Here is a 115,343-nt window from a genome sequence, read left to right on the forward strand (position 1 = left end):
CGCAATCGCGGGTTGATCAGCTCGTCGAAACTGAAGTTGATCAGTGACAGTCCTGCTCCGACGAGGGCGATCGCCAGGCCCGGCGGGATGAACCACCACCAGGCCCCCAAAGCGAGTGCCTGGGCGTTCTGGGCGAAATAGAGCATCGTTCCCCAGGTCAGATAGTCGATCCCGCCCAGACCGAGGAACGACAGTCCGGCTTCCGTCAGGATGGCGAAGATGATCGCGAAGACGAACTGGGAGGCGATCACCGGCAACAGGTTCGGCAGGATCTCGACGAGGATCACCCGCCAGGTGCGTTCACCCATCGCCCGGGCGGCGTCCACGTAGTCGCGGGAGCGCACCGACATGGTCTGGGCCCGCAGGACCCGTGCCGAGGCGGCCCAGCTGGTGATCGAGATGATCAGGGCGATCGTCAGAATCGAGGCGCCGTCCAGATAGTTGGTGATCAGAATGACCAACGGGAGGCTGGGAATCACCAGTACGACGTTGCTGATCAAGGAGAGCGCCTCGTCGATCCGGCCGCCGAGATAACCGCCGACGACGCCCACCAGCACCGATAGCACCGTTGCCAGCACACCGACCACCAGGCCGACGATCAATGAGCCCCGCGTGGCATACACCAGCTGACCGAACACGTCCTGTCCGGTCTGGGTGGTGCCGAGCAGGTGATTCGACGACGGCGGGTGCAGCGCCTCATCGCTGATCGCACCGACATCGGCGATCAGCAACGGGCCCACCAGCCCGATCAGGGCGAAGAGCCCGACGATGATCAACCCGAGCCGAAGCTTCCAATCGGTCAGCATGCCTCGAGCACGGGAGGATCTCGGCAAGGCGAGTCCACCCGCCGCAGCGGAGGAAGGGTGTGGAGTCCGCGTCTCGGCCATCACACCGCCCTCCTGGTTCGCGGATCGATCACCGCGTGCAGCAGATCGACCAACAGGTTCGCCCCCAGCACGGCCAGGGTGATCACCAGGAACACCGCCTGCATCAACGGATAGTCGTTGTTCTGCACCGCTTGCAGCAGGGTGAACCCGATTCCCGGGTAGGAGAAGACGACCTCGGTGACGATCGAGCCGCTGACGACGAATCCGAGGGAGATCGCGAAGCCCGCGACGCTCGGAATCACCGCGTTCCTGGCTGCGTAGGTGACCATCACCCGCCGCGGTCGCAGTCCCTTCGCCTCCGCGGTCAGCACGTAGTCCTCACCCATCGTGGAGACCATCATGTTGCGCATGCCGAGCAGCCAACCGCCCACCGAGCTCAGCACGATGGTGATCGCGGGTAGTAAGGCGTGGTACAGCGCGGAGCCGATGAACTCCCAGTTGAAGCCGATCACGGTGCCGTATTCGTATCCACCGGTCAGGGGTAGCAGCCGCAGCGTCGAGCCCAGCACGAACACCAGGACCAACGCCAGCCAGAAGTACGGCACCGCAGCCAGGAAGGTCGCGATCGGGACGAGGTTGTCCAGTCGGCTTCCCCGCCGCCAACCGATCACCATGCCCAGCGTGATGCCCAGGAGGAAGGACAGGCACGTGCACAGTCCGACCAGGATCAGCGTCCAGGGCAGGGCGGCCCCGAGGATCGTGGACACCTCGGTGGGAAAGTAGGTCGAGGAGACTCCGAAATCGCCGCGAATCAGGTTCTGCAGGTAACCGAGGTACTGCTCCCACAGATTCCCCTGGCCGCCCGCACCGAGCAGGATCTCCAGGGAGGCCCTGGTCTCCGGAGTGACCGTGCCGCCCGCCTGTTGCAATCTGCCGAGCAGGGCATCCACCGGAGAGCCCGGCATCAGCCGGGGAATGATGAAGTTGACGGTGATCGCCACCCAGGCGGCGATGAGATAGAAGACCAGTTTTCGCCGGAGATAGGTCATATGGCGACCCCTTGATGCCGCCGACCGACGGCCACGTTCACTCCGCCGGGCGAAGGTTCGCGGCCACGACACCCAGGTCGGGTGACGAGTGGGTCATCGGCAGCGCATACGGGTCGTCCTGGGTGGGGAAGCCCGTGACCTTCGCGCCGTCGAACTGGGTCAATGCCATGGATTGCAGGATCGGGATGTAGGGCAGTTGCTCGGCGAGTTCGGTCTGGATCCGTCCGTAGGCCTCGCGATGCACCTCCTCGTCCTGGGTCGCCGCGATCTCCTCCAGGGCCTCGTCGACGATGTCGCTGCGGAATCGCGCGAAGTTCTTGGTGGCCGGGCTACCGATCGGCGGCGCACCCGCGCTGGCGAAGAAGTCCTCGTACAGCGTGAACGGGGTGGCACCGCCGTAGAGGTTGTCGATGACGAGCTCGAAGTTCCCGTTGTCGCGGTCGGCCACGAAGGAGGCGTGGGATACCTCGCGCGGGGCGAGATCGATGCCGATCTCCGCGAGCTGCTGACGCATCACGTCCAGCGTCGCGATCTGATCGGTGTACCCGGTGACGACCTTGACCTCGATACGCAGTGGTTCGCCGTCCGGGCTGACATAGATCCCGTCGGCGCCCTCGGTGTAACCGGCGTCCTCCAGGATGCTGCGGGCCTCGGCGGGCTCGTGGGAGGGCACCACGCCTCGCAGTTCCTCCGTCAGGAATTCCTCCTCACGGGGCAGCATCAGCATGCCGGGGGTGGTCGGGGTGCTCAAGCCGTCGTAGTTGAGTTCGTTGACCTGATCACGGTCGATGCCCCGGTAGATCGCCTGCCGCACGGCGACGTCGCTGGTCGGCCCCTCGTCGAGATTGGCACCCAACGTCGAGATGTAGACGGGGGTGACCTCGTAGTGATTGCCCTCGGCCCGCGACGCGTAGGTGTTCTCGATGTCGGGGATGAAGATGCTCGCCCAATCGATCTGCCCGGCGGTCAGCGCGGACAGCGCGGATTGATTGCCGCTGTGGGAGACGAATCGCAGGGAATCGAGATAGGGCTTGTCACCGTCCCAGTAATCCTCGTGGGCGGTGAGCTCATAACTCTGCGCGCTGAAGGTCTCCAGCGCGAATGCTCCGGTCCCGACCGGCTCGGCGTTGCCGAAGGTGGCGGGATCGTCGATCTCCGACCAGATGTGCTCGGGGACGATGAAGGTACTGCCTGCGACGGTCTCCAGGTCCGTGTACGCGGGCCGGTCGAAGGTGATCGTCACCTCGGACTCGCCGTTGGCCTCGACCGACTCGATCGGCAGCGCCGAGGTGTTCAACGCATCGTTGTGCTGCATGAGCTCGAAGGTGAACACCACGTCCTCGCTGGTGAAAGCCTCGCCATCGTGCCATTGCACGCCTTCGCGCACGTCGAAGGTGATGGCGGTTCCGTCGTCGTTCCAGCGATAGTCCTCCGCCAGCATCGGCCTGGGTTCATCGGCGCGAGCCCGATTGATGAACATCAGCGGCTCGTAGACGATGCCCCGCGCAGGCTGGTTGGACGTCAGGATGAAGGGGTTGAAGTTGGCGGTGAGCTGACCGGTCGAACCGGTGTACACCGTGATAGCCGTGGCCCCACCGCCGGCAGCGGGTGCGCCGGAGCAACCGGCGACCAACAGCGATAAGGCGGCGGTCAGCGCGATCTTGCGCCGTCGAAATAAGAGCGACATCGGAGATCCTCCTGTCGGAGCGGACCCGCTCCACCTGTTCGGGTGAGGCCTGTCGGCCAACAGAAGGTGCGGAATGTGGCCTGAGTTACACCATCGCAAACTTTCTTAGTCATTTTTACCAAGTAAGTCAAGGTGCGATACGTTCCTTCAACCAAAGGGAAAGAATCGGTGGGCGGAATGGGGCGATTGGACGATGCGAGGCGGGGCCAATCTGCCGCTGGTCGGCACGTACAACCGGGGGGTCGTCCTCGAGACGATTCGCTCGTCGGGCTCCATCAGCCGAGTCGAGTTGACCGCTCTGACCGGGCTGACGGCGCCGACGGTGTCCAACATCGTGCGCAGGCTGATCGATGACGAACTCGTGATCGAGGCCGGCCAGGGTCGCTCCACCGGCGGCAAGCGGCGAACGCTGCTGACGCTCAACCCCGACGCCTGCTACGCCGTGGGAGTGCGTATCGACCCCCGAGGCGCCGTCTGCGTGGTCGTCGATCTCGCAGGCCGGGTGGTCGCCGCCGCCCGCCTTCAGGACTCCGGCACCACACCGGAGGAGATCATCCGAGGCGTGGCCGAGGAGATCGGCGCCCTACTCGATTCGGCGGGGATCGACATCGAACGGGTCATCGGGGTGGGCGTCGCCGCACCCGGCCCGCTCGATCACGGGCGCGGTGTCGTCCTCGATCCGCCGAACATGACGCAGTGGCACGACGTGGCCCTCCGAGACGAGCTGGCGGCGGCACTGAACCTGCCGGTCATGATCGACAACGATGCCACCGCCGCCGCCGTCGGCGAACACTGGCTCGGCCGGGCGAACCAGTCGCGCAATTTCGCGAGCATCTACATGGGGACCGGTATCGGGGCGGGAATCTTCATCGACGGCCAGGTCTATCGGGGGGCCACCTCCAACGTCGGCGAGCTCGGCCATATCTCTCTCGACGTCGATGGCGCGTGGTGCTTCTGCGGCAATCGAGGCTGCGTGGAACTGTTCAGCGCACCGCCCGCCATCGTCGCGGCTGCACTGGCCGCAGGCCCCGAGGCCGCACAGCTGGCGCTCTCGGGATCACCCCGCGATGTCCGCACGGATTTCGCCGCGATCAGCACGGCCGCGGCGCTGGGCAGTCCCTACGCGGTGAGCCTGATCGAACGCTCGGCCCGGTATCTGGCGACCGGAGTGCTCACGCTGGTCAACCTGCTCGATCTCGACCTGGTGGTGCTCGGCGGTCCCGCCTTCGAGCGCATCGGCCATCTGTATGTCGCGGCCATCGAGGACATCCTCGCCACCCGGGCCTTCGCTCGCCGGGGCAGGCCTCCACGCACGGTCCTGTCCGCGCTCGGTGCCGATGTCAGCGCAGTCGGCTCTGCGGCGCTCGTCCTGCACAGCGAGTTCGCCCCGCAGCTGCTCGACGGACGGACGACCGATCTGCATTCGAAACACCAGGGCGGGGCTTCTGGGCCGGCATGACACCGCCTCTGGGAGACAGCCGGGTTGTGGGCCGTGGACCACTCTCCGTCGTCGGGTGGACCACAAGCACGCGACAGCGCCCGCGCCGCCTATCTACCACGAGCATAAGCGGCCATGAGGACCCCTCGGCGACGAGGTCTCTTCGGGTTGCCGCCGCACACCGCGAACCCATGGTTCGCATAGCTGCGGCGGCACCTCACGTCTCGTTGAACGGCCCGCTCTCCGGCAGCCGCAACTCTGGTTTGTCCAGCTCCTCGACGTTGACGTCCTTGAACGTGATAACCCGGACGTTCTTCACGAATCGGGCAGGCCGATACATGTCCCACACCCAGGCGTCGGACATCCGCACCTCGAAGTAGACCTCGCCTTCCGCGTTGCGAACCTGAACGTCGACGGCGTTGGCCAGATAGAACCGACGCTCCGTCTCCACCACATAGGAGAACTGCACGACGATGTCGCGGTACTCGCGGTAGAGCTGTAGCTCCATCTCGGTCTCGTACTTCTCGAGATCCTCCGAACTCATCGAGTTCGAGCCCTCCCTGTCGCCGGACTGTGCATGCCCCTCATACGGGGGCCTCATTGTCCATCACATCATCTCTCACCACGAGAGACGACCCCGAATCCTGTCGGACCCAGCCTGCCCGAGGCGACGACATGCCGTGCAGCCGGGCTGCGGCAGCGACGTTGGCGTACGACCAGCGATGCACCACGCTCGGGCCGTACCGGGTGAGCGCGGCGGCGTGTTCGGGGGTGCTGTAGCCCTTGTGCACCGCGAACCCGTACCGGCCGAACTCTTCCTCGGCGTCCAGACCAGCCATGATGCGGTCGCGTGTCACCTTCGCCAGCACCGAGGCCGCAGCCACGCAGGCCGCCACCCGGTCGCCCTTGACCACCGGCAGGCCCGGCGCCGTCAGACCCGGAACTCGGAACCCATCGGTCAGGATGTACCCCGGCTGCAGACTCAGCCGGGCAGCCGCCCGGCGCATACCCTCGATGTTCGCGACGTGTACACCGATCTCGTCGATCTCCTCGGCAGGCACCACGACCACCGCGTAGTCCAGTGCGCGCCGGGTCAGCAGCTCGAACATGCGTTCGCGCGCCGCAGCCGTCATCAGCTTGGAATCGGTCAGGCCCTCCAACCGATTGCCATCCCGGGGACGCAGTACACAGGCAGCGACCACCAGGGGGCCTGCACACGATCCTCGGCCCGCCTCGTCCACACCTGCGACGGGCCCCAGGCCGCGGCGATCCAAGGCCGACTGAAGTGCCCAATTCCCCGCGTCGCGGCGAACCACGACACGGGGTGGGCGAAGCAATTCGGACATGGTCCGCCGGGGTTTCCTCTGGTCAGTCTCGGTGACGGCGATGGCCGAGGATCTTACGCCCCAGCCAGAGGGTGGGGAATGCCCCGAGAACACCCAATCCGGCGGGCACCGCCGACTGCCAGGCGGGCGCACCGATGGCGACGGCCTGCGGGTCGTGATCGCTGATGCCCTGCCAACGCTGCGGCGGAAGCACGACGACCCTGGCCTTGCCGATCACGTTGTCCAGCGGAACCGCACCCTGCTCGCCACCGCCACCTTGTACGCGGGAGTCGAGGGAGTTGTTCCGGTTGTCGCCCATCATCCAGATGTGATCGTCCGGAACGGTCACCGGACCGAACGGCTCCTGGGTGTTGCCACGTCCCGGCTGCCAGAACACATAGGGCTCGTCCAAGGGATCGCCATCGACGAGCACCCGGTTCTGCTCGTCACAGCACTCGACGGTCTGGCCGCCGGTGGCGATCACCCGCTTGACGAAGTCCTTCTCGTCCGGCTGGGCGAATCCGAAGACCGCACCGATGTTCTGGAAGAACCTGGCGACGGGGTTGCCGCTCTCCGGGGTCGTGAAGTCGTTCTGCCCCCACGCCTCGGGGCCCCGGAAGACGACCACATCGCCCGGTTCGGGCTCGGTGAACCGATAGGTGATCTTGTCGACCAGCACTCGGTCGTTGGTACAGCCCGCACAACCGTGCAGGGTCTGCTCCATCGACTGGGAGGGGATGACATAGACCCTGGCCAGGAAGGTCTGGATCACGATGGTCAATACCACCGCGATGCCGACGAGGACGAAGAGTTCCCGCCAGAAAGAGCCCTTCTTGGCGGGTCGCTTCGGTGTCTCCTGGCCGTCGTCAGCGTCGTAGGCCGACGACGGCCCCGGATGACCGGCGCCTCCCGCATGGTCTCTGCGCTGCCATGCAGAAGGTCGATCCGAGTGATCCGGCTGGTCTGATTCGCCCTGCGGTGAGGTGGAGGGCACGAGGTCTGCCACGCTCCCAGGCTACGTTAGGTGATCTCGAACCAGTCAGGACGCGGTCGGCGTTTCGCGCTTTTCCTTGATCTTAGCGGCCTTGCCGCGCAGCTCGCGCAGGTAGTAGAGCTTGGCCCGGCGCACGTCACCTCGGGTCGCCACCTCGATCTGGGCGATGTTCGGCGAGTGCACGGGGAACGTGCGCTCGACACCGACGCCGAAGGAGACCTTACGCACGGTGAAGGTCTCACGGAGTCCGCCGCCGTGGCGACGGATCACAACGCCCTGGAACACCTGGATCCGCTGGCGGGAACCCTCGATGACGCGGACGTGGACCTTGAGCGTGTCTCCGGGCCGGAAAGCCGGGATATCGGAACGCAGCGACTGAGCGTCCAGAGCGTCCAGGGTGTTCATCGGTGGTCCGTCCTCGTCATCAATCGGGCATCTCGTGCCCGCGCGGGCACAACTGTCAACACAGTGCAACCCTGCATGGGAATGGGCATCTGGCGCGCGTCGGGTCTATCCGACGACAGCAGCGACCCCAGTGTGCCACGGGCGGGACCCGGTCATGAAATCGGGCTGCTCGTGGCAGCATCGGGGCCGTTCGCGGCATCGGAGTCGCGCAGCGATTCCAATAGCTTTCGGTCGTGCTTGTCCAGCGCGTCCGCATCCAGCGCGGCCAGCAGATCCGGCCTGCGCCGGAAGGTACGGATCAACGACTGATCCCGCCGCCAGCGTCGAATCGCGGCATGGTTCCCGGAGCGGAGCACCTCGGGTACCGCCCGGTCCTGCCACACCTCGGGCCGAGTGTAGGACGGTCCCTCGAGCAAGCCGTCCGAGAAGGAGTCCTCCTGGGCAGAGGCCGGATTGCCCAGCACTCCGGGCAGTAGCCTGCCGACCGCCTCGACCATGGTCAGCACGGCTACCTCGCCACCGACGAGCACATAGTCGCCGATCGAGACCTCGCGCACCGGCATCCGATCGGCGGCGTCCTCCACGACGCGCTCGTCGATTCCCTCGTATCGCCCACACGCGAAGACCAGCCAGGGCGATTCGGCCAGTTCCTCGGCCATCCGCTGGTCGAAACGGTGTCCGGCCGGGGTGGGGACGACCAGGGTCGGTGGCCCCGCGAGTCCGGGGCGGGGGGCACAGACCTCGTCCAGGGCCGGCCCCCAGACCTCCGGCTTCATCACCATGCCGGGGCCGCCGCCGTACGGGCTGTCGTCCACCGCCCGGTGCACGTCGTGCGTCCAGTTCCGCAGGTCGTGCACGCCGAACTCGAGCAGGCCCTTGTCCACCGCCTTGCCGAGCAGCGCGGCACGCAGCGGATCAAGGTACTCCGGGAAGATGGTGATGACGTCGATCCGCACTCAGGTCCCCTTCAACGCGCCCGCTCGTCGCATGATGCGGACGGCTCTCGGGTGCGGCTCATTCCTCGAACTGATCGTCCACCAGGCCGGGCGGCGGATCCACGATCAATCGGCCTGCCGGGATATCGACCGTCGGCACGATCTCCCGGACGAAGGGGATCAGCACGTCGTCGCCCTCCTCGAGGCGCACCGACAGCAGGTCACCACCCGCGCCGTGCAGGACCTCGCGGACCATACCGAGCTTCGAGCCGTCGGGCAGTATCGCCGCCAGGCCCTCCAGCTGGTGGTCGTAGTACTCGTCGTCGTCCCCGGTCGGGGGCAGCGACGACTTCGGCACCGTGAGCAGGGCACCACGCAGTCGGTCGGCACCGTCCCGATCCGCGATTCCAGCCACGCCCAGCAACAGCCGCCCGCCATGCGGTCGGGCGGCTGTCACGGTGAGCTGTTGGACCGAGCCATCGCGCAGTCGAGCATCGATGGTGTTGTCCACGGCGAAGCGTTCCCGAGGAGAGTCGGTCCGCACGTCCACGACGAGTTCGCCCCGGATCCCGTGCGACTTGCTCACTCGGCCCACCAACACCACGTCGGCGGGGTCGCCAGCTCGGTTCATCGACGGCGTCAACGGTCGGTGTCGACCACGTCGACCCGCACACCACGACCGCCGATACCGGCCATCACGGTGCGCAGCGCGGTGGCCGTACGACCACTGCGACCGATCACCTTGCCCAGGTCGTCGGGGTGAACGTGCACCTCGAGGGTGCGACCCCGCCGGGAGGTGATCAGCTGGACTCGGACGTCGTCCGGGTTGGTCACGATCCCTCGGACCAGGTGTTCCAGGGCATCCGCGAGGACGCTCACGCCTGGCCGTCCGCGGTGGTCTCGCCGCCCTCGGCCTCGGCCTTGGGCTCGTCGGCCTTCTTCGCGGCCTTCTTCTTCGGCGTGGTCGCGTCGGCCATCGGCTCCTCGCCCGCAGCCGCGAGTGCGGCGGCGAACAGGGCCTGCTTGTCGGCCTTGGGCTCCTTGACCTTCAGCACACCCTCGGGAACGGGCAGGCCCTTGAAGCGCTGCCAGTCACCGGTCAGCTCCAGCAGGCGCTGCACGGGCTCGGTCGGCTGTGCACCGACACCGAGCCAGTACTGGGCGCGCTCGCCGTCGACCTCGATGAAGCTGGGCTCCTCGGTCGGGTGGTATTTGCCGATGGTCTCGATCGCCTTGCCGTTACGGCGGGTGCGCGAGTCGGCGATGACGATCCGGTAGTACGGCGCACGGATCTTGCCAAGCCGCATCAGCTTGATCTTGACGGCCACGGGTTCAGGTGCTCCTCAAGCTCTCGTTGCTCATGGGTGAGCGCCCGTGAGCCCGAGTGGGGCGACGGGTCCGAGCGCTCGGACTTCAGTGGCCACGAGTCGGTGAGAGGGACCGACGCCATGGCGGACAACGAGCCATTCTGCCAGATCGGCGAAAGTGGGGGACCAACCCCACCCTCGCCCGGTACGGCAGCGTGTGCTGCCGATCTTCTGCGGCGGGTTCCTCGCCGCGTGGTCTGCCGTCCGCGCGAGCTCAGGTGGGAATCACGCCGAGCGCCAGCAGCAGCACACCCAGCGCAGGCAGCAGGTTGTTGATCTGGTGGGCCACGATCGCCGCCAGCAGTCGACCGGTGAGCAGCCTGGCGAGTCCGATCGGGATCCCGATCACGAGCAGCAGCGGTGTCCTGGCGGGTTCCAGGTGCGCGACGGCGAACAGCGCCGTGCTGACGACGAACGCCGACCAGCGGCTCCACCGCAATCGGTCCATCGCACCCCACAGTGCCCCTCGGAAGACCACTTCCTCACACAAAGGCGCCAGCACGCAGAGGTACAGGAAGATCACCACGGCGAGCACGGGCGGCAACCGCAGATCGTCCAAGGCCGATCCCACCGCCGACGTCGCCTGATCTTCGCCCACCCAGTTCGTCCACAGCTGAGAGGCGATCAGGGTCAGGACGATCCCCGCAACGCCGAGCCCCACACCCGTCCGGACATCCGCCCAGGACCACTTCAACCCGAGATCGATCCGCGGCCCGTTGCCCCGGACGATCGTCGCGACGATGACGACGATCGCCGAGAGGACCGTCGGGACGATCATGCCGATCAGCAACACCATCGGCCGCACCGCCGGATCGTCGGCGACATCACCGAAGGGCGTCACCACGAAGACCGCGGAAAGCAGGAAGACGAGTTGGGAAAGGAAGAAGACGCCGAATCCCCAGCGGTGCATCGGGAATGCGGCGGAACCGTGGGAAGTAGGCGTCTCGGAGGCATCCGCTGTATCGGGAAGCGGTGCCGAAGACTTCTCAACAGGGTGGTCAACTGATTCGTCAACCACCGATCGGGTTCGGTTCTCCTTGTTGTTTACTGCCGCTGGTTCCCTGGATGCCGAACCGGCCAAGTCCTTTCCGGCGATTTCGGTGTCTCGACTGTGCCGTTGTCCCGACTTCTTGGGCTCGCTCACCCGCACCCCGCTTCTTCAAGACCAGCCGGTCGCCACCGCAGACCTCGATGACGCCCGCAGCGCCGCACACGGGCACGCCCTGCCCGAATCGGTCTGATATCGAGGCTAGTCCGTCCCGGCGGTCTGCGGGCAGTCCACGGAGGTATGAGAACCGCGCCCGCCCGAACGGCGGGCGCGGTCGAGTTCAGGAGAACTGGGCGTAGAAGATCAGTGCAGGAAGGAAGTTGTACGTCGCATGCGCGATGATCGCCGCCGACACCCGACCGGTGATCATCCTGGCGATGCCCATCGCCAACCCGCCGACCAGGAGAATCGGGGTGCGCATCGGTTCTTCGTGAATGAGGGCGAAGACGAAGGTGGTCAACAGCAGAATCGCGTAACGCGGCACCTTGAAATGTTCCAGCGCACCCCAGAGCCCACCCCGGACCAGCAGCTCCTCGGTGAGCGGCGCACCGATGAACATGAACAGTGCGAGTACGAGAACCCAGACGCCCTGTCCGGCGAACATGTCGCCCATGTCCTGGATGGGGGTTTCCTCGGTTCCGACGGAATCGCCCATCACCATCAGCGCGGTCAGGAAGGCCCCGATCAAGCCGGCCCCACCACAGGACAACCCCACCCAGACATCACGCCATTTCGGCAGGATTCCGAAATCCTTGCGCAGTCCGTTGCCCTTCCACCAGGAGAGCACGGCGGGTCCCAGCCCGAGGAAGAGGTTGGGCAACAGCGAGAGCAACAACAGCGGGCCGACCGGGGGCGGGTCGAGTTGATCGAAGTTCTCGAACTGTCCCGTCATGATGGCCGACAACAACATGCCGGTCAGGTAGTACCCGCCCCAGCCGACGAAGAAGGCCAGGAATCCCCAGTGCAGGCTGCTTCTCGCACCCGCCTCCAGCTGTGCTTCCCAGTAACGCTCGTGTAGCCGCTGGTCGTAGCCGTCCTGGATCCCACCCATCCGTCTGCCGTACCCGGCCCAGGCGGGAGTGTCGTCCTGCGCCGCGGGCGCACCGGCCGCCGGGCCTGCGGCATCCCACGCTGCGGTTGGCTGGGCGTATCCCGGCGAGAACCGCTCTGGTGTGGCGGGTGGGCCCGCGAACGAGGGGTTGCCGGGCAACGGGTGTTGCGCGGGCGTGGCTCCGGGGACGACGGCCACGGGGCTGCCCGGCCGCCAGCCGTCCGCGTCGCCGGAGAAGCTGGGCATCGGCACCGGTCCCCTACCGGCTCTCGGGTCGGTGTCCTGTTCGGCTGCCGCCTCCGACGCGTCGGAGGCGGTGTCCGACGTTCGGTCGTCGGCCGAAGGCGCGGGAGCCGCCCCAGTCGAGGCAGCGACCGGCCCGGCCTCCGGGATTCGGCCCACCGCGTCGTCCGAGGTGTCCGATGTCCCGGTCCGTCCGGACTCGGCTGTCAGCTCCTGGGACCGAAGGTCCGCGCTCGGCTCGGCGCCTGCCGCCTCGTCCGCCGGTGGTTCCGGCGGCGCTACCTCGCTCGGCGTGGCCGCAGTCCGGTCCCGCTCCGTCGGGGTCTGATCGGGGCGGTCGCCGCCGGATCCGCCGTTTGGAACTTCCTCACCCACACCATGTCCTTCCGACCGTCCGTCTCGACGGTTCGCCCCACCGGTTTGCGACCGGTCCGCGATCCCACCGGCACGTGGCGCTGGATCGATGCTGTCAACGGCCACGGCCCGGGTGGACCCGACCGCGTAACACGATGTCTCTCGGCGATCGCAACACGGCGAGGTCAACGCGTGGATCCTCGGCGTAGATCACCAGATCGGCGGATGCGCCGTCGATCAGATTCGGGTGGCCGAGCCAGTCACGGGCCGCCCAGCTCGCCGCGCCGAGGGCCTGTCGGTTCGACAGGCCTGCCTCGGCCAGTGCGAGGACCTCGTCGGCGATCCGGCCATGCCCGATGCCGTCACCTGCCGAACTGCCCGCATCGGTTCCCGCGAAGATGGGCACGCCCGCTTCCAACGCCGCTGCGACCACGGGCAGCCTGCGGGCATGCAGCGCCCGCATGTGGGCGGCGTATCGAGGGAACCGGCCCGCCGAGTCGGCGATCCGCAGGAACTCGGCGGTGTTGATCAGGGTCGGCACCAGCGTGGTGCCCTGTCGTGCCATCTGTTCGATGGTGTCGTCGGTCAGACCGGTGCCGTGTTCGATGCAGTCCACGCCCGCCGCGAGCAATCCGGGCAACGCGTCCTCGCCGAAGACGTGGGCGTTGACCCTGGCGCCCGCCCGGTGGGCCACGGCGACCGCCTCGGCGAGTACGTCGTCCGGCCACAGCGGGGCAAGATCACCGATCTCCCGGTCTATCCAGTCGCCGACCAGCTTGATCCAGCCATCGCCCTCGGCGACCTGTGCCGCGACGGCGGCGGGCAACTCCGAGGGGTCCTCGAGTTCCCAGCCGAGATCGCGCAGATAGCGGCGGTGGCGGGCCAGATGTCGTCCGGAACGGATGATGCGCGGCAGCTCATCACGTCGCTGCAGCGGTCTGGTGTCCACGGGTACGCCGCAGTCCCGGATCAACAGAACGCCTGCATCGCGTTCGATCTCCGCTTGGCGAGCCGCGTCGGCGAGCGGAACCGGGCCGCTCGGGTCGATCCCGATGTGACAGTGCGCGTCGACGAGCCCGGGGACCAGGAAGCCTCCGGGCAGCGTGGTCGCGTCTGGCACCGGTTCGTGAGTGAGCAGGCCTCCCGAGACCCACAGATCCCGAGAGTCGCCGTCCGGCAGCGTGACGCCGGCGAGGTGCAGTGGCGGAGCCTGCGTCACTTCTTCTTCTTTTTGTTGTCGCCGAAGGTCAGCTTGCTCGGGTCGAATCCGGGCGGCAGCTGGTCCATTCCCGCCAGACCCGGCGGGATCTGCGGTGCGCCGCCCTGCTGGCCACCGGGGAACCCGCCCGGCATCCCGCCGGGGAAGCCACCGGGCATGCCACCTGGGAAACCGGGCATACCGCCGCGGACCTTCGGCGGCGTCGGGCCGCGGCCCTTGCCCTTCTTGCCCTTCTTGCCCTTGCCCTTTCGGGTGCCGCCGCCTCCGGAGCCGGGCATCCCGAACCGCCCGGCCATCTGCTGCATCATCTTGCGAGCGTCGAAGAAGCGGGTGACCAGGTCGTTGACCTCGCTGACGGTGACTCCCGAGCCTCGGGAGATCCGCAGTCGCCGCGACGCATTGATCATCTTCGGATCGGCGCGCTCGGCGGGCGTCATGCCTCGGATGATGGCCTGCATCCGATCGAGGCTCTTCTCGTCGAAGTCGGCGAGCTGATCCTTCATCTGACCTGCGCCGGGCAGCATGCCCAACAGGTTGGCGATCGGACCCATCTTGCGGATCGCGAGCATCTGTTCCAGGAAGTCCTCCAGCGTGAGCTCGCCGGAGCCGATCTTGTGTGCGGCCTTCTCGGCCTGCTCCTGGTCGAAATGCTGCTCGGCCTGTTCGATGAGGCTGAGGACGTCGCCCATGCCCAGGATGCGGCTGGCCATCCGGTCCGGGTGGAAGACGTCGAAGTCCTCGAGCTTCTCACCGTTGGAGGCGAACAGGATGGGTTGGCCGGTGACGTGTCGCACCGACAGTGCGGCACCACCCCTGGCGTCACCGTCGAGCTTGGTGAGCACCACGCCGGTGAAGCCGACGCCGTCGCGGAAGGCCTCCGCGGTGTTGACCGCGTCCTGACCGACCATGGCATCCAGGACGAACAGGATCTCGTCGGGATCGACGGCGTCCCGGATGTCCGCAGCCTGGCGCATCAGTTCCTCGTCGACACCGAGACGACCAGCGGTGTCGACGAGCACGATGTCGTGTTGGGAGCGCTCGGCCTCGACGATCGACTGTCTGGCGACGTCGACCGGGTTGCCCACACCGTTGCCGGGCTCCGGCGCGAACACCGGGACGCCCGCGCGTTCGCCGACGACCTGGAGCTGGGTGACGGCGTTGGGCCGCTGAAGGTCACAGGCCACCAGCAACGGCGTGTGCCCCTGGCCGCGCAGCCACTTGGCCAGCTTGCCCGCCAGCGTGGTCTTACCGGCGCCCTGCAGGCCCGCGAGCAGCACTACCGAGGGGGGATTCTTCGCGAGGTTCAGCCGCCGGGTCTGCCCACCGAGGATGTCGACGAGCTCCTCGTCGACGATCTTGACGACCTGCTGTGCCGGGTTCAGTGCCTGCGAGACCTCGGCGCCCTTCGCGCGCTCCTTGATCTGAGCGATGAACGCTCGAACGACCGGGAGGGCGACGTCGGCTTCCAGCAGAGCGATGCGGATCTCGCGGCAGGTGGCGTCGATGTCGGCGTCGGACAGCCGTCCCTTGCCCCGCAGGTTCTTCAGAACCGAGGTGAGACGATCGGAAAGAGTGTCGAACACGAGGTCTCAGGCTCCAGGACTCGGTGGGTGCGGATCCACAAGAGTAGGCCCGACCCGGTTGGCAATGGCTCCCTGCGAGGGTAGCCGCCGTCGCCCCTCGGCCGTGGCGCGCGGTAGGAGGGCGGCGCGCCACCGATGCCCGGAGGAACCGGCGGGGCCGGGCGAGCCCGTCGTTTCCGAGATCGGAGCGAGGGCACAGGGGCGTTCCGTCCTCGCGCGAACGCACCTCGTCCCGGCCGGGTCAGCGGTCGAACGGCCCCACGATGTCGGACGGTGTGATGGGGTGCGTCGGGAGCAATGATCTCGAAAGCTGGTGAAGGGGACCGAACCGTGTCGAGGAGTGGGCCCTCCGATGAGGAGCCGTTCGCAGTACCGGTGGGTTGGCACCGACACATCGAGGTTCGGCGACACGGTGGGCGCCTACGACCGACGGCCGTCATCGACCCCGATGCGGCGGAGATCGTTCGGCTGCTGGTCCCGAAGAAGGTGCTCTTCGAGCGGCTCGCGACGCTGGTGCCACCGGCATCCACGGCCGAGCGCGCACTGCGGACTGCGATCAAGGCGCGATTGGCGGGTGATGCGAATCCGGTGGGCGCCGCCGCCCTACTGACGATCGCCGTCGCCCGGCTCACCGACCCCAGGGCGCTGCCGTACTTCGCCGACGCGTTGGTCGACACCGACGGACTGGTGTTCGCGGCCCGTACCGTCGCCGAGCTGAACAGCTTCGCCACGGTCTCGTGGCAACGAGGTCGTGGGCAGCCCGCAGGCTTCCGCCTTTATCCGGGCCCCAGCGACAACGCGCTCGGCTCCTACGCAGCCATCAGCCTGCGGATACGGGAGCTGCTGGCCTCGGCGCCGGAAGACGTCTACGCGGCAGCCACCCGCGCGTTGGCCGAATACCACGCGCCGATCCAGAGTCGGGTGATCGCGTCATATCTCGTGCCCACCCGACAGGACTGGGCTCAGGAGCTCTGCACCTTTCCCACTCCGCGTACGACGTTGTTGAGTGCGATGCTGCGTTCCGCCGGTTCGATCGGTCAGGTCATCCCAATCCTCAGCACGAGCGGTCGCAAGCGGTTGGCCGAAGGGGCCTCGATATCGACGGACCTGATCGACCCGGATCAAGCGGCACACCTCTTGGACCGACCGAACGTGTTGCTGACACTCGTCGACGGCATCGGGCGGGATCTCATCCCGGTGTTGGTTCGACGGCTCGAATCCACGAGGTCCTCACCCCAGGAGGGCTTGGTCTTAGACATCCTCGTCGAGCTGGATGCCGAGGAGTCAATCCGAGTCCTGCTGCCTCGGCTCACCGAACCGAAGGCGCCGGATCGGATTCGCCGGGCGCTCGCTCGTGCGCCGGCCGAGGGTCTACGCGGATTGATCACAGCCGTCGCGTCGTCCGGCAACCTGTCCGGGTCGCTGGCGGAACGTCTGACTCGTGAGCACGTCGCCCGGTATCCGAACCTCGTCGCCGACCCGGATAGCGGTTTGAGCACCGAGGATCGGAGGTGGGTGAACCGTGTGATCGCGATCCCCGTGGCGTCGGAGCGGGTCAGCATGGCCGATGTCGAGATCGCAGGCCCGCGTCGAATCACCGAGGTGGCATCGGGGGCTCGGATCACCGGGCTGAAGCCGTTCGGCGTGGCACGGATGGTCTGGTTGCCCGGCGAGCAAGCGGAGTGGGCGCGCAGCGCACAGCGTCCCGGCGGAGCGCACTGGCGCAAATTCGTGGACTGGTCGGAGGTGATCACGGCCTTCGAATCGGGCAAGTTGTTGCCGATCGAGCAGTTCGCGATGTTCGCCGAAGCCCCCGTCGAGTCGACAACGGAACTGCTGGCGAACTGGCAGGTCCCCGCCATCGCGTCCCATCGTCGCTGGTTGCGTCCGATCCTGGCTCGGCATGGTCTGGCCGCGCTTGCGTTGATACTTCCCGAAGCGATGCGGAAACCGGCCCGGGTGGCCCCCGTGTTGTACCCGGTGGTGCATCCCGAGGTGGCCGCGTTGATGGCGTACTGGCTGCGCAAACCAGCGACGCGATGGATCTCGGTGGATTGGCTGGGCAGGCATCCGACGGCCGCAGCGGACCTGTTGATCCCGAGCGCGTTGGGCGGGCCACCCGGCGAGGCCAAAGCGGCGAGAACGGCATTACGGCAGGTGGCCGAGATCACGGGCCCGGCGACGGTCTTGACGGTGGCCGGGCGACACGGCGCCGACATCGAGCGAGCCGTCCGTGGCTTGTTGCACACCGAGCCGGTCCGAGGCAGGGCCCCGCGTTCGTTGCAGTGGACGTCCGTCGATCTGCTCCCCCAGATTCTGCTGCGCGACCGAAGCATGTTGCTCTCGGCGACGCAGACCAAGGACATCATCGAGCTCCTGGCGACCGCATCCTCGATGGCGGATCCCCAGCTGGTCGCGCTGCGAGCAGGCTGCGATCCGAAGTCGCTGATCGAGTTCGGCTGGGCGTTGTTCGCGCACTGGTATCGCGACGAGCGCATCGCCCGTGCCGGTTTCTGGGTGCTGCCTGCGCTCGCCCGGCTGGGCGGTGACGCGGTGACACCGGCGCTCGTCGAACTGGTGCGGCACTGGGACTCGCCGAGCAGGCGGTCGATGGCGTGTCAGGCGATCGACGTCCTGGTGGAGCTGGGCACCGGCGAGGCGGTGGGCAGCCTCTGGTACATCGGGAATCAGGCGAGGTTGGAGGTCATCCGACGACACGCCCTGGACAGGCTGGCAGCCCTCTGCGCCCGCCGGGGAGCAAGCGTTCAGCAGCTGGTGGAACGCAGCCATCCGGATCTCGGATTCGCCCGTGATGGCACGCGGACGCTGGATGTCGCCTGCCGAGGCACGGTGGTGACAGTGGACCACCGACTCGCCCTATCGGTCCGCGTCGACGGCGGCGGAACCGATATCGTCGAGCCTCCGAAGCAGCAGTCCCGGTGGCGGGGGTCGCTCGGACGATCACCTGATCCAGCAGCGGATTCCGAGCCACAGACCAGGCTGGCGTCGAGGCTGTCGCGGCAGGCCGACGAGGGCCTGTTGTTGCTGGAGCTGGCGTTACGGCAGGGCCGACGTTGGGGGGCTGCGGACTTCCGCCGGAGTTGGCTGGAGCATCCGTTGCTCTCCCGCCTCTCCGAGGGGCTGGTGTGGGCCGCCGAGCACCCCGATGGCTCTCGGGTGGGATTCCGGGTGGCCGAGGACAGCTCGCTTGCCGACGTCGACGACGAGACCTTCGTCCTGGATCCGAGCGCCGACGTCCTGCTGCCGCATCCGCTCGGACTGGCCGCCGAGTCGACGAGGTGGTCGACGCTGCTGGCCGACTACGAGATCGTGCAGCCGATCCGACAGCTGGGCCGGGACACCGGCGCGAGTCCCGGGTCCGCGTCGGTGGCGGAGCTACTGGCCGAGGTGGACATCACCTCCCCCGTCCAGGGAAGTGATCTGATCCGTCTGCATAGCCTGGGCTGGCGGTCGGGCGACTTCGAGGAATCCGGACGCGCCCTGTCCCTGTCGCATCCGGTCGCATCGGATCGCACGGTGGTGATCTCGCTGCGGAACAGTTTCGAGATCGGCGAGGTTCACCTGCGGTATCGGATTCGACGGATCGGTCTGGTCGGGCCGCCGGACCAGCCTTGGCTCGATGTGGAGTCGACGAGCACGGCAGAGCTGGATGCCGTGTCCTGGTCGATCGTCGTCGAGGATCTGCACTGGCTGCTCGGGTGAGCAGCCCGTTGGTCCGACCGCCGAGGGCACCCTGAGTCGGTGCGCTCAGCGCACGTCGAGCCCGAGCGCCGCGACGATCACCTGGGCCTGATCGGAGGTGATGACGGCACCGGCCAGCTCGACGATGTGCGGGTCGAAGGAGCTGAGATCGCTGCCCCGAAGATCGGTTCGGGCGAAGCTCGCGTCGGTCAGCATCGCGCCGGAGAGGTCCACATCGCCGAAGACGGCGTCGGAACAGTTCGCACCGGTCAGGTCGGCCTCGCGCAGTCGGACCCCTTGGAAGGCGGATCCACGGAGGTCGGCACCGCGAAGGTCGGTGAGCGACCAGTCGCCGCCGAGCATCTTCATCGGCCGCAGCGTCGACGCGGTGAAGGTGCTGCCCAGGATTCTGCAGTCGGTGAACTCGGCGTCGAAGAAGTTGCAGTTGCGGAAGACGCAGTTGGTGAAGGCCGATCCCGTGTACCTGGCCACGTTGAAACGGGTGTCGTCGAAGATGCACTCGGTGAAGACCGTGCCCGCTCCGAACGATTCTGTGAGATCCACTCCGCGGAAGGCACAATCGATATAGACGTCCCCGCCGAGGTCCTCGGCATAGCGGTCCTCGTCGTGGAACGTCCTACCCTGGACTGCCTCGGTCATCCCGCGAGGCTAGGGCTCACCACCCACGGCTGCGCCGACCCCGCTGTCGCTGCCGACTTCCAGGAGTAGCCGTGGCGTCGACAGGCAATCCGCAGCTCGACGACTAGATCACTCAATCGCAGCATCAGATGATCTTTCGATTACACTCCGTCGTCGAGATCACATTGGTTTCGAGGGGGCCACAGTGGCGCAGAGTCCGGTGGAGGGCCGTGGGGCCACAGTCCAGGAACTCCTGAGCAACAAGAAGTACAAACTGGACTATTACCAGCGCGAATACAGCTGGTCTCGCAAGGACGTCGTCGCGCTGCTGCACGATCTGGAACGCCGCTTCATCCGCGAGTGGCGCCCCACGCACTCCCGCCGGGAGACCATCGGATACGCGCCCTACTTCCTTGGGCCGATCGTGTGTTACCAGACCCCGGATGCCGCATTCCTCGTCGACGGGCAGCAGCGTCTGACCACGCTGCATCTGATCATCATCTATCTACGCAGACTTCTCGAAGAGCAGGATCTCGACCAGGACGCCAGGGGTCTGGATCCGATGATCTACAGCACCCGGCACGGCGAGACCACGTTCAACATCGACATCCCCGAGCGCAACGAGGTGCTCAACGCCTTCATGTGGGGCCTGAACCAGGCGCTGCCCGCCGATTCCAGCCTCTCGGTGCGCAATCTCTACGAGCGTGCCCGCGACATCGAGGAGGACTTCCCCGCGAGCCTGCGCGACGAGGCACTGCCGTTCTTCCACGACTGGCTGCTGGACAGAGTCTGTCTGGTCTCGATCGACGCGCTCGATCGCGAGCACGGCTGGGAGATCTTCGAGACCATGAACAACCGGGGCGCCCGGCTGAGCCCGGTGGACCTGCTCAAGAGCTACCTGTTGGCCAGGGCCGAGACCGGGCGACGCGAACTCAACGATCTGTGGCGGGGCATGCTCGCGGATCTCTCCCAGCATGGGGTCGACACGCCGAGCGAGTTCGTCAAGGCGATCCTGGTGGCCAAGTTCGCCGCGTTCGACGCGGACAGCACCGATCTCGTGGAGATCGATCGGGCGTTCCACGAGTGGGTACGCAAGAACGAGACACGACTGGAACTGCGTGGGCCGGAGGACTTCCGTGCCTTCGTCGAGTACTTCCTGGTGCCGCTGAGCAGGCGGTACAGCGCGTTGAAGGACGCCGCGGCGGAGCTGATCCCGCCGGTGGAGGCCGTCTTCCACACGGCACGGCTCGAGGTCGTCGACCCGTTGCCGCCGATCCTGGCCGCGCTGCGGCCCGACGATTCCGACGAGGACTTCGAGGACAAGAGCAGGCAGATCGCAGGCTATCTGGATCTCGCCACCACGTTGAAGATCGTGAACAACCGCAGCCTGCTCCCGCATCAGGTGCGCCCGGAGGTCGACGAGCTGACGGTTCGGCTGCGCAGCGCCGAGGGGATCACGGGGCTCACCAGTCTGCTCGAGTCCGAGGCGGCGACACTGCCCGACGACTTCTCCGGGGTGGACCGGCTCAGCCTGCAACCCGGCAACTCGGCGCAGGTCCGCTATGTGCTCGCCCGGCTGACGGCGTTCGTCGAGGTCCAGTCCGGCAGGCCCGATCCGATCGAGACCTACCTCGAGGATCCGGAGCCGTGGGAGGTCGAACACGTCTGGCCACGCGCCTTCCCACGCGATCAGAGCGACATCATGACCCCCGAGTCCTTCGAGGATTTCCGTTCCCGGCTGGGTGCGCTGTTGTTGTTGCCGGAGAGCGGTCGGCTGCCGGACGAGCACCCCGCGAAGGTCGACCACTATCGCGAGCAGAACCTGCTCGCGGCCTCGCTGCATCCCGCGACGCTGGCGACGGAACCGGAGTTCGCTGCGTTCGTCTCCCGTCACGACCTCGGCGATGTGTTCCGCCCGTGGCCCGACCATTTCGGTTTGGACGCGATCCAGATGCGGCAGCGGCTCTACCGGCGGCTGTGCGAGCTGATCTGGCAGCCCGAGCTGCTCGGTCTGCAACCGGCCAACATCCCGCCGAACCGGTCGACGGTTCGGCGGAGCCGTCGCAAGGCCCGGTACGGCGTGGAGATCGCCGATCTGATCGAGTCCGGGCTGATCGCGGACGGCACGGCGCTCTACGGCCACCGTAAGAAGCACACCTATACGGCGCTGGTGATCGAGGGCGGGCGGATCCGACTGCCCAGCGGACAGACCTTCGATTCGGTGTCGCGAGCCGCAGCCGTCGCGCTGAACGTCAAAGCGTGCAATGGCTGGGATTTCTGGCGGGCCGGAGCGGACGCCACCGGGACGCTGTTGTCCGATCTACGCCGTGATGCGATCAACCAGGGGTTGATGGAATAGCGGCTCCGACCCGGCCACCGAGACGTCGCCGCCGCTGCGGACCGCGCGGGACGATAGCGGCGTCGTCACTGGTCGACCCGCTACTCGCCGCCTCCATCGCCCCGGCGCCCGGCAGATCTCGCATGGACCTCGTGCCGCTGTCGGGCAGCCAGGCGTGTCGTGTGCTGCTCTGGTGCGGTACCCGGGTGATCCAGCAGACTGCCACTTGGCATGACTGCACACGCACCGCTAAAAGGCCGCTGGTCGCGACGGCCTGGAGTGAGGAGCACGGATGTCCGCAACGGAGTGGCCCACGACCATCGTGGTGGTCATGGGTGTGTCCGGTTCAGGCAAGACGACGATCGCCCGTTCTCTCGCCGAGCATCTCGGGGTCGTCTATGCCGAGGCCGACGAGTTCCACCCCCGGTCCAACATCGAGAAGATGGAGTCCGGGACTCCGCTGACCGATGAGGATCGGCTGCCGTGGCTTCGGGCGATCGCGGAGTGGATCGGCACCAGGGAACAAGCCGGAAAGGGTGCCGTGGTCACCTGTTCCGCGCTGAAGCGCTCCTATCGGGACCTGCTGCGCACCGGCGGACACGGCGGCGTGTGGTTCCTACATCTGGCAGGCACCCGCGAGGTGATCGGAAGCAGGCTGGCAGGCCGTAGCGGTCATTTCATGCCCGCCTCCCTGTTGGACTCGCAGTTCGCCGATCTCCAACCGCTGGAGGCGGACGAGGTCGGCTATGCGGTCGATGTCGCCGCACCCGCCGACCTGATCATCGAACGGGCCTTGGCCGCGTTGGCCGCGCAGGGCCGGATCTCCGAGGACGTCCGGTGAGCCCGACAGTCGTCCTGCTCGCGCAGGACCCCGGTCCCTGGACCGGGCAGGACACCCGATTAGTCGTCGCCGCGTTGGCGGGTATTGCGGTGATCGTCGGCCTGATCACCTGGCTGAAGGTCCACCCGTTCCTGGCACTCACGCTGGGAGCGGGCGCGCTCGGCGTGATCGCGAACATGCCGGTCGCGCAGGTGGTGGAGACCTTCAGCACCGGTTTGGGCAGCACGATCGGCGGTGTCGGGGCGTTGATCGCCCTCGGGGCGATGCTAGGGCGGATCCTCGCGGACTCCGGGGGTGCGGACCGGATCGTCGACACGATTCTGGGCAGATCCAACGAGCGGGCGCTTCCCTGGGCGATCGCGCTGGTCGCGGTGATCATCGGACTGCCGATGTTCTTCGACGTCGGGCTCGTTCTGTTGATCCCGGTGATCCTGCTGGTCGCCAAGCGCAGCGGACAGCCACTGATGCTGATCGGCGTGTCGGCGCTGGCCGGTCTGTCGGTGCTGCACGGGCTGGTTCCGCCGCATCCCGGTCCGCTTATCGCCATCGACGCGCTGGAGGTCGATCTCGGGCTGACGCTCGGTTTCGGCCTGTTGATCGCGGTGCCCACGGTCGCCGTCGCGGGACCGCTGTTCGCCCGCTATGCGGCCAGGTGGGTGCAGGTCGATCCCCCGGCACACCTCGTGCCGCGTTCGGCGAGCGATCGAGGAGCGTCCGGCGACGGCGGCGCGGAGTCCGCGCAGACCATGCGCCGTCCCGGCTTCGCCGCGACGCTGATCACGGTGCTGCTTCCGGTCGTGTTGATGCTGGGCAAGGCCATCGGCGAGATCTGGCTGGACGACGCAAGCACTCTTCGTTCCGGGCTCGATCTGCTCGGCACGCCGTTGGTGGCGCTCCTGGTGGCCACGGTGGTAGCCATGTTCACCCTGGGTGCGGGCGCCGGTCTCGGTCGGGACCGGATCTCCGAGGTGTTCGGCGCCTCGCTGCCGCCCATCGCCGGGATCCTGCTCATCACCGGAGCGGGCGGCGGCTTCAAGGAGACGCTCGTCGAATCCGGCGTGGCCGACATCATCACCCGGTACGGCGAGAATGCGTCGCTGTCGCCGCTGATCCTCGGGTGGTTGGTGGCGGTGGGCATCCGACTCGCCACCGGTTCGGCGACGGTGGCCACGATCTCCGCGGCCGGAATCGTCGCCCCGCTCGCCGCCGGTCTCGATCCCGCGCAGGGTGCGTTGCTCGCGCTGGCCATCGGGGCGGGCTCGCTGTTCTTCTCCCACGTCAACGACACGGGATTCTGGTTGGTCAAGGAATACTTCGGGATGACCGTCGGTCAGACGATCAAGACCTGGTCGGTGATGGAGACGATCATCTCGGTCTTCGCCTTGATCTGCATCCTGTTGCTCGACCTGGTCGTCTAGCCGGGCTCGACAGACCCACCCCATCGATGCTCGGTGGTGGCGGCGCCCGCAGTCACGGGGCCGCCATCACCGAGTCAGTCGTCGTAGGACACGCGGTGCGACAACACCGAGTCCGCGCAGCTCAGGTGCACCTCGATCTCGTCCTCGTCGGATTCGAACTGCACCGTCACACCCGGCGGCTCGTCGTCGTCCCCGTCCTCGTTATCGACGTCGACCCCGAAGGCCTGCGCCGGGCTCGCAGACAGGACCTCCACCCGGCCCTGCGCGCAGCGGGCGGTCACCATTCCGCCTGGCGTCTCGATCAGTTCCGGGGAGACCGCGCCGCCCTGATCAGGCTGGTTCTGTCCCTCTTCAGCCTGGCCCCCTGATTGGTCCGGTTCCTCCGACGGCGCCGGTCCGCCGGTGGCGGGCGGCCCATCGCCCTGGGGGTCCGGCGGCGGGCTCGGGGTCGAATCGGGCTCATTGGGATCGGGCCGGTTCTCCTCGGCACTCGCCGTCGCGTCCGCAGCTGCGATCCGGCCCTCTACCTCGTCCTGGCTCAACGGCCGGACCACCGAGTCGGTGATGCCCGCACCGATGGCACTGAGCGCCGCAACGCCCACCGTGGTCGCCACCACGGCGGCCACCGCCCACCCCACGACGCCCAACGCCGTCTTGCCCCGTACGGGCTTCTCACCGCTCATGCCACCCACCCTGACTCCAACACGGTTAAGGCGACACTAAAGCGTCGCTAGCGGTTCTCCCCCCTCGACGCGGATCGGCCTGCTTTCGTCATCGACGGCGACACCGAGGCGGCAAGGACGAATTCTCTGGTTAATACACGGCTAAGGGTGCCTTAGGACTAGTCCGGCATGCGAGAGAGTGCCGCGTCCTCGGTTAGCGTTCTCGGGTGGCCCATCTACTGCTGATCGAGGACGACGCGACGATTCGGACCGCGCTGACCCGCGCGTTGACCGAGCGCGGCCATGCCGTCGCCTCGGCGAGAACGGCGATGGACGGTCTGTCTCAGGCTGTCGCCGACCGACCCGACCTCGTGGTGCTCGACCTCGGGCTCCCCGACATGGACGGCCGGGAGATGCTGCGGATGCTTCGGGCGGTCAGCAGAGTTCCGGTGATCGTGGCCACGGCCAGAGACGACGAGACCGAGATCATCGCGGCGCTCGACGCGGGTGCCGACGACTACCTGACCAAACCCTTCGGAGCAGGCCAGCTCGATGCACGCGTTCGAGCCGTGCTGCGCCGGGGCGCCGAGGAGGACGAGGACCCGACCGTCGTGGTCGGTGGCCTGCGGGTCAACGCCCGGGCCCGCGAGGCGGAGCTCGAAGGCAGGCGGTTGGAGCTGACGCCCCGGGAGTTCGACCTGCTGCATTACCTGGCCTCCCGTCCCGGCGAGGTGGTCAGCAAACGGGAGTTGTTGACAGAGGTCTGGCAGGTCCCCTACGGCGGGGCGGACAAGACGGTGGACGTCCATCTGTCCTGGCTGCGTCGGAAACTCGGGGAGACCGCCCAGCAGGCCCGCTATCTGCACACGGTGCGCGGGGTCGGCGTCAAACTCGCCGCACCGCAGGGATGAGGGGACGACGATGAGACGTCGACTGGCGATACTGGTCGCGACCACCACCTCCTTGGTGCTGGTGGCCTTCCTGGTCCCGTTGGCCCTGCTGATCCGCAGCTTCGCCGAGGACCGCGCGGTTCATGCGGCGACCGTCGAGGCGCAGTCGCTGATCTGGATGGTGGCCAATACCGATACCGCGGAGCTGCAACGCGGGCTACGCACCCAGGGGCTCGCCGAGCAACCGGTGAGCATCTATCTACCCGACGGCACCGTGGTCGGCGAGCAGACGCCGCCCACGCGCGCCGTCGAGCTGGCCATGCGGGGCCAGAGCCTGGCGGCCGAGACGCCGGAAGGCCGGGAGATCCTCTTCGCCACGGTCGACGCCGACGGCCAGACCGCCGTGATCCGGACGTTGGTGACCACGGAGGCGATGAGCGGGGGTGTGGTCCGCTCCTGGCTGATCCTGGCCCTACTGGGCGTCGTCCTGATGGCCGTCAGTGTCCTGGTGTCGGACCGGTTGGCGCACTCCCTGGTCCGGCCGACCCGCAGACTCGCCGATGTCTCGCATCGGTTGGCAGGCGGCGAACTGGATGCCCGTGCCACGCCGGAGGGCCCGGAGGAACTACGGGATGTCGCGGGCGGGCTCAACCATCTTGCCGGGCGGATCAAGGAGCTTCTCCGGGAGGAACGTGAAACCGTAGCCGACCTGTCGCACCGGTTGCGCACCCCGTTGACCTCGATGAAGTTGGAGGCGGAGAGTCTCAGCGACCCGGCTGATGCGCGCCGGATCGGCGCATCGGTGGCGGAGTTGGAACGTGCGGTGAGCGAGATCATCGGTGATGCGCGCAGGCGGGCCGTCGAGACCGGGGCGCACGCCGTGCCGGTCCTCTGCGACGCGGCGGCCGTGGTGCGTGACCGGGTGCAGTTCTGGTCGGTGCTGGCCGAGGACACCGAGCGACCGGTGGAACTGGATCTGGCACTGGGCCCGGTCCTGGTCGCGCTACCCGAGTCCGATCTGGCCGCCTGCGTCGACGCACTGTTGGGCAATATCTTCGCCCATACGCCGGATGGATCGGCATTCGCGGTCCGGCTGCTCGCCTGGCCGACCGGCGGGGCGCGGCTGGTGGTCGCCGACGCGGGCCCCGGCTTCGCCGGGCTCATCGACGGGCATACCGGACCGCTGCGTCGGGGGGCCAGTGGAGCGGGCTCCACCGGGTTGGGGCTGGACATCGCACGCCGGACGGCCACCGCATCCGGTGGCACGGTGCGGCTGGGTGCCTCGGAGTGGGGCGGCGCGCAGATCACCCTGGATCTCGGTGCGCCGAAGGAGCTCTCTCCCGGTCAGAACGGGTAGCGGCAGCCGACGGCGTGGCGTCGCAGCCTCAATTCCGCGGCGCCTCGCCTGCTCCCGAGGTGGCCGCAGCGGCGCTGAGGTTTCCGGCCATCGTCCGCAGGACGCGCAATGTGGTCCGATAATCCTCATCGGAGACGCCGGACGCGGTCAGGCTACGGAACTCGTGGGCGTGTTCGGCTGCCGCGCTCCAGGCCACCACTCCATCGGCGGTGAGTTCGTGGCGCCCGGATCGGTCGGAGATCCATCCCCTGCGCTCCAGATCTGCCAACAGCCGTTCGGCGTCGGGCAGCGTCAGGAAGGGTTGCAGCTCGATGATCAGCTCGGGTGTCTCCCTCGGCCTGGCACGGAGCACCGAGAGAACCTGCCATTGCCGTCTGCTCAGGTCCGCAGTGGCCAGAGCGGCATCGAATCCGTCCTCGATCAGTTGATCCAGATGCTTGAGCCAGAAGCCGATCGGCGTCCTGATCTCGTCCGTCACGGTGCCTCCTCGCCAGAACGTGTGTGCTGGGCGCCCACGCGCCGAATCCGATTCTGTGCTCGATGGCCGATCGATCGGTCGAACCGGTGTCGCCTCGGCTCGCTCCTCGGACACAGCGCTTGATGATCGAAGACCTACCAGACAGTATCGGGATCAACCGATTCGGCCTTCCCCGCCTCTGGGCCCCTCAAGATCGAGCCCCGACGTTGTTCTTCGGCACGAAGCCGACCGGTGCCGGAGTCACCGCAGTCGTCGAGGTCCGATATCGGCACTGGGTTCCGGCCCGAGCACGATCCGAGCCCCGGTGACGAATGCACCCGCCGTCGAGGACAGCACCGGCTCCAAGGACAACGCCCGCACGGACTGCACGTCCTCCGCCAAGGCCGAGACCCGCGATACCAGGTCCTCCAAGGCAGTCAGATCGGTCGGCTCGCTGCCTCGATATCCCGTGAGCAGCGGCGCCGCCCGTGGTTCGCGGATCACCGAGGCGACATCGATGTCGGTCAACGGAACCGCCCGGTAGACACGATCGCCGAGGAGATCGCCGACGATCCCGGCCAAGCCGAACGAGAGCAGCGTGCCGAACGACGGATCGTCCTGCACCCCGAGACGGCAGGAGACACCTCGGGGAGCCATCCGCTGTACATAGACGGCGGGTTCGGTGGAGATCGTCCGCAGACTGCGATAGGCCGCCTCGACCTCGGCCCGACCGCCGAGATCCAACCGCACGCCGACCAGGTCGGGCCGATGCCGGAATCGCGGGTCGGTGCTCTTCAAGACCACCGGATACCCGAGTTCCTCGGCCATTGCCACCACGTCGTCGACCGAATCGGCCTGCGCGAACGGCACCAACTCGATGCCGTAGTGGGCGAGCAGCTCGGTGGTCTGTGCGTCGGTCAAGGTGATCGGCTCCGGCCCCGCGGCCGCCCGCCACGCCGTCACCGCGTCGGCGGCACGTTGCACGGCGAGTCCGGCGGGTCGACTTGCGACACCCTGCGGCGCGCTCCGCCACCGGGCGTATCGGGCCGCTCGTGCCAAGGCGGCCACCGCTCGCTCGGGGCTGGGATAGGAGGGCACCGACCCATACCCCGGCGAACCACCCAGACCGGCGACGGCGAGCTCATCCGGAATGCCCTCGGCGGCCAGGAAGGTCGAGACGACCGGTTTACGCGTCCCGCCCGGCGGAGCGGACACCGCCTCACGCAGGGCGCGGGCATAGGCGCTGCCCGCGACGGAGATCGGCGGCACGAACACCGCGACCAACGCGTCCACATCGGGAGAACCGATGGCCGACCGCACCGCGGTCGCGAACTCCTCCGGGCTGGCCGAGGCACCGACATCCACCGGGCCGTCGGCCAAGGTGAGGCCCTCGACGTGCACGGCGTCCGAGGCCAGCAGACCCAGCGCGGTCGAGTTGCCCACCACGGCCACCCGGAGACCATCGGGCAGGGGTTGGTGTGCCAGCACCAGCGCCGTATCGAAGAGTTGTGCCAGCGTCTCCACGCGGATGACACCCGATTGCTCGAACAGGGCCGCGACGCCCGCCTCATCGACGGGCACGGCGGTCGCGGCGAGCGCGGGCGGGCCCGCGTGTCTGCCGGATTTCACCGCGACGATCGGCTTCGTACGGCCGAGTCGGCGGGCCAGCCTGCCGAACTTCCGGGGGTTGCCGAAGGATTCGAGATAGAGCAGCACCACATCGGTGCCGGAATCGGTCTGCCAGTACTGCAGCAGGTCGTTGCCGGACACATCGGCACGGTTTCCCGCCGAGACGAACGTCGACAGCCCCAGGCCGCGACTCGCCGCCGTGGCGAGGATCGCGGTGCCGAGCGCACCCGACTGGCAGAAGAATCCGACGCGGCCCATTCCGGGCAGCCTCGGGGCCAATGTCGCGTTCAACCGGACCGCGACGTCGTTGTTGACCACGCCCAGCGCATTCGGTCCGACGACCCGCATGCCGTGTGCCCGGGCGGCCTCCACCAACCTGCGCTCGGCGACCAGGCCGTCCGCTCCGGTCTCACCGAAGCCCGCACTGACCACCACGAGCGCCTTGACGCCCTTGGCGAGACATCCGTCGAGCACCTCGTCCATCCGCGCGGCGGGCACGGTGACCACGGCGAGATCGACCGCGTCCGGGATGTCGAGCACTTCCGGGTAGGCCCGGACTCCCCGCACCGAGCGGTGTTCGCCGTTCACCGGATACACCGGGCCCGCGAAGTCGGCGGCCAACAGGTTCGTCAGCACCGCGTTGCCGATCTTCGAGCGATCGCTCGACGCGCCGATCACGGCCACCGAGCGTGGATGCAGCAGATTGTGGACGCTACGGGCTTCGGCGGCCTGTTCCCGGGATCTCACCACCTCCACGGACCGAACCGTGGGATCGATGGTGAACTCCAGGTGCAGCGCGCCCTCGGCCGGCTCGCGGCGGATCGAGTACCCGGCAGCGCGGAACACCGCGACCATCTGCCCGTTCTCGGCGAGGACCTCCGCCTCGAAACGTCGGAGACCGCGCTCGCGTCCTGCCGCCGCAAGATGCTCCAGCAGGATCGAGCCGAGCCCTCGGCCCTGATGCCCGTCCTCGACGACGAACGCCACCTCGGCGGAATCGCCGCCGGGCAACCGATCGAAGCGGCCGACCGCGACGATGTCGCCACCGAGCACCGCACCGAAGGCGACCCGTTCATGGTGGTCCACCGTGCTGAACCGCCGGACGTCGGCTGCGGGCATTCGGGGATAGGCGCCGAAATAGCGGAGATATCGGGTGCGCTCGCTCATCCGAGAATGCAGCGCCACCAGCCGAGGCCCGTCCTCGGGGCGCAGCGGGCGAAGGTGCACGGTGCCGCCGTCGCTGAGCACGACGTCGGCCGCCCAGTGCTCGGGTGGTTCGGCGCCGACCGGGTTCGTCGCTGCGGACAGCACACCGTCGGTGTCCTCGGGTGGGTGTTCCATCGGTCGCCCGACCTCCTCACCACCGCCTCGCCACCGACCGCGTACCGATCAGTCGCGTCGATCCTCGGGATCCAGACCGTACAACGGGAACGCCGCACGCCGGGTGGCCAACACGGCCCGATCGACGTCCTGGGAGACATCGCCGTCCCACGGTGTGAAGCACACGTCACCGAGTTCCGTCGTGTCGACGGCGCCCTCGTCGTGCCGTTCCCGGTCCGTCATCGCCATCGGCATGGCGATCCCACCGGCCGACTCCTGCGCATGGGACCGCCACTCCGCCGGTACCGCCGTGTCCGGGTCCAGATCGCGGTCCGTCAGCACGGCCAACAGGTGCGTCCACGATCTCGGCACCACTCGATGCAACGCGTATCCACCGCCGCCGAGGGCCAGCCAGCGCCCGTCGGCGTAGGTGTCGGCCAGGGCGCGCAGTGTCCGGTAGATCGTCCGGTGGCCGTCGACGGTCAAGGACAGATCGGCCAACGGGTCCTCTCGGTGGGTGTCGACGCCGCATTGGGTCACGAGGATCTGCGGCTCGAACTCGGCCAGCAGTGAGGGAACGACCGCGTGGAAGGCGCGCTGCCACCCGGCGTCGGAGGTTCCCGGCGGCAGAGCCAGATTCACCGCGCGGCCGGGCGCGGCCGGACCGCCCAGGTCGGAGGCCAGGCCCGTTCCCGGCCACAGTGTGCGCGGATGCTGGTGAACGGACACGGTCAATACCCGTGGATCGTGGTAGAAGGCGGCCTGCACGCCGTCGCCGTGGTGGACATCGACGTCGAGATAGGCGATCCGCTCCACACCCTGATCGAGCAGCCAGGCGATGGCCACCGCGCAGTCGTTGTAGACACAGAAGCCTGCCGCGTTACCCGACATCGCATGGTGCAGACCGCCTGCGATGTTCACGGCGCGGCTGACTCGGCCCTCGAGGATCTCCCTCGCCGCCGCCACCGAGGCGCCCGCGATCAACGCCGATGCATCGTGCATGCCGGGGAAGACGGGGTTGTCGACGGTGCCCAGGCCGAAGTGGTCGACAAGGCCGCTCGGCATCCGGTCCGCACCGTTGGAGGCGGCCCGCACCGCCGCGAGGTAATCCCTGCGGTGCACGGTGGCGAGGAGATCGTCATCGGCTGGATCGGGCCGCAGCCTCCGGACACCGGTCAGGACGCCCAATGCATCCGCCAGCCGCATCGTCAGGTCCAACCGGATCGGCGCCAGCGGGTGATTCGGCCCGAGGTCGTATCCCAGCAGTGCCTCGTCCCACACGATCGCCGTCGACACCACTCGTCGACGGTACCGCGTGCGCTTTCTCGGACTCGGGGTGAAGCGCTGCGCCGACCGCGTGCACAAGTGTCGCAGACCGCGCGGAAACGGACACCGTGCGTCGGGAATGCGAGAACGGTGTGCCTGCCGACGGGGTCGTCGGTTACCGTTTCTGCGATCCCGCCAGCTCCCGCAGCTCCGCGAGGTCGCCAAATGGTGCCGGACCCGGTGATCAGCCGCGGTGGATTCCCGCCGTTATCGTGAAACCGTACGCTCTCGGCGCCCGTCTGAAAGGTATGCGCGCCATGTCTCAGCGAAGCCTCACCACCGCGATCAGCGCTGTCCTGCTCGTCTTCGGGTTAGGAGCGTGCGCCACCCCGGTAGCAGGCACCGCATCGCCCGAACCGGGTGCAGGCAGCGCACAGCCGAGCGAGGATTCCGACCCGTCGGCCGAGGACGACGGCGGTGACTCCGACCTGCCGAGCATTCCGCTGCCTGATCCGCAGGACCCGACCTCCGGTTCCGGCGACGATTCCGGCGGCGGTGGTTCCTCCGACGGCGCGAAGGACCCCGAGTCGGTGGCGAGCTTCTGCGAGCTGGTGAGCGCGGATGAGATCGGGAATGCGGTGGGTTCGCCCAATATGGGCGAGCCCTCGGACTACAGCACGATCTGCAGCTACTCCATCGACCTCGATGGAACCTCGTACAACTACCTCGGTTTCGGAACCACCAACTGGAGCGGGGAGCCCACCGAGGAGGGTCAGGAAGCGGCCGAGGTACTGGGCAAGCCCGGATACCGGCTGGTCACCGAGGACCGTTGCGACCTCGGAATGGTCATCAACGAGGACCCCAACGTCTACTTCAACGCCATCTACGTGGACCTGGACACCTTCGGCAACGTCACCAAGGACCTGTGTCCCTCGGCGGAGGCCACGATCCAGCTGATCTACGACGCGCTCCCCAGCGCCTGAGCCGCAGCCGGGATCGGGATCGCGTTCCCGGGCCGGTGGGTGGCATGGCAGCGATGGACAGTCGCAGCGCGCAATCCCGGTGCATCTCAGGTGAGGTGCGCCGGGATTTCGCGTTCTCCGCACCGTTTTCGGGCCGCAGGTGACTCCTGGGCCACAGGCAACGCTCAGCCCGGTGAATCGCCGATCGCCGCTGGACGATCGGGCTGCCCGGCCCATTCCGACCACGATCCCGCGTAGAGCGCCGCAGGCCGATCCGGCCCACTGAGTCCGGCAGACTCCAAGGCGAGCAGCACCGAACACGCCGTCACCCCCGACCCGCAGTACGCGCCGACCGCCACATCCGGACGCACGCCCAGCCCTGCGAAATGCTCGGCCAAGGCGGCGGGCGATCGCCAGCGACCCGACGCGTCGACATGAGCGGCGAACGGTGCGTTGCGGGCTCCCGGCACATGCCCGGGCCTGGGATCCACCGGCTCGACCGCACCGGAGTACCGCTGCGGGGCTCGCGCGTCCAACAACACCCCGGTCGACGCCAATTCCGCCGCTCCCGATGCGTCCACCACGGGCCTGCCATTCGGTCGGACCACGATGTCGCCCGGCGTCGGCTCCGGGATCGCCACACTGATCTCGCGGTCCTCGCTCGACCAGGCGGCGAACCCGCCGTCCAGCACCGAGGCGTGCTCGTGGCCCGCCCATTTGAGCAGCCACCAGGCCCGCGCGGCCACCGAACCATCGGCCGCGTCGTAGGCGACCACCGGGCGGTCCGAGCTGACACCCGCGGCGCGCAGCACCCGCTGGAGATCCACCGAATCGGGCAGGGGATGTCTGCCGCCCGCTCCCGGCGGGGCTGCGAGCTCTCGATCGAGATCGACGAACACCGCGCCGGGCAGGTGACCCGCGTCATAGGCGAGCCGGCCGGGCGGGCCGCTCAGCGCCCACCGCACGTCCAACAGCACGGGTGGTCGTTCCCCCGCCATCGCCTCGGCCAGTTCCTCGGTACTCACCAATGGCTGCACAACGAACATCCTGGCGCAACCGAGCGGGCGTGGTCCAGACGACTGCGGCAAGGCGACGCGCCGACCGGTCGGCCCGGGCACCTACGATGAGCGCCTAAGCTGTCCGGGTGTAGCCGGAAGCGCGAATCCCACCACTCGCGCCGCCCGAGGTGGCCTCTCCCCTTGTGACCCCCTCCTGGCCACTCGATTCCATTCTTCGCACCGAACGACTGCCACAAGCTCTAGTACTTCAGCAAGGGAGCCGGCGTGAACGAGCTCATCGACACCACCGAGATGTACCTCCGCACCATCTACGACCTCGGCGAGGAGGGTGTGATCCCGCTCCGGGCCCGTATCGCGGAGCGGCTGGGCCAGAGCGGTCCGACCGTCAGCCAGACCGTGGCCAGGATGGAACGGGACGGGCTGCTCATCGTGGCCGACGACCGCCACCTGGAACTGACCGGCGCCGGACGTGAACGTGCGGAGGCGGTGATGCGCAAGCACCGGCTGGCCGAGCGTCTCCTCGTCGACGTCATCGGACTCGAGTGGGAACACGTCCACAGCGAGGCATGCCGCTGGGAGCACGTGATGAGTGAGGCCGTCGAGCGCAAACTCGTCACGCTGCTGGGCAACCCCACCACCTCGCCCTACGGCAATCCGATCCCGGGACTGGACAAGCTGGGGGTCGGCGAGCCCGCCCCGCCGATGGAGAGCGACCTGCTGCCGCTCGACGAGATCGCCCGTCAAGGCGGCGGGCAGGCCCAGGTGTGCCGGATCGCCGAGTACGTGCAGCTGGACCCCGATCTGATGGCCGATCTCAAGAGCGCCGGTGTGATGCCCGATCGCGTCGTCACCGTCTCGCCCGCAGGCGGGTCGACCGAGGTCAAGGTGACTGGCCCGAGCGGAAGCGCGCAGCTCGCAGCCAACGTCGCGCACGCGGTCCTGGTACGTGCGCGGTGAGCACGAACACCGACTCGACAACGGTGGAGGCGGGCGGCGGGGCCATCGACGCCGCCAGACGCGCTGTCACCGAGTTCCGGTCCTTGCACGGCCATGAGCCCCAGGTGTGCTGGAGCGCACCCGGCCGGGTCAACCTCATCGGCGAGCACACCGACTACAACGACGGCTTCGTGCTGCCCTTCGCTTTGCCCCATCGCACCGCGGTGGCCGCGACCGCACGCGAGGACGGCATGCTGCGGATGACCACGGTGGGGTCCGACGGTCGTCCGCAGGTCGCCGACCCGGTGCAGGTCGAGGACCTGCGCCCCGGTTCGGTGACCGGCTGGGCGGCCTACCCGGCGGGGGTGGCCTGGGTGCTGCGCGAGTCGGGTTTCGCGCTCACGGGAGCGGACCTCGTCGTCTGCGGTGACGTACCGACCGGCGCGGGGTTGTCCTCCTCCGCCGCCTTGGAGTGCGCCACCGCGCTGGCGCTGCTCGATCTCGCCGGGGTCTCCGTGGCAGCGGGTGACCGGACCGGCGGTCTGCGGCTGACCGAGATCGCCCGCTGGGCCCAGCGGGCCGAGAACGACTTCGTCGGCGCCCCCACCGGAGTCCTGGATCAGACCGCGTCGCTGTGCTGCACCGCCGCGCACGTCCTATTCCTCGACGTCCGATCCGGCGAGCAGGTGCAGGTGCCCTTCGACACCGCCGCACGCGAGCTCGCGATCCTGGTGATCGACACCAAGACCCGGCATGCGCACTCAGAATCCGGCTACGGCGAGCGGCGCCGAGGCTGTATCGAGGCCGCTCGCGTGCTCGGGGTCGATTCGCTGCGCGAGGTCGCCACCGCCGAACTCGATGCGTCGTCGGCTCGGCTCCCGGCGGAGCTCCAGCCCTTGCTCCGACACGTCGTGACCGAGAACGACAGGGTGGAGTCTCTCGTCCGGCTGCTCGATGGGGACCGGCTCGACGAGATCGGCCCGTTGCTCACCGCATCGCACCACAGCCTGCGCGACGACTACCGGGTGTCCTGCACCGAGTTGGACCTGGTCGTCGACACCGCGTTGGCGGCGGGTGCGCTGGGTGCACGGATGACCGGAGGCGGGTTCGGGGGCTCCGCGATCGCCCTTATACGGTCTGCGGAACAGGCGGAGATCGAAAAGTCGATCACCGCTGCGTTCGACGAACGCGGGCTGACGCACCCCCGGTTCTTCGCGGCATCGCCCTCGCCAGGGGCCGGCCGAGAGGACGTCTCGTTGAGTTGACCGGGGTCGAACCGCCCGTGACCGGACGCTCGCCGCGATTGGTCAAGGAAGGCTGGATCACGTGAAGCTGTTGGTGACAGGTGGAGCCGGATACGTCGGCAGTGTCTGTGCGGCCAGACTGGTGGAGGAAGGCCACGAGGTGGTGGTGGTCGACGACCTCTCCACTGGTCACGCCGACGCCGTCCCGGACGGTGCCACCTTCGTCCAGGCAGACCTCGCCGAGGCCGCCGACGACCTACTGGCCGATGGTGTGGACGGTGTCCTGCACTTCGCGGCGAAGTCGTTGGTCGGCGAGTCCATGACCGACCCGGCGAAGTACTGGGACGGCAACGTGGTGACGTCGCTGCGCCTGCTGGCCGCCGTCCACCGCCACCAGGTACCCCGGCTGGTGTTCTCCTCGACGGCGGCCACCTATGGCGAGCCGGAGCAGGTCCCGATTCCGGAATCCGCGCCGACCAGGCCCACCAACACCTACGGCGCCACCAAGCTGGCCATCGACCACGCCATCACCTCCTACGCGAACGCGCACGGGCTGGCCGCGGTGAGCCTGCGCTACTTCAACGTCGCGGGCGCACACGGCCGGTTCGGCGAGCGTCACGCTGTGGAGACGCACCTCATCCCGCTGGTGCTGCAGGTGGCCTTGGAACAGCGCCCCAAGGTGTCGATCTACGGCGAAGACTGGCCCACCGAGGACGGCACCTGCGTCCGGGACTACATCCACGTCACGGACCTTGCGGATGCACACCTTCTCGCGCTGAAGCACGCCACGGCGGGCGAACATCGCATCTACAACCTCGGCAACGGCACCGGGTTCTCCGTCAAGCAGGTCATCGACGCGTGCAGGCTGGTGACCGGCCACCCGATCCCCGCCGAGCTCGCCCCTCGGCGCGCGGGCGACCCGGCCACCCTGGTCGCGGCAGCCGATCGCGCCCGCGACGAACTGGGGTGGAAGCCGGAGCGCCCCGACCTCGAGACCATCGTCGCCGACGCCTGGCGCTTCACCCAGGGACGGACGAAGTGACGCCGTCACCGACGTCCGAGCCCGGTCTCGAGACGGACCCGCCAGGTACGGCGGACAACGCCGCAGGGACCACCCCGGACCCCGGCGCCGAGGCTGCCGAGTCGTTCCGAGACCTCGACCGGTTCACCGCGATGCCCAGGCTCTCGGGATTGGCGCTCTCCCGCACCGGAGATCGCCTGGTCACCGTGGTCTCCGAGCTCGCAGCGGACGGCAAGACCTGGCAAGGGGCGCTCTGGGAGATCGATCCGACCGGCGCTCAGCCCGCGCACCGCCTCACCAGGTCGAACCGTGGCGAGTCGAGCCCGGTATTCACGCCGGACGGCTCCTTGTTGTTCGTCTCGACGCGGGCGGACCAGGAGACGTCGAACGCCACGGGGACCAAGGCCTCGCTGTGGTCGTTACCGCCGACCGGCGAGGCACGACAGGTATTCGCACCCGCAGGCGGCGTGGCGAAGGCCTGGGTGGCCGCAACGACCGGTCGGGTCGTCACCGCCGTCTCGGCGCTGCCCTTCGTCGGCTTCGGCGAACCCGACGAGACGAAGCGCAAGGCCCGTGAGGATGCCGGGGTCACCGCGATCCTGCACGAGTCGTACCCGGTGCGTTTCTGGGATCACGACATCGGCCCGAGCCATACCCGGCTGCTGGTCTCCGACGGCGTCGACGCACGAACCGGTCGGATCGTCGACCCGCTCGATGTGACGCCGGAATCGGCCGGGCGGATCGGTCTGCCCGCTGCGATCAGTCCGGACGGCAGTCTGGTGGCACACAGCCTCGAGGTGGACGTCTCCGCGGCGGTCGGCCGCCGAGACAGCGTGGTAGTGCTCGACTCGATGACAGGGTCACGGCGCTGCGTGTTCGACCAGGAAGATGCCTCCTTACACGTCGTGGCGTTCGATGCCGACTCGACCTCGCTGTTCTGCCTCCGTCATCAGGAGTCGACGGCGCAGACTCCGCCTCGGATCACGCTGGTTCGAGCCGAGTTGGCGTCCGGTGAGATAACCGATCTACTGTCCGAATTCCCACTGCGGCCGACCGAGGTCGTGCTCGCCCGCGATGGCCGAGCCGTGTTCTTCTCGGCCGACGCAGACGGGCGCAAGCCGGTCTTCCGACTCGATCTCGCGGGTGGCGAGATCGAGCGGCTCACCGCCGAGGGTGCCTACACCGATCTTCAGGCCGGCGATGACGGTGTGCTGTTCGCGCTGCGCTCCTCGATCGACCACCCCGCTGAACCGGTCCGCATCGACACGACACAGCGCGATCAGGATCCACTCCGACTACCGGCACCCGGTGCGGTGCCCGAGGTACCCGGCAGGCTCACCGAGATCGAGACCACGGTGGCGGACGGTCGGACCGTGCGAGCCTGGCTCGCACTGCCCACCGATGCCGATGCCGCGAATCCCGCTCCCCTGTTGCTGTGGGTGCACGGTGGGCCGATGTCGAGCTGGAACTCGTGGACGTGGCGGTGGAACCCGTGGACGGCCACCGCGCGTGGCTATGCGGTGTTGCTGCCGGACCCCGCACTGTCGACCGGCTATGGCGAGGACTTCATCGATGTCGGCTGGCGGCGATGGGGAACGGCTCCGTTCACCGATCTGATGTCGATCACCGATGTCGCCGTCGACCTCCCGGAGGTGGATGCGCAACGCACGGCGGCGATGGGCGGCTCCTTCGGCGGCTACATGGCGAACTGGATCGCGGGCAACACCGACCGGTTCGATGCCATCGTGACGCACGCGTCGCTGTGGCATACCGACCAGTTCTCCGGAACCACGGACAACGGCTACTTCTGGCAGCGGGCGCTGGGTGACCCGCTGACCGAGCCGGAGGTCGTGGCGGCGAACTCCCCGCATCTGCGTGTCGCCGACATCCGCACGCCGATGCTGGTGATCCACGGCGATCGGGACTACCGAGTGCCGATCGGGGAGGCGCTGCGGATGTATCACGACCTCACCCGACACGGAGTCCCCGCTCGGTTCCTCTACTTCCCGACCGAGAACCACTGGATTCTGACTCCCGGAAACGCCAAGGTCTGGTACGAGACGGTGTTCTCCTTCCTCGCCGAGCGATTGCTCGGCGAACCATGGCGGCGCCCCGAACTGCTCTGAGCACCCAGCGGATGTCCGGCACGCGGCGACTCGTGCCGGACATCCGTGCTTCGCCGGGTCTCCAGGCCGGAACGATCGGGGCCGCGACGCCTCGCTCACCACGGCTCCTCCTCTCCCATCTCGATGGCCAGCAACGCCTCCTCCGCCGAATCCGACACGACCGCGCGCAACTGGTCCGGTGCCATCCCGGATTGCAGCAGGTCGTCGAGGAGCGAGGCGAGGACGTGATCCGGCCTGGCCCGAAGCGCCGCGCTCAGCGCGACACCGGCCAGTGCCCCGTTGCCACGCAGGTATGCGCACAACCCGAGCAGGGTGGCGGGTTCGGCCCGTTCCGGTTCGGGGATCGCCCTGGTCAGCTCCAGCCATAGGCGCTCAGCGGCGACCGCCCGAGGGCCGGAGCACCAGCGCATGCAGGCGTCGCGGACTCTGCGGTCGGTCAAGGCGAAGGCCAGCCGAACCACCAGGTCGTCGTCGACCAGTAGGTTGTTGCGCTCGGTCGACTCCAGGGCCCGGTGCAGGGCGGCCAGATCACGTCGGGCCGTCGCCGTGCCGGACAGCGTGCGGTCGAGGTCGCCGGCCTCCGTGGCGGCGGCCAGTAGTTCGGCCCGACGTTCCAGGTCGGGCGCCGGGTCCTGATTCAGCAGTTCGGCGAGTTCGGTTCGGTCGGCGAAGGTGACCGCACCCGCCACCACACTCGCGGCCGCCAGTGTGGTCCCGCCGGGGTCGGGCAACCGACCGTGGCAGTCGTCCTCGCCGAAGCACTGCCATCGGCTTCCTGCGGCCGTGTCCGGGGTCCAGATGGAATGCAGGCAGGGCACCGCCGCCTCGGCCAGCATGCGTTCCACCACACCGACCACATCGCGATGCGGTGGACCGTCGAATCGGCTGTGGTCTCCACCACCGACCACGATGACCATCACACCGGTGGCCTGCTGTGTCGTGATCGGTGGCAACAGTGAGGCCGCGAGCGCCTCGTGGTCGTCGGTGGCGGGCAGGTCGACGCGCAGCGTCAACCCGACCTTGGATTGTCCCGCGTCTTTCAGCGTGATCAAGACCAGTGAATCGACCGGGTGAAAGCCAAGAAGATGTGGAACGGCGGCGATCAACTCGCCGGGATCGTTCAGTCGAACGCAGGAGCTCAAGCGCGTGGTCATGCCATGACCTTGCGTGATCGAGCCGGTTCGCCGCCGTTCGCCGCTCGGATCTGTGGATGAACCGAGCTATGTGGACAACTGTCTCCTCGACTGGGTGATCAGCGGCCGAACGCCTCGGCCAATGTGCTACTACCGCCCACCGTCGGCAACACCAGCCGAGTCCGACCCAGCTCGACGGCCAGTCCGGCACCGGGCGCGGGCCGGAGGGTGTACTCCCGATCGCTGGAGAGCACGACCAGACCCAGTTCATGGCCTTCGGGCAGTACGTAGTCGTGCGGTTGCATCGACAACGAGACCTGGTACGTCTCGCCGGGCACGATCGCGCTGGTGCTGTCGTCGGCCTCGCGGTTCTGCGGGTCGGTCCAGCCTCGGGTGACGATCTTCGTGCTTCCGTCCGGGGCTCGATCGATCAACAACGCGGACAGGTTCGCCGCAGGCCGGGTGAACGAGACGGCGAAGTCCACCCTCGGTGTGCCACTGAGTCGTACGTCCTGTGTGGCGGGCGATGTGTAGTACGCCAGGCGATTGCCGGAACTCGGTGCATCGACGAGGCTCTGGGCCGATCTGGTGGCGTCGTCGGCGAATCGTTCCACCGTGGGGCTGCCGGGCACCGCGTTACGAGGGTCGAGCTCGCCTTCGGAACCACCGCCGGGCCACGGCCACAGGGCGGCGTCGGATGCGGTCTGTGCAGGCCAGTCGGCCTCGCGAGCCCAACTGCCGTCCTCCCGCTGCAGCGTCGCCCTGGGTTCGTCCTCGACGCCGTTGTCCACGTTGTGCAGATAACGGGTGAACCAACGGTTGAGCGTCTCCAACCATTCCTCCCGCCGGATGGACAGCGGATCGACATGCCCGGCCTGGTGGAGCCAGATGCTGCGAGGAACATCGTGCTGCGCGAGGGCCTCGTACCACTGGGCGACCTGGCGGGTCTTCACGTTCCAGTCGTCGAGTCCGTGCACGGCCAGCACTGCGGCGTGCACGCGGTCGACGTTGTTCAGATAGTTGCGCTCGTCCCAGAACTCGTTGTAGTCGCCGGTGACGCGGTCCTGGGCCTCGGTGAGGGCGTCGATGACCGGCGCACAGACATCGCGATCCGACCTGGTGTGCACATAGGTGGCGAGGACATCCGCGTCCTCTCCCTGATACCCGCCGGGTGCGACGACGGCACCATCGGCTCGGTAGTAGTCGTACCAGTTCGAGATGGCGCCGATCGGGACGATCGCCTCCAGGCCCTCGACGCCGGTCGCGGCGACCGCGTTGGGCAGTGTTCCGTTATAGGACACGCCCATCATGCCGACGCGGCCGGTGGTCCAACCCGCCTCGATCACCGCTCCCGACTCGTCACGAGCCGAGGCCCGACCGTTGAGCCAGTCCACCACCGAGCGGGCGCCTGCGGTCTCGTTGGCGCCGCCGGTCGTGGGACAGCCGGTGGACAGCCCGGTGCCGAGCGATTCGGCGTACACCACGGCATATCCCCTGGCCAGGAGGAAGTCCTCGTAGGCAGAGCGGATTGCGGGCCGGGCCACCTCGTTATCGGCGGCCTCGGTGGTCCGCACCGCTGAAACCTCGGCGGCACGCTCCCCCGCGTTCGCGGACTCTGGGACGTGCAGTTCGACATCGACGTCGTGGAACTCCATGGGATTGCCGCCGGAGAAGTACGGGCTGGCGAAGTAGACGACGGGAACCTGGAGCCCGGTCTCGGTGACCTCGGGACGCACGACCTCGACGTAGACCTCGTCGTCGCGACCGTCGTGGTCGCTATCGACCGGCGCGGTCACGTACAGGCTCTCCCGGACGACCTCGGCGGGGTCCAAAACCGGGGCGGACGCACCGCTCTCGAAGTCCCACGGGGGCGCGACCTGCGTCGATGCCGCCGTCGATGGGCCTGGTCGAGCGCTCGGGCCGTCACCCGCGAGGGCGGGCGTGGCCGCAGCGGGCAACGCGACCGCCACGGCGAGCAGGACACCTCTGACTGGTCTCAAGGCTTTACTCCCCGTGCAGTCTCGGACACCGAACGAACTCTGATCACCCTGGCCGGGCGTGGGATCGGTGTCAAGCACCTCCGAGCCGACGCCGACGCTTCCCTTGAGGGCCACGTTGTGGCACATTGTCCGTACCACTTGTACGTACCGATGGTGCTGCGCTGCGAGGGGACCAGCAACGTCCCCGCCTTGTCGGAAGGGACGACCATGAACGAGCGCGTTCGCTCGGTGGTTCCGCTGTTCGGAACCATGACCCGCATCCCCGGCGGCTTGATGCTGGTTCCGCTGGTCCTCGGCTCGCTACTGGGGACCTTCGCGCCGGGCGCACTGGAGATCGGAGGCTTCACCACCGCGCTGTTCAAGGACAGCGCGATGCCGCTGATCGCCCTGCTGATCTTCGTCACGGGTACCCAGATCACCGGACGCACCGGTGGCCCCGTCCTCGCCACGGCAGGCACCCTGTTGCTGACCAAGAGCCTCGTCCCCGCGTTGCTGGTGGTCGTCCTGGGCAGCTTCGTCGGCATCGACGGCATCCTGGGCGTCTCGATCCTGGCGCTGCTCGCGGCCCTGGACAACAGCAATGGTGGTCTCTGGCTGGCCTTCGCGGGCCAATACGGCGACGAACGCGATCGCGGCGCGTACATGGCCAGCGCCATCAACGACGGGCCGTTCCTGACCCTGTTGTTCCTCGGCGCGTCCGGTCTCGGTGACATCCCCGTCATCGCGCTGGTCGCGGCGCTGGTGCCGTTCGTGGCGGGCATCGTGGTCGGCAATCTGGACGGCAACTGGCGCGAGGTGCTCAAGCCCGTGCCCAACATCGTCATCCCGTTCTTCGCCTTCTCCCTAGGCACCGACATCGACCTGGCCTCCATCGCCAGCGGCGGACTGACCGGTCTGGCCCTCGGGCTGCTGATCACCCCGATCACCGGTGGGCTGGTCTACCTCGGCTACAAGTTCCTGCTGCGCAGGGGCAAGCAGAGCGGAATCGGCTTCGCCGCCGGGACCACGGCGGGCAATGCGATCGCCACACCCGCCGTGGTCGCCGCCGCCGATCCTCGGTTCGCGGAGTTCGTCGGGACCGCCACCGCACAGGTCGCCACCTGCGTGTTGATCACTGCGATCACCGCGCCGCTCATCGCGTCCTGGGTGCTCAAGCGCGAGGGCGCGCTCCAATCGACCACCACCCCGACAGAAACGGCGGATCCGGCATGAGCCCGCACATCGCGATCATCGCGGACGACCTGACCGGTGCGAACGACACCGCCGTGCAGTTCGCCCGGGCACGTTGGACCACCGAGCTCCAGCTCAGGCCCACCGAGACCGACGCCGAGGTATTGGCCGTCACCACCGACTCCCGGCACGTCACGCCCGCCGAAGCCGCCGCGCTGGTGACCGAGGCCGTCACCCGACTACGCGAGTCAGGCGCGAAGCGCCTGTACAAGAAGGTCGACTCCACCGTGCGCGGCCCCGTGGCCGCCGAGACCACTGCGGCGCTGGCGGCGTGGAATCCCGACGCACTGGCGGTGGTCTGTCCGGCGTTCCCCGCCGCAGGCCGCATCGTCCGCGCGGGAACGCTGCTGGTCGACGGGGTACCGGTCGCCGAGACCTCGGCTGGGTCCGACCCGGTCACCTCGGCGCAGGACAGTCTGCTTCCCCGCCTGTTCGGCGGTACGGGTGTCAGCCTCGCCGATCTCACCGATCCCGTGGCCGCAGCACAGCGTCTACGCGATTCGGGCCCACTCGTGGTCGTCGATGCCGAGACCGAGGAAGACCTCGCGTTGCTGGCGGCAGCGATCGTCGAACTGGGTGACGCGGTGGTCCCGGTCGGCTCGGCCGGGCTGGGCAGACATCTGGCCGACGTGTGGGGCGAGGGCCCGCGTGCCGACAACGGCACCGCGCTCGTCGTGGTGACCTCGCTTCATCCGGTCAGTCGCCGCCAAGCCGAGCGACTCGCGGCGGCACATCCCGATCGGTTCCATCAGCCGGATCCGGCCGTGATCGCCGACGAACGGCGGTGGCGGGACTGGCGAGAGCGATTTCTCGCCGAGGCGCCTGCAGGGGACGGCCCGATCCTGCTGATGAGCCCCACCGAGGTCGCCGCAGGCGCGGACGCCGCCGATATCGCACGGCGCTTCGCCGGACTGACCTCGGATCTGATCGAACGCCATGTCGTCGGCGGGCTCGTGGTCACCGGCGGCGACGGCGCCCGGGCAGTGCTCGAGGTGCTCGGTGCGACGGGTCTACGACTTCACGACGAGATCGTCTCCGGTGTGCCGCGCAGCCGGATTCTCGGCGGGAAGGCCGATGGGCTGCCCATGGTCACCAAGGCCGGCGGGTTCGGCGAGGAAGACGTGCTGCTGTTGGCCGCCGACGCGGTCGTCACAAGGAGGAACCGGACATGACCAAGCCCATCCTGGCGCTGACGATCGGTGACGTGGCGGGTATCGGACCCGAGATCACCGCCAAGGCCCTGCTCGGCCACGACGATCTGCGGGAGATCTGCACGCCGGTGGTCATCGGCGATGCCGACGCCCTGCGCGCAGGCGTCCGAGTGGCGGGCGGCGACCCGGACCGGGTGCGCGTCATCGACGCGCCATCCGACGCCACCAACGAACCCGGACTCGTCGAGGTGATCCAGGTCGGCGAATCGCTGGCCGAGGTGCCGTCGGGTGAGGTGCACCCCGCCGCAGGCGATGGGGCGGTTCGGTTCGTCCAGGCGGCCTGCGCCCTGGCTCGTGCCGGCGAGGTGGACGGCATCGTCACCGCACCGTTGAACAAGGCGGCCATGCACGCCGCAGGCCACCGTTGGCCCGGGCACACCGAGTTGTTGGCGCACGAGTTCGATGTGCGTAACTTCAGCCTGGTGCTGTCGGCGGGCGAGCTGTTCTTCTTCCACTTCACCACGCACGTCTCGCTCCGCAACGCCATCGAGCACGTCACCCGGCAGCGAGTGACCGATGTCCTGCGGCTGGCGAGCGCGTTCGGCACCGCGCTGGGCAGGCCCGACGAGCCGATCGGAGTCGCCGGGCTCAACCCGCATGCAGGCGAGAACCGATTGTTCGGCGACGAGGACGCCGACGTGCTCGCGCCCGCCATCGCCGAGGTGGTCGCCGAGGGCGTCAACGCCGTCGGACCACTGCCCGCCGATGCGCTGATCCCCGCTGCGGTGCGCGGGAAGTGGCGGCTGGTGGCTGTCTGCTACCACGATCAGGGACACGCGCCGTTCAAGGCGGTCTACGGCGACGACGGCGTGAACATCACCGTCGGTCTCCCGGTGGTGCGGGTCTCCGTCGACCACGGCACGGCGTTCGACATCGTGGGCACGGGTCAGGCCAGGGAGGCCAGTCTGGTGCTGGCCCTGCGTAGAGCCGCCGAACTCGCGCCGGGCTGGGGTTATGTGTGGGAGACCGGCAAGCGCGCCGAGTCAGCTTCCTAGACTCACCCCATGCCAGTGGACCGTAACTCCCCGCAACCGCTGCACGCGCAGGTGGCCGCCGTGCTGCGGTCCGAGATCCGTGACCACGCGATGGCTCCCGGAGCAGCACTGCCCAGCGAGGCGATGCTCCGGGAGCGCTTCGGGGTTGCGCGCAGCGTGGTCCGACAGGCGTTGGCCGCGCTGGTCGCCGAAGGTCTCGTTCGCCGAGAACAGGGCCGAGCGCCGGTGGTGGCTCCGCCCCAGGAGCATCGCAGGCTCGTGCAGCGGGCCACCGGACTGTTCGACCAGTTCTCGCGTAGCGGTCTGACGCTGCGCACCCGGGTGGTCCACCTGACCTCGGCCAATCCACCCCCGCAGGTGGCCGAGTACCTCGGTACCACCGACACCGTGCGGCTGGAACGAGTGCGCTCGGTGGGTTCGGAACCGGTGGCCTATGTCCGCACGTGGCTCCCCGCAGCGCGAGTCGCCGGGTTGACCGAGGAGATGCTCACCGACGTCTCGCTGCACGATGTGTTGGAGACGACGCTGGGCAGCAGGCCGGTGAGTGGACGTAGACAGGTCCGAGCCGTCCCCGCCGACGCCCGACTCGCCAAGGCCTTAGCGCTACCCGAGGGTGCACCGCTGCTGTTGTTGGAGGGCGGTGGTGCAGACCGGCAGGGTCGTCCGTTGGAGTGGTTCGCCACCTGGCACCGCGCCGACCGGGTCGCTTTCGAGGTGGAACTGAGCGAACAGGACGAACAGCTACGCCTGACTCCCACCTCCGATCTCCTCTCAGCGGCGACGCCTCCCAATTCGGTGGCCACCCGAGAAGGTCCCTCGTTCGACCGCGCCCGAGAATTGATGGAGCAGCTTCGCCACGAACTGGATTCGCTGGCGGGCGGGCCCAGCGCAAGCTGAACGACTCGGGCCGCCGTGGGTGGTTCAGTCGGTGCTGCCGCGCCTGCCGTCAGCTGTTCTGTCGATAGTGCTCGGCGATGTCGTCACTGGTGGTCAGCCAGATGTCCGGTTGCGCCGCAAGGAATTCGAGCGCCAAGTCCAGATACCGGTGTCGAAACGGCTGATTGATGATGAAGGGATGCAGGGCAAGTGCCATCACTCGCCCACTGTGCTGCGAGTCGGCATGCAGCTGCTCGAACTGGTCTTTGACGATCTGCAGGAAGTCGGGTCCGCTGACACCTCTGCCGAACAACATCACATCGTTGAGTTCGACCGAGTACGGCACGCTCAACAGACCCGGTACCCGTAGTCGATACGGCTGGTCGTCGTTGCACCAGTCCAGGACATAGTTCAGCCCGAGCTGGGCGAGTAGGTCCGGAGTCTCGAAGGTCTCGGTGAGCGCTGGTCCCATCCATCCGCGGGGCCGCAGGCCGACAGCGGAGGCGATGGTGTCGACGACCTCGGTGAGGTAGGCGAGTTCTTCCGCACGGGACATCGCGGCCTGCAAGGTCGAATTGTCCCTACCGTGTGCGAGCCAGGCCCAGCTCCGTTGCCTGCCTGCCTCGATGATCTGTGGGTAGCGGGCACAGACCTCGGAGTTCAGCAGTACGCTGGCGCGAATTCCGTGTCGGTCCAGACTCTCGATCATCCGCCAGATCCCGACTCTGGGACCGTAGTCCCGCCATCCGTAATTCAACGGATCGGGAGACAGCGCCGCAGTGCCTTGGAAGATGCTGGTCGATGGCCGATCGATCAGATAGTGCTCGACGTTCAGCCCGACATAACAAGCCACTCTGGCCCCACCCGGCCAGCGGATCGGCGGACGATCGACGATCGGGCTGTAGTCGAAGAGTTCGTTCTCCACGGTCCTCGGCCCGGCCTGATAGCGATTGTTCTCGGTTCTCATGCGGGTATCGTGTAACCCTCACATTGATGTGAGGGTCAACGCAGGAAAGGGTGACCTGGAACACATGAGGATCGGCGAATTATCGAAGCGCACCGGGACTCCAAGTCGCCTACTGCGCTACTACGAGGAGCAGGGACTGCTTGCCCCGCAACGGTGCGCGAACGGCTATCGCTTCTACCCCGCGACCACAGTGGACCGCGTGCGACAGATAAGGGGCCTACTCGATGCCGGTCTACCAACGCGAATCATCAAACAGATCCTGCGCTGTCTCCGCGAACCAATGGATATCTACTTCGCCGATGCGACGCCGGAAATGATCGCGACGCTGGAACGCGAACGTGACCGGATGACCGATCGCGTGGAGTTCCTGACTCGCAATCGCGATGCCATCGCGGCCTATCTGGAAGCGGTACGCCGCTACCGACCAACCAACGCCGAGGGCCACCCGGCTGCGGATGAACAGCGCACCGTGCCCCCTCGGGATGCCTCGGACTCGCCGTGATCAGCGCAGGTCCGGCGCGCTATCCGTCGACCGTTCCACGGTTGCGGTCACCCCTCCGCCACGGTGTGTCCAGCCTCGCGTAGCGCCGCGAGCGCGGGCTCCCGGCTCGCAGCCGGAAACAACAGATAGTCCGTGTCGAAGGTGGACATCGCGAGCACACTCACCTCGGCGTCCCGCAGCGGGTCGAGGAGAGAGGCCAGTACCCCGACGAGTACGAAATCCAGTGGCCCCCGCACTCGCAGGGCCAACCAGCCGAGCGTGGCTCTGATCCCGGCCGCATCCGCCGTGGGTGGGAGCCATTCCGAGGGACAGAGCACGGAGAGTTCGGTCCCCGCCCAGGTGATGGCGCACAACCTGCTGCCGTCGCGCGGTCCCACCCAGTCCGGCAGGTCCTCCCCCGCCGCCAGTCTGCACACCGCGTACTCACCGGCCAGCACGTCGAGCTCCATCCGGTCATGGTCCAAGCTGATTCCACACCCCGCAGCGAGCTTTCGGTGAAATCACTCCACGGTGCCCGACGGGCTCCACAGGCCGCGCAGACAGACCTCGCACGCGAGCGAGCCGACGCCCCGCCGCCGCGCCGCAACGCAGCGGCGGAAACATCAGACCGCCGGTCCACCAATGGAATTCAGTGGACATCGGGACGAGCGCACCCTCGCCAAGGCCGCCGATCGAAGGCGTACGTGCCGATCCCTAGTCGCACACACTGCCATTCATTGTGAACTCGCCAGGCACCGAGACAGCACCGCTGTGCGTGGCCAGGAATTCGAAGTCCACCGACGCTCCTGGCGCGATCGAGGAGTTCCACTCGGCTCCGCGCACCGTGATCGTCCCCGTGTCCGCCACGACAGTGGCGTTCCAGGCCGAAGTCACGCGTTCGCCCGGCGCCGAAGTCCACGACAACGACCAATCCTCGATGGGCTCGGTCCCGTTGTTGGTCACGGTGACCGCTCCGATATAACCGGTCCCCCACTGGTTCCGGACCTCGTATCCGACCGCGCAGTTCGACGCGTCAGGCTCGAGCTCGAAGGACACCTCGTGCAGTTGACCGGGGAGATCGTTGACCACGTACAGCTCGCCGTCGGCGTCCTCACCGAACGTGGACACCTGGATGGGGAACTCACCGATCACCGCGCTGGGGTGGGAGCTCTCCGGTGCGGCATCGATCGCCCAACCGGTAGCCGTGCAGTAGTCCGTCGTCACATACGCGCCAGCCGCAGCGTCCGCGAACTGCGCGCCCCGGTAGACGTGACCGCCCACGATGGCGCAGCCGTCGGCGCCGGTCTGATAGGTGAACACCGGCTCGACGTAGTCGACGTCCGACGAGCACCGCGAAGGATCGAACTCCGAGGTGCCCTCCCGGCACGGCCATCCGAGGTTTGCGCCTCCCTGGTCGGGCGCGAGCCGGTTGACCTCCTCCTGGGTGCCCTGGCCGACGTCGGCGATCCACAGCGAGCCGTCCTGCGAGTCGAAGGAGAATCGCCACGCGTTGCGCAGGCCGTAGGCCCAGATCTCCGGCCTGGCGTTCTCATCGCCGACGAAGGGATTGTCGGCGGGTACGCAGTAGGCGTCGGGACAGTCCGCGCTCACGTCGATCCGCAGGATCTTCCCGAGCAGGCTCCCGAGGTCCTGGGCGACATCCAGCGCGTCACCGGAACCGCCACCGTCGCCGAGACTCCAGTACAGCGCACCGTCCGGGCCGAAGGCGACCTGGCCACCGTTGTGGTTGGTGAACTCGCTGTGCGGCTGGGTGATCAGTACTTCCTCGGCGTCGGCGGGCACGGGATCCTGGGCCGCATCGGACAACGCGAACCTGGACAGCGTCACCTCGCCTGCGGGCAGCGAGGTGTAGGCGACGTAGAGGGAATGGGTCTCCTCGAAGTCGGGCGAGGCCGCGATGCCCAGCAGTCCCCGCTCGTTCGCCGTGTCGTCGACGCGATCGGTGATATCCAGCAACGGTTCGCTCTCGAGCCCGGAATCGGGGTTGTACACCCGAACGGTGCCGGGTTTCTCCGCGATCAGCAGTCGGGAGCTGCCATCGTCGGGTGCGGTTATCGCGGTGGGACGTTGGAGCCCGGAGGCCACCTGGGTCGTGGTGACCGCTAATCGGTCGAGCTGTTCGGCTGCGGCAACCGATGCAGCGGGGGCGGAACCGGCTGACTCTTCCGCTGTCGCAGCGCCGATCATGCCCAACGGCGTAATGACGGCTGCCACGACCACGGCGGCCGACCGCCGCACTAATGATCTCCTCGACATCGTTTCTCCTCCCGGACATGCCGGTTGGGGGACCCGTCTGTCACCGCACGCCCGCTGACGGACCGGTCCAGGTGATTGAGGCCACTGGGAACGTAGCGTGATCATCGAGGAGGCCGGTACCGCCAGGGAGAGCGTTCTCAGGCAACGCACGAAGCGCTGCCCTATTGCGGCGGGAGATCTCGACACCAGCACCGCATAGGGACCGCACGATGCGGCAGACTATGGACGAAAGCCCAGTTCACGGTGCCCGCCATGTCGGTTCGGCGGCTGCACTGTTCGATCGATGCAGCCGCCGAGGCACGACATGGCGGTGATCTTCAACCGTGCGGCGGGCAGCTCAGCCCCGACGCCGGTGTGCGAACTGTCGTGGCGGCGGCGCCGGGATCCGTGGCTGCCGGGCCGAGCCCGGTCCCGCGATCGGTTCCCGCTTCTTCCCCGCCCGACGACGTTCGGCCCTACTGAGCCCAGGCGTCGGTGCTTCCGAGAGCTCGATGGCCTCGGACGGCGTGGTGGGGATGGCCTCGCTGGTCGACGCGAGGGCTGATGGAAGTCTGAATTCATTTCGCGACATAGAACATCGCCTCCTCAGGTTTCGAGGAATACTGCGGACAGCCCGGCATCGGTATCGATGATCGACGGCAGTCGTCAACGATGACACCAAGGCGGAGTGGAGAATCGACGATCAGACCTACGCACAGAAGGCGTCGAAGTCGATCGGACACAGGCACCACCGACCAAGCGGCGGGCGAGAACGTGGGATCAGAACACCACGGGATGTGAGCTTGTCAGCGCATGACCGAAGACTAGCAACGCCCTCCGCGACGGTACAACCGATTTATCGCCCGGAGTTGGAATCGGCCCCGATCCACCGCCACGAGGCGTCAGCAGCGCTGGTCAAGTAGGTTGAATACCTCGGTTCGGTTCCCACGGCCGGCTCATCCGATGAGGACCGGGGACCGAGACGATCTCGGCCCCCGGTCCTCATCGGGTCGTCATACACGCGGCCGACACGGCCGCGTGGCTACTCGGGATCAGCTACATCCGGACGTCGAACCGCAGCCCTCGCAGAGGTAGCACGAACCGGACGGGCGCATCTTCGTGCCACAGGTGAAGCACAGCGGCGCGTCCGCGGCCTTGCCCAGCCGAAGTTCCAACAGCTCCGTCGAGCTGCCCGCCGACCGCGGTGCCGCGCTCGCCGCAGGCGCCTGAGTGCGCTTGCTGTCGGCATCGACGGAGGTCCGAAGCTCCTCGAGGTCGACCTTCTCGGCCTCGGCGGCCGGGTTTGCCGAGTAGTCGTTCTCGACCTGCGCAGTGCGCTCCGCCGCGGTGAAGACGCCCAAGCCGGCACGCTTCTCGTAGGGCAGGTAGTCCAGCGCCATCCGACGGAACAGGTAGTCCAACACGCTCGTCGCGATGCGGATGTCCGGGTCGTCGGTCATTCCCGCAGGCTCGAAACGCAGGTTCTGGAACTTCGAGACGTAGAACTCCAGCGGAATCCCATACTGCAGGCCCACCGAGATGGACATCGAGAAGGCATCCATCACCCCGGCCAGAGTCGAGCCCTGCTTGCCGAGCTTCACGAACATCTCGCCCAGACCGTCGTCCGGGTAGGAACCCGCATGCAGGTAACCCTCGGCACCGCCGACCGTGAAGGAGTAGGTCTGACTCGGACGCTTCTTGGGCAGCCGCTTACGCACTGGCCGGTACTCGACCACGGTCTCCACCGGCGCTTCTGCGGTGTTGTTCTTGGACACCGACAGCGGCTGGCCGACCTTGCAGTTGTCCCGGTAGATCGCCAGGGCCTTGAGGCCGAGCTTCCAGCCCTCGAAGTAGATCTCCTTGACCTCGGCGACGGTGGCGCTCTCCGGCATGTTCACCGTCTTGGAGATCGCACCCGAGATGAACGGCTGCACCGCAGCCATCATCCGCACGTGCCCCAGCGGCGAGATGGAACGCTCGCCCATCGCGCAGTCGAAGACCTCGTAGTGCTCGGCGCGCAGTCCGGGAGCATCGACCACGTGGCCGTTCTCGGCGACGTACTCGACGATCGCCTCGACCTGCTCCTGCTGGTAGCCCATGGCCTCCAGCGCACGCGGGACCGTCTGGTTGACGATCTGCATCGAGCCGCCGCCCACCAGCTTCTTGAACTTCACCAGCGCCAGGTCCGGCTCGATACCGGTGGTGTCGCAGTCCATCATCAAACCGATGGTGCCGGTGGGAGCGAGCACACTGGCCTGAGCGTTGCGCCAACCGTTGACCGTGCCGATCTCAAGGCCCTGCTGCCAGGCCCGGCTCGCCAGCGTGCGCACGGTGTCGTCGTTGGAGTGCAACGTGCGGATGTCGTCGTTGGCGGCGGAGTGCTTGCGCATCACCCGCTGGTGGGCCTCCGCGTTACGCGCGTAGCCCTCGTAGGGGCCGACGATGCCTGCCAGCTCGGCCGAACGACGGTAGGCCACGCCGGTCATCAAGGAGGTGATGGCGGCAGCCAGCGAGCGGCCACCCTCCGAGTCGTAGGCATGCCCGGTGGCCATCAACAGCGCACCGAGATTGGCGTAGCCGATGCCCAGCTGGCGGAAACGCCGGGTGGTGTCGCCGATGGCCTCGGTCGGGAAGTCCGCGAAGCAGATCGAGATGTCCATCGCGGTGATGACCAGCTCGACGGACTTCTCGAACAACTCACCGTCGAAGGTGCCGTCCGCCTTGAGGAACTTCATCAGGTTCAGCGAGGCGAGGTTGCAGCTCGAATTGTCGAGGTGCATGTACTCCGAGCAGGGGTTCGACGCGGAGATCCGACCCGATTCAGGACAGGTGTGCCAGTCGTTGATGGTTCCGTCGTACTGGATGCCCGGGTCCGCGCATTCCCAGGCTGCCTGGGCGATCTTGCCGAAGAGCTCGTCGGCGTCGACCTCGTCGATGACCTCACCGGTGATCCGGGCTCGCAGACCGAAATCACCCCGAGACTCCACGGCTCGCATGAACTCGTCGGAGACCCGCACCGAGTTGTTCGCGTTCTGGTACTGGACCGACACGATGTCGGATCCGCCCAGGTCCATGTCGAAGCCCGCGTCACGCAGTACGCGAACCTTGGCCTCCTCCTTGGCCTTGGTCTCCACGAACTCCGCGATGTCGGGGTGGTCGACGTCGAGGACGACCATCTTGGCGGCCCGCCGAGTGGCGCCACCCGATTTGATGGTTCCGGCGGAGGCGTCCGCGCCCCGCATGAACGAGACCGGGCCCGAGGCGGTGCCACCCGAGGACAGCAACTCGCGGGACGACCGGATCCTCGACAGGTTCAGCCCCGCACCGGAGCCGCCCTTGAAGATCAAGCCCTCCTCGCGATACCAGTTGAGGATCGACTCCATCGTGTCGTCCACGGCCAGGATGAAGCAGGCCGAGACCTGCTGCGGCGACGTGGTGCCGACGTTGAACCACACGGGTGAGTTGAAGCTGAACACCTGGTGCAGGAGCATCCAGGTGAGCTCGTGCTCGAAGACGAGTGCGTCCGCATCGGTGTCGAAGTAGGCGTGCTCGATACCCGCCGCGACGTAGGTCTTCACCACCCGGTCGATGAGCTGACGCAGGCTGTGCTCCCGGGTGTCCGCGCCGACCGCACCTCGGAAGTACTTGCTGGTGACGATGTTGACGGCGTTGACCGACCAGAAATCCGGATACTCCACACCACGCTGCTCGAAGTTGACCGAGCCATCGCGCCAGTTCGTCATCACGACGTCGCGGTGCTGCCAGGTCACCTCGTCGTAGGGATGAACTCCCTCGGTGGTGTGGACACGTTGCACTCGCAGGCGCCGACCTTCGGTGCCGGTCGGCCCTGCGGCGGAGTTCGCCGCCGCTTTGGCCCGCTTGGACCGTGCCGGTGCACTCCCGACGGTCTCTGTCATGCCGCTCACTCTCAATTCTCCTGGGTCGGTCGGCGATCCCCGCGCACGCCCCGGCCCGGCTCGTTCCGCACTTTGTCGTCGCTCATCGCCGCCCCGGGCCTGGTAGGCCCGGGGCGGTACCGCACTGTGATGTCCCTGTCCCGCCGAGAGGGCGGACGGCCCTCTCGCGGTCGATCAGTTCGCCGTGGTGTTCTCGGGCGATCTGGAATCCGAAGCCGCCGTCCGCAGGTCGGCGATCTCCTTCTCGAAGTCCTCCGCCGACGAGAAGGATCGATAGACGCTCGCGAAACGCAGGTACGCGACTTCGTCGAGGCTGCGCAGCGGGCTGAGGATCGCCAACCCAACCTCATGGCTGGGGACCTCGGCGCTGCCGGTCGCCCGGATCACTTCCTCCACCCGGTGCGCCAGTTGTTGAAGGGCGTCCTCGTCGACCGGCCTGCCCTGGCAGGCGCGGCGCACGCCTCGGACGACCTTGTCCCTGCTGAAGGGCTCGGTGACCCCGGATCGCTTGACCACCGCGAGGACCGACTCCTCGACCGTGGTGAATCGCCGTCCGCAGTCCGAGCAGGATCGCCTACGCCGAATCGCCTGGCCTTCCTCGACCTCGCGGGAGTCGACGACTCGCGAGTCGGGGTGCCTGCAAAACGGACACCGCACGATCCATCACCTCTGCATATCCGGTTGCCGAGAACAGCCCGTGTCGTTCCTGCCACCAAGCCTGTACAAGCTGTGGCCAAAACCCAACCTGTGGACCCACTGAGTAAGTGCAACCACTAGATGTTGGGGTAGAACCTAGGCTCCACCGGATCGGATTGCAAGTCGACAGACCGTGCGCCACGCCGGTGTCGACAGCCGACGCGCGCAGCCCTCGATCAGTGGTTCCCGACGCCCGTTCCCGCCGGAACGCGCAGCACTCGACCGACGCGTAAGTCGGCGGCATCGGGCCCGTTGAGCAGCTTGATCCTGGCCACGACCTCACCCTGCGGGCTCTCGGGAACGGTACGCCTGGCGATCGACCACAGCGTCTCTCCCGCGCCGACGAGCGTGGTAGTCGTCGCGGCCGGCACGGAATTCACCGGGATGGGCTGCGTCACTCGCCCGAGGATGCCGAGGACGAGCAGCACCGACACCACGGCACAGACAACGGCCGCCATAGACGACCGGCGACCGACACGGTCCACACCCCGGCGCCCGGCGCGAGCGATGCCCACCGCGCAGGACGGCTCATCGCGCACGGCCGTACCCTTCGCCAGCAATCGCTCGGTGGGACGCCGGACTCGTCGCGGTCGTACCTGCTCACGACCGCGTTCCTGCCGGGGCAGCGCAGAGGGATGAAGCGGGTGGCGCACGGCGTTGGAGGGGATGGTCACGAGTCCTCCTACGAAGATCTCTCATATTCGAACAGGTGTTCGATAGAACTCTCGTTCGAATTTCTACCACCGCATTCGCGGCAGAGCCAGCCCAGCGGGAGAATTCCTTCGAACAGGTGTTTGATCTTGCGAAGGAGGCGAGTTACCGTTGTGGTCACTTCACGGCTTCAAGATCTCACCAATGACTAAGGCGGGCACCCCATAACGGGTGTCGAGAGCGTGGCCTGTGCGACAGGCCGGGAGGCACGAGATGGCACGCAGGACGACGGCGCAGGACACCGGCGGCGAACGCGAAAACGCGACGGTGCGTGCACTATCCGAGCAGTCCGAGACCCTGACCGCAGTCGAGGAATTGACTCCGAGGCAACGTCGAGTACTCGAGGTCATCCGTGAATGGGTGGATCGGCAGGGATATCCGCCGAGTGTGCGCGAGATCGGCGAGGCAGTCGGTTTGACCTCGACCTCCTCGGTCGCCCACCAATTGAGGACGCTGGAGCGCAAGGGCTACCTCCGTAGGGACCCCAACCGACCCCGTGCGGTCGGAGTGCTGCCGGTCGAACGGATCCAGGCCGCCGACGTCGTCGCGGCGCCCGAGACGGACGGCGCCCCGGTCTACGTGCCGCTGCTGGGTCGGATCGCCGCAGGTGGCCCCATTCTGGCCGAGCAGGCCATCGAGGAGGTCTTCCCCCTGCCCAGGGAGATCGTCGGGGAGGGATCGCTGTTCCTACTCAAGGTGGCCGGTGACTCGATGATCGACGCCGCGATCACCGATGGCGACTGGGTCGTCGTCCGACAGCAACCCACAGCGGAGAACGGCGACGTCGTGGCCGCGATGATCGAGGGCGAGGCCACGGTGAAGACGTTCAAGCGCCGGGACGACCACGTGTGGCTGATGCCGCACAACGCCGCCTATGAGCCCATCCTCGGCGACGAGGCGAGCATTCTCGGCAAGGTGGTCGCGGTCCTGCGCAGGCTCTGACACCTGCTGCCAGCTCACCTAGCGGCCCCAGAGCACCGTTCGGGTGGATGAGCGCCCGCGTCGGGGGACGTCGAAGCCGGTCAACGCCGGGAGCGTCGCCGACCCCACCACCACACCAGACCCAATGCCACGGCCCCGGCGAGCAGGACGACGCCCCACTCCTGTTCGCTCGGCGCCTCGGCAGGCGCTGGTTCGCTCTCGGCCCCCTCCGGCTCGGTGTTCGACGGCGCGGTGGGCTCCTCGCGAGGTGGAACGGCCGCAGGCTCCCGACGCTCCAGCTCCGCCGCAAGCAGCCCGACGGCATCGGGGACGGCTCGGATCGGTTGGTCCGCCCCCTCCGAGCCGCTGAGCAGGGTCCCGTCCGGCTCGATGGCGACGGCCTCCCCTTGGGGCTCGTCGGGCAGCGGAATGCGCAACGGCTCGTTCTCCAGAGCAGTGGGCACATCACCGTCGGGCGCTGCGAACAGATACGCGTCGGTGTAGGTCCGCAGGGCGACGACCGAGCCATCGGGATGAACCGATCCCCCGGTCACCACAACGGAACCCACGAATCCCGGGATGGGCCCGCCAGGGGTATTCGAGCCTCTGATCCGGACCGAGCCGACGCGTTCCAACGGCACCGGGCCCGGGCTTTCCAACGCCTGCGCGGGACGATAGATCTCGGCGGGTCCCAACAATTCCTTGGTGACGATGTAGGGAATTCCGTCCGAGCCGATCAACAATGCCTCCGCATCGCGTGGCCCATCGGGATAGGTGAGCCGGTGCAGCGCGGACTGACCGTCGGGAGTCACGGAGATCAATGCGACGGTCTCGCGCCGCATTCGATTGTCACCCGTCTCGGCGACCCACAGCACTCCGTCCGGGGCCATCGCCAGATCGCCCACGTCATAGTGGTCGATTCCGGTGGTGAGGACCCGCTCGACGGAGCAATCCCGATTCAGCACGAAGACCTGCACGAAGGGATCGTGGTCGTTGACCACGTACCAGTGCTCGCCATCGGAGACCAACCCCGACAGCATGGTGATCGCCGGGTCGGTGATCACGCAGGAGGGCACCGGTTCCGGGACCACCACGGACGCCGATGCCATCGATCCCGCGCCCAGTGAGCCCGCCACCAGCCCCAACGCCGTCAGCAACGACAGCCATCGGAACCGGCGCCGGGCCGTCTTACACGAGTGCGTCGGCCAGTTCTGCGGCGAGACTGACGCCGACCCTGGCGCGAATCGTCGTGCCCTCATCAGAATGTCGCTCCTCGAGGACCTCGCCCTCGGCGTGAATACGCGCGGAGAGCCGACCGTTCGTGTAAGGCACGAATACCTCGACCAGGGAATCCGGCCGAGGAATGAGCTCGGCGATCCGTTCCTGGAGTGCGTCGATCCCCGCTCCGGTCTGCGCGGAGACGAAGACTGCGTCCGGGAACAGATGCCGCAAGCGCGCGATCGCCACCTCGTCGGCGGCGTCGGTCTTGTTGACCACCAGGAGTTCCTGCGGCATCGGGTCGTCGCGATCCTTGGTGATCTCCGCAAGCACGTCGCGCACCGAGGACACCTGACGCTCCGGCATCGGATCGGCGCCATCGACCACGTGGATCAGCAGATCGGACTGGCCGACCTCCTCCAGCGTCGAGTGGAACGCATCGACCAGCTGATGCGGAAGGTGTCGGACGAAGCCGACGGTGTCGGTGAAGGTCACCGTCCTGCCGTCTGGGATCGTTCCTCGGCGGGTGGTCGGATCCAGGGTCGCGAAGAGCGCATCCTCGACGAGCACGCCTGCGCCGGTGATGGCGTTGAGCAGACTCGACTTGCCCGCGTTGGTGTAACCCGCGATGGCCACGCTGGGCACCTCGTTGGCGATCCGACGGCCGCGCTTGGTCTCCCGCACCTTGCCCATCGCACCGATCTCGCGCCGAAGCTTCGAGATCCGCTTGTGAATCCGCCTGCGGTCGGTCTCGAGCTTGGTCTCGCCTGGGCCACGGGTTCCGATACCGCCGTTGCCCATCTGGCCACCCGCCTGCCGGGACATCGCGTCACCCCAACCACGCAACCTCGGCAGCAGGTAACGCAGCTGAGCGAGCTCGACCTGCGCCTTGCCCTCTCGGGAACGGGCGTGACGGGCGAAGATGTCGAGGATCAACGCGGTGCGGTCGATGACCTTGACCTTGAGTTTGTCCTCCAGCTGCCGAAGCTGGCCGGGTGAGAGCTCGCCATCGCAGATCACGGTGTCGGCGCCGTTGGAGGCGACGAGATCACGAAGCTCGATGACCTTTCCCGAGCCGATGTAGGTGGCTGGGTCGGGACGCTGTCTGCGTTGAATCAGGCCCTCGAGGACGTCGGAGCCCGCCGTCTCGGCCAACCTGCCCAGCTCTGCAAGAGACGCCTCCGCGTAGGCGACGTCGCCGTCGGTCCACACGCCGACCAACACGACCCGCTCCAACCGGAGCCGCCGGTATTCGACCTCGCTGACGTCGTCGAGTTCGGTCGAGAGACCGACCACACGTCGTAGCGCCGCGCGATCGGAAAGCTCCAGCTCGCCTGCGGACAGGAATTCTTCACGGGCCTCTTCGGGCCGCTGCATCGATGTCGTCATACCCCTCCATCATCTCACGCACGGCAAGCGGATTACGAGGGTTCACTCGCCGTATCGGAGATACCAGCGCATCGGTGGACTCGTTCATTCCCGACCCGGCGTGGCGTGCGGCACCTCACGTGTGGCGAACAGTCGAACTGATTAGTCCGACCGATGCATCAAGGCCATTCGGACCGGGGAAACGACCGCTCGTCCCACAAAGCCCAAAAGCACGTTGACCTGGTCTTATGTATCCACGAGGGTGCCAACTCGTGACCCGGGAACCCCTCCGTGACAGCTGCGGACCGCATCGTGACTTCCGCACACTCTGGTTGAGTGACGTCGCAAGTCAGTTCGGTACCGCCGTGCACTTCGTCGCCATTCCACTGATCGCGGCGACCGTCCTTTCCGCAGGTCCCGTGGAAATGGGCCTGTTGACCGCCGCAGGCACCGCGGCGAACCTGGTGCTCGGCCTGCCCGCAGGCGCCTGGATGGACCGGATCCGCAGGCTGCCGGTGATGCGCTGGGCCGAGGCGGGCCAGTTACTGCTGTTGGCCTCGGTGCCGATCGCCTGGTGGGCCGGGGCACTGGCGTTTCCGCACCTGCTCGCCGTCGCACTGCTGTGCGGCGGCATGTTCACCTTCTTCGAGATCGCTAGCCAATCCCATCTGCCCACGATCGTCGGCCGCGCGGATCTCTCGGAGGCGAATCGCAAGCTGCACACCACCCGGCAGGTGATGCATTTCTCCGGCAGACCGCTCAGCGGTGTACTCGCCCAGTTCCTCGGCGCGACGAACGCGCTGGTGGCGAGTGTGCTCGGCTTCGGCGCCTCGCTGGCGCTGCTGGGGCGCATGCGACCCGAGCATCCGATGGTCGACTCACGTGGCAGCCGAGGCAGATTGGGCACCGAGGTCGCCGAGGGGCTCCGGTTCCTGTTCGCTCACTGGTTGTTACGGCCGACAACGCTTTTCAGCATGAGCCACTACTTCTTCCTCAACGTGTATGTGGCGGTCAACGTGCTCTTCCTCGTCCGCGACCTACACCTCGCGGAGGGCACCGTCGGTCTGCTGCTCTCGGTGACGGGCGCCGGCGGCATCCTCGGCGGACTGACCACCAGGTTCTGGTCGAACGCGTTCGGAGCGGTCCGCGCGATGATCGTGGTGACCGTGGTGACCACGCCGTTCCGGTTGTTGGTCCCGCTCGCCGAGAGCGGCTGGGGCATCGCGCTGTTCGTCGTGGGTGTCCTGGTGGGCGGGTATGGAACCGTGGTCTTCGCGGTCATCCAGGTGAGCCTGCGGCAATCGGTGTGTCCCGAACGCCTATTGGGCAGGGTCAACGCCTCCACCCGATTCCTCACCTTCGGGGCCATCCCCCTCGGCGCACTGACCGGCGGTCTCCTCGGCGCCGTGATCGGCATCCGCGCGACGATCCTGGTCGCGGCCGTGGGCATGACGGCCTCGTGTTGCTGGCTGTTCGTCGCGCCACTGCGGCATCTACGTGAGGCGCCCGAGGAGCTGCTGGCCGCCGAGACGGGGCTCCGGTCGATCGTGCAGCCACCGAAGCCGGACCACCACGGCGAGGCCGACGGCGCCGCCTCCCGCTGAGACGCGCCCCGCCCTGAACCGCAGGCCGACCATGCCCGGCCCCGGGGGCGGTCGTGGCGTCGCACCGATGCCGAAGACCGGCGTGGAGGACAACCGACCGCCACGGAGCGGATCAGACGACGTCGGCCTGCTGCCACCACAACGCGTCGAGGCTGCCCTCGGCGACGAGGACTGCGGAACCGGTGAGCTGCGAGTCATCGGTTCCGATGGTCACCGTCAGCGGCCCGCCGAGGGTGTTGACCAGCATCCGGCCGGTGTCCCGCCCATCGGCGCGCAGTGCGGCGGCTACCGCCGCGACGGTCCCGGTGCCACACGACCGAGTCTCGCCGACGCCGCGTTCGTGAACGCGCATCTCGGCCCGGTCGGAGTCGATCGGCACGATGAACTCGACGTTGACGCCGTGCGGGAAGGCCACGGGGTCGTGCGCGGGAGGCACGGTGAGGTCCAGGTCGGTCAGTAGCGCGGCGCGGGCCTCCGTCTGCCCGTCATCGGCAGCGCCGATGACACAGGCGAGGTGCGGGTTGCCCACGTCGACGGCGATTCCGTCGAAGGTCCGGCCGCCGACGGCTGCGGTGCTGGCCGCGCCGATCCGGACCCGCCCCATGTCCACTGTCACGGTGCCGTCGGCTCCTACGAGCACGCCCTTGGGCCCGGAACGGGTGCCGATGACGAACTCGCCGGGGGCCGCAAGCCCGGATTCGACGAGGTAGTGAGCGAAGACGCGGACACCGTTGCCACACATCTCCACGATCGAGCCATCGGAGTTGCGGTAGTCCATGAACCAGCTGTCCTCGGGAACGCCCGGGTGAGAGTCGTTCAACGCAGCCGAGCGCACGACCCGGAGCACCCCGTCGGCGCCTATGCCCCGCCGCCGGTCGCACAGCGCACGAACTCGGTGTTCGGTCAGCTCCAGGTCGCCATCGGGATCGGGCAGGATCACGAAGTCGTTCTGCGTCCCGTGTCCCTTGCTGAATCTCACGTCCGCCACCCACTCAGCCTAGAACCGCGTCGCGGGCGGCCGCTCAGCGACGGGTCGCCGCGACTACCTCGTCGACCGCGTTCTGATCGGCCGCATCGAGCCACCGGATGCGCTTGTCGCGCCGAAACCAGGAGCGCTGCTTGCGGACGAATCGGCGGGTGGCCTGCACCGTGTCCGCGGCGGCAACCGCCAACTCCGCTTCGCCGCCGCCTGCGTCGAGCGCGGCGATCACCTGCTGATAGCCCAATGCCCGCGCAGCGGTGCGGCCCGAACGCAGCCCCGCCGACAGCAGTCCCCGCACCTCGGCGACCAACCCCGCCGCGAACATCCGGTCGACCCGCAGCTCGATCCGCTCGTCCAACGCGGCTGGTTCCCGGTCGAGCCCGAGCATGATCGCGTCGTAACGCGGCGGACCGGGTCTGGGCATCGTCGCCGAGAACGGTCGACCGGTCAGCTCGATGACCTCCAAGGCCCGGACCAGCCTGCGTCCGTTGCTGGGCAGGATCGCCTCGGCGGCAACGGGGTCGAGTTCTGACAGCCTGGCATGCAGGGCAGGGGCACCGACCTCCGTCAATTCCGACTCCCACCGGGCCCGGATGCCCGCGTCCGTGCCGGGGAACTCGAACTCGTCCAACACCGCCTGCACGTACAGTCCGGAGCCGCCGACGAGTACCGGCGTCCGGCCTGCGGCGATCAACCGTTCGATGGTCATTCGGGCATGCCGCTGGTAGGCGGCCACCGAGGCCGTCTCGGTGACGTCGAGTACGTCGAGCTGATGGTGGGCAATGCCTCGGCGCTCGGCCTCGGTGATCTTCGCGGTTCCGATGTCCATGCCCCGGTAGAGCTGCATGGCATCCGCATTGACCACCTCGCCGCCGGTCTCCTCGGCGATGCGGACACCCAGGTCCGACTTGCCCGTCGCGGTCGGGCCCACCACGGCGATCAGCCTGGTCATGGGATGTGTCACGCGCGAGAGCCTAGAGCCGTCGATCCAGCGGATCGGCCGGCAGTCCCGGATGCCGTCCGCGTGGCTCGGCGGACCGGCGCGGACGCCCGGGACTGCTCAGGGTCGCCGGTGGCCACGCGGCTCCTCGGGATTCGACCGCCATGAGGCGACGTGATAGCCGATACCGAAGGGGGCTGCCGAATAGCGCAGCTGTGCCGTCCATCGCCGTGGTGTGGCCAGGACCGCGCCCGCGAGGACCTGCCACCCGACCCGACCGGATACACCGAGTTCGTCGGCCTCTCTCGCGTCCAAGGCGGCCAAGGCATCCGGTGCGGGCTCGGCCAATGCTCGGGCCACGGCGTCGTCGAAGGCCGCCCCACGCGGGTCGGGTGGCAGTGGCGAGCGTTCGGATCGGCGGGCGCACCCGTCGCCGAGGACCAACAGCCCGACGGCGCGATCGTCGGACTCGGCCTCGGCCAACTCCCGACCGGCGGCCAGAGAGTCCGCAGCCGACAGACGGGGTGAAAACGGACACATCCGTAGCCGGTGAGCGCCGACCTGGCCGCGCAACCATGCCGCGATCAACACAGGCAGCGGCCAATCCGAGTCGGGCCGTGTCGTCTGATCGGGTTCCCGATCATCCAACTGGACGATCACCTCCGCGCCGGGACCCCCGAACCCACCGAAGCTCCCCCGGCCGCGCGAAGTCGCCCGGGTGGACTGCCCAGCGAATACGACGAGCCAGTCCTCGGTGGATTCGCGTAGTTCGGCGACGGCCGCCAGACATGCCGCCCGCACCGGTTCGGTTTCGGCCACCGCACCGCCTACCAGCTCCGGAACCAGCAACGGAGGGTGCGGCAGAGCCGCTACACCGACGATCACACCGGCCACGCTAGCGGCTTGCCCGACGTTCTCCGGAGAAGAGGTCGGCCCTTGCGGTACCCAAGAACGAGTTGACCTGTTTCAATGCCCGCGCGGGTAACAGCCGACCTGGCATGAGACCCGCGTGCTTCGGCCTCGTTCAGGCGAGGCGTCCGTGGACACCACGGGCATGAAGGCGGCAGGCAAGGAGGAGCCGGCTATGACCGATCAGCAGACGACCCCCGTGGTGGCGGCGGGATCTGAGAACACCCGCCCCGCATCGACGACACCTGCGGTACCCCAGGCGTCCAGGGAACCGAGTAGGTGGGGGCGCGTCGACGCAGACGGAACCGTCTTCGTGACGAGCGCGGGCGGTGAGCGCGCGGTCGGCTCGTGGCAGGCGGGCGACGCCGCAGAGGGGTTGGCGCACTACGCACGGCGGTTCGACGACCTACTCACCGAGGCGAGCCTGCTCGAGGCACGGCTGGCCTCGAAGGCCGGTGACCCCAAACAGTCGCTGACCAGCGCTCGCCAGCTCCGCGAGGGACTGGACGACGCGGCGGTGGTGGGCGATCTCGCAGCGTTGGCCGTCCGGCTCGACCATCTCATCCAGGTGGCCGAACAGGCGGTCGGGGTGGCCAAGCAGGAACGCGAGGAAGCCCGTTCCTCTGCGACCGCGCGCAAGCAGGCTCTCGCCGAGGAGGCGGAGCAGATCGCTGCCGATTCCACTCAGTGGAAGCCCGCAGGCGATCGACTGCGGGCGATCGTGGACGAGTGGAAGGAGATCCGCGGCGTCGATCGCAAGACCGACGAGCAGCTCTGGCGCCGATTCGCCAAGGCGCGGGATGCGTTCAACCGCAGGCGCGGCGCCCACTTCGCCGACCTGGACCGGCAGCGGCTGGTGGCCAAGGCCCGCAAACAGGAGCTGGTAGACGAAGCCGAGCGGATCGCCGATTCCAGCGAATGGGCCGACACCGCAGCCCGCTATCGGGATCTGATGGCCGAGTGGAAGGCGGCGGGCCGCGCTCCCAAGGACGCCGACGAGTCGCTCTGGCAGCGTTTCCGGGGCGCGCAGGACAAGTTCTTCGCTCGCCGATCGGCGACATTCGAGGAACGCGACGCCGAGTTCGCCGTCAACGCCGAGGAGAAGGAGAAGCTGCTGGTCGAGGCGGAACAGCTCGATCCGGCCGCGAACCTCGACGCGGCTCGTTCCCAGCTTCAGCGCATTCAGGAACGCTGGGACGAGATCGGCAAGGTTCCCCGGGATCGCATCCGCGAGCTCGAGGGCAGACTTCGGGCCGTCGAGGAGCGCGTCCGCGACGCCTCGGATGCGCGATGGCGCCGGACCGACCCGGAGGCCGAGGCCAGGGTGGCCCAGTTCCGCGAACGAGTCGAGCAGTTCGAGGCGCAGGCCGCCAAGGCCAGGGCGGCGGGCAATCGGCGCAAGGCCGAGCAGGCCGAGGCGCAGGCCGCACAGTGGCGTGAGTGGTTGACGACTGCGGAGCACGCCCTGGCGACCCGCTGACGCGACGCCGAAAGCAAACGGCGGGGAACGCACCGGAGCAACAGCCGGTGCGTTCCCCGCCGTCGTCGGACCCCACGATGTCGGACATCGAATCCAGTGGCCCCTCGCCCATCGGAATTCAGGCGGACGGTCGGGCGCCGGGGCCCGGGGTCAGTCGCGGGACCAGGCCAGCGGGAACCACTGCATCGTGATGAAGAGGATCGCCAGCACGGTGACGATCAGTCCGGCACCCGGACCGGGCAGGTCGGGCACGGTCTGCCGCGACCAGATCGCGAGCATCCCCTCGAAGACGGAGTGACCGCAGCCGAACGCACAGATCCAGGTCAGAAACCAGCGGCGTACCACCAACGTCAACGCGGTGACCAGAACGCCGAACAGCAACACCGTGGCTGCGAACACCCTGCTCAGCAAGCCGATCTCCAGTGCAGGCTCTGCCGAGCCCAGCAGGACCTCCATGCCGGTCGCGTCGCCGACCCAGGGCAGTGCGAAGCCCAGGATCAGCAGCAATGCCCCCGCAGCCAGATACAGCGCACGTCGACCCGGGTCGAAACGTCGCAGCAGCTGCCGCTCGGCGCTGGAGAGCGCGACCCTGGTCGCCCGCTCCTCGGTTGCGGTCTCGGTGCTCAACTCGTCCGCCTTCTCTGTCATCCGGCCCGACATCCGTCCACGGCGGGCGCCTGTTCCTCGGGCGCGCCGAAGGACGGCAGCCCCAGGCTCACGCCCTTGGTCTGCGGACGTACCCCGGCCTCCCAGTTGTCACCTGCTCTGGTCCTGCGGTGCGAGAGCAGCTCGCCATCGGCCACCAGGTGATGGGGTGCGGCGTAATCGATCTTGGTCGTCACGACGTCGCCGGGACGGACCATGTCGTCCACCTCGGGCCCGGTCGGCGCGAAGTGCACCAGTCTGCCGTCCCTGGCCCGCCCGGTGAGGCGTCGGGTGGTGGTGTCCTTGCGGCCCTCGCTCTGTGCGACCAGCACCTCCACGGTTCGACCGAGCTGCTCCTTGTTCGATTCCCAGGAGATCTCCTCCTGTAGAGCGATCAGCCGCTCGTAGCGCTCTTGAACGACCGCCTTGGGCACCTGGTCGGTCAGTTCGGCCGCGGGCGTGCCGGGACGCGGCGAGTACTGGAAGGTGAAGGCCGAGGAGAAGCGCGATCGACGCACCACGTCGAGGGTGGCGGCGAAGTCCTCCTCCGTCTCGCCGGGGAACCCCACGATGATGTCGGTGGTGATCGCCGCCGAGGGCATCGCCGCCCGCACACGCTCGAGGATTCCGAGGTACCGCTCGGAGCGGTAGGAGCGCCGCATCGCCTTGAGAATGCGGTCCGAGCCGGATTGCAGGGGCATGTGCAGCTGGTGGCAGACGTTGGGCGTCTCGGCCATCGCCGCGATCACGTCGTCGGTGAAGTCGCGCGGGTGGGGCGAGGTGAACCGCACTCGTTCGAGCCCGTCGACCTGGCCGCAGGCACGTAGGAGCTTGCCGAAGGCCAGTCGGTCGCCGAATTCCGCGCCATAGGAGTTGACGTTCTGTCCCAGCAACGTCACCTCCGAGACGCCCTCGGCGACGAGTGCCTGGACCTCGGCGAGGATCTCGCCCGGTCGACGGTCGCGTTCCTTGCCTCGCAGCGAGGGGACGATGCAGAACGTGCAGGTGTTGTTGCAGCCCACCGAGATCGACACCCAGCCGGAGTGGGCGGAATCGCGGCGAGCAGGCAGCGTGGAGGGGAAGACGTCCAGCGCCTCGAGGATCTCGACCTCGGCCTCCTCGTTGTGCCGGGAGCGGTCGAGCAGTGCGGGCAGCGAGCCGATGTTGTGGGTGCCGAACACCACGTCCACCCAGGGCGCCCGCTTGACGATCTCGCCTCGGTCCTTCTGCGCGAGGCAGCCGCCGACGGCGATCTGCATACCCGGGTTGTCCTGCTTGACGGGTCGCAGGTGGCCGAGGTTGCCGTAGAGACGGTTGTCGGCGTTCTCACGAACCGCGCAGGTGTTGAAGACCACGACATCGGGGGTGGCGTCGTCCGCCGCTCGAACGTAGCCGGCGTCCTCGAGCAGACCTGCCAGACGCTCCGAGTCGTGCACGTTCATCTGGCAGCCGTACGTGCGGACTTCGTAGCTTCGGGTCACGCGGTTCAGGGTACGAGCCGTCGAGCCCTGGTCGCGTGGGTGGGGCGCAGGCCGTGGACGTCGGGGGCCCGACATGGGTCTCGGCAGGTCGGGGCCGGTATGCGCTCCGCCGCTGCGTGCAGCCGCGATCCGACTCGATCCGGACCGGCGGGCGAGGTGAAGACCACGCTACGGGCATGTTTCTTGAAAGATCTTGAACTAGACGAAACCGCTGTTCAGAGGCATCGCGACCCCGCAGAATCGGCCGAGAAAAAGTACCGGTGAGGTCACGGAGCAGCGCACCGAGAGCAATTTCGTCGCAGCTCCCGTTATCGTGTGCGGCCATGAGCGCATCGTCGGGGCAGCCATCAATGATCAGCGTGTCCTCCGTGGACAAGTTCTTCGGGCCGCTGCATGTGCTCAAGAACATCAACCTGGAGGTCCCGCGCGGCCAGGTCCTCGTCGTCCTCGGCCCGTCCGGCTCCGGGAAGTCCACCCTCTGCCGGGCCATCAACCGGCTGGAGCCGATCGACTCCGGTGCCATCGCCGTCGACGGCGCGCCGCTGCCCAGCGAGGGCAAGGAGCTGGCGAAGCTGCGATCCGATGTCGGGATGGTCTTCCAACAGTTCAACCTGTTCGCACACAAGACCATCGTCGAGAACGTGATGCTCGGCCCGGTGAAGGTCCGCCGGATGCCCAAGGAAGAGGCCAGGACGCTGGCGATGAGCCTGCTCGAACGAGTCGGCATCGCCAATCAGTCCGACAAGTACCCCGCCCAGCTCTCCGGCGGCCAGCAGCAGCGTGTCGCGATCGCACGCGCGCTGGCGATGAAGCCCAAGGTGATGCTCTTCGACGAGCCCACCTCGGCGCTGGACCCGGAGATGGTGCAGGAGGTCCTCGACGTGATGACCGACCTGGCCGAAGAGGGCATGACCATGCTGGTCGTGACCCACGAGATGGGCTTCGCACGCAAGGCGGCGCACCGAGTCGTGTTCATGGCCGACGGCGAGGTGGTCGAGGACTCCACTCCGGAGGAGTTCTTCACCGCGCCCAAATCGGATCGGGCCAAGGACTTCCTCGGCAAGATCCTGACCCACTGACCGGTCACACCGGCCTTCGGCGGCTTATCCACAGTTCCACCAGGCGGCGCGCGCGGTGCCGCTGACGACAAGAAAGCAGGACACCACGATGAAGATCCGCAACCTTGCGGTGACTCTCCTCGTCGGCGGGCTGGCGTTGACCGCCTGTGGGCGCGAAGGCGGACCTGGCGATGGCGGCAACGAGCCCGTCGAGCAGGATGTCGCCACCGACGTCGTGCTGGAGGGCTCCCCGACCTTCGACGCCATGCAGGAGCGCGGCACCGTGAACATCGGTGTCAAGGAGGACCAGCCCGGACTGGGGCTGTTGGACCCCACGACCGGCGAATACTCCGGTTTCGACGTCGAGATCGCACGGCTGATCGCCGCCGAGCTGGGCTTCGACCCCAACGAGGACATCGAGTACCAGGCGATTCCCTCGGCATCGCGCGAGCAGGCCATCGCCAACGGCCAGGTCGACTACTACGTCGGCACCTACACGATCAACGACGGCCGCAAGGAGCAGATCGACTTCGCGGGCCCGTACTACCAGGCCGGTCAGGACCTGCTGATCCGCCAGGAGGACGCCGAGGAGATCACCGGGCCCGACACCCTGATGGGCAAGGTCGTCTGCTCGGCCACCGGTTCCACCCCGATCCAGCGGGTCCGGGACGAGGGTCTGACCGAGGAAGACAACATCCGCGAGTTCCAGCTGTACTCCGAGTGCGTGGAGCAGCTGCGCATCGGAGAGGTCGACGCGGTCACCACCGACGACGCGATCCTGCTCGGCTACGCCGCGGAGAACAGCGACGAGCTGACGGTCGTCGGGGAGCAGTTCTCCGAGGAGCCCTACGGCATCGGCCTGCCGCTCGATGACGAGGTCCTGCGCAACGCGATCAACGACATCCTCGACGAGTCGCGGGAGAACGGGAAGTGGCAGGAGATCTACGACGCCACTCTCGGTCAGTCTGGTTCGACCGCCGAACAGCCCGAGGTCGAGCGGTACTGAGTCATAGCGGAACCGGTGGCCACCGAGACGGTGACCACCGGTTCTTCTCTTGCTGCCGGATGAGGACACGATGAACGAACTCCAGCAACTCTGGTCGGTCTTCGCCGATAACTCCGACGCGTATCTGCGCGGATTCGGCAATACGCTGCGGCTCTTCGCCGCCGCCGCGATCGGCTCCGTCGTGCTCGGAGCACTATTGGCGATGCTCCGAGTCAGCCCGGTACCGGTGTTCCGGGCCATGGGCACCCTGTACGTGACGGTGGTGCGTAACACCCCGCTGACGCTGGTGTTCGTGTTCTTCGTCTTCGCCTACCCCTACCTGGAACTGAACAGCTTCGCGCCCTTCACCGCAGCGGTGATCGCGTTGACGCTCTACACCGCCGCATTCGTCTGCGAGGTGTTCCGCTCCGGAATCAACACGGTGCCGGTCGGGCAGGCTGAGGCATCCCGGGCGTTGGGGCTCACCTTCACGCAAAGCCTGGGCGAGGTGATCCTTCCGCAGGCCGTGCGATCGGTGTTCCCGCCGCTGGTCAGCGTGCTGATCGCTTTGCTGAAGAACACCACGATCGCCGCAGGGTTCTCCGTTGCCGAGGCCGGTGCCCTGCGCAGCATCCTTTCTGAACGCGGATACGACGTCTTCTACGGGCTCCTCTGGGTCCTGGTGTTCTTCGTTCTGCTGGTTATTCCGCTGACGCTGCTACAGCGCAGCCTGGAGAAGCGTTGGAGTGTGGCCCGATGACCTCGGTTCTCTACGACCTGCCAGGTCCGAAGGCACGCATCCGCAACCGCATCCTCGGCGTCATCGGCATTCTGGTGCTGGTCGCCGGCGTCGGCTTCGTCGGTTACCGGTTCTGGGCCACCGGCCAGTTCGACGCGGAGCGCTGGGAGTGGATCCTCTACGTCAACGTGCAGCTCGGTCTGGTCGACGCGCTGCTCAACACGCTGACGGCCTTCGGGCTCGGCGCGGTGTTCGCCCTGATCTTCGGGGCCATCTTCGCGGCGGGCAGGCTCTCCGACCACGTCGTGCTGCGCGGCCCAGCGATGGTGGTGGTGGAGTTCTTCCGCGCCGCCCCGCTGGTCGTGCTGATCTTCATCTTCTACTACGGGCTAGGCTTGCCTCAGCTGTGGGCGTTGGTGCTGGGTCTGCTGCTCTACAACGGGTCGGTGCTGGCCGAGGTCTTCCGTGCGGGTGTGAACTCGCTGCCCAAGGGGCAGAGCGAGGCTGCCTACGCGATCGGTATGCGCAAGACACAGGTCATGAACATCGTTCTGCTGCCGCAGGCATTGCGCGCGATGATGCCTGCGATCGTCAGCCAGCTGGTGGTACTGCTCAAGGACACCGCCCTCGGCTTCCTCATCACCTACGAGGAGCTGCTGGACTACGCGCGGCTCATCGGCGGACTCGGTCAGTTCGCCAGGCCGCAGATCCCGACGGCCCTGGTGGTCGCCGCCATCTACATCGCGCTCTGCCTGTTGTTGACCTGGGTGGCGAGCATCCTGGACAAGCGCCAGCGCAAGACGAAGAAGGTCGCCGTCAAGTCCGGAGCCGAGAAAAAGGCTGCCGCAGCAGGTCCGGCTGCGGTGGGTGTCGATATCCCCGGGCGCAACATCGACGTCGGCGAATGATGCAGCGGTCGCTGCCATGACCGCTTGTTGACCCGAGATTCCGCGAGCCGGGTCCGCACCAGCACGGTGCGGACCCGGCTCGTTGTTCGAATGGGCCCGAGTAGCCGAGTTGTTCTGAGTCGGACTCGATCAGGAGATCCGGGTCGCGGTCACAACCCGTTGGCCGTCGGCGTGGGTACAGACACCCTCCTGCGCGACCTCCACCGCGCAGTGCCATTCCCCGATCCGGATTCCAGCGGTCCCTGGTGCTCCGAGTTGAGCACCTGCGGGCAGGGAGTCGTGGTGTGCGGCCACCACCTCGCGCGCCCGGTCGCAGTCCAGCGGGGTTCCGATGGCCGTGACGCGCACCGCTCCGGTGGCGGAGTCCACCACCCCGCAATCCGCCTCGCTCGGCACTGTCTCGCGTCTACCGATCTCAATGGTCTTGGACGTCGGGGGCGACAGGTCGGGGTCGACGGTCTGCCGTCGCTGCGTAGAGGGATCGACGGAGCGCGGGAAGCTAGGGCTCGGCACGATCGACGCCGGTTCGTCCGGTGTCTCGGAAGCGGAAGGCAGCGGCGTGCCGGTCGGCGCAGCAGAGGTGGCCTCGGTGGTGGTGGCGCCCGGGTGCTCGGGACGGTCCGGGCGGACCGGCTCGTTCGCACAACCGGTCAGTAGGAGTAGCAAAGCCGTCGTGAAGCCCACTCCCCGTCCCAGGCGTCCGCGAACGCGCCCCGGCGGGGGCACCGACTCGGTCATCGAAGGACGATCGGCGTGACCGTGGTCAACGGCGCTGGCGGAGCTGGCCGCCGACGCCCTCGTCGTCGGCTCCACGCCAGAGGTCGGGGTCATAGGGAGCATCGGACACCTCCACCTTTCTGGCTTCGGCGATCACCGGCCCGCTGTGCCGATGCCTTGCCTCCGGCACCGTGCAGAGGTCGGCGGCGTCGATGCTCAACCGGTCCACATCGTTGAGCATCCGCAGCACCGGCCCGGTGTCCCCATGGCGATTGCGCAGCTCCGCGACGCATCGACGTACCTCTCCGATCGCGCGTTGCATGGCAGCGATCTCACCCGTCGTCATACCGGCCTCCCGATCTCATGGGTCGAATCTGCTCTACCCCCGACCGCGGGTTCACGGTGTCACTGCCTGCCCCGGCCCGGGCAAGCTCAGACTCTCCCCACAAACGATCCCTGTGACAAGGGACACGGCAGAGTTTCACCAGGACCGGCCACTCAAACCATTCACCCAGCGTGACTTCACTTAATCGATTTTGAACCCGAGCGTGTGTCGCCTACTGTGTGAGCGGAAACACGAGCGCGTTGCCAACGTCGTCGAGCGCTTTCACGGGCACTGCCCGTAGACATCGACAGGAGGCAACGGTGAGCAGGTCGTCCGACAACCAGGCCGCGCAGCATCCGGTGATCGCCGAGGTCACGAACCGGATCATCGCCCGAAGCAGGGAAACTCGAGGCGCATACCTCGCCCGAACCGCACAGGCTGCTGGAGACGGACCCGTCCGAGCGGGCATGGCCTGCAGCAACCTCGCGCACGGTTTCGCGGGCTGCGCCGGGCCCGACCGGATCGCCATTCGAGGGATGGTCAAGCCCAACGTCGCCATCGTCTCCTCCTACAACGACATGCTCTCCGCGCACCAGCCGCTGAACGACTTCCCGAACTGGATCAAGGAAGCCGTCCGTGAGGCGGGTGGGGTTGCGCAGTTCGCAGGCGGTGTGCCCGCCATGTGCGACGGCATCACCCAAGGCCGTGACGGCATGGAGTTGTCGTTGTTCAGCCGGGACGTGATCGCCATGTCCACCGGCGTGGCGCTGGCCCACGAGATGTTCGACGGCGCGCTCCTGCTCGGCGTGTGCGACAAGATCGTGCCGGGGCTACTCATCGGCGGGTTGTCCTTCGGCCATCTGCCGATGCTGATGGTGCCCGCAGGACCGATGAGCTCCGGTCTGCCCAACCGGGAGAAGAGCCGGGTCCGACAGCTCTTCGCCGAGGGACTCGCGAGCCGCGAAGACCTCCTCGAATCAGAGTCGGCCTCCTACCACTCCCCCGGTACCTGCACCTTCTACGGGACCGCGAACTCCAATCAGCTCCTGATGGAGGTCATGGGCTTACACCTGCCGGGATCGAGTTTCGTGCAGCCCGGCACCCCACTGCGTAAGGCCTTGACCGAGGCGGCGAGCAAACGAGCGGTGGAGATCCGCCGCTCGGGCGAGGAATACACCCCGCTCGCCGAGATCGTCTCCGAGCAGACCATCGTGAACGCCGTGGTGGCGCTGCTGGCCACCGGCGGCTCCACCAACCACACGATCCACCTGGTCGCCATCGCGGCCGCAGCCGGGATCGTCCTGACCTGGGACGACTTCTCCGATCTCGCCGAGGTCGTGCCGCTGTTGGCCCGCATCTACCCCAACGGCCCCGCCGACATCAACCACTTCGCGGCGGCGGGCGGCGTGCCGTTCCTGATCGGCGAGTTGCTCGATGCCGGACTGCTCCACCGCGAGGTACGCACGGTCGCGGGCGACGGTCTCGACCGCTACCGCCAGGAACCGCGATTGATCGATGGTCACCTGGAATGGCAGGACGGCACGCCGACGAGCCTCGACGAGGACGTCCTACGCGGTGTCGCCGAGCCGTTCGACGCCGACGGTGGGCTCCGCATCCTCAAGGGCAACCTCGGCCGCGCCGTCATCAAGATCTCGGCCGTGCAGGAGCAGCACCGCGCCGTGATCGCGCCTGCCCGGATCTTCCCCACCCAGGCGGCATTCGATACCGCCTACCGGGCAGGCGAGCTCAACTGCGATGTCATCGTCGTCCTGCGCAACCAGGGACCGGCCGCCAACGGGATGCCGGAACTTCACGGTCTGACCCCGGCTCTCGGCTCCCTGCAGGATCGAGGCCATAAGGTCGCACTCGTGACGGACGGCCGTATGTCGGGTGCGTCGGGAAAGATCCCGGCCGCCATCCAACTCTCGCCCGAGGCCGCCATCGGCGGCCCACTGGCCAAGGTCCGAGATGGCGACATCGTCCGACTCGACGCCGATCGGGGCACCCTCGAAGTACTGGTGCCCAACCATGAACTCGAGGAACGCGAAGCGATCGACGGCCCGCCGAGCCAGGCGGCGTGGTCGGGAACCGGACGAGAACTGTTCGGAGCCCTCCGAGCGGCGGTCACCCAGGCCGATGAGGGCGCCCGGACATTCAGCGTGCCCCAGCCGGGGTATGCCGAGGTGGAGGCGAACCGATGAGCACCCAGAACGAACCGACCGATCTGCTCGGCATCTCGCCGGTCATTCCGGTGGTGGTGATCGACGATGCCGACCACGCGGTGCCGCTGGCACGAGCACTGGTCGCAGGGGGAATCTCCATCATCGAGGTCACGCTGCGCACGCCCGTCGCCCTACAGGCGATCGAACGAATCGCCGCCGAGGTGCCCGACATCCTCATCGGCGCAGGCACCGTGACCGCGCCCGCGCACGCTGCTCAAGCCGCCTCGGCCGGAGCCAGGTTCCTCGTCACGCCCGGCAGCACGCGTAGCCTGCTCCAGAGCGCCGAAGAGACCGGACTGCCCATCCTTCCCGGCGCTGCGACCGCGTCCGAGGCGCTCCAGCTCGTCGAGATGGGCTACTCCTCGCTGAAGTTCTTCCCCGCCGAGGCAGCAGGCGGCGTCGGTTACCTCCGATCGCTGGCAGGCCCCCTGCCGCAGCTCAGGTTCTGCCCCACCGGCGGAATCAGCCCGGACAACGCGGCAGGTTATCTGGCACTTCCCAACGTCGGCTGCGTCGGGGGCTCATGGTTGACACCGGCCAAGGCCCTGGCCACCGGAGATTGGAAGTCCGTCACCACCCTGGCCACCGCGGCAGCAGCACTGCAGCGCTGAGCAGGCGGCCGCAGCGAGGGTCGCGGCACGCTACCGACATCGGATATCCGGCGATCGACCTCGAAAGTCGTCGGCCGCCGGATGTTCGTGTCGGGAGCAGGACGCGAACGGCCGACAGACCCCGATCGCCACAACGGCCAGCCGTCGCGGCCCCGGCTGAACGACCGAGGGCGCCTCGAACAGCACACGCAGCGGGCCGGTGTGACCCACCTGCAGGGCATCCCGCCCGAGCAGCGTTCGGTCCGCGAACACCCGCGCCGGCCGGTCGGACTCAGGACGCGCGATCCTCGATCAGCCGTACTGCCGCAGCCAGAGAATCCGCGACCGGATGGCCGGTGTCCGCCAGTTTCTGGTGCGAGGTCATCCCGGTCGTGACCAGCACACACCGAGCTCCCACGCTCTCCGCCGCGAACGCATCGTCGACGACGTCACCGATGAGGACCACCGATGCCGGGTCCATCCCGGTCCGCACCAGGTGCTCGGACAGGTACTTCGCCTTCGAGCCACCGCCCACGGTGCCGCGCAGGCCATCGACCTGCGAGAAGTACTGCACCAACTCGAGCCGGGTGACCATCTCGGTGAGCGGTTCGTGAAACCACATGGACAGCAGGGATTGGCTGTTGCCTGCCGACTGCCAGTCCCGCAGTACCTGTTCCGCGTCCTCGGCGAGCGCACAGGTGGGAAGTAACTCGTTGTACGACCCGTGGTAGAGGGCGTCGGTGCCGGACCACTCCTCGTCGCTCAGAGTCCGTCCGAGAAGTTGCTCGTAACAGGCTTTCAAGGGCCTGCTGAACACCGATCGCCAGTAGTCCAGATCGATCTCGTCGCGGGAGAAGGAGCGACAGATCGAATTCACGCCTGCCAGCACCGCATGGTTGTCGTTCAACAGCGTGCCGTTCCAGTCCCAGACGATGTGTGCTCGCACGCCGCTGCCACCCTCTCCTTGTCTTGCACGGGGGGCCGAATTCGGGCGGGTGCCCGACGACCCGGTGGCCACTCTAGGACCCGGATTCGTGCTGCCCTAGCGACTTCCACCGGTGTTCCCCACCATCCGCCGCACGACCCGGGTCGCCGCGCCCGCAGCGCGCGACCAACCTCGGTCGGCCGGTGATACCGAGGCCGGAAACCACGGGACATCGACCGACGATGCCCCGGTGGTAGTCGTAGTCGGCCACACCAGCACCGAACCCGGCGACAGGTCAATCGTGCAGCTCGTCGAGCAGCTCGCCGTCGGTGCCCTCGTTGGCGAGTTCCTCACGCACGACCTGGAACGCCAGGCCCTGTGGGTACCCCTTCCGCGCCAGCATCGCCACCAGTCGGCGAATCCTCGTGCGCTCATCCGCTCCTGCGGACGCGGAAAGCTTGCGCTGCACCAGTTGTCGTGCCCGCTCCTCCTCCGCATCCCGGTCGAGGCTCTGTGCCGCCTCGTTCGCCACGTCTGCGGCGACGCCCTTGCGACGCAACTCCTCGAGCAGGGCACGCCGACCGAGCCCCTGGTGGGTATGCCGCGACCGGACCCACATGTCCGCGAAGGCTTGATCGTCGATCAGACCGACCTCGTCGAGCCTGCCCAACACCTGCTCGATGATCTCCGGGTCGACCTCCCGACGTACCAGCGCTTGGTCCAACTCAGCCCTGGTACGCGGGCGTGCGGTCAACAGTCGGAGGCAGTAGTCCCGCGCCCGCTGGACCGGGTCGGCGGGTGCTCCCGACTGTCTTCGCTGTTCGGAGTTCTCCTCAGCGCCCGATGCGGCGGCGGCAGATCGGAACCTCGCCATCGATCAGAAGTCCACCGGAGCGGGCGATCCTGTCGCCGCATCGGCGTCGGGCTTGGCGATGATGCCGAGCTTCTCCTGGAGGCGCTTCTCCAACTCGTTGGCGATGTCCGGGTTGTCCCGCAGGAACTTGCGGGCGTTCTCCTTGCCCTGGCCGAGCTGGTCGCCCTCGTAGGTGTACCAGGCACCGGACTTGCGCAGAATCCCGTGTTCGACGCCCATGTCGATCAGCGAGCCTTCCCGGCTGATGCCCTGCCCGTAGATGATGTCGAACTCGGCCTGCTTGAACGGCGGGCTGACCTTGTTCTTGACCACCTTGACCCTGGTCCGGTTACCGACCGCGTCGCCGCCGTCCTTCAGGGTCTCGATCCGCCGGACGTCCAGCCGGACCGAGGCGTAGAACTTCAGTGCTTTACCACCGGTGGTGGTCTCGGGGCTTCCGAACATCACGCCGATCTTCTCGCGCAGCTGGTTGATGAAGATCGCGGTGGTCTTGGCGGTGTTCAACGCGGAGGTGAGCTTCCGCAGCGCCTGGCTCATCAATCGGGCCTGCAGACCGACGTGGGAGTCACCCATCTCGCCCTCGATCTCGGCGCGGGGCACCAGCGCCGCGACCGAGTCGACCACCACGATGTCCAGTGCGCCGGAGCGGATGAGCATGTCGGTGATCTCCAACGCCTGCTCACCCGTGTCGGGCTGGGAGACCAACAGCGCGTCGGTGTCCACACCCAACGCCTTGGCGTACTCGGGGTCGAGCGCGTGCTCGGCGTCGATGAAGGCAGCCACACCACCCTGGCGCTGCGCGTTGGCCACCGCATGGAGCGCGACGGTGGTCTTACCACTGCTCTCCGGACCGTAGATCTCCACCACTCGGCCGCGCGGCAGACCGCCGATGCCCAGTGCGGCGTCCAACGAGATGGAACCGGTGGGGATGACCTCCATGGGCGGACGGTCATCGTCACCGAGACGCATCACCGAGCCCTTGCCGAACTGCTTGTCGATCTGCGCCAGGGCCAGCTCGAGGGCTTTCTCCCTGTTCGGTGCGGCGGGTGCCATTGTGGGTCCCCTCGGGGTGAGTCACGGATATAGGTCGCGGGTGGGTCGAGACGATCTACAGATCGAATGCGATCACCTGGTCGATGAGTTCGGGTCCGACGCTAGAGGGTCGGACCGACAACCTCGTGGGGGTGCCGCCCCGCACGAGGTGTCAGGTTCACGAACACTCTCGCCACGGCGGACTTCGACCGTGGCGGAGTGTCAGTGCGGCGCCACCAAGGTGACGCGACCAGTGCGACCCACCCTAGACGAACATCTGTTCGATTTCAGGGAACATCACTCGATCGGGCCAATAACGCCCGCCCTACTTCTTGCCCTTGCCCTTGTCTGCGGAGTCCTCGGTGGACAATGCCGCGACGAATGCCTCCTGTGGGACCTCGACCCGTCCCACCATCTTCATCCGCTTCTTGCCTTCCTTCTGCTTCTCCAACAGCTTGCGCTTCCGGGTGATGTCACCGCCGTAGCACTTGGCGAGCACGTCCTTGCGGATCGCCCTGATCGTCTCCCTGGCGATCACCCGGGCACCGATCGCGGCCTGGATGGGCACCTCGAACTGCTGCCTCGGGATCAGCTCCCGGAGCTTGGTGGCCATCTTCGTGCCATAGCCGTAGGCGGAGTCCTTGTGCACGATGGCGCTGAACGCGTCGACCGGCTCTCCCTGCAGCAGGATGTCGACCTTGACCAGATCCGCGACCTGATCACCGGCTTCCTCGTAGTCCAGTGAGGCGTAGCCCCTGGTCCGCGACTTCAGCGCATCGAAGAAGTCGTAGATGATCTCGGCGAGCGGAATCGTGTAGCGCAGCTCGACCCGGTCCTCGGAGAGATAGTCCATGCCGCCGAGCTGGCCGCGCTTGCTCTGGCACAGTTCCATGATCGCGCCCACGAAGTCGACCGGGGCGATCACCGTGCACTTGGTGATCGGTTCGTGGACGCCACCGATCTTGCCGTCCGGCCAGTCCGACGGGTTGGTGACCTCGTGGCGCTCGCCGTCCTCCATCTCCACCTGGTAGACGACGTTGGGTGCCGTCGAGATCAGCTCCAGGCCGAACTCGCGCTCCAACCGGTCGCGGGTGATCTCCAGGTGCAGCAGTCCGAGGAAACCACACCGGAAACCGAACCCCAGTGCAGCCGAGGTCTCCGGCTCATAAGTGAGTGCCGCATCGTTGAGCTGCAGCTTGTCCAGCGCCTCGCGCAGATCCGGATAGTCGGATCCGTCCAGCGGGTACAGCCCCGCGTAGACCATCGGCTTCGGATCGCGGTAACCGGCCAGTGGTTCCGCAGCGCCCTTGCGTTCCGAGGTGACGGTGTCGCCGACCCTCGACTGTCGAACATCCTTCACACCGGTGATCAGATAACCGACCTCCCCGATGCCCAATCCCTGACTGGGCTTGGGCTCCGGGGAGATGATGCCCACCTCGAGCAACTCGTGAGTGGCGCCGGTGGACATCATCTTGATGCGCTGCCGAGGCGTGATCCGGCCGTCGACGACCCGGATGTAGGTGACCACACCCCGATAGGTGTCGTAGACGGAGTCGAAGATCATCGCCCTGGGGGGGGCGTCGTCCGAGCCGACCGGCGGGGGCACATCGCGCACCACGCGGTCGAGCACCGCGTCGACGCCGAGTCCGCTCTTGGCCGAGACACGCAGGACCTCCTCCGGCTCGCAGCCCACGATGCGGGCGAGCTCGGCGGCGTACTTGTCCGGCTCGGCCGCCGGAAGGTCGATCTTGTTGAGCACCGGGATGATCGTGAGGTCGTTCTCCAGCGCCAGGTAGAGGTTCGCCAAGGTCTGCGCCTCGATCCCCTGCGCGGCATCCACGAGCAGGATCGCGCCCTCGCATGCCTCCAGCGCTCGCGAGACCTCGTAGGTGAAGTCGACGTGGCCTGGGGTGTCGATCATGTGCAGCACATGGTCGGTGCCGTCGAGCTGCCACGGGAGGCGCACGTTCTGCGCCTTGATGGTGATGCCCCGCTCCCTCTCGATGTCCATCCTGTCGAGGTATTGGGCTCGCATGGAGCGGGCGTCGACCACACCGGTGAGTTGCAGCATGCGGTCGGCCAAGGTGGATTTTCCGTGGTCGATGTGGGCGATGATGCAGAAGTTCCGGATCCGTTCCGGAGATGTGAAGGTGGTGTCGGCGAACGTGCTCACGAATTGGATTCCTCGCGCGGGTGGACGGGGGACACCCCATCGTCGCACGCGACGGGGTCCGCACCGCGCGTCGCAGGGGTTCTCAGGCCGATGAGACGCAAACCGACGGACACCGACACCCACCGGACAGGTCCGACTGCACAGGCCGGCCATTGGTGAAAGCCGCGATGGCGGTCGAGATTCCACCGCGGCACCGCCGCCGAGGCGAGCCCGACCGGCGAGCCGAGAAGACGATCAGGTCCCCTTTAGGGTGAACGCCGTGACTGACGCCTATACGAATCGCCCGCACGATCTCCACGGCGAGGTAACCGAGATCCCCACCCGGCAGGGCGCCACGCGGCTTGCCTATGCGCCCAACCTCGACGGCCAGGCCGACCCCGGTGAGATCGTCTGGACCTGGGTTCCCTACGAGGAGGACCCGAACAAGGGCAAGGACCGGCCGGTGCTCGTCGTCGGGCACAAGCGCAACCGCGTCCAGGGCTTGATGCTCTCCAGCAAGGAGCCCGACCACTGGGAGGAGCACGACTGGTTCGAGCTCGGCGACGGTCCGTGGGACAGGTCCGGTCGGGATTCCTACCTGTGCTTGGACCGCCTCTTCGAGTTCGATGAGGAGGACATCCGCAGGGAGGGCGCCGTGCTCGACGGTGACCGCTTCGTCCGCGTCGCGGTGGAGCTGCAGAACAGGTATGGCTGGGAGGCCGGTTCGGCCTGATCGCCGGTGGTGCGGCGTCCCCTCGCAGCACTCGATCACTCCTCGAGTCGGTGAGAGGACGCCGCACTGGCTCAGCGAACCTCGCCCGTGTGTACCTCCAAGGCCGCCCGCACCGCGGACTCCAGCGCACCCTCGATCCAGGCGGGCTTGATCGAGGTGTGGTCGCCTGCGAAGTGCAGCGGCCCCTCCGGGGTACGCACCCCCGGCTGCAGGCGGCTCAACTGACCGGCGGTGAGCACCGCGGCCTCACCGAAGGCATACCGGTTGCGCAACCAGCTCTGAGTCTGGCCTGCACCCGTGTAGAAGACCTCGATGCGGTTGCCGTGCACCTGCTGCATGCCACGCAGTGCGTAGACGTACCGCTCGTCGTCGTCCATGGAGTCCCAGCGACTGGCGTCGGCCGCCCACACGTAAGCCGCGAGCACGACGCCGCCTGCACTGCCCGGCACCGGATGTGAGGGGTAATAGATGAAGCGGTTGGGATTGTCGGTCGCAGATCCGCCGCCGAAAACATGATCGGCAGGCCGTGACTCCGGGTCGTCGGCCTGCCGATGTTGGGCGTAGAACTCCTTCTGACGCGCCGGAATCGCGCCGGAGTCCACCGACCTGGCCGCACCCAGCCAGTCCGTCGTCTCCGTCACATCGCGACCACGTGCCTGATAACGCTCATAGAGGCCGGGGCTGATCGCGTCGAGTTCCCGCCGCCAGTCGGCCTCGGTGAACTCCCACCAGCGCCTGCTGAACTCCAACAACACCTTGGACGCCGAGTCGTAGTGGATCTCGATGACCGCACGCCGCTTCTCGTAGGACATCAACGGCTCGACCTGCACATGACGCAGGCTCGACAGCGGCAACGTCACGATCGCGACATCGGCGGTGAAGGCTTCTCGCTCCGGGAGCGCCTCGCCCGCGTCGGATTCGTCGCCGCCGATCTCGCTGGTCGTCTCCACCCACACCGAGGGCCTGCCGGGACCGACGTTGTCGGTGGCGGATTCGGGCCTGGCCGGGTCGTAGTACTCGATCCGCACCGCCCGCCGATTCATCCTGATCTCGTCCGCGAGCCCCGAACGCAGTGCCTCCGGAAGCTGCCAGCTACCGCCGTCGAGCTCCCAGTACGTCGCGGTGGGACTGATCAACGCCAGACCACGGAAGCTGTGCACCAGGGACAGCGGCAGGCGCGAGGTGACGTTCTGCAGGGTGCCGATCGCATCGACGGTCGCATCGCTGAGCCGCGCCTCCTCGCGGAGGTAGCGGTCCATGCTGTGTCCGTCGAAGTCGTAGATCAGCCGCGCCCAGCCCTCGACCAGTTCGGCGATGGGGCGGTCCACCCGAACGCCGTCGGGCCCGATGTCGGAGTAGTAGTCGCGCAGCGGGTCGACCGCCGCGTCGAGCAGAGCCCCCGCGGTCGTGGCGAGATCGCCCTCCGGCACACCGAACCCGGCGTTGATGGCGGTCGGATCGGCCGCGTACTGCGCGCGGCGAACCCGGGTCCCGTTGGTGTCGAGCCAGGTGTTGGACGCCGCATCCGGCGGGCGGAAGTCGGTGGTCGCCGGTCCACGGCGCCACACCTCGCCCTGGTAGGAGCGGTATTCGACCGCGGGCAGCGGCGCATTCTGGTTACCGGTGCCCGGCACGACGTCGACGTTGAAGAACAACCGCCTGCTCAGGCCGAGTTTGTCGGAGAGCGCGAGCGTCAGCGGATGGAAGTCGGGCAGCCGCATCGCACCGGCCTCGGCGTACTGCCTCGGGTCCCGGAACGGCGAGTTGCCACCCGCGGAGTCGGATCGGAAGGTCTTGATCCGTCCACCGACCCGGTTGCCGTTGGCCTCCAGCACGGTCACCCGATGGCCTGCCTGCTTGAGCAGGGTCGCGGCCGCCAGGCCTGCGATTCCCGCTCCCAGGATCAACACGTTCTTCGGATTGGACGTCCTGGGCAGCCCGTCATCGATGAGGACCTTCAGATACTCGATCTTGAGGTCCTCGTTGTCCGGGCCGACCACCAGCAGGTCCCTTGCGACCTGTAGGCAGCGGGCCCACCTCTCCGGGTCGTTCCCGGGCGGTTGGGCACGTAGGGCTCCCACGCTCGCCGGTACGCTCGCCGGGGATGCCTGGGCGCCGAGGCCGGTCATCGCGCCCAGCGCAGGCACGGTCCCTGCCACGCCTGCGGCCTTTAAGAACGAACGGCGACCTACCGTCTTACCTGGCCGTGGTGCACTGTCCATGAGGACTCCTCGCGGCTGTCGGGTGCGCGATCGGAACGATCACGCGATCACCGATCAAGGTCATCGGTGGCTACCGACACTCAGCGCACTACAACTCCCCATTCGCCAACGGTTTCCATCATGTCGAGCGAATGCGACAGGACTCTCCGTGATGATCAAGGGGCGACGGGAAGCGATACACCCACCGACATCCCCCCGTTGGGAACGGGCTCGACCATGACCCGTCCGCCGTGCGCGGCCACGGCCGCCCGCACGATCGACAGACCCAACCCCGCTCCGGATTGAGCGGTCCGTCCGGTGCCGCCCCTGCTGAACGGCTCCAACAGCTCGGCGACCCGTTCTGCGGGAATCACCGGTCCGGATGCCGCGACGGTGAGTCGGGCATTCTCCGCGTCGCTGTCCGCGTGCACCCTGATCCAGCCCTCGTCGACGTTGTGGCGGACCGCGTTCTCCAACAGGTTGCCCGCGACCCGCTCCAGCAGGGCCGGATCGCCCATCACCAACACCGGTTCGGTGTGCATCGTGACGTCGAGTCCCCGCGAGGCCGCCTCGGTGCGAGCCGACCGCCAGGCGCTCTCGACCACCACCGCGAGATCGACCGGTTCTCGCACGGCGAGGCCGACGGCATCGGTCTTGGCCAACAGCAGCAGTGCCTCCACCAGCTGTGCCGCGCGGCGGGTGGCGTCCTGGACCACGGCGGCCATTCTGCGCAGTTCGGCGACGTCGGCATCAGGATCGGCCAACGTGACGTCGAGTTCGGTTCTGATCACCGCCAGCGGGGTGCGCAGCTCGTGGCTCGCGTTGGCCACGAATCGGCGCTGCGAGTCGAAGGCCGCCTCCAGCCGGGCCAACATCTCGTCGAAGGTGTCGGCGAGTTCGGCGACCTCGTCCCGAGCCCCCTCGAAGTCGATGCGCTCACCGAGCGACTCCGCAGAGAGCCTGCGGGCGGTGGCGGTGACCCGATGCAGCGGCGCCAGCACCCGACCGGTGATGGACCAGGACAGCGTCAGAACGGCCAACACGACGCACAGGAAAGCAATGGCACCGACCTCGAGCACCTGCTCCCGCGCGTTGTCCCGAAGCGCGTCGGCGAGTTGAGCCGCCTCGACGTCGACTCCGTTGACTCGAATCAGGTTTCCCGGCGGGTACTGCGGTACCTCGGTCAGGACCTCGCCGACCAACAACCAGCCCAGCCACAGGAGAATGCAGCTGACGGCCGCGACGAGCCCGGTGGCCAACAGGGTGATTCGTGCGCGCAGCCCGAGCCCCCGGCGACGGACGGAGCCGATCACCGCGTGGTGAATCCCGGTCCCGCCGTCGTGTCGGGCCCGTCGGCCTTCTCCACGGCGGCGGCAGCGGTCGGAACGCGGTATCCCGAGCCCACCACCGTCTCGATCACCCCGGGGTCACCGAGCTTCTTACGCAAGGTCATGACCGTGACACGGACCGTGGTGGTGAACGGGTCGGCGTTCTCGTCCCACACCCGCTCGAGGAGTTCCTCGCTGCTGACCACGGAGCCACCGGCCGACAGCAACACCTCCAGGACGCCGAACTCCTTGCGCGTCAGTTCGATCTGCCGATCGGAGCGCGAGACGTTACGGGAGGACGGGTCCAATCGGAGGTCCTCGGCGACCAGCACCGGCGGAGCGGCAGGCGTCGAGCGACGACCCAGGGCTCTGATCCTCGCGACCAGCTCGGCGAACGCGAAGGGCTTCGCGAGGTAGTCGTCGGCACCTAAGGACAGCCCTTCGACCCGGTCCTCCACCGCGCCGCTCGCCGTCAGCATCATCACGCGCGTGATGGCCCCGGACTGCAGGATCTCGCGGCACAGCGAATCACCCGACATTCCGGGCAGATCACGGTCGAGCACCACGACGTCATATCTGGTGATCGCGGCCTTCTCGTGGCCCGACTCCCCGTCGTACGCCGTGTCGACCGCCATGCCTTCTCTTCGCAGTCCCCTGGCGATCGCATCGGCCAGTGGCTGCTCATCCTCAACGACCAGAATCCGCACGACTCAACCGTGCCATACGAACCTGAGAGAAAACTGTCCAACCCGTCGAGCGAGTCGGCTGGTCCACCGAGGGACAACCGCCGATACGGCCGCCGAAGCAGGCACATGACCTGCGACGACGACCGACGGCACCCGAGCAGCGGACACCCGGGCCTCGGGTGTGGTCAGCGGAGGCCGGGCATTGGGACTTTCGATGTCTAGAGCTCCCTCGCCACGACGGAGGAGACGGCGGGCGCCGGTTCGCCGATACGGTCGGCGGCCCACTCGGTGATCCGGCGGGCGATGTCCTGTGCCGTCAGCCCCAACTCGGCCAACACCTCCGACCGAGAACCGTGGTCGAGGAACCGCTGGGGAATGCCGATATCGCGCAGCGGGACATCGAGATCGGCGTCCCGCAGTGCCGCTGCCAACGACCAGCCGATGCCGCCGTGCCTGCCGCCGTCCTCGACGGTGACCACCAGCCGGTGGTCCCGGGACAGCTCGACGAGTTCTGCGGCCACCGGGGTCACCCATCGAGGGTCGACCACCGTGACGCCGATTCCCTGGTCCGCCAAGCGGCGGGCCACCTCGACACACATCGGTGCGAACGCGCCCACCGCGACCAGCAGGACATCCCGCCGCTCGACGACCGCCGCCTCGGTCGCCGCGGCTTCGGCCTCGGCAGCCTCGTCGACCGTGCTGTCGGTCTCGGCGTCCTCGGCCGCCCGCGCCTCGTCGGACGGTTCGTGCAGTACGTCGACCGTGCCGATACGCCGCACGGCGGGCAGCTCGTCGACGACCGCGCCCTTGGAGTACCGGATCACGGTCGGGCCGTCGGTGACGTCGACGGCCTCGCGCAGCTCCTCGCGCAACGTCACCGCATCGCGCGGGGCGGCGACGCGGATGCCGGGCACCATGCCGAGCATCGACATGTCCCACATGCCGTTGTGGCTGGCCCCGTCCGTGCCCGTCACCCCGGCGCGATCCAGGACCACCGTGACGGGCTGCCGGTGCAGGGCCACGTCCATCAACAACTGGTCGAATGCACGGTTGAGGAAGGTCGCGTACACGGCGACCACCGGGTGCAGGCCGCCCATGGCCAGGCCCGCCGCCGAGGTCAGTGCGTGCTGCTCCGCGATCCCCACGTCGAAGCACCGCTGTGGGTAGGCCGCCGCGAATCGGTCGAGACCCGTCGGGCCGAGCATGGCCGCCGTGATGGCGACGACGTCCTGGCGTTCCTTGCCGATGTGCACCAACTCGTCGGCGAACACCGAGGTCCAACTGGTGCCCGAGGAGGCGCTGGTCGGCTGACCCGTCACGGGGTCGATCGCGCCGGTGGAGTGCATCTGGTCGGCTTCATCGTTCTCGGCGGGCGCGAACCCGTTGCCCTTGCGGGTGACGGCGTGCACGATCACCGGACCGCCGAATGCCTTGGCTCGGCGCAGTGCCGCGTCCATCGCGCCGAGGTCATGCCCGTCCACGGGTCCGAGGTACTTCAGACCCAGGTCCTCGAACATCACCTGCGGACTGATCGCGTCCTTGAGGCCACGCTTGGCGGCATGCAGTCCGGCGTACAGCGGACCACCCACCATCGGGATGCTCTGCAGGGTACGGCGGCCGCTCTCCAGCGCGCGCTCGTAGCCGGGGCGCAGACGCAGCGAGGACAGGTGCTCGGCGAAGCCACCGATCGTCGGCGAGTAGGAGCGGCCGTTGTCGTTGACGACGATGACCAGCGAACGACGTTGCCCGGCGGCGATGTTGTTCAACGCCTCCCAGCACATCCCGCCGGTGAGCGCTCCGTCGCCGACCACGGCGACCGCGTGCCTGCGGGCCCCGCTGAGCTGGAACGCCTTGGCCAGGCCATCGGCGTAGGACAACGCGGTGGAGGCGTGGCTGTTCTCGACGAGGTCGTGCTCGCTCTCCGCCCTCGACGGATAGCCGGACAGTCCGTCACGGAGCCGAAGGCGATCGAAGCCCGCCTGTCTTCCCGTGAGGATCTTGTGCACGTAGGCCTGGTGTCCGGTATCGAAGACGATCTTGTCGTGCGGCGAGTCGAAGACCCGGTGCACTGCCATCGTCAGCTCGATCACGCCGAGGTTCGGTCCGAGATGACCGCCGGTGCGCGACACCTTGGTCACCAGGAACGACCGAATCTCCTCGGCAAGCTGCTCCAGCTCCCCGAGTTCCATTCGCTTGAGGTCGGCCGGGCCATGCACGGACTCCAGCAGTGTCACCACTCCACCTCGCTTCGATACCGACTGCCCACGTACCGGGCCGCCGTGTCTTGTAGGTCCGCGATGTGACCATGCGGCGCGGGATAGTCTACGGACCGGTAACCATCCCGGCTTCGACGGCTACTCACCCATTGGGCTCGTCGAAACGCGCTCCGTCGTCAGATGAAGACGTTCGATTCCCCGCCCGGGTTGCCCCGTTCGGGTTGTGGCTCCCGATCATCCGATACTCCGAGTGTCTTCGCATGTCCGCAACGAACACTCGACACGGGGTAAGCGAGGCCGCCGCTCGGCATGCTCGGCGGCCGGGCGCAGCCGCCGAGGCAGGGTCTGGCGACCCGTGGCGGCGACGCATGACGACAGACGGGTGACTCCGGGGCCGCTGTAGTCGTGCCCTGGCCCGCGCGCGGCGGCTCGGTGCGGCGCGTCGATGCGTGTCCATGCGAAGCTGCCGACCGCAGTCGATCGACGTGAGCGAGCCCGGCCCGCTCGACGTGAGCGGCCGGGCCGACGGCTGGATCGCCTGCGCCGCCGCCCCGCACCCATCCCCCAGCGGATGGCTCACGAGAGGCGGCCGCAGGCGGCCCCGTCATCGGCCTCCGGTACCGACCGTGTCCTCGATCCTTGGAACAGGCTGGTTCAGGATTCCTTCGCGATCGGTTCGAGGAGCGCGATGCACTCCACGTGGTGCGTCATCGGGAAGGCGTCGAAAGCCCGGATCCGCTGTAGGCGATACCCGGCCTCGGCGAACAGTCCGACGTCCCTCGCCATCGCGGCCGGGTCACAGGCGACCAGGATCACCCGTCCCGGAGCCGCAGCGGTCACGGCCTCGACGACCGCCCGGCCCGCCCCCTTGCGCGGCGGATCGAGAACCACCACATCGGGCCCGACCGCGATGCCGTGCTCTCCCCTGGCGGCCGCGGCCCCGTTCGAACCGGCCAGTTCGGGGCCCGCCAGCAGCACCTCGACCCGGCCGGAGTGGAACCGCACCTGCGGCTGATCGGCGAGCACCTGGATTCCATCCCGGACCGCACGTCGGGACGATTCGACCACCTCCACCGCTCCGGTCGGGCCCACCTGCTCGGCCAGCACCGATGCGAAGAGGCCTGCCCCGCCGTACAGGTCCCAGGCGATGCCTCCCACGGGCGCCTGGGACCACTCGGCGATCACGGCTGCGAAGGCGTCGGCGGCCTCGGGGTGCACCTGCCAGAAACCGTGCGCCGCGACACGCCACTCCCGGCCTGCAGCGTGTTGGACGGCCGTGCCACCGGTGATCTGCCGTGCGGGTGCGCGCCGACCGGGCGAACCGGGGCTCGGCTCGCTCAGATGCAGGGTCCCCGTCGAGTCGGTGGTGACCTCCAGCTCCGATCGCGCTCGCCAGCGCCGGTTCAATACCTCGTCGAGGGAACCGGGCACCGCGATCGGACAGGACTCCAGGGGCACGATCCGATGGCTGCGGTGCGCTCGCAGTCCCGGCCGACCTCGGTCGTCGATCGCCAACCGGACCCGACTCCGCCAGCCCAGCGCTCCGCCGGGCAGTTCCTCGACGACCACCGGCCACTCCAGGCCTGCGATGCGGCGCAGTTGCTCCTCGACCACCTGCGCCTTCAACAGGCGCTGTGCGGCCGGGTCGACGTGCTGCCAGTCACAGCCGCCGCAACCGCCCGGTCGGGCGGCGGTGCAGGGCGGTTCGACCCGGGCAGGCGAGGGCTGGAGCACCTCGACCGCATCGGCACGGCAGAAACTGCCGCCGTTGTCCTCGGTGACGGTCACGATGACCTTCTCGCCGGGAAGAGCGTGCCGGACGAACACCACCCGCCCCTCGTGACGCGCCACGCAGAACCCGCCGTGGCCGGGGTTCCCGACCTCCACCTCGAAACGCTGGCCGGTCCAGTCGACCTTCGCGGCGCGCTCGCCCGCTACCTGCGTCGATGTCGACGAGGGAGAGGCGGCGGATGGCCGCGAAGATGGGGATTCAGCAGAGAGGGTCATCCGCGCTCCCGACGATCGTGCTCGGCCTCTGAGATGTCCAAACCGCGCCGAGCCCGTCCCGGTGCGGAGCCTGCCCGGCCTGCGACGCGCTGGGAGGAGGCGAGTTGCCACGGAACACTGGTGACCATGACTCCCGGCTCGAACAGCAATCGGCCTTTCAGCCGCAACGCACTCTGATTGTGCAGCAGGTTCTCCCACCAGTGTCCGACGACGTATTCGGGGATGAACACGGTCACGACGTTTCGAGGGTTGTCGGTACGAATTCTTGTCACATAGTCGAGCACTGGTTTGGTGATCTCCCGATAGGGCGACTCGATGACCTTCAGTGGCACCTGGAAGTTCTCCTCTTGCCAACGACGGGTCACCACGAGGGTATTGGCCTCGTCGACGTTGACGGTAACCGCCTCCAGCACGTCGGGGCGGGTCGCCCGGGCATAGGCCAGCGCGCGCAGTGTGGGGCGGTGCAGCTGCGAGACCAGGACGATCGCGTGGTTGCGCGAGGGCAGCACGGTGTCGCCCTCGTGTTCGGCCAACTCGGTGGCCACGCGGTCGTAATGCCGACGAATACCCGTCATCAACAGGTAGAGCACCGCCATCGCCGCGATTGCGATCCAGGCTCCTCTGAAGAACTTGGTGACGACCACGACGACCAGCACGATCGCGGTGGTGACCAACCCGACCATGTTCACCACCTGCGCCCGACGCATCCGCCGCCGCACGACCGGGTCCTTCTCGGTACGCAGCAGGTTTCGCCAATGCATCAACATGCCGCTCTGACTCAGGACGAATGCGACGAAGACCCCGACGATGTACAAATGGATCAAATCGGTCACCTCGGCGCCGAAGGCGATGACCAGCAGGATCGCCGCTGCGGCGAGGAAGATGATCCCGTTGCTGTAGGCAAGCCGATCGCCTCGGGTGTGCAACTGCCTCGGCAGGTAGCGGTCCTGCGCGAGGATCGACCCGAGGACGGGGAAACCGTTGAACGCGGTGTTCGCGGCGATGGCGAGGATGAGTCCGGTGACGGCCAGCAGGAAGTAGAAGGCCAGCGGGACACCGTCGAACACTGCATCGGCGATCTGGGCGACCATCGTGCGCTGTTGGTAGCCCTCCGGCGCACCCAGGAGCTGCGTGTCGGGGTTCTCCGCGACCTTGACGCCGGTGAGCTGGGCGAGCATCAGCAGTCCGGCGAACATGCTGACCGAGAGCACTCCCATCGCCACCAGGGTTCGCGCCGCGTTGTGGGCCTTGGGCTTACGGAAGGCGGGCACACCGTTGCTGATGGCCTCGACGCCGGTGAGGGCCGCGCTACCCGAGGAGAAGGCCCGCAGGACGATCAAGAGCATCGCGATGGCGGACAGCGGCTCGGCAGGTTCGGCGAGATCGAAGCCCGCGCTCTCCGCAGGGATCTCCTCGCCTCGGATGAAGACGCGGTAGAAGCCGAAGGCGACCATGCTCAGCATGCCGACCACGAAGGCATAGCTGGGGATCGCGAACAGGATTCCGGTCTCTCGAATTCCTCGCAGGTTCAGTGCCGCGAGGACCACGATCGCCACGACCGCGAAGGCGACCTTGTTCTCCGCGACGAACGGGACGGCGGAACCGATGTTGGCCGCCGCCGCCGAGATGGAGACCGCGACGGTGAGGATGTAGTCGACCATCAGCGCGCTGGCGACGACCAGCCCCCACCGCCTGCCGTGGTTGACGGCGGTCACCCGGTAGTCGCCGCCCCCGGACGGATAGGCGTAGATGTTCTGCCTGCTGCTCGCGATCACCGCGGTCATCACGATCACGACGGCCAAGCCGACCCAGGGCGTGAAGGCGTAGGCGGACAGCCCGGCCACCGACAGCATGAGGAGGATCTCCTCCGGCGCGTACGCCACGCTGGACATCGGGTCGGATGAGAAGACGGGCAGTGCGATCCGCTTCGGCAGCAGGGTTCGAGAGATGCGGTCGCTGCGGAACGGGCGTCCTAGCAGGAACCGTTTCGCCGCAGTCACGAGCTTGGGCACCGACCGAGCGTAGGCCGAATTTCACTGAGATGGACCAACCGAGCGCTGTGACGGCATCGCGATGCGCCCGACGGATGCCCCTGCGGCGCCGAAGGGTCGACCGACTTCACCTCCGATTCACGGCCGACTCCGCTGGACCGATCAAGTCGACTGCTCGCCGCATCCTGCACGGACGCACCGTAGCCACCCGGACACCCGAGGTCGGCTCTGCGGCGGAGCACGCGGGAATCGACCGATCGGCCCGACCGATCACCTCCCACCGCTCGACTGTTCGGTCGATCGACTCGGTGGCATTGGGCTGGGTTCACCCCTGGACCGGCGGTAGCGTTCGGTCCGACCGAACGAGAAGGGGACGGCCGTGCATGTCGTGATCATGGGTTGTGGTCGGGTGGGAGCCTCGTTGGCCACCGCCCTGGACCGGATGGGTCACACGATCGCGGTGATCGATAGAGACGGCCAGTCGTTCCGGAGGCTGGGCAGCGGATTCGGCGGCGACCGCGTCGTCGGATACGGCTTCGACAGAGACGCGCTCATCGAGGCGGGTGTGGACCGCGCGAGTGCCTTCGCCGCAGTCTCCAGCGGAGACAACTCCAACATCATCTCGGCCCGCATCGCCAAGGAGACCTTCGGCGTCGAGCACGTGGTGGCCCGCATCTACGACCCGAAACGGGCCGAGGTCTTCGAACGCCTCGGCATCCCCACCGTCGCCGTGGTGCCGTGGACCACCGACCGATTCCTGCGGATGCTGCTACCCGACGGAATAGCCACCGCCTGGCGGGATCCATCCGGAACCGTCGCCGTGGTGGCGCTGCCGCTGCACGAGGGCTGGGTCGGGAGACGGATCGTCGATCTGGAGGACGCCACCCACGCCAGGGTCGCGTTCGTCATGCGGTTCGGCACCGGAGTCCTGCCCGATGGCAGAACCGTCATCCAGGCGGAGGACCAGGTCTACGTCGCGGCTCTGTCCGGCACGGTCACCGAGGTCGCTCAGGCCGCCAGCACACCTCCCGAGGAGAGCGACTGATGCGGGTAGCCATCGCGGGAGCCGGAGCTGTCGGCCGCTCCACCGCGGCAGAACTCGTCGATGCAGGTCACGAGGTACTGCTGATCGAACGGAATCCGGCCAATGTGCTGCGGGCCGGATTGGAACAGGCGAGTTGGGTGGTCGCCGACGCCTGCGAACTGGCCTCCCTGGAGGAGGCCCGGCTTCAGGACTATCAGGTGGTGATCGCCGCGACCGGGGACGACAAGGTCAACCTGGTCGTCTCTCTGCTGGCCAAGACCGAATTCGCCGTCCGGCGCGTCGTGGCCCGGGTCAACGATCCGCGTAACGAATGGTTGTTCGACGCAGGATGGGGCGTGGACCGAGCGGTGTCCACCCCGCGCATCATGGCGGCGATGGTGGAGGAGGCGGTGAGCGTCGGCGACCTGGTCCGTCTGCTCACTCTGCAAGCCGGTCAGGCCAATCTCGTCGAGGTGACGCTGCCCTCGGACACACCGCTGGCAGGCAAACCCGTACGCACCCTGCGGCTGCCCTCGGATGCGGCGTTGGTCGCGATACTGCGCGGTCCACGGGTGATCGCGCCGCGCCCGGACGATCCGTTGGAAGCCGGTGACGAGATGCTCTTCGTGGCGACGGTGGAGGTTGAGGATCAGATCCAGGAAGCGCTCTGCATCACCGGATCCGATCCGCGAACCTGATCCCCGGTGGCCGCAGCCTCGACATCGGCTCGGCCACCGGACTACTTCTCCGAGTCGTCGAGACGGCCCGTCTCACCCGTCGTCGCGGGCTCCGTGGCATTCGTGGGCTGCTGCTGGGCCTCGATCTCCTCGAGGATCCGGCCGGAGCGACGCACTGCCCAGATGGTGACCAGCACGGCGACCGCGGTCAGCGGGGTGCCCATCGCGATGCGGGCGATACCGAGCCAGCCCGTCTCGTCCGCGTCGTAGAGCTGACTCTGCACGACATACCGCGCGATGAAGAAGACCGTCCAGACCACGGTGGCGATGTCATAGGGCACGCGGGCCCTGGGGACCTTGCGCCAGGCGAAGCCGGAGCCGTTGAGAGCGGACCAGACCACGCCCACCAACGGCCACCGCACCAGCAGCGAGATCAAGAACGCGCCGCCGTAGACGAGACTGGCCCAGATGCCGAACAGGAAGAAGCCACGGGCCTCACCTGTGCGGTAGGCGATGAAGGCGCACAACGCCACGCCCAGCACGCCCGACACCGCAGGTTGCAAGGTCTCCTTGCGGACGATCCGCCAGACGGCGATGGCCACGGCCGCGCCCATCGCCGACCAGATCGCGGGCGTCAGGCTGGTGACGGAGTTGACGACCACGAAGACGATGATCGGGATGACCGAGGACACCAGCCCCGACATCCCGCCCATCTGTTCGAGCATCGTGGGCGTGCGGGCCTCGCCGTCATCCGCGTTGTTGTCGTTCGGGATGTTCACGTGCCTCCGGGGTGATCCGTGGTCGTCGTCACCGTGGGTTGTCTGAGTTCCGAGTTCGGTCATCCGCTCGTCTGCAACTCGTAGTAGGGGTTGTACAGGACCTTGTGCCCATCCCGCTCCGAGATCCGACCCCAGGCCCGCAGATGGCGGCCCGGTTCGATCCCCGGAATGCGACGACGACCCAGCCAGATCAGCGTCACGCCCTCGGTCCCGTCGAACAGCTCCGCCTCCAGGGTGGGTGTGGCCGTGCTCGGATGCAGGGCCACCGACCGCAGCCTGCCGAGGACGGCGGCCCGTTCACCGGAACAGCATTCGCTGGCCTTACGGCACCCGGACTCCTCCGCGCGGCGGGAGAGCTCGTCGGCGTCCAACTGCTCGTCGTCGGAGGTGAACCGCCGAACCAGCCGACGCCAGTAGCCCTCGCCTCGACCGGCAGTCATCACACGCTCCAGTCCAGTGGAAGCAGACCGGCGGCCCGATCCACTTCTCAGCGTAACCAGGGTCCGGCTATCGAAAAACCAACCTGACACATCCGCGCAGATAACACCACTATCGAGTGCGGTCAGCGGCCTGCCTGGCGACGCTGGGCGATCCCCATCTGCTGTTGGCTGATCTGGGTCTGCTGACCGCCTGCCGCCTGTTGCTGCTGCGCCTTGGCCTGCTCGAGGTGCTGGGCGAGGCGCTCGGGAAGCGTGATCGGCAGCGGGGTCCGCACCGGCATCGGGTTCGGTCCACGAACCACGACGGTGTCACGAACGACGTCATACAGCACCCGCGCCAACTCCGGAGCGTGATCGTTCGGGCCTGCGGCGACCCCTCGCAACAACCACCGTGGTCCGTCGACACCGATGAACCGCATCGTCACCTTGGGCGAGGCCGCGAGAAGTTCGGTGGACCACTCGCCCTGCTCCTTGCGAACCCGGGTGCCGTCCTTGCCCAACTGCTCGGCCAGCTCGTTCTTCACGTCGGCCCAGAGCCCGCCGCTGCGGGGTGCGGCGAACGCACTCACCGTCAGCCTGCCCAGGCCGGTCACCATGTGCACGGCCCGCACCGGGCCCGCCGGATCGAGTTCGAGCTGGATCTTCGCCCCACTCGGCACCGGGATCTGAACGGAGCCCAGGTCCAGTCTGCTGAGTGAATCGCCTGCGGGAGGCTTCTCGTCGAAGGGCCCCCACTTCTCGGACTCGTCCTCCGAGCCGATCTCCTCGTCGACGTCGCTCTGCCTGGACTCTCGACGGCGGCCCCAACCGAACATGTGTCAAACCTCCGTCTCGTCGCGGGCGCCTCCCGGCCCCGACACCTCAAGTAGTGCATGTCCCCCGGTGGAGCCGTAGCCACCGGCACCTCGCTCCGAGACCGGTAGCTCGGTGACGTCGGCCACCTCGCGGAACACCGCATGCTCCACCCGCTGCACCACCAGCTGGGCGATCCGATCAAGCCTGTCGAGCTCGATCGGATCACGCAGGTCGTGGTTGATCAGGCACACCCTGATCTCACCTCGATACCCGGAGTCAATGGTGCCAGGAGAGTTGACCACGCTGAGTCCGACACGAGCGGCCAATCCAGATCGGGGATGAACCAACCCGACGAAACCCACGGGCAGGGCAATGGAGACTCCGGTACCGACCACGGTCCGCTCACCCGGCGCCAAGAACACATCGCTGGTCGTGACCAGATCGACCCCGGCATCGCCGGGTTGTGCGTATTGGGGAACGGGCACGCTCGGATCGAGTCGGGCCAACAACACCTCGACGGCTGCCACGAGCGGCGAGACTACTCTGACCACGTGACCGACAGCGCGGGTACGGCCCCCTCCGAGGTCGCGGCGACACGCGACCGCACCGACAGTGTGATGCCGATCTTCCAGGAGCGCCTGCGAGTGAGCTGGTGGGCCTGGCCGCTACCGCTGCTGGGCGCGGGACTGATGGCCATGCAGGTCCACATGGGCAATCCCGGTCTCCGGGCCTGGCTGCCCTATGTGGTCTTGATGCCGCTGGCCGTGCTCGGCATGGTGTGGCTCGGCCGGGTCCGCGTCCGCTTGAGCAGCGACGAGATCCACGTCGGGAAAGCACATCTGCCGCTGCGGTTCGTCGGCGAGGTCGAGGTCGTCACCTCCGACCAGAAGCGCAAGGCGCTGGGTCCCGAGCTCGACCCGGCCGCCTTCGTCGTACACCGGCCCTGGGTGGGCCCGATGTTGTGGATGGAACTGACCGACCCTGATGATCCGACGCCTTACTGGTTGTTCAGCGTGCGCGATCCGGAGCGATTGAAGGAATCGATCTTGAAAGCGAAGGCGGGCGAACTCGCCGCTGTCGCAGAAGGATCCTAAGCGCGGACGAATACGGCACCGGAGTCCTGCCCCGGTGCCGCCGCCGTGTTGATATTCATCCCTTTCACCGCATGCCCCGTTCGTTTCCCACGGAACGGGCCGTGCTCAGAAAGCGCAGTCTCGACAGACGTACTGCCCGTCTCGCTGGCTGGCGAGCCTGCTGCGGTGATGCACGAGGAAGCACCTCGAGCAGGTGAACTCGTCTGCCTGCTTGGGCAGCACCTTGACCGTGAGCTCCTCGCCGGACAGGTCCGCACCTGGCAGCTCGAAGTTCTCGGCGCTTTCCGATTCATCAACATCCACAGCCGCGGACTGCGCCTCGTTACGCCGTGCCTTCAGCTCTTCGAGCGAGTCTTCGGCGATCTCATCGGACTCACTACGTCGTGGAGCGTCGTAGTCGGTCGCCATCGTGTTTCACCCCTGCGATCAACGGAGACATGTTTCATGTCGCTGGAGAACGTCCCAGCTCCCCAATTCGTGCCCACCTCCGTCGGTGACGGAGATCTCGATCCACCCGATCAGTGGTAGCGAGCTCCTCGGCATCACACCGATTCACATCGACGATCCCACGCTGCGGAATCGCCTCGCCACCCGCTGTGAACGGGTTCGTCATACCGGGACGTCGCTGCCCCTGCGGCGGGGCGAGGGTAGCCCACGTTGACGCGAATCGCGCACCGGGTCACCCTGGGCGACCGTCACAGATCGACACCGATCGGGCATCTCGCCCTCCGGCGCCCACGACCAGCGGGGTTCTCAGCATGATGCCGACGTCAACAACGCGCCCGCTGCGGGCATTCCGCCTGCCTACGAGCACCCCGGTGAGACACCGGGCACAAACTCGAGCCGCAAGTCGACCCGAACGGCCCAGCCGTGGGGCGCGCGCAAACGAGAGGACATAGGCTAGGAATCCGAAAGCCCGCCCGCCTCTGCGGTGGGCTCGGCGCAACGGGGAGGCCGGCAGACCGTGGCTGAGGGCAGCGCTGTATCTGGTGGACGGGTGCCCAGATATCGACGTCGCAGACCACTTCCCGCATTGATCTTGCTGGCGGTTCTGGGCCTGGCGGCGGGCTATGTCTGGACCCAGGTCTTGGCACAGGCGGACGACATCGAGGCGGCCATCCGCTGCAATCCGCCCGCCGAGGTGACCGGCGGGCAGGACGAGGAGCCCGCTCCCGAACCGGGCGCGGTGCAGGCGAGGGACACCCTCGACGAGACCGAACCGCTGCCGCCGTCGGAGGTCTTCGTCACAGTCCTCAACGCCAACGGGGCGCGCAATCAGGCGACGCTGGTGGCCACAGAGCTCGACGAACTGGGCTTCGAGCAGGCCGAGGAGCCCGCGAACGATCCGGTCTATCCGGCCGAGGACATGGACTGCTACGGGCAGATCCGTTACGGCCAGAGCAGTACGAGCATGGCCCGCACGTTGAGCCTGGCCGTGCCCTGCGCCGAGCTGATCGACGATGGACGCGAGGAACAGACCGTCGACTTCGCGGTGGGCGACCGTTTCACCGACGTGAGCCCGAACTCGCACACCAGGGAGATCTTCGACCTGATGGCGGGCTCCGAGATGGAGGAGGCGGCGGGCGATGGCGGCGAGCAGGCCGCCGCCGCCCCGATCGAGATCTCCAACGATCTCCTCGAGGCCGCTCGCGACGTGCACTGCTGATCCACTCCCGACCGCCCGGCAGCCGTCCTGATGCTGCCGGGCGTTCCGATGGGAGGATCCCGTCCGGCGAGACGGTTCGACGCCCGCCGGGCCGGACTAGACCTCCCGGAATCCCGTCTCATGCACCGCTTGACGCAGGGAATCGGCGATTCCCGGAGCCGAGGCGAACATGAAGTCGGGCGACATCCCGTCGCCGGGGTCCTCGTCGGCGGGCAAGCGGACCTGTGCGCCCGCCTCCTCGGCGATCAGGGCGCCCGCCGCCCAGTCCCACCGGTTGAGCCCGTGCTCGACGTAGCCGTCCACCCAACCCGCCGCGATGGCGCACAGATCCAAGGATGCCGCGCCCGCGCGTCTGATGTCGCGAACCCTGGGCAGCAACGCCGCGACGGCCTTGGCCTGTCTGGCCCGCCGATCCGCCGCGTAGGCGAACCCGGTGGCGACCAACGACAGCTCCAACCGCGTCGCGCCGGAGACCGCGAGCGGCATCCCGTCCAGGCTGGCGCCCTCTCCTCGTGCGGCGCTCCACACCCGGCCGGTCATCGGCTCGACGATCGCACCCGCCACGGACACCCCGTCCAACTGGGCGGCGACGGATACCCCGAACCAGGGATAGCCGTAGAGGTAGTTGACCGTCCCGTCGATGGGGTCGAGGACCCAGCAGAGCCTGCCCGGCTCCGGGAGGACGCCGCCCTCCTCCTCGCCGAGGATCGCGTCGTCCGGTCTACGACGGGCCAGCTCCGTGCGCAGCAGGCGTTCGGCGGCCCGGTCCGCCTCGGTCACGACGTCGGTGCTCGTGCTCTTCGTCTCCACGCCCCCCGTGTAGACGTTCGCGCCACCACGCAGCGTGCGCACCAACTCGGCCGCGATCAGTGCCACCTCGACCGCTACGTCGCGCAGCTCACCGTGGCTTACCTGCGGGTTCACCCGCTCATCGTCTCCCTGAAGTCCCACCCCTCCATCTGACCACATCGCTACCGGACATCGACGCGCTGCAAATGACGGCAGTCGATATAGACCACTTGGCACACCAGGGGGTCACCATCGTCGGGGAATATGTCCTAAGGTCTCCCCACCATTACTGAATCGAGAAGGAAGGACCTCGGGATGGGCGGCGCTACCCGCGGTTTCGGTATTGACATCGGCGGTTCCGGGATCAAGGGATGCCTGGTCGATCTCGAGGCGGGATCACTCGACGGGGAACGACTCAGGATCCCCACTCCACAGCCGTCCGGGCCCGAGGCGGTGGCCGAGGTGGTCGCCGAGATCACCACGGCATTCAAATGGGAGGGCCCGGTCGGCGTGACACTGCCGTGCGTGATCTCCGATGGCATCGCACGCAGCGCGGCCAACGTCGACAAGGCGTGGATCGGCACGGATGCCAGATCGTTGTTCGCCCGCCGGTTGGACCGGTCGGTGGACGACATCGTCGTGCTCAACGACGCGGATGCGGCGGGGACCGGCGAGATGACCTTCGGAGCAGGCGCCGATAGACAGGGCCTCGTGGTGGTGCTGACCTTCGGTACTGGGATCGGCAGCGCCATGTTCCTGAACGGCAGGCTGGTGCCCAACACCGAGTTCGGCCATCTGGAGGTCGACGGGCATGATGCTGAGAAGAAGGCGGCTGCCTCGGTCAAGGACGACGAGGAACTCAGCTACGAGGAATGGGCGAAGCGAGTAGATCGTTATATTCACGCCTTGGAGAAGGTCATCTGGCCCGATCTGATCATCGCGGGCGGCGGGGTGAGCAAGAAGGCCTCCCGATGGCTTCCGCTGCTCAATGCGCGAACCCCGATCGTCGCGGCTCATCTGAAGAATGACGCAGGCATCGTGGGCGCCGCCTCTGCGGCCTGGAATCACGCCTGACAGGACGGTCGACGACCGACGATGCGGCCGGCGGGGGACTCGCACCTCGTTCCCCGGACCGGATATGTCGTTACAATGGAACGCATGCCCGGCCGGTTGCCTCCAGTGAACTGGTAAAACGGGTGATCCCCCTGAACATCTGGCGGCCGAGGTTCGCGACCTGCGGCCTGCCGTGATCGATCGTCGCGAAAGGGCGTACGTGGCAGCCGCAGAAACCGCAACCCGACGCTCCAGCTCCGCCGCCGCAGGCGGCGCCAAGTCGACGACGGCCACGCCGGCGCAGGCGGCCGCGAAGCTTGACGCCGACTCGGCCGCGAAGAAGCCGACCGCAGTCAGGAGGACCTCGGCGACCAAGTCGACCGCCGGGGCTTCCAAGACGTCGGCGAAGAAGGCAGCGCCGGGAACGAAGAAAGCACCCGCCAGGACAACCACCACTCGGGCAAAGAAGGGCGCCGCCAAGGGCGAGGCGGGTCCCAACGAGGGCATGGAGCTCGACGAGGCCGTCGAGCTCGACCCGGCGCCCGGCAGCGATGAGCTGGCCGAGGTCACGGCCGACCTCACCGACGACATCACCGAGGTCGAGGCCACCAGTGAAGAGGTGGCCAAGGCCAACAGCAGTGACTTCGTCTGGGATGAGGAGGAGTCCGAGGCCCTGCGTCAGGCACGCAAGGACGCGGAACTCACCGCCTCGGCAGACTCCGTCCGTGCCTATCTCAAGCAGATCGGCAAGGTCGCACTGCTCAACGCCGAGGAGGAGGTCGAGCTCGCCAAGCGGATCGAGGCCGGTCTCTACGGCGCCGAGCGGCTGCGCAAGATCGAGGAGGAGGACGAGAAGCTCTCTCCGCAGATGCGCCGCGATCTCCGTTGGATCGTGCGCGACGGCGAGCGGGCCAAGAGTCACCTTCTGGAGGCGAACCTTCGTCTCGTGGTCAGCCTCGCCAAGCGCTACACCGGCCGAGGCATGGCGTTCCTGGATCTGATCCAGGAGGGCAACCTCGGATTGATCCGCGCCGTGGAGAAGTTCGACTACACCAAGGGCTACAAGTTCTCGACGTACGCCACCTGGTGGATCCGTCAGGCGATCACCCGCGCCATGGCAGACCAGGCCCGCACCATCCGTATCCCGGTGCACATGGTCGAGGTCATCAACAAGCTGGGTCGTATCCAGCGCGAGCTGCTGCAGGACCTGGGCCGCGAGCCCACGCCCGAGGAGCTCGCCAAGGAGATGGACATCACCCCGGAGAAGGTGCTGGAGATCCAGCAGTACGCCCGGGAGCCCATCTCGCTGGACCAGACGATCGGTGATGAGGGCGATTCGCAGCTCGGCGACTTCATCGAGGACTCGGAGGCCGTGGTCGCGGTCGACGCCGTCTCGTTCACGTTGCTGCAGGATCAGCTTCAGTCCGTGCTCGCGACTCTGTCCGAGCGCGAGGCGGGCGTGGTCCGACTTCGTTTCGGTCTGACCGACGGTCAGCCGAGGACCCTGGACGAGATCGGCCAGGTCTACGGCGTGACCCGGGAGCGCATTCGTCAGATCGAATCGAAGACGATGTCCAAGCTTCGGCACCCGTCCCGGTCCCAGGTACTTCGCGACTACCTGGACTAGGGCGCGAGTTCTACGCCCGACGCGGCTCCGAGTCGATTTCGACTCGGAGCCGCGTTGTGTTCGGGATAGGGCGAGAATGCCAGCCGGAATCCGATTTTCGCTGCGGGCGTAATCGAGATGGCTATCGGATGTCGGCGTCCGATCGGGAACGTCACCGCATCCCTGTAACCTATTCTGACCTGCTCGTCTTTATCCCGATTCAGGGATGACGGCCCCACGAGCCAACAGAAATCGACCGTGAGTGACATTTGCAATACTCACAGTGATTTCTTGAGCAGGCGTTAGGCCATCCGAGAAATCGGGGCTGCTGCAACCGGGTGTTTAGACGTGATCCGGCTCGCCGCGAGCCTCGGGAACACTGACGGGACGCCGAGCGTCTGTAAGAGTGGGTGGCAGCGAACACCACGGCCCGCTCGGTGAGTGGGTCCACCGGTGGACGCGGCAGGCCCGACGGCGTCGGAACCCCCGACCCGGGACGGAGGGAGAGGCAACATGACAGGAACACTCACCCGCCCCGAGCTCACCGCTGCAGACCGCTGCGACCGCTGCGGGGCGGCAGCCCAAGTTCGCGCCGTCCTTCCCTCGGGTGGCGAGCTGCTCTTCTGCGGCCACCACGCGCGGGAACACGAATCGCGTCTCCGTGAACTGGCAGCCGATATCCAGGACGGCTGATACCCGCTGCCTGCTTACGAATCCCCGGGCGGGAACCCACGATGGGTTCCCGCCCGGATTCGTGTTGGGCTCGGAAATCCGGCTCAACGGCCCGACCCGGGTCATCCCGGGCTCGGTCCCCCCGATCGGGTCAGCTATTCGGGAGAACGCGTTCGAAGGCGAGCTCCGCAGCGCCGAGCAGGCTCGCCTGAGCCCCCAGCTCCGCAGGCCGGATCCGAACGGCTCTGGAGGCTGCTCGGCCGACCAGACTCCGTCCCCGCGCCCGTTGCTCGACACCGGCCAGCAGGGACGCCGGAACCTCGGCGAGCAGACCGCCGAGTACGACGAGCTCCGGCGCCAGGAGATTCACTAGATTGACCACACCGACGCCCAGCCACCGGGCGTACTCCGCAAGCCCGGCGTCGGCCGCTACCTGTTCCTCGGTAAGCCCACGCAACTCTGCGACCAGACGCCGCCGGGAGGTGTCCTCCGGCAGGCTCAGCGCCCGGCAGAGGGCCTGCTCCCCCACCTCGGTCTCCCAGCAGCCTCGGCACCCGCAATAGCAGAGCCTGCCGTCCGGGCGGAGGATCATGTGTCCGACCTCGCCGACGTGGCCGGTGGAACCCCGCAGCGGAACACCACCGGTGATCACGCCGCCGCCCACTCCCACATCGGCGGAGAGGTAGACGGCGTCGCCGACCCCGCGGGCGGCGCCCCTGCTGTGTTCGGCCATCGCGCCGAGGTCCGCGTCGTTGCCGATCGCCACCGGCAGGCCGAGCCCGTCGCCGAGCAGTGTTCCCAGTGGCACCTCGCTCCAGCGCAGATTGGGCGCCTCATGAACGAGTCCGTCCGATCGACGAACGATGCCGGGCACGGAAACGGCAGCCCCCACGGGTCGTAGACCGCCGAGGCTCAGCGTCTCCGCTATCGCCAGGACCCGTTCGACGACCACCCCGTGCTCGGTGTCGCCTCTGCGGGCGGGGCTGTTGCGCCCCACCAGGATGCGGCCGCCGAAGCCGACCAGGGCGACGGTGAGTCGTTCGACCGCGACATCCACCGCGAGCACACAGAGCGCCTCGGCTCGGGGCGAGACCAGCAGCGAAGGGCGGCCTGCGGTCCCGTTGGGCTCGACGGAGCGCTCCGTCACGAGACCGCTGGCCGCCAGCTCGTCGACCAGTGCCTTGATCGTGCTGCGGTTCAAGCCGAGTTCGGCGGCCAACTCGGTGCGGCTACCGGGCCCGACCGTGTGCAGGCGATGAAGCAGGGTGCTGCGGTTGTGCCTGCGCACGCCATCCGGACGGGCTCCCAGTGCCATAAGCCACTACCGCCCCACGGCGGCGGCTCGTCGACGGGAGATGGCGTCCACACTCGCGGCGAGCAGGAGAACCAGTCCCGTCACGATGGAGACCATCGCGGCGGACTGCCCGAGCAACCCGAGTCCGTTGTCGATGGTGGCGATGACCGCTCCACCGATCACCGCGTCGCGCACCCGGCCCTTGCCGCCGAACAACGAGGTGCCACCGATCACGGCCGCGCCGACCGCGAACAACAGGGTGTTGCCGCCACCGGCCTGCGGGTCGACCGAGCCGACCTTCGAGGAGTAGATGATGGCTCCGACGGCCGCGACCGTGGAACACACCACGAACACGCTCATGCGCAACTTGGCGACATCGATTCCGGCGCGACGCGCCGCCTCACGGTTGCCGCCGATCGCGTAGAGGTGCCTGCCGTATCGGGTGCGGTCCAGCACGAAGGTGCCCAGGACGAGCAGGGCCAACACGATCGGGACCACGTAGGGCACTCCCTGGATCTCGATGGTGTCGCTGTTGGACCGGTTGACCGTGAGCAGTGCGGTGGCGGCCGCGCCCAGCACCAGGACGGCGCCGACCCTGATCAGCACCAGCGGAGTCGGCTGGGCGACCAGTCCGTTGCGGAGCCGGTTCCAGTGCCGGATGAGCAGCAGCGCCGCATAACCGCCTGCGGCGACCACGAAGAGCACCCAGCTGCCCCACACCGGCAGGTTCCCGTTGGCCACCGAGAACATCACGTCGTTGCGTAGGCCGAGGGTGCCGCCCTGACCGATGAGCTGCAGGACGACACCGCCCCAGGCGAGGAACAGCGCGAGGGTCACGACGAAGGCCGGAATGCCGACGCGGGCGACCAGGTATCCGGTCAGACAGCCGATGGCGGCACCGACGCAGATCGCCAGCAGCATCTCCAACCACGGGTTCGCCGGGACGCCGATCAGCACCAGCACCACGCCGAGCAGTGCCAACGCGGCACCCGCCCATACCCGCATGATCAGCGCCAGCACCGCGGCCAGGATGAGCCCACCGCAGAAGACGGCGAAGACCGTGGTTCCCATGGCACCCAGGAGGTTGCCGCCCTCGACCAGGTGCAGGGCCATCACCGAGGCCGCCACGCCACTCGCCGTTCCCGCTGAGAGGTCGATGTCGCCCATCAGCAGGACGAAGACCAGGCCCATCGCGATCACGGCGGTGCCCGCGCCCTGGCTGAGCAGGTTCGCCAGGTTCCCCAGGGTCAGAAATCGATCCGAGAGCAACGCGAAGACGATGAAGAGGGTGGCGAGGCCGAGTAATGCGGGTAATGCACCGAGCTGGCCACCGCGCAGTCGGGACACGTAATCGCGTAACGCGCCTGCGGTATCGCGGCGGGTGGTGTCGATTCCGAAGTTCTCATGGGAATCCGAAGCTGCTTGGTCGGCAGGCGGTTTGTCAGCCGAGGAGGCCGAGACCTCAGTCATGTCGTCATCCTTGCGCGGTGAGGGCACCGCCTAGCGGTGCTGCCGTGATCTTGCGGTTCGGCGCGCGGCCGAGTGAGGCAGGTCGTGTCCGGTGCGTGTGACGCGGCGTTGTTCGGAGCGAGGTGCGTGACACGCTCGTCGTCGCACCGACCGGAAGAACCGGTGGCCGCCTGCGCGTGAGCGCCTTCTCGTCGACTACGCGGTTCTAGATGGCGGCGTTCTCCGCCCGGGGAAGGCCCAGATCACCCGACCGGCCTGCGGTGATGAGTTCGACCACCTGGCTGTTGTTCGTCTCCTTGACCGGGAGTTCCGCAACGAGTCTGCCCAGGTAGAGGGTGGCGATCCGGTCGGCGACCTCGAACACGTCGTTGAGGTTGTGGCTGATCAGCACCACTCCGAGTCCCTGTTCGGCCAGTCGGCGAACCAGGTCGAGAACCTGCCGGGTCTGCGCGACGCCCAAGGCGGCGGTGGGTTCGTCGAGCAGGACGACCCGACTGTCCCAGAGCACGGCTTTCGCGATGGCGACGGTCTGCCGCTGCCCACCCGATAGGGAGGCCACCGAGGTGCGGACCGACGAGACGGTCCGCACCGAGAGGGAGGCCAGCGTGCTGCGGGCCGCCTTCTCCATGTCCGCTTCGTCCAGCAGTCCGCCCTTGAGACGTTCGCGGCCGAGGAACATGTTCTGCACGATGTCGAGGTTGTCTGCCAGGGCGAGGTCCTGATAGACGACCTCGATCCCCAGTTCCGCAGCGTCCTTCGGGTCGTTGATCCGCACCGGCTTTCCGTCGAAGATCACTTCGCCGGAGTCGATGGGATGAATGCCCGCAATGGACTTGATCAGTGTCGACTTACCCGCACCGTTGTCGCCCACCAGCGCGGTGACCTGGCCCGGCCGGACGGCGAAATCCACATCGTGCAGTACGTGGACCGGGCCGAAGCTCTTGTTCACGGCGCGAAGTTCCAGAATCGGATCGCCGTCGGCCATGGGGACACCCCTTCGAGAATCAACGAGAAGCAACACGAATTGCAGTGCGCCGCCGGAGGCACGATGACGCGCCTCCGGCGGAGAAGCGAGGGATCAGGAGATACCGAGCTCGGTGCAGGCGTCGTCGACCTCGCCTGCACAGAGGTCCTCGACGGTGACCCACTCGTCGTCGACGACCTCTTGGACGTTCTCGGCCGTCACGAGGACGGGCTCCAGGAACACCGAGGGAACCTCACGGTCACCCTCCTCGTCGGTGCTGACCTCCTGCGCCACCGCATCGGCCGCCTCGATATCGCCGTGGGCCAGCGGAACCGCCAGGTCGACCAGCGCCTGCGCCTCGGCGAAGACCGGCTTGTAGACCGTCATGCACTGGTCCCCGAGCAGCACGGAACGCAGCCCCTCCAGGGAGGCATCCTGTCCGGTCACGGGCACCTCGCCCGCCAGACCTGCCTGCTTCAGCACCGTGATCACGGCGCCGGCCAATCCGTCGTTGGCGGCGATGACGCCGTCCACCTCACCACCGTTGGCGGTCAGGATCTGCTGGAACGTCCGGCCACCGACCTGGTTCTCCCACTGGTCGATCGGCTGGCTCTGGACGAGCTCGTACTCACCGGAGTCGTACAGCGGCTGCAGGATCTCGCGCTGCCCGTTCTGGAAGAGCGTCGCATTGCTGTCGGTCGGCGAGCCCTGGATCTCGATGATCTGTGCACCCTCCTGATCACCGATGCAGTCGACAAGGCCTTGGCCCTGCAGGGTGCCGACCTGGGTGTTGTCGAAGGAGACGTAGTACGAGGCGCTTCCGCCGAGCGTCAGCCGGTCGTAGTCGATCGTCGGGATACCGGCGGCCTCGGCACGCTGCTGGACTGCGGCGCCGCTCTCATTGCTGAGGTTGGTGATCGCGAGGACGTCGACGCCCCGTTGGATCATCTGGTCCGCGATCGTGGAGAACCGTTGGATATCACCCTGGGCGTTCTGGATGTCGGCTTCGACGCCGGCCTCGGCGAACGCGTTCTCCAGGTACGGCTTGTCGAAGCCCTCCCACCGGGCGGAGCTCTCCGTGTCCGGCAGGACGACGCCGACCACCAGGCCCGTCGAGGCTGCGCCCGGCTCGGATCCGGAATCCTCCGGCGCCTCCGAGGCCTGGTTGGCTCCACAACCTGCGAGGGCGAGAACTAATCCGCTGGTCGCGGCGATCATTGCCTGGGCGCGCATGGCATCCCCTTCTCTTCGTCGAGCACCGAGCGCAGCACGTTCTGCGCGGAGGGTGGGGAAATGTTGTGCGCCACAACGTAACGTCCTAACGGGTGATGCGGAACACGGCAGAGGCACAACTTTGAGAAGTTAGGTCACGATCTGACAAAACTCGGCCGTAACGTTCACTGAAGATGCTCGAACCGGGACAAACGGCGCAACGTCGGTTGAGAGTTCTTGCGGGAGCGGCATCTGGCTGATCCGGTTCGCCTAGGCTCACGACACGGTCCGTCCGGCCAATCCGCGCGGCGGGCTTGACGTTTCAGACTGCCTCGACCGTCGGCACCGAACACCGGAGATCAGATTGAGCGACCCAGCACCCCGCCTGCGGCCGGTGCCACCCCTGCCGGAGCATGCGAAGGCCTTCGTGAACGGACGGACGAAGAACCTGGTCAACGTGCTTCGTTGGCTCGCAGTACGCACCTCCTTCGTGGAGAAGGAGATCCTCGGACTCGACACGGTCGTCCGTCCCGGTGACACCTGCATCGACATCGGTGCCGAGTACGGGTTGTACACCTACCAACTCCTCAAGCTGGTCGGCGCGCAGGGCGCGGTGCACACCGTGGAGCCCCAGCCCAGCCTGGTCAAGGCACTCCGGCTGGCGATGCGGGCTCTGGGCGCGAGCAACGTCCACGTGCACAGCACCGCGGTCGGCTCGGCTTCGGGTTCGGGAGTGCTCAGCCTTCCCCGTCGCAACGGACTGCCGGTGCACGGGCGGGCCTTCCTCACCACCGGGGCCAAGAACGAGGGCCCCAACGCGGAATTCGCCTCCCGGAAACCGTTGCGCGTACCGGTGATCACGCTCGACGAGCTGTGCGACCGGGAGGGGCTGAAGGAAGTCCACTTCATCAAGGCCGACGTCGAGGGCGCGGAGCTGACGCTGCTGGAGGGCGCGACCAAGATCCTGAAGGAACAGCGTCCCGCGCTGTTGCTGGAGATCGAGGACCGGCATCTCGCCAAGTTCGAGCACCGGGCCGAGGATCTCGTCGGACGACTGGCCGAGCTGGACTACGTCCCCTATGTCTGGCAGGACGGCTGGCGCAAGGTCGAACGGGTCACCGAGGTGTACCGCAACTACCTCTTCACCGCACGGCCGCTCAAGGCCGCCTGATCGCCGCCCGGCCCGCCGACACCGGCCACCGGTCTGATCGCGCGCTCGCCACACCCGCTCACCAGGAGCGAAGGGTGGCGATCCGCTCCTCCAGCTGATCGACGGTCGCCATCGCTGTCGGCGGGCCGCCGCAATACTTGCGCAGCTCGTTGTGGATCGCTCCGTGCGGCTTCCTGGTCCGATGATGGTGCAGAGCGACCAGGGTGTTCAGCTCCTTACGCAGGTCCGCCAGCCGTTCGGTGGTGTTCTTGGTACGCGCCTGAGCAGCCGGTCCCGCAGCCGCCTCCTGTTCCGCCTTCCGCGCCGTCGCGGCGTCGAGCTGTTTCTCCTGCCGCTGCCGCAACAGAGCCCGCACCTGGTCCGGTTCGAGAAGCCCCGGCAGCCCCAGGTAGTCCTCCTCCTCGGAGCTCGCGGCGAAGGCCGCGGTCCCGAACGACGAACCGTCGTAGATGAGCTGGTCCAGCTCGGCCTCGGCGCCCAGGGAGGTGAAGGCCTTCTCCTCCTCGCCCGGCTCGTCCTGCTGCCGATTGGCGTCGGCCAGCAGCTCGTCGTCCCAGCCGTTCTTCTCGCGATGCGGCTTGCCGATGACGTGGTCCCGCTGCGCTTCCAACTCGCTGGCCAGATCCAGCAGCACCGGGACACTGGGCAGGAACACACTGGCGGTCTCGCGCGCCCCGGAGGGTCCGGCCTTGGGTTTGCGCGCTCGCACGAATCGCCCGATCGCCTGGGCGAAGAACAATGGGGTCGACGCGCTCGTCGCATAGACACCCACCGCCAGCCTCGGGACGTCGACGCCCTCGCTGACCATTCGGACCGCGACCATCCATCGGTCGTCCGACATCGAGAACTCGCCGATCCGGCTGGAGGCCTGTGGATCGTCGGACAGCACCACCACCGGTTCGACCCCGGTCATCGTGGTCAAGATCTTCGCGTAGGCCTTCGCCGAGACGTGGTCGGACGCGATGACCAGCGCACCGGCATCGGGCATCCCGCCCGCTCGCAACTGGGAAAGCCGGGTATCCGCCGCCTGCAGTACGGCGGGTATCCAATCGCCGCCGGGATCCAACGCGGTCCGCCAGGCGCGACCGGTCTCCTCGGCGCTCAGGGGCTCGCCGAGCCGGGCGACGTACTCGTCACCGGCGCTCGTGCGCCACCGGGCCTCACCGGAATAGGCCAGGAACAGCACCGGCCGCACCACGCCGTCGCGCAAGGCCTCGGCGTATCCGTAGGAGTGGTCGGCCTTGCTACGAGGCGAGCCCGCGCCGTCGGGTTCGTAGGTGATGAACGGGATCGGCGTGTCGTCGCTGCGGAACGGCGTGCCGGTCAGCGCGAGTCGTCGGGTCGCAGGCGAGAACGCCTCGCGTACCGCGTCGCCCCACGATTTGGCGTCGCCCGCGTGGTGGATCTCGTCGAGGATCACCAGGGTCTTGCGGCGCTCGGTGCGAACCCGATGCAGTGTCGGGTGTGCCGCGACCTGCGCATAGGTCACCGCAACGCCATCGAGGTCCGCCGAACTGGCACCTGCGGCATTGCGGAAGGACGAGTCCATCGCCAGCCCCACGGCGGCGGCGGACTCGGCCCACTGGTGCTTGAGATGTTCCGTCGGCGTGACCACGGTGACCCGTTCGATCACCCGGTCCGCCAACAGCTCCGCAGCGATGCGCAGCCCGAAGGTGGTCTTTCCCGCACCGGGGGTCGCCACCACCGTGAAGTCCTGCGGAGAGTCGGCCAGGTATCGGGTGATCGCCCGACGCTGCCAAGCACGCAGCGGGCGTCCTCGCGGATCCGCGGGCGCCGGTGGTTCCGAGGACTCGGAGACGGCGGTGAGGCGATCCGTTGGCGAGTGAGCCACGGCGGCTTGCATCTCCTTCCGGCGCGACGGTCCGAGGTCCGGACGGGCGAGGTCCCCCGGCGTGAGCTCTCCACGCCGGATCGGCGAGGGTCTCTGGTCGAGGCAGCCGGGAGTTTACCCGTCAACGCGCAGGCTCAGCGGCCGCCGCAGGTGGCGGTCGGGCACGGCGCGGACCCCGAACCGAGCACGTCGGATCGGGGTTCGAACGTCTCCTCGTTCACGACGACCGAGGCAGGCCGGAGCTGCTACACCGGCGGCGATGCAGGTCTTGGTGTCAGTCCTTGCCGCCGGGCGGAAGACCCTCGAAGATCTTCTTGCAGTCCGGGCACACCGGGGAACCCGGCTTGGGCGAACGCGTGACGGGAAACACCTCGCCGCACAGCGCCACCACATGCGTACCGGTCACCGCGCTCTCGGTGATCTTGGCTTTGCGCACGTAGTGGAACATCTTCGGCGTGTCGTCGCTGGTCGTGTCGACGCCCTCCGGGCGGGTATCGACATCGGGCAGCGTCTGCGTCGGAGTACTCACATCGTCCATGATGCCCCAGGCAACGAGGCACGGACTACAGGAGGCGTTGTGACCGCCAAGCAGCTGATGATCAACGAGGAGGTCGCCGACGCCCTCGCACAGGGTCGAGGCGTGGTGGCGTTGGAGAGCACCCTGCTCGCCCACGGCCTGCCCGCCGGTCGCAACCGTGCGGTGGCCGCCAGGTTGGAGACCGTGATCCGTAATGCGGGCGCGGCGCCCGCCACCATCGCGGTGCTCGACGGCACGGCGCGGATCGGCCTGACCGAGGCCGAGCTGGATCGGGTGTGCGACCCGGCCGCCGATCTCGTCAAACTCTCCCGCCGGGACCTCGGTCCGGCGTTGGGCCTGCGGGGTAACGGCGCGACCACGGTGGCCAGCACCTCGGCGCTCGCGCACGCAGCGGGTATCTCGCTGTTCGCCACCGGCGGGATGGGCGGGGTGCACCGGGGGGCCGAGACGAGCTGGGATGTCTCCGCCGACCTCGACGTACTGGCGTCGACTCCGGTGACGGTGGTCTGCTCGGGTGTGAAGTCGATCCTCGATATCCCGGCGACGCTCGAAGTGCTGGAAAGCCGTTCGGTTCCGGTGCTCTCCTACCGCACCGACCACTTCCCGGCCTTCTATCTGCGTGATTCGGGACTGCCCTCGCCGTGGCGGGTGGACAGCCCCGAGGCGGCCGCCGCCGTGATCGCCGCCCACCACGCCTCCGTTCCCGGCGACGCGGGCGTTGTACTGGCGAACCCGATCCCCGCCGTGCACGAGATGCCGCGCGCCCTTCACGACGAACTGCTGCGCACCGGACTCGAGCTGCTGGCGGAGAAGGGGGTGCACGGCAAGGACGTCACGCCGCTGCTCCTCGAGCACTTCCATCGCACCAGTGAGGGCGCCAGCCTCGACGCGAACGAGGAACTCGTCGTGTCCAACGCCGAGTTGGCAGCGGCGGTGGCCGTCGCGCTCGCGGAATCCCGATGACCGCGCCCCGCCCCCGGGTGGTCGTGGTCGGCGACACGGGGCTGGACGTGGTCGCATCGCATCGCGCGCCCCTTGCATTCGGCGGTGACACCCGAGCCCGGGTCACGATGACCGCTGGTGGTGCAGGCGCGAACACCTCGGTGTGGCTGGCCCGCTGCGATGTCGAGCCGTTGTTGGTCGCCAGGGTCGGCGACGACTCCGCAGGGCGACAGGCTGCGGCCGAACTCACCTCGGCAGGAGTGCGTTGCGTCTTCACCGTGGACCCGAACGCCGCGACCTGCTGCGTCGTCGTGTTGGTGGATGCGAACGGACAGCGCACCATGCTCCCCGACCGTGGCGCGAGCGGCCGGGTGTCCCCCGACGATCTGGATCCGGGGCTCCTGGACGGCACGGCGGGACAGCGACCGGCGCATCTGCATCTGTCCGGTTATCTGTTACTGGATCGGACGTCCAGGCCCGCAGGCGTGGCGGCGCTGCGTGCCGCGAAGGAGGCGGGCTTGACCACCTCGGTCGACCCGCAGGCGGCTGCGCTGCTGCGGGCGCAGGGCAACGACGACTTCCTCGCTGCCATCGAGGGTGTCGACCTGCTGCTGCCCAACACCGACGAGCTGACGGCGTTGACGGGGTCGCCGGAGCCTCGATCAGCGGCGAGTCTGTTGGGGCTGGTCGGCGCGGTGGTGGTGACCACGGGCGAATCCGGAGCGAGCTGGGTGGACGCCGAAGGCGTGATCTCGGTGGAGGCGCCTGCCGTCGAATGCGTGGACTCCACGGGCGCCGGTGACGCCTTCAACGCGGGCTTCCTCGGATCCTGGCTGCGTGGCGGCGCCCCGCTCGACGCGTTGCGTGCGGGAGTCAGCGCAGGCAGCAGCGCGGTGAGCCATGTGGGGGCACAACCGCCGCCGTTGGATGCCCGACCCGCCTGATCTCGTGGGCATCCCCGGCCGGGAGAGGTGGGCGATACGGCTTCGATCTCGTCATTCGTCGTCACTCCCTCGATCGGAGGATGAGAAGATCGCGCTCGGCAGGGGCCGACGGCACGTCGGGGCGGCCCACGCAGGCGGAGGGGATTTAATGCTCAAGAAGGTGCTGGCAACGTTCGGACACGGCGGAGCGACGGTCGAGGTACTGCCATCGGCTCCCGAGGTCACCCCGGGCGAGACCATCTCGGGTCAGGTGTTGCTCCTCGGTGGTCAGGTCGATCAGGAGTTGGGTTCGTTATCGGTCGACCTGGTCACCGAGGTGCACATGGGTGAGAACAGCAGTGCGGATCCCTCGGAGGACCCGACCGTCACGCTGCCGTTCACGAAGGTCGAGGTCGGTTCCCGCAGGTTGATCCAGCCCGGCGAATCGATCATGCTCCCCTTCGAGCTGACCATGCCGTGGGAGACGCCCATCACGATCAGCAGGACCGGCTTCCTCAGCGGAATGGCGGTGGGCATCCGTGCCGAGGCCGACCTGAACATGACCTTCGTCGACGCGGTCGCGATCGCGCCGATAGTGGTGACGCCACTGCCGTCCCAACAGCGGATCCTCGATGCGATGACCAACATCGGCTTCGTGCCGAAGGCCGCCGACATGGAGTACAACTCCCTGCGCGGCGTCGAGCAGCAGTTGCCGTTCATCCAGGAGATCGAGTACGAGCCGCCGACAGAGTTCTCCGAGAACCTGCACGATGTCGAACTGACCTTCGTCGCCCGCGCGCACGATCTCCAGGTGGTGCTCGAGGTGGACAAGCGAGTCCGGGTGAGCAAGGGCGAGGACATCACGGCTCGCGGCGAGACGACGATGGGCGATTTCGTGCTCCTGCACGAGGAGATCGACGAGATCGACTGGGAGGACCGGCTGCAGGCCTGGCTGACCAACGTCGCGCGGACGCCCGCCATCCTCGGCTGAGAACGGGCCGCCGGGGGCGGCGCGATGCACAGTCGGCGAGGACGATCGCCTCGCCGCCGGAGTGAGCGTCGCCCCCTACAACGAACCCCTCGGTCACCCCGTCCATCGCATCGCGGAGTGCGGCGGGCAGGCGATCAATCGGCGGAGTCGATCACCTGATGATCCCGGCCTTCCACGGCCCGGGAGCCCCGGCGGAATCTGTTGACGTCCTCGCGCTTGGCAGGCGGCGCATCGTTGGCGATCAACACGGCCATCCAGGGCAACGGGATCGACAGAGCCAGGAAACCGAGGGCCAGCCACCAGATCTGGTAGGTCAAGGCCGCCGCGATCACGCAGGCCAGCCGGATCGCCATCATCGTCGAGTACTTGCGTCGACGCCGGGCGTGTTCATCCTCGTGCGACGGTGCGGCCTCGGTGATCAGGATCGGGTGATCACCACTGCTGGACCCGTTCATGCACACCACCTCGTCCTTCGGCCACTCATCGTGCCACCATCGGCCGGTTGCGATCCGATCGGGACCGAGCCGCCCATGCGGGTGATACAGGTCACCGCCACCGGGAACCGATTCGGCGTCCGCGCGGGACGAGAATCGAGCGGCGCGATCAACGGCCCGGGTAGGCGGCCGGTTCCATCCGGCGAATCACGAGGGAGATGCACGGTGCTCTACGGGTTGACCAAGAACGTCGTCGGACCACTGGCCCGCCTGGTCTTCCGGCCGAGCATCGAGGGTCTGGAGAACATCCCGAAGTCGGGCCCGGTCATCCTCGCGAGCAATCACCTCTCGGTGGTCGACAGCCTGGTGATCCCCCTCGTCCTGCCGCGTCGCGTCGCCATCCTGGCCAAGGCCGAGTACTTCGAGGGCAAGACCGTTCGTGGCCGATTGTTGCGGTGGTTCCTGGGCAGCCTCGGCCACATCCCGGTGCGACGAGGCCATGGCCGCGCGGCGAAGGACGCCCTCCAGCAGGCGGAACGAGTCCTGCTGTCGGGCGGTGCCTTCGCCATCTATCCCGAGGGAACCCGCTCCACTGACGGCCGGATGTACCGAGGCCGCACCGGGGTGGGGCGGTTGGCGCTGAACACCGGTGCTCCCGTCGTGCCCATCGCACTGAGCGGCACCGAGGATGTTCAACCGATCGGACGACGCTTCCCCCGAATCAGGCCGATCACCGTGCGGTTCGGCCCGGCGATGGACTTCTCCCGATACGACGGGATGGCCACCTCACTCCCTATCCAGCGAGCGGTGACCGACGAGGTCGTCTACCGAATCCTGGAGCTCTCCGGTGCGGAGTACGTGGACAGCTACCGGCAGGCCGCCGCCTGATCGACGGCGGGATGTCCGGTGCGCTCGGCAGGCTGTGACTGCGGAAGTGAAGGTTGAGACACATGAGAGCGATAGTGGCCAGAGTCTCCCGAGCGTCCGTCCGAGTCGCGGACGAACTGGTCGGCTCGATCGACGAGCCCGGCCTCCTCGTCCTGCTCGGCGTCACCCACACGGATGACATTTCGCGAGCGGTGGCGATGGCGGGGAAGCTGCACGAGCTTCGAATCCTGCCCGGCGAGCAGTCGTGCTCGAGCACCGGAGCACCGCTGTTGGTGGTCAGCCAGTTCACCCTCTACGGAGACACCAGGAGGGGGCGACGACCCTCGTGGAGCGCCTCGGCACCGGCTGCCGAGGCCGAGCCCCTGGTCGCCGAGGCAATCGCTGAACTGCGACGACGCGGTGCTCGCGTGGCGACCGGACGCTTCGGCGCCGAGATGGCGGTGGAGAGCGTGAACGACGGTCCGTTCACGGTGCTCGTCGAGGTTTGACGCCTGCCGGTGGTCGGACACCCAGATGTCTGGTGGGTTCTCTCAGGCGATCCTCAGGCACGCCGAAGCAACCCCTGTGACGACGGCGACGTCTTCTGTGTGTGCGACTCGGGAACGAACCGGGACCCGAGCGCGTTAGCCATATAAGCCGACGTTCCGAGCCAGAGATCCGATCCACGGCGCCCTGGCAGGGTGCTCCGCCAGCGCTGTAACGCAGGCGGTGTCCTGCCACAGTTTGCCGACATCCCGTGACAGGGAGGGAAGTCCATGACCATCCCGCAGACCATCCCTACCGCCGAAGCCTACGCCGAGGCCGACCTCGACGCACAGGGCCCCGCCGCCGACCTCGTACGGGTGTACCTCAACGGGATCGGCAGAACTGCGCTGCTCACCGCCCAGCAGGAGGTCGACCTCGCCAAACGCATCGAGGCGGGGGTCTTCGCGCAGCACATGCTGGACACCGCGAAGCGGCTCTCGCCTGCGCGGCGGACCGATCTGCGGGCACTCGTCCGGGACGGC

Annotated in this window: 102 protein-coding genes (2 of these 102 only partly in view); 41 read left to right on the top strand and 61 right to left on the bottom strand. The window is 67.6% G+C overall.

The window, feature by feature from the left end:
- The 3 genes in view from BKA25_RS18405 to BKA25_RS18415 are tightly spaced (at most 37 nt apart) and all read right to left on the bottom strand, a layout consistent with a single transcriptional unit that may run on beyond the window.
- On the bottom strand, positions 1–887 hold the 5' portion of the coding sequence (locus BKA25_RS18405) for an ABC transporter permease (RefSeq protein ID WP_084642742.1). Its footprint begins 58 nt before the window's first position; 887 of the gene's 945 nt are visible here — the first part of the coding sequence; its start codon is at positions 885–887; its stop codon lies off the left edge, out of view.
- The gene (locus BKA25_RS18410) at positions 887–1,876 is read right to left on the bottom strand and encodes an ABC transporter permease (protein WP_069848023.1); all 990 of its coding nucleotides are present in this window, start codon (positions 1,874–1,876) and stop codon (positions 887–889) included. The genes BKA25_RS18405 and BKA25_RS18410 overlap by 1 nt, the downstream gene beginning before the upstream one ends.
- 37 nt (positions 1,877–1,913) lie before the next feature.
- Positions 1,914–3,563: an ABC transporter substrate-binding protein gene (locus BKA25_RS18415; protein WP_069848021.1), complete on the bottom strand. Its 1,650-nt coding sequence runs from the start codon at positions 3,561–3,563 to the stop codon at positions 1,914–1,916.
- A gap of 193 nt (positions 3,564–3,756) precedes the next feature.
- On the opposite strand from BKA25_RS18415, the gene BKA25_RS18420 reads away from it, so the two are divergent.
- The gene (locus BKA25_RS18420; protein ID WP_069848019.1) at positions 3,757–5,022 is read left to right on the top strand and encodes an ROK family transcriptional regulator; all 1,266 of its coding nucleotides are present in this window, start codon (positions 3,757–3,759) and stop codon (positions 5,020–5,022) included.
- Between the two features lie 196 nt (positions 5,023–5,218).
- Here BKA25_RS18420 and BKA25_RS18425 read toward each other — a convergent pair whose 3' ends face one another.
- The 12 genes from BKA25_RS18425 to ffh all read right to left on the bottom strand — a co-directional run bounded on the left by BKA25_RS18425 (position 5,219) and on the right by ffh (position 15,525).
- Entirely contained in the window at positions 5,219–5,545 is a 327-nt protein-coding gene (locus tag BKA25_RS18425) for a DUF2469 domain-containing protein (protein ID WP_069848018.1), read from the bottom strand.
- Between the two features lie 40 nt (positions 5,546–5,585).
- On the bottom strand, positions 5,586–6,347 hold the full coding sequence (locus BKA25_RS18430) for a ribonuclease HII (protein ID WP_069848015.1): 762 nt from the start codon (positions 6,345–6,347) through the stop codon (positions 5,586–5,588).
- Between the two features lie 22 nt (positions 6,348–6,369).
- On the bottom strand, positions 6,370–7,332 hold the full coding sequence (lepB, locus tag BKA25_RS18435; protein WP_157421005.1) for a signal peptidase I: 963 nt from the start codon (positions 7,330–7,332) through the stop codon (positions 6,370–6,372).
- Positions 7,333–7,365: 33 nt separating this feature from the next.
- On the bottom strand, positions 7,366–7,725 hold the full coding sequence (gene rplS / locus BKA25_RS18440; RefSeq protein WP_069848013.1) for a 50S ribosomal protein L19: 360 nt from the start codon (positions 7,723–7,725) through the stop codon (positions 7,366–7,368).
- A 152-nt stretch (positions 7,726–7,877) separates the two neighbouring features.
- Positions 7,878–8,681, bottom strand: coding sequence for a tRNA (guanosine(37)-N1)-methyltransferase TrmD (gene trmD / locus BKA25_RS18445; RefSeq protein WP_069848011.1), 804 nt, complete (start codon positions 8,679–8,681; stop codon positions 7,878–7,880).
- Between the two features lie 58 nt (positions 8,682–8,739).
- Positions 8,740–9,291, bottom strand: coding sequence for a ribosome maturation factor RimM (gene rimM / locus BKA25_RS18450; protein WP_069848009.1), 552 nt, complete (start codon positions 9,289–9,291; stop codon positions 8,740–8,742).
- A gap of 8 nt (positions 9,292–9,299) precedes the next feature.
- Positions 9,300–9,539 (bottom strand): RNA-binding protein, encoded by a 240-nt coding sequence (locus BKA25_RS18455; RefSeq protein WP_069848007.1) that lies wholly within the window; start codon positions 9,537–9,539, stop codon positions 9,300–9,302.
- Positions 9,536–9,988, bottom strand: coding sequence for a 30S ribosomal protein S16 (rpsP, locus tag BKA25_RS18460; RefSeq protein WP_069848005.1), 453 nt, complete (start codon positions 9,986–9,988; stop codon positions 9,536–9,538). The genes BKA25_RS18455 and rpsP overlap by 4 nt, the downstream gene beginning before the upstream one ends.
- A 253-nt stretch (positions 9,989–10,241) precedes the next feature.
- On the bottom strand, positions 10,242–10,937 hold the full coding sequence (locus tag BKA25_RS18465; RefSeq protein WP_084642741.1) for a CPBP family intramembrane glutamic endopeptidase: 696 nt from the start codon (positions 10,935–10,937) through the stop codon (positions 10,242–10,244).
- A 418-nt stretch (positions 10,938–11,355) separates the two neighbouring features.
- Entirely contained in the window at positions 11,356–12,744 is a 1,389-nt protein-coding gene (locus tag BKA25_RS28445) for a CPBP family intramembrane glutamic endopeptidase (protein WP_236750593.1), read from the bottom strand.
- A 94-nt stretch (positions 12,745–12,838) separates the two neighbouring features.
- Positions 12,839–13,942, bottom strand: a complete 1,104-nt coding sequence (locus BKA25_RS18475) for an amidohydrolase family protein (RefSeq protein WP_236750580.1) — start codon at positions 13,940–13,942, stop codon at positions 12,839–12,841.
- Positions 13,939–15,525, bottom strand: a complete 1,587-nt coding sequence (gene ffh / locus BKA25_RS18480; protein ID WP_069848003.1) for a signal recognition particle protein — start codon at positions 15,523–15,525, stop codon at positions 13,939–13,941. The genes BKA25_RS18475 and ffh overlap by 4 nt, the downstream gene beginning before the upstream one ends.
- A gap of 330 nt (positions 15,526–15,855) precedes the next feature.
- Here ffh and BKA25_RS28450 point away from each other — a divergent pair, with 330 nt between their 5' ends.
- Positions 15,856–19,248, top strand: a complete 3,393-nt coding sequence (locus tag BKA25_RS28450) for a DUF4132 domain-containing protein (protein ID WP_172803757.1) — start codon at positions 15,856–15,858, stop codon at positions 19,246–19,248.
- Between the two features lie 45 nt (positions 19,249–19,293).
- Here BKA25_RS28450 and BKA25_RS18490 read toward each other — a convergent pair whose 3' ends face one another.
- Positions 19,294–19,887 (bottom strand): pentapeptide repeat-containing protein, encoded by a 594-nt coding sequence (locus BKA25_RS18490; protein ID WP_069847998.1) that lies wholly within the window; start codon positions 19,885–19,887, stop codon positions 19,294–19,296.
- A 184-nt stretch (positions 19,888–20,071) separates the two neighbouring features.
- Between BKA25_RS18490 and BKA25_RS18495 the strand changes: the two genes are divergently transcribed.
- From BKA25_RS18495 to BKA25_RS18505, 3 genes are all read left to right on the top strand, one after another.
- Positions 20,072–22,225: a GmrSD restriction endonuclease domain-containing protein gene (locus BKA25_RS18495; protein WP_069847996.1), complete on the top strand. Its 2,154-nt coding sequence runs from the start codon at positions 20,072–20,074 to the stop codon at positions 22,223–22,225.
- 271 nt (positions 22,226–22,496) lie between these two features.
- A complete protein-coding gene (locus BKA25_RS18500) occupies positions 22,497–23,045 on the top strand; it encodes a gluconokinase (protein WP_069847994.1) in 549 nt (182 codons plus the stop codon).
- A complete protein-coding gene (locus tag BKA25_RS18505; RefSeq protein WP_236750577.1) occupies positions 23,042–24,463 on the top strand; it encodes a GntT/GntP/DsdX family permease in 1,422 nt (473 codons plus the stop codon). The genes BKA25_RS18500 and BKA25_RS18505 overlap by 4 nt, the downstream gene beginning before the upstream one ends.
- Positions 24,464–24,537: 74 nt before the next feature.
- Here BKA25_RS18505 and BKA25_RS18510 read toward each other — a convergent pair whose 3' ends face one another.
- Positions 24,538–25,146, bottom strand: a complete 609-nt coding sequence (locus BKA25_RS18510; RefSeq protein WP_069847992.1) for a hypothetical protein — start codon at positions 25,144–25,146, stop codon at positions 24,538–24,540.
- Positions 25,147–25,352: 206 nt separating this feature from the next.
- Here BKA25_RS18510 and BKA25_RS18515 point away from each other — a divergent pair, with 206 nt between their 5' ends.
- Together BKA25_RS18515 and BKA25_RS18520 are read left to right on the top strand one after the other, a co-directional pair.
- Complete coding sequence (locus BKA25_RS18515) at positions 25,353–26,036, top strand: response regulator transcription factor (protein WP_069847990.1); 684 nt, start codon at positions 25,353–25,355, stop codon at positions 26,034–26,036.
- Positions 26,037–26,046: 10 nt separating this feature from the next.
- Complete coding sequence (locus tag BKA25_RS18520) at positions 26,047–27,372, top strand: sensor histidine kinase (protein WP_069847988.1); 1,326 nt, start codon at positions 26,047–26,049, stop codon at positions 27,370–27,372.
- A 28-nt stretch (positions 27,373–27,400) separates the two neighbouring features.
- Here the strand turns inward: BKA25_RS18520 and BKA25_RS18525 are convergent, their stop codons facing one another.
- From BKA25_RS18525 to BKA25_RS18535, 3 genes are all read right to left on the bottom strand, one after another.
- Positions 27,401–27,850, bottom strand: coding sequence for a MarR family winged helix-turn-helix transcriptional regulator (locus BKA25_RS18525; RefSeq protein WP_069853449.1), 450 nt, complete (start codon positions 27,848–27,850; stop codon positions 27,401–27,403).
- 240 nt (positions 27,851–28,090) lie between these two features.
- Entirely contained in the window at positions 28,091–30,799 is a 2,709-nt protein-coding gene (locus BKA25_RS18530) for a bifunctional acetate--CoA ligase family protein/GNAT family N-acetyltransferase (RefSeq protein WP_084642734.1), read from the bottom strand.
- Positions 30,800–30,847: 48 nt separating this feature from the next.
- Positions 30,848–32,077 (bottom strand): acetoin utilization protein AcuC, encoded by a 1,230-nt coding sequence (locus BKA25_RS18535; RefSeq protein WP_236750575.1) that lies wholly within the window; start codon positions 32,075–32,077, stop codon positions 30,848–30,850.
- A gap of 284 nt (positions 32,078–32,361) precedes the next feature.
- Here BKA25_RS18535 and BKA25_RS18540 point away from each other — a divergent pair, with 284 nt between their 5' ends.
- Complete coding sequence (locus BKA25_RS18540; RefSeq protein WP_157421004.1) at positions 32,362–33,027, top strand: hypothetical protein; 666 nt, start codon at positions 32,362–32,364, stop codon at positions 33,025–33,027.
- A 164-nt stretch (positions 33,028–33,191) separates the two neighbouring features.
- Here BKA25_RS18540 and BKA25_RS18545 read toward each other — a convergent pair whose 3' ends face one another.
- The gene (locus BKA25_RS18545) at positions 33,192–34,043 is read right to left on the bottom strand and encodes a sulfurtransferase (RefSeq protein ID WP_069853446.1); all 852 of its coding nucleotides are present in this window, start codon (positions 34,041–34,043) and stop codon (positions 33,192–33,194) included.
- A 246-nt stretch (positions 34,044–34,289) separates the two neighbouring features.
- Here BKA25_RS18545 and BKA25_RS18550 point away from each other — a divergent pair, with 246 nt between their 5' ends.
- The 4 genes from BKA25_RS18550 (at position 34,290) to BKA25_RS18565 (ending at position 39,352) form a co-directional block, all read left to right on the top strand.
- Positions 34,290–34,982 (top strand): iron-dependent transcriptional repressor DtxR, encoded by a 693-nt coding sequence (locus BKA25_RS18550; protein ID WP_069847984.1) that lies wholly within the window; start codon positions 34,290–34,292, stop codon positions 34,980–34,982.
- Positions 34,983–35,026: 44 nt separating this feature from the next.
- Positions 35,027–36,226 carry a galactokinase gene (gene galK / locus BKA25_RS18555; RefSeq protein ID WP_069853445.1) on the top strand — a complete coding sequence of 400 codons (1,200 nt, stop codon included), beginning with the start codon at positions 35,027–35,029 and terminating at the stop codon, positions 36,224–36,226.
- Between the two features lie 61 nt (positions 36,227–36,287).
- Positions 36,288–37,247: a UDP-glucose 4-epimerase GalE gene (gene galE / locus BKA25_RS18560; RefSeq protein WP_069847982.1), complete on the top strand. Its 960-nt coding sequence runs from the start codon at positions 36,288–36,290 to the stop codon at positions 37,245–37,247.
- Entirely contained in the window at positions 37,244–39,352 is a 2,109-nt protein-coding gene (locus BKA25_RS18565; protein WP_236750573.1) for a S9 family peptidase, read from the top strand. Before galE ends, BKA25_RS18565 begins: the two co-directional genes overlap by 4 nt.
- A 95-nt stretch (positions 39,353–39,447) precedes the next feature.
- Here BKA25_RS18565 and BKA25_RS18570 read toward each other — a convergent pair whose 3' ends face one another.
- Together BKA25_RS18570 and BKA25_RS18575 are read right to left on the bottom strand one after the other, a co-directional pair.
- Positions 39,448–40,506: a DUF4192 domain-containing protein gene (locus BKA25_RS18570; protein ID WP_069847980.1), complete on the bottom strand. Its 1,059-nt coding sequence runs from the start codon at positions 40,504–40,506 to the stop codon at positions 39,448–39,450.
- A gap of 98 nt (positions 40,507–40,604) precedes the next feature.
- Entirely contained in the window at positions 40,605–42,485 is a 1,881-nt protein-coding gene (locus BKA25_RS18575; RefSeq protein WP_069853443.1) for a Xaa-Pro dipeptidyl-peptidase, read from the bottom strand.
- 207 nt (positions 42,486–42,692) lie between these two features.
- Between BKA25_RS18575 and BKA25_RS18580 the strand changes: the two genes are divergently transcribed.
- From BKA25_RS18580 to BKA25_RS18595, 4 genes are read left to right on the top strand one after another with little or no spacing between them, the layout of a single operon-like run.
- Complete coding sequence (locus tag BKA25_RS18580; protein ID WP_069853442.1) at positions 42,693–43,697, top strand: 2-keto-3-deoxygluconate permease; 1,005 nt, start codon at positions 42,693–42,695, stop codon at positions 43,695–43,697.
- Positions 43,694–44,887, top strand: coding sequence for a four-carbon acid sugar kinase family protein (locus BKA25_RS18585; RefSeq protein ID WP_069847978.1), 1,194 nt, complete (start codon positions 43,694–43,696; stop codon positions 44,885–44,887). The genes BKA25_RS18580 and BKA25_RS18585 overlap by 4 nt, the downstream gene beginning before the upstream one ends.
- Entirely contained in the window at positions 44,884–45,921 is a 1,038-nt protein-coding gene (gene pdxA / locus BKA25_RS18590; RefSeq protein WP_069847976.1) for a 4-hydroxythreonine-4-phosphate dehydrogenase PdxA, read from the top strand. The genes BKA25_RS18585 and pdxA overlap by 4 nt, the downstream gene beginning before the upstream one ends.
- 9 nt (positions 45,922–45,930) lie before the next feature.
- Positions 45,931–46,818 (top strand): GntR family transcriptional regulator, encoded by an 888-nt coding sequence (locus BKA25_RS18595; protein ID WP_069847974.1) that lies wholly within the window; start codon positions 45,931–45,933, stop codon positions 46,816–46,818.
- A gap of 49 nt (positions 46,819–46,867) precedes the next feature.
- Here BKA25_RS18595 and BKA25_RS18600 read toward each other — a convergent pair whose 3' ends face one another.
- The gene (locus BKA25_RS18600; RefSeq protein ID WP_221312370.1) at positions 46,868–47,764 is read right to left on the bottom strand and encodes a polysaccharide deacetylase family protein; all 897 of its coding nucleotides are present in this window, start codon (positions 47,762–47,764) and stop codon (positions 46,868–46,870) included.
- 64 nt (positions 47,765–47,828) lie between these two features.
- On the opposite strand from BKA25_RS18600, the gene BKA25_RS18605 reads away from it, so the two are divergent.
- Positions 47,829–48,266 (top strand): MerR family transcriptional regulator, encoded by a 438-nt coding sequence (locus tag BKA25_RS18605; RefSeq protein ID WP_069853440.1) that lies wholly within the window; start codon positions 47,829–47,831, stop codon positions 48,264–48,266.
- A gap of 47 nt (positions 48,267–48,313) precedes the next feature.
- Here BKA25_RS18605 and BKA25_RS18610 read toward each other — a convergent pair whose 3' ends face one another.
- The 5 genes from BKA25_RS18610 to BKA25_RS28455 all read right to left on the bottom strand — a co-directional run bounded on the left by BKA25_RS18610 (position 48,314) and on the right by BKA25_RS28455 (position 55,788).
- The gene (locus tag BKA25_RS18610; RefSeq protein WP_069847972.1) at positions 48,314–48,715 is read right to left on the bottom strand and encodes an ACT domain-containing protein; all 402 of its coding nucleotides are present in this window, start codon (positions 48,713–48,715) and stop codon (positions 48,314–48,316) included.
- A 244-nt stretch (positions 48,716–48,959) separates the two neighbouring features.
- Entirely contained in the window at positions 48,960–50,522 is a 1,563-nt protein-coding gene (locus BKA25_RS18615; RefSeq protein ID WP_069847970.1) for a PQQ-dependent sugar dehydrogenase, read from the bottom strand.
- Positions 50,523–51,553: 1,031 nt separating this feature from the next.
- On the bottom strand, positions 51,554–54,418 hold the full coding sequence (locus BKA25_RS18620) for a vitamin B12-dependent ribonucleotide reductase (RefSeq protein ID WP_069847969.1): 2,865 nt from the start codon (positions 54,416–54,418) through the stop codon (positions 51,554–51,556).
- Positions 54,419–54,592: 174 nt separating this feature from the next.
- Positions 54,593–55,075: a transcriptional regulator NrdR gene (nrdR, locus tag BKA25_RS18625; RefSeq protein ID WP_069847967.1), complete on the bottom strand. Its 483-nt coding sequence runs from the start codon at positions 55,073–55,075 to the stop codon at positions 54,593–54,595.
- A 215-nt stretch (positions 55,076–55,290) separates the two neighbouring features.
- Positions 55,291–55,788 (bottom strand): LysM peptidoglycan-binding domain-containing protein, encoded by a 498-nt coding sequence (locus tag BKA25_RS28455; protein ID WP_069847965.1) that lies wholly within the window; start codon positions 55,786–55,788, stop codon positions 55,291–55,293.
- Between the two features lie 250 nt (positions 55,789–56,038).
- On the opposite strand from BKA25_RS28455, the gene lexA reads away from it, so the two are divergent.
- Complete coding sequence (lexA, locus tag BKA25_RS18635; RefSeq protein WP_069847963.1) at positions 56,039–56,767, top strand: transcriptional repressor LexA; 729 nt, start codon at positions 56,039–56,041, stop codon at positions 56,765–56,767.
- A gap of 80 nt (positions 56,768–56,847) precedes the next feature.
- Here lexA and BKA25_RS18640 read toward each other — a convergent pair whose 3' ends face one another.
- Positions 56,848–58,005: a hypothetical protein gene (locus BKA25_RS18640; RefSeq protein WP_260331257.1), complete on the bottom strand. Its 1,158-nt coding sequence runs from the start codon at positions 58,003–58,005 to the stop codon at positions 56,848–56,850.
- Positions 57,935–59,353 (bottom strand): GTPase HflX, encoded by a 1,419-nt coding sequence (gene hflX, locus BKA25_RS18645; protein WP_084642732.1) that lies wholly within the window; start codon positions 59,351–59,353, stop codon positions 57,935–57,937. Before hflX ends, BKA25_RS18640 begins: the two co-directional genes overlap by 71 nt.
- Before the next feature lie 251 nt (positions 59,354–59,604).
- On the opposite strand from hflX, the gene BKA25_RS18650 reads away from it, so the two are divergent.
- Positions 59,605–60,936 carry an MFS transporter gene (locus BKA25_RS18650; RefSeq protein WP_172803756.1) on the top strand — a complete coding sequence of 444 codons (1,332 nt, stop codon included), beginning with the start codon at positions 59,605–59,607 and terminating at the stop codon, positions 60,934–60,936.
- Positions 60,937–61,048: 112 nt separating this feature from the next.
- On the opposite strand, the gene dapF is transcribed toward BKA25_RS18650, so the two are convergent.
- The 3 genes from dapF to BKA25_RS18665 all read right to left on the bottom strand — a co-directional run bounded on the left by dapF (position 61,049) and on the right by BKA25_RS18665 (position 63,743).
- The gene (gene dapF / locus BKA25_RS18655) at positions 61,049–61,924 is read right to left on the bottom strand and encodes a diaminopimelate epimerase (RefSeq protein ID WP_216637808.1); all 876 of its coding nucleotides are present in this window, start codon (positions 61,922–61,924) and stop codon (positions 61,049–61,051) included.
- Between the two features lie 34 nt (positions 61,925–61,958).
- Positions 61,959–62,870, bottom strand: a complete 912-nt coding sequence (gene miaA / locus BKA25_RS18660) for a tRNA (adenosine(37)-N6)-dimethylallyltransferase MiaA (RefSeq protein WP_069847959.1) — start codon at positions 62,868–62,870, stop codon at positions 61,959–61,961.
- Between the two features lie 108 nt (positions 62,871–62,978).
- Positions 62,979–63,743 (bottom strand): class III extradiol ring-cleavage dioxygenase family protein, encoded by a 765-nt coding sequence (locus BKA25_RS18665; protein WP_069853436.1) that lies wholly within the window; start codon positions 63,741–63,743, stop codon positions 62,979–62,981.
- A gap of 199 nt (positions 63,744–63,942) precedes the next feature.
- On the opposite strand from BKA25_RS18665, the gene BKA25_RS18670 reads away from it, so the two are divergent.
- Complete coding sequence (locus BKA25_RS18670; RefSeq protein WP_069853435.1) at positions 63,943–65,247, top strand: DUF349 domain-containing protein; 1,305 nt, start codon at positions 63,943–63,945, stop codon at positions 65,245–65,247.
- A gap of 150 nt (positions 65,248–65,397) precedes the next feature.
- On the opposite strand, the gene BKA25_RS18675 is transcribed toward BKA25_RS18670, so the two are convergent.
- On the bottom strand, positions 65,398–65,895 hold the full coding sequence (locus BKA25_RS18675; RefSeq protein ID WP_069853434.1) for an Rv2732c family membrane protein: 498 nt from the start codon (positions 65,893–65,895) through the stop codon (positions 65,398–65,400).
- The gene (gene miaB / locus BKA25_RS18680) at positions 65,892–67,373 is read right to left on the bottom strand and encodes a tRNA (N6-isopentenyl adenosine(37)-C2)-methylthiotransferase MiaB (RefSeq protein ID WP_069847957.1); all 1,482 of its coding nucleotides are present in this window, start codon (positions 67,371–67,373) and stop codon (positions 65,892–65,894) included. Before miaB ends, BKA25_RS18675 begins: the two co-directional genes overlap by 4 nt.
- Positions 67,374–67,723: 350 nt before the next feature.
- Between miaB and BKA25_RS18685 the strand changes: the two genes are divergently transcribed.
- From BKA25_RS18685 to BKA25_RS18700, 4 genes are all read left to right on the top strand, one after another.
- Positions 67,724–68,452 carry an amino acid ABC transporter ATP-binding protein gene (locus BKA25_RS18685; protein ID WP_157421374.1) on the top strand — a complete coding sequence of 243 codons (729 nt, stop codon included), beginning with the start codon at positions 67,724–67,726 and terminating at the stop codon, positions 68,450–68,452.
- 88 nt (positions 68,453–68,540) lie between these two features.
- Positions 68,541–69,437, top strand: a complete 897-nt coding sequence (locus BKA25_RS18690) for a glutamate ABC transporter substrate-binding protein (protein ID WP_069847953.1) — start codon at positions 68,541–68,543, stop codon at positions 69,435–69,437.
- Positions 69,438–69,507: 70 nt separating this feature from the next.
- The gene (locus BKA25_RS18695) at positions 69,508–70,176 is read left to right on the top strand and encodes an amino acid ABC transporter permease (protein ID WP_069853433.1); all 669 of its coding nucleotides are present in this window, start codon (positions 69,508–69,510) and stop codon (positions 70,174–70,176) included.
- Complete coding sequence (locus BKA25_RS18700) at positions 70,173–71,063, top strand: amino acid ABC transporter permease (RefSeq protein WP_069847951.1); 891 nt, start codon at positions 70,173–70,175, stop codon at positions 71,061–71,063. The genes BKA25_RS18695 and BKA25_RS18700 overlap by 4 nt, the downstream gene beginning before the upstream one ends.
- Positions 71,064–71,192: 129 nt before the next feature.
- Here the strand turns inward: BKA25_RS18700 and BKA25_RS18705 are convergent, their stop codons facing one another.
- Both BKA25_RS18705 and BKA25_RS18710 read right to left on the bottom strand, forming a co-directional pair.
- Complete coding sequence (locus BKA25_RS18705) at positions 71,193–71,801, bottom strand: hypothetical protein (protein WP_069847949.1); 609 nt, start codon at positions 71,799–71,801, stop codon at positions 71,193–71,195.
- A 25-nt stretch (positions 71,802–71,826) separates the two neighbouring features.
- Complete coding sequence (locus BKA25_RS18710) at positions 71,827–72,126, bottom strand: Rv0250c family protein (protein ID WP_069847947.1); 300 nt, start codon at positions 72,124–72,126, stop codon at positions 71,827–71,829.
- 299 nt (positions 72,127–72,425) lie between these two features.
- On the opposite strand from BKA25_RS18710, the gene edd reads away from it, so the two are divergent.
- Positions 72,426–74,306, top strand: a complete 1,881-nt coding sequence (gene edd, locus BKA25_RS18715) for a phosphogluconate dehydratase (protein WP_069847945.1) — start codon at positions 72,426–72,428, stop codon at positions 74,304–74,306.
- Positions 74,303–74,938: a bifunctional 4-hydroxy-2-oxoglutarate aldolase/2-dehydro-3-deoxy-phosphogluconate aldolase gene (gene eda / locus BKA25_RS18720; protein WP_069847943.1), complete on the top strand. Its 636-nt coding sequence runs from the start codon at positions 74,303–74,305 to the stop codon at positions 74,936–74,938. The genes edd and eda overlap by 4 nt, the downstream gene beginning before the upstream one ends.
- Positions 74,939–75,209: 271 nt before the next feature.
- On the opposite strand, the gene BKA25_RS18725 is transcribed toward eda, so the two are convergent.
- The 4 genes from BKA25_RS18725 to lepA all read right to left on the bottom strand — a co-directional run bounded on the left by BKA25_RS18725 (position 75,210) and on the right by lepA (position 79,921).
- Positions 75,210–75,863, bottom strand: coding sequence for an HAD family hydrolase (locus BKA25_RS18725; protein ID WP_069847939.1), 654 nt, complete (start codon positions 75,861–75,863; stop codon positions 75,210–75,212).
- A 274-nt stretch (positions 75,864–76,137) separates the two neighbouring features.
- On the bottom strand, positions 76,138–76,716 hold the full coding sequence (locus BKA25_RS18730; protein WP_084642724.1) for a regulatory protein RecX: 579 nt from the start codon (positions 76,714–76,716) through the stop codon (positions 76,138–76,140).
- 3 nt (positions 76,717–76,719) lie between these two features.
- Positions 76,720–77,769, bottom strand: a complete 1,050-nt coding sequence (gene recA, locus BKA25_RS18735; protein ID WP_069847937.1) for a recombinase RecA — start codon at positions 77,767–77,769, stop codon at positions 76,720–76,722.
- 304 nt (positions 77,770–78,073) lie between these two features.
- Positions 78,074–79,921, bottom strand: a complete 1,848-nt coding sequence (gene lepA, locus BKA25_RS18740; RefSeq protein ID WP_069847936.1) for a translation elongation factor 4 — start codon at positions 79,919–79,921, stop codon at positions 78,074–78,076.
- 259 nt (positions 79,922–80,180) lie between these two features.
- Here lepA and BKA25_RS18745 point away from each other — a divergent pair, with 259 nt between their 5' ends.
- The gene (locus BKA25_RS18745; protein ID WP_069853431.1) at positions 80,181–80,633 is read left to right on the top strand and encodes a type II toxin-antitoxin system PemK/MazF family toxin; all 453 of its coding nucleotides are present in this window, start codon (positions 80,181–80,183) and stop codon (positions 80,631–80,633) included.
- Positions 80,634–80,704: 71 nt separating this feature from the next.
- Here BKA25_RS18745 and BKA25_RS18750 read toward each other — a convergent pair whose 3' ends face one another.
- The 6 genes from BKA25_RS18750 to BKA25_RS18775 all read right to left on the bottom strand — a co-directional run bounded on the left by BKA25_RS18750 (position 80,705) and on the right by BKA25_RS18775 (position 91,083).
- Positions 80,705–82,792: a flavin monoamine oxidase family protein gene (locus BKA25_RS18750; protein ID WP_216637807.1), complete on the bottom strand. Its 2,088-nt coding sequence runs from the start codon at positions 82,790–82,792 to the stop codon at positions 80,705–80,707.
- A gap of 218 nt (positions 82,793–83,010) precedes the next feature.
- Complete coding sequence (locus BKA25_RS18755) at positions 83,011–84,147, bottom strand: sensor histidine kinase (protein ID WP_236750567.1); 1,137 nt, start codon at positions 84,145–84,147, stop codon at positions 83,011–83,013.
- Positions 84,144–84,869 (bottom strand): response regulator transcription factor, encoded by a 726-nt coding sequence (locus BKA25_RS18760; protein ID WP_069847932.1) that lies wholly within the window; start codon positions 84,867–84,869, stop codon positions 84,144–84,146. Before BKA25_RS18760 ends, BKA25_RS18755 begins: the two co-directional genes overlap by 4 nt.
- 197 nt (positions 84,870–85,066) lie before the next feature.
- Entirely contained in the window at positions 85,067–87,082 is a 2,016-nt protein-coding gene (gene dxs, locus BKA25_RS18765) for a 1-deoxy-D-xylulose-5-phosphate synthase (protein ID WP_069853429.1), read from the bottom strand.
- 636 nt (positions 87,083–87,718) lie between these two features.
- A complete protein-coding gene (locus tag BKA25_RS18770; RefSeq protein ID WP_157421002.1) occupies positions 87,719–89,071 on the bottom strand; it encodes a class I SAM-dependent RNA methyltransferase in 1,353 nt (450 codons plus the stop codon).
- Positions 89,068–91,083, bottom strand: coding sequence for an APC family permease (locus BKA25_RS18775; protein ID WP_069847929.1), 2,016 nt, complete (start codon positions 91,081–91,083; stop codon positions 89,068–89,070). Before BKA25_RS18775 ends, BKA25_RS18770 begins: the two co-directional genes overlap by 4 nt.
- Positions 91,084–91,441: 358 nt before the next feature.
- Here BKA25_RS18775 and BKA25_RS18780 point away from each other — a divergent pair, with 358 nt between their 5' ends.
- Positions 91,442–92,107 (top strand): potassium channel family protein, encoded by a 666-nt coding sequence (locus BKA25_RS18780; RefSeq protein ID WP_069847925.1) that lies wholly within the window; start codon positions 91,442–91,444, stop codon positions 92,105–92,107.
- Complete coding sequence (locus tag BKA25_RS18785; RefSeq protein ID WP_069847923.1) at positions 92,107–92,784, top strand: potassium channel family protein; 678 nt, start codon at positions 92,107–92,109, stop codon at positions 92,782–92,784. Before BKA25_RS18780 ends, BKA25_RS18785 begins: the two co-directional genes overlap by 1 nt.
- A gap of 41 nt (positions 92,785–92,825) precedes the next feature.
- On the opposite strand, the gene BKA25_RS18790 is transcribed toward BKA25_RS18785, so the two are convergent.
- The 4 genes from BKA25_RS18790 to dut all read right to left on the bottom strand — a co-directional run bounded on the left by BKA25_RS18790 (position 92,826) and on the right by dut (position 95,304).
- The gene (locus tag BKA25_RS18790) at positions 92,826–93,536 is read right to left on the bottom strand and encodes a DUF3159 domain-containing protein (protein ID WP_375791890.1); all 711 of its coding nucleotides are present in this window, start codon (positions 93,534–93,536) and stop codon (positions 92,826–92,828) included.
- Between the two features lie 65 nt (positions 93,537–93,601).
- Entirely contained in the window at positions 93,602–93,982 is a 381-nt protein-coding gene (locus tag BKA25_RS18795) for an OB-fold nucleic acid binding domain-containing protein (RefSeq protein WP_069847919.1), read from the bottom strand.
- A gap of 122 nt (positions 93,983–94,104) precedes the next feature.
- The gene (locus BKA25_RS18800; protein ID WP_069847917.1) at positions 94,105–94,797 is read right to left on the bottom strand and encodes a DUF3710 domain-containing protein; all 693 of its coding nucleotides are present in this window, start codon (positions 94,795–94,797) and stop codon (positions 94,105–94,107) included.
- Positions 94,798–94,800: 3 nt separating this feature from the next.
- The gene (dut, locus tag BKA25_RS18805; protein WP_069847915.1) at positions 94,801–95,304 is read right to left on the bottom strand and encodes a dUTP diphosphatase; all 504 of its coding nucleotides are present in this window, start codon (positions 95,302–95,304) and stop codon (positions 94,801–94,803) included.
- Positions 95,305–95,394: 90 nt separating this feature from the next.
- Here dut and BKA25_RS18810 point away from each other — a divergent pair, with 90 nt between their 5' ends.
- The gene (locus BKA25_RS18810; RefSeq protein WP_069853428.1) at positions 95,395–95,871 is read left to right on the top strand and encodes a DUF3093 domain-containing protein; all 477 of its coding nucleotides are present in this window, start codon (positions 95,395–95,397) and stop codon (positions 95,869–95,871) included.
- Between the two features lie 105 nt (positions 95,872–95,976).
- On the opposite strand, the gene BKA25_RS18815 is transcribed toward BKA25_RS18810, so the two are convergent.
- On the bottom strand, positions 95,977–96,279 hold the full coding sequence (locus BKA25_RS18815; RefSeq protein WP_069847912.1) for a DUF4193 domain-containing protein: 303 nt from the start codon (positions 96,277–96,279) through the stop codon (positions 95,977–95,979).
- A gap of 589 nt (positions 96,280–96,868) precedes the next feature.
- On the opposite strand from BKA25_RS18815, the gene cei reads away from it, so the two are divergent.
- Positions 96,869–97,537: an envelope integrity protein Cei gene (cei, locus tag BKA25_RS18820; protein WP_069847910.1), complete on the top strand. Its 669-nt coding sequence runs from the start codon at positions 96,869–96,871 to the stop codon at positions 97,535–97,537.
- Positions 97,538–97,633: 96 nt separating this feature from the next.
- Here the strand turns inward: cei and BKA25_RS18825 are convergent, their stop codons facing one another.
- A complete protein-coding gene (locus BKA25_RS18825) occupies positions 97,634–98,461 on the bottom strand; it encodes an inositol monophosphatase family protein (RefSeq protein ID WP_069853427.1) in 828 nt (275 codons plus the stop codon).
- Between the two features lie 180 nt (positions 98,462–98,641).
- Between BKA25_RS18825 and ppgK the strand changes: the two genes are divergently transcribed.
- The 3 genes from ppgK to BKA25_RS18840 all read left to right on the top strand — a co-directional run bounded on the left by ppgK (position 98,642) and on the right by BKA25_RS18840 (position 101,678).
- Entirely contained in the window at positions 98,642–99,400 is a 759-nt protein-coding gene (ppgK, locus tag BKA25_RS18830; protein ID WP_069847908.1) for a polyphosphate--glucose phosphotransferase, read from the top strand.
- A 199-nt stretch (positions 99,401–99,599) separates the two neighbouring features.
- Entirely contained in the window at positions 99,600–101,006 is a 1,407-nt protein-coding gene (locus BKA25_RS18835; protein ID WP_069847906.1) for an RNA polymerase sigma factor, read from the top strand.
- 492 nt (positions 101,007–101,498) lie between these two features.
- The gene (locus BKA25_RS18840; protein ID WP_084642719.1) at positions 101,499–101,678 is read left to right on the top strand and encodes a DUF7455 domain-containing protein; all 180 of its coding nucleotides are present in this window, start codon (positions 101,499–101,501) and stop codon (positions 101,676–101,678) included.
- A 130-nt stretch (positions 101,679–101,808) separates the two neighbouring features.
- Here the strand turns inward: BKA25_RS18840 and BKA25_RS18845 are convergent, their stop codons facing one another.
- The 4 genes from BKA25_RS18845 to BKA25_RS18860 form a co-directional block, all read right to left on the bottom strand.
- Entirely contained in the window at positions 101,809–102,972 is a 1,164-nt protein-coding gene (locus tag BKA25_RS18845) for an ROK family protein (protein WP_069847901.1), read from the bottom strand.
- Positions 102,973–102,978: 6 nt separating this feature from the next.
- Positions 102,979–104,421, bottom strand: a complete 1,443-nt coding sequence (locus BKA25_RS18850) for a sugar ABC transporter permease (protein WP_069847899.1) — start codon at positions 104,419–104,421, stop codon at positions 102,979–102,981.
- Between the two features lie 205 nt (positions 104,422–104,626).
- Positions 104,627–105,406 carry an ATP-binding cassette domain-containing protein gene (locus BKA25_RS18855; protein WP_069847897.1) on the bottom strand — a complete coding sequence of 260 codons (780 nt, stop codon included), beginning with the start codon at positions 105,404–105,406 and terminating at the stop codon, positions 104,627–104,629.
- Positions 105,407–105,499: 93 nt separating this feature from the next.
- The gene (locus BKA25_RS18860) at positions 105,500–106,618 is read right to left on the bottom strand and encodes a sugar ABC transporter substrate-binding protein (protein ID WP_069847895.1); all 1,119 of its coding nucleotides are present in this window, start codon (positions 106,616–106,618) and stop codon (positions 105,500–105,502) included.
- A gap of 343 nt (positions 106,619–106,961) precedes the next feature.
- Between BKA25_RS18860 and BKA25_RS18865 the strand changes: the two genes are divergently transcribed.
- A complete protein-coding gene (locus BKA25_RS18865; protein WP_172803754.1) occupies positions 106,962–107,768 on the top strand; it encodes an FkbM family methyltransferase in 807 nt (268 codons plus the stop codon).
- Positions 107,769–107,826: 58 nt separating this feature from the next.
- On the opposite strand, the gene BKA25_RS18870 is transcribed toward BKA25_RS18865, so the two are convergent.
- Complete coding sequence (locus BKA25_RS18870; protein ID WP_375791891.1) at positions 107,827–109,536, bottom strand: DEAD/DEAH box helicase; 1,710 nt, start codon at positions 109,534–109,536, stop codon at positions 107,827–107,829.
- A gap of 358 nt (positions 109,537–109,894) precedes the next feature.
- A complete protein-coding gene (locus BKA25_RS18875; protein ID WP_069847893.1) occupies positions 109,895–110,158 on the bottom strand; it encodes a DUF3039 domain-containing protein in 264 nt (87 codons plus the stop codon).
- A 57-nt stretch (positions 110,159–110,215) separates the two neighbouring features.
- Here BKA25_RS18875 and BKA25_RS18880 point away from each other — a divergent pair, with 57 nt between their 5' ends.
- The 3 genes from BKA25_RS18880 to BKA25_RS18890 all read left to right on the top strand — a co-directional run bounded on the left by BKA25_RS18880 (position 110,216) and on the right by BKA25_RS18890 (position 113,014).
- Positions 110,216–111,121: a pseudouridine-5'-phosphate glycosidase gene (locus tag BKA25_RS18880; protein WP_069853424.1), complete on the top strand. Its 906-nt coding sequence runs from the start codon at positions 110,216–110,218 to the stop codon at positions 111,119–111,121.
- Positions 111,118–112,044 carry a carbohydrate kinase family protein gene (locus tag BKA25_RS18885; RefSeq protein WP_069847891.1) on the top strand — a complete coding sequence of 309 codons (927 nt, stop codon included), beginning with the start codon at positions 111,118–111,120 and terminating at the stop codon, positions 112,042–112,044. Before BKA25_RS18880 ends, BKA25_RS18885 begins: the two co-directional genes overlap by 4 nt.
- Before the next feature lie 160 nt (positions 112,045–112,204).
- Positions 112,205–113,014: a sporulation protein gene (locus BKA25_RS18890; RefSeq protein ID WP_172803753.1), complete on the top strand. Its 810-nt coding sequence runs from the start codon at positions 112,205–112,207 to the stop codon at positions 113,012–113,014.
- 134 nt (positions 113,015–113,148) lie between these two features.
- Here BKA25_RS18890 and BKA25_RS18895 read toward each other — a convergent pair whose 3' ends face one another.
- Positions 113,149–113,469, bottom strand: coding sequence for a DUF3099 domain-containing protein (locus tag BKA25_RS18895; protein WP_069853423.1), 321 nt, complete (start codon positions 113,467–113,469; stop codon positions 113,149–113,151).
- 204 nt (positions 113,470–113,673) lie between these two features.
- Between BKA25_RS18895 and BKA25_RS18900 the strand changes: the two genes are divergently transcribed.
- From BKA25_RS18900 to BKA25_RS18910, 3 genes are all read left to right on the top strand, one after another.
- Positions 113,674–114,336: a lysophospholipid acyltransferase family protein gene (locus tag BKA25_RS18900; protein ID WP_069853422.1), complete on the top strand. Its 663-nt coding sequence runs from the start codon at positions 113,674–113,676 to the stop codon at positions 114,334–114,336.
- A gap of 62 nt (positions 114,337–114,398) precedes the next feature.
- A complete protein-coding gene (gene dtd / locus BKA25_RS18905) occupies positions 114,399–114,824 on the top strand; it encodes a D-aminoacyl-tRNA deacylase (RefSeq protein ID WP_069847887.1) in 426 nt (141 codons plus the stop codon).
- Between the two features lie 267 nt (positions 114,825–115,091).
- A protein-coding gene (locus BKA25_RS18910; RefSeq protein ID WP_069847885.1) for a sigma-70 family RNA polymerase sigma factor crosses the window boundary here: on the top strand, positions 115,092–115,343 show its beginning. It continues 723 nt past the right edge of the window; the window shows 252 of its 975 coding nt (coding positions 1–252); it begins with the start codon at positions 115,092–115,094; the stop codon falls past the right edge of the window.

Origin of the sequence: Actinoalloteichus hymeniacidonis, assembly GCF_014203365.1 — a bacterium.
GTDB classification, from domain to species: domain Bacteria; phylum Actinomycetota; class Actinomycetes; order Mycobacteriales; family Pseudonocardiaceae; genus Actinoalloteichus_A; species Actinoalloteichus_A hymeniacidonis.

Bases quoted from the DNA above. Each gene is read 5' to 3' on its own strand.
- BKA25_RS18410 (WP_069848023.1), bottom strand. From the start codon at position 1,876: ATGACCTATCTCCGGCGAAAACTGGTCTTCTATCTCATCGCCGCCTGG.
- BKA25_RS18415 (WP_069848021.1), bottom strand. From the start codon at position 3,563: ATGTCGCTCTTATTTCGACGGCGCAAGATCGCGCTGACCGCCGCCTTA.
- BKA25_RS18420 (WP_069848019.1), top strand. From the start codon at position 3,757: ATGCGAGGCGGGGCCAATCTGCCGCTGGTCGGCACGTACAACCGGGGG.
- BKA25_RS18425 (WP_069848018.1), bottom strand. From the start codon at position 5,545: ATGAGTTCGGAGGATCTCGAGAAGTACGAGACCGAGATGGAGCTACAG.
- BKA25_RS18430 (WP_069848015.1), bottom strand. From the start codon at position 6,347: ATGTCCGAATTGCTTCGCCCACCCCGTGTCGTGGTTCGCCGCGACGCG.
- rplS (WP_069848013.1), bottom strand. From the start codon at position 7,725: ATGAACACCCTGGACGCTCTGGACGCTCAGTCGCTGCGTTCCGATATC.
- rimM (WP_069848009.1), bottom strand. From the start codon at position 9,291: ATGAACCGAGCTGGCGACCCCGCCGACGTGGTGTTGGTGGGCCGAGTG.
- BKA25_RS18465 (WP_084642741.1), bottom strand. From the start codon at position 10,937: ATGCACCGCTGGGGATTCGGCGTCTTCTTCCTTTCCCAACTCGTCTTC.
- BKA25_RS18490 (WP_069847998.1), bottom strand. From the start codon at position 19,887: ATGACCGAGGCAGTCCAGGGTAGGACGTTCCACGACGAGGACCGCTAT.
- BKA25_RS18500 (WP_069847994.1), top strand. From the start codon at position 22,497: ATGTCCGCAACGGAGTGGCCCACGACCATCGTGGTGGTCATGGGTGTG.
- BKA25_RS18510 (WP_069847992.1), bottom strand. From the start codon at position 25,146: ATGAGCGGTGAGAAGCCCGTACGGGGCAAGACGGCGTTGGGCGTCGTG.
- BKA25_RS18520 (WP_069847988.1), top strand. From the start codon at position 26,047: ATGAGACGTCGACTGGCGATACTGGTCGCGACCACCACCTCCTTGGTG.
- BKA25_RS18530 (WP_084642734.1), bottom strand. From the start codon at position 30,799: ATGGAACACCCACCCGAGGACACCGACGGTGTGCTGTCCGCAGCGACG.
- BKA25_RS18540 (WP_157421004.1), top strand. From the start codon at position 32,362: ATGTCTCAGCGAAGCCTCACCACCGCGATCAGCGCTGTCCTGCTCGTC.
- BKA25_RS18570 (WP_069847980.1), bottom strand. From the start codon at position 40,506: ATGACCACGCGCTTGAGCTCCTGCGTTCGACTGAACGATCCCGGCGAG.
- BKA25_RS18580 (WP_069853442.1), top strand. From the start codon at position 42,693: ATGAACGAGCGCGTTCGCTCGGTGGTTCCGCTGTTCGGAACCATGACC.
- BKA25_RS18585 (WP_069847978.1), top strand. From the start codon at position 43,694: ATGAGCCCGCACATCGCGATCATCGCGGACGACCTGACCGGTGCGAAC.
- pdxA (WP_069847976.1), top strand. From the start codon at position 44,884: ATGACCAAGCCCATCCTGGCGCTGACGATCGGTGACGTGGCGGGTATC.
- BKA25_RS18595 (WP_069847974.1), top strand. From the start codon at position 45,931: ATGCCAGTGGACCGTAACTCCCCGCAACCGCTGCACGCGCAGGTGGCC.
- BKA25_RS18600 (WP_221312370.1), bottom strand. From the start codon at position 47,764: ATGAGAACCGAGAACAATCGCTATCAGGCCGGGCCGAGGACCGTGGAG.
- BKA25_RS18605 (WP_069853440.1), top strand. From the start codon at position 47,829: ATGAGGATCGGCGAATTATCGAAGCGCACCGGGACTCCAAGTCGCCTA.
- BKA25_RS18610 (WP_069847972.1), bottom strand. From the start codon at position 48,715: ATGGAGCTCGACGTGCTGGCCGGTGAGTACGCGGTGTGCAGACTGGCG.
- BKA25_RS18615 (WP_069847970.1), bottom strand. From the start codon at position 50,522: ATGTCGAGGAGATCATTAGTGCGGCGGTCGGCCGCCGTGGTCGTGGCA.
- BKA25_RS18620 (WP_069847969.1), bottom strand. From the start codon at position 54,418: ATGACAGAGACCGTCGGGAGTGCACCGGCACGGTCCAAGCGGGCCAAA.
- lexA (WP_069847963.1), top strand. From the start codon at position 56,039: ATGGCACGCAGGACGACGGCGCAGGACACCGGCGGCGAACGCGAAAAC.
- BKA25_RS18640 (WP_260331257.1), bottom strand. From the start codon at position 58,005: ATGAGGGCACGACGATTCGCGCCAGGGTCGGCGTCAGTCTCGCCGCAG.
- hflX (WP_084642732.1), bottom strand. From the start codon at position 59,353: ATGACGACATCGATGCAGCGGCCCGAAGAGGCCCGTGAAGAATTCCTG.
- miaA (WP_069847959.1), bottom strand. From the start codon at position 62,870: ATGACCAGGCTGATCGCCGTGGTGGGCCCGACCGCGACGGGCAAGTCG.
- BKA25_RS18670 (WP_069853435.1), top strand. From the start codon at position 63,943: ATGACCGATCAGCAGACGACCCCCGTGGTGGCGGCGGGATCTGAGAAC.
- BKA25_RS18675 (WP_069853434.1), bottom strand. From the start codon at position 65,895: ATGACAGAGAAGGCGGACGAGTTGAGCACCGAGACCGCAACCGAGGAG.
- BKA25_RS18685 (WP_157421374.1), top strand. From the start codon at position 67,724: ATGATCAGCGTGTCCTCCGTGGACAAGTTCTTCGGGCCGCTGCATGTG.
- BKA25_RS18690 (WP_069847953.1), top strand. From the start codon at position 68,541: ATGAAGATCCGCAACCTTGCGGTGACTCTCCTCGTCGGCGGGCTGGCG.
- BKA25_RS18695 (WP_069853433.1), top strand. From the start codon at position 69,508: ATGAACGAACTCCAGCAACTCTGGTCGGTCTTCGCCGATAACTCCGAC.
- BKA25_RS18700 (WP_069847951.1), top strand. From the start codon at position 70,173: ATGACCTCGGTTCTCTACGACCTGCCAGGTCCGAAGGCACGCATCCGC.
- BKA25_RS18705 (WP_069847949.1), bottom strand. From the start codon at position 71,801: ATGACCGAGTCGGTGCCCCCGCCGGGGCGCGTTCGCGGACGCCTGGGA.
- BKA25_RS18710 (WP_069847947.1), bottom strand. From the start codon at position 72,126: ATGACGACGGGTGAGATCGCTGCCATGCAACGCGCGATCGGAGAGGTA.
- eda (WP_069847943.1), top strand. From the start codon at position 74,303: ATGAGCACCCAGAACGAACCGACCGATCTGCTCGGCATCTCGCCGGTC.
- BKA25_RS18730 (WP_084642724.1), bottom strand. From the start codon at position 76,716: ATGGCGAGGTTCCGATCTGCCGCCGCCGCATCGGGCGCTGAGGAGAAC.
- recA (WP_069847937.1), bottom strand. From the start codon at position 77,769: ATGGCACCCGCCGCACCGAACAGGGAGAAAGCCCTCGAGCTGGCCCTG.
- BKA25_RS18770 (WP_157421002.1), bottom strand. From the start codon at position 89,071: ATGACCCTCTCTGCTGAATCCCCATCTTCGCGGCCATCCGCCGCCTCT.
- BKA25_RS18785 (WP_069847923.1), top strand. From the start codon at position 92,107: ATGCGGGTAGCCATCGCGGGAGCCGGAGCTGTCGGCCGCTCCACCGCG.
- BKA25_RS18795 (WP_069847919.1), bottom strand. From the start codon at position 93,982: ATGACTGCCGGTCGAGGCGAGGGCTACTGGCGTCGGCTGGTTCGGCGG.
- BKA25_RS18800 (WP_069847917.1), bottom strand. From the start codon at position 94,797: ATGTTCGGTTGGGGCCGCCGTCGAGAGTCCAGGCAGAGCGACGTCGAC.
- BKA25_RS18810 (WP_069853428.1), top strand. From the start codon at position 95,395: ATGCCGATCTTCCAGGAGCGCCTGCGAGTGAGCTGGTGGGCCTGGCCG.
- BKA25_RS18815 (WP_069847912.1), bottom strand. From the start codon at position 96,279: ATGGCGACCGACTACGACGCTCCACGACGTAGTGAGTCCGATGAGATC.
- ppgK (WP_069847908.1), top strand. From the start codon at position 98,642: ATGGGCGGCGCTACCCGCGGTTTCGGTATTGACATCGGCGGTTCCGGG.
- BKA25_RS18840 (WP_084642719.1), top strand. From the start codon at position 101,499: ATGACAGGAACACTCACCCGCCCCGAGCTCACCGCTGCAGACCGCTGC.
- BKA25_RS18845 (WP_069847901.1), bottom strand. From the start codon at position 102,972: ATGGCACTGGGAGCCCGTCCGGATGGCGTGCGCAGGCACAACCGCAGC.
- BKA25_RS18850 (WP_069847899.1), bottom strand. From the start codon at position 104,421: ATGACTGAGGTCTCGGCCTCCTCGGCTGACAAACCGCCTGCCGACCAA.
- BKA25_RS18855 (WP_069847897.1), bottom strand. From the start codon at position 105,406: ATGGCCGACGGCGATCCGATTCTGGAACTTCGCGCCGTGAACAAGAGC.
- BKA25_RS18860 (WP_069847895.1), bottom strand. From the start codon at position 106,618: ATGCGCGCCCAGGCAATGATCGCCGCGACCAGCGGATTAGTTCTCGCC.
- BKA25_RS18875 (WP_069847893.1), bottom strand. From the start codon at position 110,158: ATGGACGATGTGAGTACTCCGACGCAGACGCTGCCCGATGTCGATACC.
- BKA25_RS18880 (WP_069853424.1), top strand. From the start codon at position 110,216: ATGATCAACGAGGAGGTCGCCGACGCCCTCGCACAGGGTCGAGGCGTG.
- BKA25_RS18885 (WP_069847891.1), top strand. From the start codon at position 111,118: ATGACCGCGCCCCGCCCCCGGGTGGTCGTGGTCGGCGACACGGGGCTG.
- BKA25_RS18895 (WP_069853423.1), bottom strand. From the start codon at position 113,469: ATGAACGGGTCCAGCAGTGGTGATCACCCGATCCTGATCACCGAGGCC.
- dtd (WP_069847887.1), top strand. From the start codon at position 114,399: ATGAGAGCGATAGTGGCCAGAGTCTCCCGAGCGTCCGTCCGAGTCGCG.